At 54.0% G+C, this 115,343-nt stretch carries 99 protein-coding genes, 2 pseudogenes and 1 riboswitch (2 of these 102 running past the window's edge); of the genes and pseudogenes, 52 read left to right on the forward strand and 49 right to left on the reverse strand.

Annotated features, from left to right (window positions below; all coding sequences use genetic code 11):
- From OLG56_RS17595 to panD, 9 genes are all read left to right on the forward strand, one after another.
- Positions 1-27, forward strand: the final stretch of a protein-coding gene (locus tag OLG56_RS17595) for a fimbrial chaperone (protein ID WP_000019793.1). 711 nt of this gene lie to the left of the window's left edge; only the last 27 of its 738 coding nucleotides appear in the window; its start codon lies beyond the left edge, outside the window; its stop codon occupies positions 25-27.
- A 59-nt stretch (positions 28-86) separates the two neighbouring features.
- Positions 87-2,693 carry an outer membrane usher protein gene (locus OLG56_RS17600; protein WP_240196750.1) on the forward strand — a complete coding sequence of 869 codons (2,607 nt, stop codon included), beginning with the start codon at positions 87-89 and terminating at the stop codon, positions 2,691-2,693.
- Positions 2,680-3,246 carry a fimbrial protein gene (locus tag OLG56_RS17605; protein ID WP_001549988.1) on the forward strand — a complete coding sequence of 189 codons (567 nt, stop codon included), beginning with the start codon at positions 2,680-2,682 and terminating at the stop codon, positions 3,244-3,246. Before OLG56_RS17600 ends, OLG56_RS17605 begins: the two co-directional genes overlap by 14 nt.
- Before the next feature lie 14 nt (positions 3,247-3,260).
- Positions 3,261-3,869 carry a fimbrial protein StaE gene (staE, locus tag OLG56_RS17610; protein WP_079900445.1) on the forward strand — a complete coding sequence of 203 codons (609 nt, stop codon included), beginning with the start codon at positions 3,261-3,263 and terminating at the stop codon, positions 3,867-3,869.
- Positions 3,870-3,880: 11 nt separating this feature from the next.
- The gene (locus tag OLG56_RS17615) at positions 3,881-4,465 is read left to right on the forward strand and encodes a fimbrial-like protein (RefSeq protein ID WP_162265146.1); all 585 of its coding nucleotides are present in this window, start codon (positions 3,881-3,883) and stop codon (positions 4,463-4,465) included.
- 21 nt (positions 4,466-4,486) lie between these two features.
- Entirely contained in the window at positions 4,487-5,755 is a 1,269-nt protein-coding gene (locus OLG56_RS17620; protein WP_001628229.1) for a fimbrial-like adhesin, read from the forward strand.
- A gap of 121 nt (positions 5,756-5,876) precedes the next feature.
- Complete coding sequence (gene panB, locus OLG56_RS17625; RefSeq protein ID WP_000043005.1) at positions 5,877-6,671, forward strand: 3-methyl-2-oxobutanoate hydroxymethyltransferase; 795 nt, start codon at positions 5,877-5,879, stop codon at positions 6,669-6,671.
- Positions 6,672-6,796: 125 nt separating this feature from the next.
- The gene (gene panC, locus OLG56_RS17630; RefSeq protein ID WP_000905340.1) at positions 6,797-7,651 is read left to right on the forward strand and encodes a pantoate--beta-alanine ligase; all 855 of its coding nucleotides are present in this window, start codon (positions 6,797-6,799) and stop codon (positions 7,649-7,651) included.
- Between the two features lie 94 nt (positions 7,652-7,745).
- Positions 7,746-8,126 (forward strand): aspartate 1-decarboxylase, encoded by a 381-nt coding sequence (gene panD, locus OLG56_RS17635; RefSeq protein ID WP_000621526.1) that lies wholly within the window; start codon positions 7,746-7,748, stop codon positions 8,124-8,126.
- Positions 8,127-8,132: 6 nt separating this feature from the next.
- On the opposite strand, the gene OLG56_RS17640 is transcribed toward panD, so the two are convergent.
- Together OLG56_RS17640 and OLG56_RS17645 are read right to left on the reverse strand one after the other, a co-directional pair.
- Positions 8,133-9,362 carry a polysaccharide deacetylase family protein gene (locus OLG56_RS17640; RefSeq protein WP_079900446.1) on the reverse strand — a complete coding sequence of 410 codons (1,230 nt, stop codon included), beginning with the start codon at positions 9,360-9,362 and terminating at the stop codon, positions 8,133-8,135.
- Positions 9,363-9,423: 61 nt separating this feature from the next.
- Positions 9,424-9,864, reverse strand: a complete 441-nt coding sequence (locus tag OLG56_RS17645; protein ID WP_000901967.1) for a PTS sugar transporter subunit IIA — start codon at positions 9,862-9,864, stop codon at positions 9,424-9,426.
- Positions 9,865-10,229: 365 nt separating this feature from the next.
- On the opposite strand from OLG56_RS17645, the gene OLG56_RS17650 reads away from it, so the two are divergent.
- From OLG56_RS17650 to OLG56_RS17665, 4 genes are read left to right on the forward strand one after another with little or no spacing between them, the layout of a single operon-like run.
- On the forward strand, positions 10,230-10,781 hold the full coding sequence (locus tag OLG56_RS17650; protein ID WP_000779118.1) for a fimbrial protein: 552 nt from the start codon (positions 10,230-10,232) through the stop codon (positions 10,779-10,781).
- A 47-nt stretch (positions 10,782-10,828) separates the two neighbouring features.
- Positions 10,829-11,512, forward strand: coding sequence for a fimbrial biogenesis chaperone StiB (gene stiB, locus OLG56_RS17655; protein ID WP_001086399.1), 684 nt, complete (start codon positions 10,829-10,831; stop codon positions 11,510-11,512).
- A gap of 26 nt (positions 11,513-11,538) precedes the next feature.
- Positions 11,539-14,085 (forward strand): fimbrial outer membrane usher protein, encoded by a 2,547-nt coding sequence (locus OLG56_RS17660; RefSeq protein ID WP_023220742.1) that lies wholly within the window; start codon positions 11,539-11,541, stop codon positions 14,083-14,085.
- An 8-nt stretch (positions 14,086-14,093) separates the two neighbouring features.
- Entirely contained in the window at positions 14,094-15,170 is a 1,077-nt protein-coding gene (locus OLG56_RS17665) for a fimbrial protein (protein WP_000794029.1), read from the forward strand.
- 113 nt (positions 15,171-15,283) lie between these two features.
- On the opposite strand, the gene OLG56_RS17670 is transcribed toward OLG56_RS17665, so the two are convergent.
- Together OLG56_RS17670 and OLG56_RS17675 are read right to left on the reverse strand one after the other, a co-directional pair.
- Positions 15,284-16,054, reverse strand: coding sequence for an ABC transporter permease (locus OLG56_RS17670; RefSeq protein WP_000983418.1), 771 nt, complete (start codon positions 16,052-16,054; stop codon positions 15,284-15,286).
- Positions 16,051-16,977, reverse strand: coding sequence for an ABC transporter ATP-binding protein (locus OLG56_RS17675; protein WP_000150617.1), 927 nt, complete (start codon positions 16,975-16,977; stop codon positions 16,051-16,053). Before OLG56_RS17675 ends, OLG56_RS17670 begins: the two co-directional genes overlap by 4 nt.
- 108 nt (positions 16,978-17,085) lie before the next feature.
- Here OLG56_RS17675 and can point away from each other — a divergent pair, with 108 nt between their 5' ends.
- Positions 17,086-17,748 carry a carbonate dehydratase gene (gene can, locus OLG56_RS17680; RefSeq protein WP_000651590.1) on the forward strand — a complete coding sequence of 221 codons (663 nt, stop codon included), beginning with the start codon at positions 17,086-17,088 and terminating at the stop codon, positions 17,746-17,748.
- Positions 17,749-17,805: 57 nt separating this feature from the next.
- Here can and hpt read toward each other — a convergent pair whose 3' ends face one another.
- Positions 17,806-18,342, reverse strand: a complete 537-nt coding sequence (hpt, locus tag OLG56_RS17685; protein WP_000683342.1) for a hypoxanthine phosphoribosyltransferase — start codon at positions 18,340-18,342, stop codon at positions 17,806-17,808.
- Positions 18,343-18,547: 205 nt separating this feature from the next.
- On the opposite strand from hpt, the gene OLG56_RS17690 reads away from it, so the two are divergent.
- A complete protein-coding gene (locus OLG56_RS17690) occupies positions 18,548-20,938 on the forward strand; it encodes a glucose/quinate/shikimate family membrane-bound PQQ-dependent dehydrogenase (protein ID WP_000829733.1) in 2,391 nt (796 codons plus the stop codon).
- A 77-nt stretch (positions 20,939-21,015) separates the two neighbouring features.
- Here OLG56_RS17690 and cueO read toward each other — a convergent pair whose 3' ends face one another.
- Positions 21,016-22,626 carry a multicopper oxidase CueO gene (gene cueO / locus OLG56_RS17695; protein WP_023230328.1) on the reverse strand — a complete coding sequence of 537 codons (1,611 nt, stop codon included), beginning with the start codon at positions 22,624-22,626 and terminating at the stop codon, positions 21,016-21,018.
- 201 nt (positions 22,627-22,827) lie between these two features.
- Between cueO and OLG56_RS17700 the strand changes: the two genes are divergently transcribed.
- The 3 genes from OLG56_RS17700 to speD all read left to right on the forward strand — a co-directional run bounded on the left by OLG56_RS17700 (position 22,828) and on the right by speD (position 24,957).
- Positions 22,828-23,175, forward strand: a complete 348-nt coding sequence (locus tag OLG56_RS17700; protein WP_000846613.1) for a YacC family pilotin-like protein — start codon at positions 22,828-22,830, stop codon at positions 23,173-23,175.
- 106 nt (positions 23,176-23,281) lie between these two features.
- Positions 23,282-24,142, forward strand: a complete 861-nt coding sequence (gene speE / locus OLG56_RS17705; protein WP_000829974.1) for a polyamine aminopropyltransferase — start codon at positions 23,282-23,284, stop codon at positions 24,140-24,142.
- A 20-nt stretch (positions 24,143-24,162) separates the two neighbouring features.
- Positions 24,163-24,957 (forward strand): adenosylmethionine decarboxylase, encoded by a 795-nt coding sequence (gene speD / locus OLG56_RS17710; RefSeq protein WP_000734276.1) that lies wholly within the window; start codon positions 24,163-24,165, stop codon positions 24,955-24,957.
- Between the two features lie 29 nt (positions 24,958-24,986).
- On the opposite strand, the gene OLG56_RS17715 is transcribed toward speD, so the two are convergent.
- The 6 genes from OLG56_RS17715 to acnB form a co-directional block, all read right to left on the reverse strand.
- The gene (locus tag OLG56_RS17715; RefSeq protein ID WP_061377099.1) at positions 24,987-25,754 is read right to left on the reverse strand and encodes a DeoR/GlpR family DNA-binding transcription regulator; all 768 of its coding nucleotides are present in this window, start codon (positions 25,752-25,754) and stop codon (positions 24,987-24,989) included.
- A 9-nt stretch (positions 25,755-25,763) separates the two neighbouring features.
- A complete protein-coding gene (locus OLG56_RS17720) occupies positions 25,764-26,747 on the reverse strand; it encodes a D-threonate 4-phosphate dehydrogenase (protein WP_000448748.1) in 984 nt (327 codons plus the stop codon).
- Positions 26,737-28,008 carry a D-threonate kinase gene (dtnK, locus tag OLG56_RS17725; RefSeq protein WP_000782192.1) on the reverse strand — a complete coding sequence of 424 codons (1,272 nt, stop codon included), beginning with the start codon at positions 28,006-28,008 and terminating at the stop codon, positions 26,737-26,739. Before dtnK ends, OLG56_RS17720 begins: the two co-directional genes overlap by 11 nt.
- Complete coding sequence (locus OLG56_RS17730) at positions 28,005-28,958, reverse strand: 2-keto-3-deoxygluconate permease 1 (RefSeq protein WP_001022089.1); 954 nt, start codon at positions 28,956-28,958, stop codon at positions 28,005-28,007. The genes dtnK and OLG56_RS17730 overlap by 4 nt, the downstream gene beginning before the upstream one ends.
- A gap of 232 nt (positions 28,959-29,190) precedes the next feature.
- Positions 29,191-29,553 (reverse strand): protein YacL, encoded by a 363-nt coding sequence (yacL, locus tag OLG56_RS17735; protein ID WP_207011585.1) that lies wholly within the window; start codon positions 29,551-29,553, stop codon positions 29,191-29,193.
- A 188-nt stretch (positions 29,554-29,741) separates the two neighbouring features.
- Positions 29,742-32,339, reverse strand: a complete 2,598-nt coding sequence (acnB, locus tag OLG56_RS17740; RefSeq protein ID WP_000888965.1) for a bifunctional aconitate hydratase 2/2-methylisocitrate dehydratase — start codon at positions 32,337-32,339, stop codon at positions 29,742-29,744.
- Between the two features lie 388 nt (positions 32,340-32,727).
- Here acnB and OLG56_RS17745 point away from each other — a divergent pair, with 388 nt between their 5' ends.
- Positions 32,728-34,323, forward strand: coding sequence for a DUF3300 domain-containing protein (locus tag OLG56_RS17745; protein ID WP_079827188.1), 1,596 nt, complete (start codon positions 32,728-32,730; stop codon positions 34,321-34,323).
- A 12-nt stretch (positions 34,324-34,335) separates the two neighbouring features.
- Positions 34,336-35,127: a DUF2950 family protein gene (locus OLG56_RS17750; protein WP_000757448.1), complete on the forward strand. Its 792-nt coding sequence runs from the start codon at positions 34,336-34,338 to the stop codon at positions 35,125-35,127.
- A 37-nt stretch (positions 35,128-35,164) separates the two neighbouring features.
- Here the strand turns inward: OLG56_RS17750 and OLG56_RS17755 are convergent, their stop codons facing one another.
- The 5 genes from OLG56_RS17755 to pdhR all read right to left on the reverse strand — a co-directional run bounded on the left by OLG56_RS17755 (position 35,165) and on the right by pdhR (position 42,855).
- Positions 35,165-35,449: an outer membrane protein gene (locus OLG56_RS17755; protein WP_000765363.1), complete on the reverse strand. Its 285-nt coding sequence runs from the start codon at positions 35,447-35,449 to the stop codon at positions 35,165-35,167.
- 288 nt (positions 35,450-35,737) lie between these two features.
- A complete protein-coding gene (gene lpdA / locus OLG56_RS17760) occupies positions 35,738-37,162 on the reverse strand; it encodes a dihydrolipoyl dehydrogenase (RefSeq protein WP_001527420.1) in 1,425 nt (474 codons plus the stop codon).
- Positions 37,163-37,363: 201 nt separating this feature from the next.
- A complete protein-coding gene (aceF, locus tag OLG56_RS17765; protein WP_207011586.1) occupies positions 37,364-39,253 on the reverse strand; it encodes a pyruvate dehydrogenase complex dihydrolipoyllysine-residue acetyltransferase in 1,890 nt (629 codons plus the stop codon).
- Between the two features lie 14 nt (positions 39,254-39,267).
- On the reverse strand, positions 39,268-41,931 hold the full coding sequence (gene aceE / locus OLG56_RS17770; RefSeq protein WP_001527458.1) for a pyruvate dehydrogenase (acetyl-transferring), homodimeric type: 2,664 nt from the start codon (positions 41,929-41,931) through the stop codon (positions 39,268-39,270).
- 159 nt (positions 41,932-42,090) lie between these two features.
- A complete protein-coding gene (gene pdhR / locus OLG56_RS17775; protein WP_000331771.1) occupies positions 42,091-42,855 on the reverse strand; it encodes a pyruvate dehydrogenase complex transcriptional repressor PdhR in 765 nt (254 codons plus the stop codon).
- Positions 42,856-43,417: 562 nt separating this feature from the next.
- On the opposite strand from pdhR, the gene aroP reads away from it, so the two are divergent.
- The 3 genes from aroP (at position 43,418) to OLG56_RS17790 (ending at position 47,311) form a co-directional block, all read left to right on the forward strand.
- Entirely contained in the window at positions 43,418-44,791 is a 1,374-nt protein-coding gene (gene aroP / locus OLG56_RS17780) for an aromatic amino acid transporter AroP (RefSeq protein WP_108638831.1), read from the forward strand.
- A gap of 163 nt (positions 44,792-44,954) precedes the next feature.
- A complete protein-coding gene (locus OLG56_RS17785; protein WP_000357539.1) occupies positions 44,955-46,361 on the forward strand; it encodes a glycoside-pentoside-hexuronide (GPH):cation symporter in 1,407 nt (468 codons plus the stop codon).
- Positions 46,361-47,311 carry a glycoside hydrolase family 43 protein gene (locus OLG56_RS17790; protein WP_061377103.1) on the forward strand — a complete coding sequence of 317 codons (951 nt, stop codon included), beginning with the start codon at positions 46,361-46,363 and terminating at the stop codon, positions 47,309-47,311. Before OLG56_RS17785 ends, OLG56_RS17790 begins: the two co-directional genes overlap by 1 nt.
- A gap of 91 nt (positions 47,312-47,402) precedes the next feature.
- On the opposite strand, the gene ampE is transcribed toward OLG56_RS17790, so the two are convergent.
- Together ampE and ampD are read right to left on the reverse strand one after the other, a co-directional pair.
- A complete protein-coding gene (gene ampE, locus OLG56_RS17795; protein ID WP_000172039.1) occupies positions 47,403-48,257 on the reverse strand; it encodes a beta-lactamase regulator AmpE in 855 nt (284 codons plus the stop codon).
- Positions 48,254-48,817, reverse strand: a complete 564-nt coding sequence (gene ampD / locus OLG56_RS17800) for a 1,6-anhydro-N-acetylmuramyl-L-alanine amidase AmpD (RefSeq protein WP_000936326.1) — start codon at positions 48,815-48,817, stop codon at positions 48,254-48,256. The genes ampE and ampD overlap by 4 nt, the downstream gene beginning before the upstream one ends.
- Before the next feature lie 87 nt (positions 48,818-48,904).
- Between ampD and nadC the strand changes: the two genes are divergently transcribed.
- From nadC to hofC, 4 genes are all read left to right on the forward strand, one after another.
- The gene (gene nadC, locus OLG56_RS17805; protein WP_001135135.1) at positions 48,905-49,798 is read left to right on the forward strand and encodes a carboxylating nicotinate-nucleotide diphosphorylase; all 894 of its coding nucleotides are present in this window, start codon (positions 48,905-48,907) and stop codon (positions 49,796-49,798) included.
- 221 nt (positions 49,799-50,019) lie between these two features.
- Positions 50,020-50,457 (forward strand): prepilin peptidase-dependent pilin, encoded by a 438-nt coding sequence (gene ppdD, locus OLG56_RS17810; protein WP_000414988.1) that lies wholly within the window; start codon positions 50,020-50,022, stop codon positions 50,455-50,457.
- A gap of 9 nt (positions 50,458-50,466) precedes the next feature.
- Positions 50,467-51,852 carry a type II secretion system protein GspE gene (gspE, locus tag OLG56_RS17815; protein ID WP_000650588.1) on the forward strand — a complete coding sequence of 462 codons (1,386 nt, stop codon included), beginning with the start codon at positions 50,467-50,469 and terminating at the stop codon, positions 51,850-51,852.
- Entirely contained in the window at positions 51,842-53,044 is a 1,203-nt protein-coding gene (gene hofC / locus OLG56_RS17820; protein ID WP_000114112.1) for a protein transport protein HofC, read from the forward strand. Before gspE ends, hofC begins: the two co-directional genes overlap by 11 nt.
- Positions 53,045-53,074: 30 nt before the next feature.
- On the opposite strand, the gene OLG56_RS17825 is transcribed toward hofC, so the two are convergent.
- The gene (locus OLG56_RS17825; protein ID WP_001217363.1) at positions 53,075-54,118 is read right to left on the reverse strand and encodes a GMP reductase; all 1,044 of its coding nucleotides are present in this window, start codon (positions 54,116-54,118) and stop codon (positions 53,075-53,077) included.
- Between the two features lie 225 nt (positions 54,119-54,343).
- Between OLG56_RS17825 and coaE the strand changes: the two genes are divergently transcribed.
- The 3 genes from coaE to yacG are packed head-to-tail and all read left to right on the forward strand — an operon-like array spanning position 54,344 to position 55,908.
- Positions 54,344-54,964 carry a dephospho-CoA kinase gene (gene coaE, locus OLG56_RS17830; RefSeq protein WP_001270913.1) on the forward strand — a complete coding sequence of 207 codons (621 nt, stop codon included), beginning with the start codon at positions 54,344-54,346 and terminating at the stop codon, positions 54,962-54,964.
- Positions 54,964-55,707, forward strand: coding sequence for a cell division protein ZapD (gene zapD / locus OLG56_RS17835; RefSeq protein WP_000557441.1), 744 nt, complete (start codon positions 54,964-54,966; stop codon positions 55,705-55,707). Before coaE ends, zapD begins: the two co-directional genes overlap by 1 nt.
- Positions 55,708-55,716: 9 nt before the next feature.
- The gene (yacG, locus tag OLG56_RS17840) at positions 55,717-55,908 is read left to right on the forward strand and encodes a DNA gyrase inhibitor YacG (protein ID WP_001286419.1); all 192 of its coding nucleotides are present in this window, start codon (positions 55,717-55,719) and stop codon (positions 55,906-55,908) included.
- On the opposite strand, the pseudogene OLG56_RS17845 reads toward yacG, so the two are convergent.
- Positions 55,905-56,012: pseudogene (locus tag OLG56_RS17845) on the reverse strand (LysR family transcriptional regulator); the annotation flags it as partial. The gene yacG and the pseudogene OLG56_RS17845 sit on opposite strands and share 4 nt — an antisense overlap.
- 35 nt (positions 56,013-56,047) lie before the next feature.
- Between OLG56_RS17845 and OLG56_RS17850 the strand changes: the two are divergent.
- Positions 56,048-56,188 (forward strand): annotated as a pseudogene (locus OLG56_RS17850) (aldo/keto reductase); the annotation flags it as partial.
- A 33-nt stretch (positions 56,189-56,221) separates the two neighbouring features.
- On the opposite strand, the gene mutT reads toward OLG56_RS17850, so the two are convergent.
- The 23 genes from mutT to leuO all read right to left on the reverse strand — a co-directional run bounded on the left by mutT (position 56,222) and on the right by leuO (position 83,596).
- The gene (gene mutT / locus OLG56_RS17855) at positions 56,222-56,617 is read right to left on the reverse strand and encodes an 8-oxo-dGTP diphosphatase MutT (RefSeq protein ID WP_000826474.1); all 396 of its coding nucleotides are present in this window, start codon (positions 56,615-56,617) and stop codon (positions 56,222-56,224) included.
- 151 nt (positions 56,618-56,768) lie between these two features.
- On the reverse strand, positions 56,769-59,474 hold the full coding sequence (secA, locus tag OLG56_RS17860; protein ID WP_000905755.1) for a preprotein translocase subunit SecA: 2,706 nt from the start codon (positions 59,472-59,474) through the stop codon (positions 56,769-56,771).
- A 61-nt stretch (positions 59,475-59,535) separates the two neighbouring features.
- Positions 59,536-60,033: a secA translation cis-regulator SecM gene (secM, locus tag OLG56_RS17865; RefSeq protein WP_000014336.1), complete on the reverse strand. Its 498-nt coding sequence runs from the start codon at positions 60,031-60,033 to the stop codon at positions 59,536-59,538.
- A 278-nt stretch (positions 60,034-60,311) separates the two neighbouring features.
- Positions 60,312-61,229, reverse strand: coding sequence for a UDP-3-O-acyl-N-acetylglucosamine deacetylase (gene lpxC / locus OLG56_RS17870; RefSeq protein WP_000595487.1), 918 nt, complete (start codon positions 61,227-61,229; stop codon positions 60,312-60,314).
- Positions 61,230-61,329: 100 nt separating this feature from the next.
- On the reverse strand, positions 61,330-62,481 hold the full coding sequence (gene ftsZ / locus OLG56_RS17875; protein ID WP_000462785.1) for a cell division protein FtsZ: 1,152 nt from the start codon (positions 62,479-62,481) through the stop codon (positions 61,330-61,332).
- 61 nt (positions 62,482-62,542) lie between these two features.
- Positions 62,543-63,805, reverse strand: coding sequence for a cell division protein FtsA (ftsA, locus tag OLG56_RS17880; protein WP_000588463.1), 1,263 nt, complete (start codon positions 63,803-63,805; stop codon positions 62,543-62,545).
- Complete coding sequence (gene ftsQ, locus OLG56_RS17885) at positions 63,802-64,632, reverse strand: cell division protein FtsQ (RefSeq protein WP_000075728.1); 831 nt, start codon at positions 64,630-64,632, stop codon at positions 63,802-63,804. Before ftsQ ends, ftsA begins: the two co-directional genes overlap by 4 nt.
- Before the next feature lies 1 nt (position 64,633).
- Complete coding sequence (locus tag OLG56_RS17890) at positions 64,634-65,554, reverse strand: D-alanine--D-alanine ligase (protein ID WP_000763892.1); 921 nt, start codon at positions 65,552-65,554, stop codon at positions 64,634-64,636.
- A complete protein-coding gene (gene murC / locus OLG56_RS17895; protein ID WP_001096069.1) occupies positions 65,547-67,022 on the reverse strand; it encodes a UDP-N-acetylmuramate--L-alanine ligase in 1,476 nt (491 codons plus the stop codon). The genes OLG56_RS17890 and murC overlap by 8 nt, the downstream gene beginning before the upstream one ends.
- Before the next feature lie 118 nt (positions 67,023-67,140).
- Positions 67,141-68,208, reverse strand: coding sequence for an undecaprenyldiphospho-muramoylpentapeptide beta-N-acetylglucosaminyltransferase (gene murG, locus OLG56_RS17900; RefSeq protein WP_023214746.1), 1,068 nt, complete (start codon positions 68,206-68,208; stop codon positions 67,141-67,143).
- Positions 68,205-69,449: a cell division protein FtsW gene (ftsW, locus tag OLG56_RS17905; protein ID WP_001239803.1), complete on the reverse strand. Its 1,245-nt coding sequence runs from the start codon at positions 69,447-69,449 to the stop codon at positions 68,205-68,207. Before ftsW ends, murG begins: the two co-directional genes overlap by 4 nt.
- Complete coding sequence (gene murD, locus OLG56_RS17910) at positions 69,449-70,765, reverse strand: UDP-N-acetylmuramoyl-L-alanine--D-glutamate ligase (RefSeq protein ID WP_000796438.1); 1,317 nt, start codon at positions 70,763-70,765, stop codon at positions 69,449-69,451. The genes ftsW and murD overlap by 1 nt, the downstream gene beginning before the upstream one ends.
- Positions 70,766-70,767: 2 nt before the next feature.
- On the reverse strand, positions 70,768-71,850 hold the full coding sequence (gene mraY / locus OLG56_RS17915) for a phospho-N-acetylmuramoyl-pentapeptide-transferase (RefSeq protein ID WP_000964138.1): 1,083 nt from the start codon (positions 71,848-71,850) through the stop codon (positions 70,768-70,770).
- Positions 71,844-73,202: a UDP-N-acetylmuramoyl-tripeptide--D-alanyl-D-alanine ligase gene (gene murF / locus OLG56_RS17920; RefSeq protein ID WP_000626639.1), complete on the reverse strand. Its 1,359-nt coding sequence runs from the start codon at positions 73,200-73,202 to the stop codon at positions 71,844-71,846. The genes mraY and murF overlap by 7 nt, the downstream gene beginning before the upstream one ends.
- On the reverse strand, positions 73,199-74,686 hold the full coding sequence (gene murE, locus OLG56_RS17925) for a UDP-N-acetylmuramoyl-L-alanyl-D-glutamate--2,6-diaminopimelate ligase (RefSeq protein ID WP_207011587.1): 1,488 nt from the start codon (positions 74,684-74,686) through the stop codon (positions 73,199-73,201). The genes murF and murE overlap by 4 nt, the downstream gene beginning before the upstream one ends.
- Complete coding sequence (gene ftsI, locus OLG56_RS17930; RefSeq protein ID WP_000642235.1) at positions 74,673-76,439, reverse strand: peptidoglycan glycosyltransferase FtsI; 1,767 nt, start codon at positions 76,437-76,439, stop codon at positions 74,673-74,675. Before ftsI ends, murE begins: the two co-directional genes overlap by 14 nt.
- A gap of 15 nt (positions 76,440-76,454) precedes the next feature.
- On the reverse strand, positions 76,455-76,820 hold the full coding sequence (gene ftsL, locus OLG56_RS17935) for a cell division protein FtsL (protein ID WP_000625651.1): 366 nt from the start codon (positions 76,818-76,820) through the stop codon (positions 76,455-76,457).
- Positions 76,817-77,758 carry a 16S rRNA (cytosine(1402)-N(4))-methyltransferase RsmH gene (rsmH, locus tag OLG56_RS17940; RefSeq protein ID WP_000970444.1) on the reverse strand — a complete coding sequence of 314 codons (942 nt, stop codon included), beginning with the start codon at positions 77,756-77,758 and terminating at the stop codon, positions 76,817-76,819. Before rsmH ends, ftsL begins: the two co-directional genes overlap by 4 nt.
- Before the next feature lies 1 nt (position 77,759).
- A complete protein-coding gene (mraZ, locus tag OLG56_RS17945) occupies positions 77,760-78,218 on the reverse strand; it encodes a division/cell wall cluster transcriptional repressor MraZ (RefSeq protein WP_000488294.1) in 459 nt (152 codons plus the stop codon).
- A gap of 605 nt (positions 78,219-78,823) precedes the next feature.
- Positions 78,824-79,828, reverse strand: a complete 1,005-nt coding sequence (gene cra / locus OLG56_RS17950; RefSeq protein WP_000762406.1) for a catabolite repressor/activator — start codon at positions 79,826-79,828, stop codon at positions 78,824-78,826.
- A gap of 283 nt (positions 79,829-80,111) precedes the next feature.
- Positions 80,112-80,603 (reverse strand): acetolactate synthase small subunit, encoded by a 492-nt coding sequence (ilvN, locus tag OLG56_RS17955; RefSeq protein WP_001563086.1) that lies wholly within the window; start codon positions 80,601-80,603, stop codon positions 80,112-80,114.
- Positions 80,604-80,605: 2 nt separating this feature from the next.
- Complete coding sequence (ilvI, locus tag OLG56_RS17960) at positions 80,606-82,330, reverse strand: acetolactate synthase 3 large subunit (protein ID WP_000425622.1); 1,725 nt, start codon at positions 82,328-82,330, stop codon at positions 80,606-80,608.
- Positions 82,331-82,651: 321 nt separating this feature from the next.
- Complete coding sequence (leuO, locus tag OLG56_RS17965; RefSeq protein WP_207011588.1) at positions 82,652-83,596, reverse strand: transcriptional regulator LeuO; 945 nt, start codon at positions 83,594-83,596, stop codon at positions 82,652-82,654.
- A 656-nt stretch (positions 83,597-84,252) separates the two neighbouring features.
- Between leuO and leuL the strand changes: the two genes are divergently transcribed.
- The 5 genes from leuL to leuD all read left to right on the forward strand — a co-directional run bounded on the left by leuL (position 84,253) and on the right by leuD (position 89,108).
- Positions 84,253-84,339: a leu operon leader peptide gene (gene leuL / locus OLG56_RS17970; protein ID WP_001575587.1), complete on the forward strand. Its 87-nt coding sequence runs from the start codon at positions 84,253-84,255 to the stop codon at positions 84,337-84,339.
- 87 nt (positions 84,340-84,426) lie between these two features.
- The gene (gene leuA, locus OLG56_RS17975; protein ID WP_000082819.1) at positions 84,427-85,998 is read left to right on the forward strand and encodes a 2-isopropylmalate synthase; all 1,572 of its coding nucleotides are present in this window, start codon (positions 84,427-84,429) and stop codon (positions 85,996-85,998) included.
- Positions 85,998-87,089, forward strand: coding sequence for a 3-isopropylmalate dehydrogenase (gene leuB, locus OLG56_RS17980; protein WP_000042325.1), 1,092 nt, complete (start codon positions 85,998-86,000; stop codon positions 87,087-87,089). The genes leuA and leuB overlap by 1 nt, the downstream gene beginning before the upstream one ends.
- Before the next feature lie 2 nt (positions 87,090-87,091).
- On the forward strand, positions 87,092-88,492 hold the full coding sequence (gene leuC, locus OLG56_RS17985; protein WP_001140632.1) for a 3-isopropylmalate dehydratase large subunit: 1,401 nt from the start codon (positions 87,092-87,094) through the stop codon (positions 88,490-88,492).
- A gap of 10 nt (positions 88,493-88,502) precedes the next feature.
- Entirely contained in the window at positions 88,503-89,108 is a 606-nt protein-coding gene (gene leuD / locus OLG56_RS17990; RefSeq protein WP_000818267.1) for a 3-isopropylmalate dehydratase small subunit, read from the forward strand.
- 285 nt (positions 89,109-89,393) lie between these two features.
- On the opposite strand, the gene sgrT is transcribed toward leuD, so the two are convergent.
- On the reverse strand, positions 89,394-89,516 hold the full coding sequence (sgrT, locus tag OLG56_RS17995) for a glucose uptake inhibitor SgrT (RefSeq protein WP_000553886.1): 123 nt from the start codon (positions 89,514-89,516) through the stop codon (positions 89,394-89,396).
- A gap of 92 nt (positions 89,517-89,608) precedes the next feature.
- Between sgrT and sgrR the strand changes: the two genes are divergently transcribed.
- The 4 genes from sgrR (at position 89,609) to thiQ (ending at position 94,706) form a co-directional block, all read left to right on the forward strand.
- Positions 89,609-91,267 (forward strand): HTH-type transcriptional regulator SgrR, encoded by a 1,659-nt coding sequence (sgrR, locus tag OLG56_RS18000; RefSeq protein WP_079900450.1) that lies wholly within the window; start codon positions 89,609-89,611, stop codon positions 91,265-91,267.
- Positions 91,268-91,314: 47 nt separating this feature from the next.
- Positions 91,315-91,414: riboswitch (TPP riboswitch) on the forward strand.
- Between the two features lie 31 nt (positions 91,415-91,445).
- On the forward strand, positions 91,446-92,429 hold the full coding sequence (gene thiB, locus OLG56_RS18005) for a thiamine ABC transporter substrate binding subunit (protein ID WP_001642471.1): 984 nt from the start codon (positions 91,446-91,448) through the stop codon (positions 92,427-92,429).
- Positions 92,405-94,015 (forward strand): thiamine/thiamine pyrophosphate ABC transporter permease ThiP, encoded by a 1,611-nt coding sequence (gene thiP / locus OLG56_RS18010; protein WP_079900451.1) that lies wholly within the window; start codon positions 92,405-92,407, stop codon positions 94,013-94,015. The genes thiB and thiP overlap by 25 nt, the downstream gene beginning before the upstream one ends.
- On the forward strand, positions 93,999-94,706 hold the full coding sequence (gene thiQ, locus OLG56_RS18015; RefSeq protein WP_000915973.1) for a thiamine ABC transporter ATP-binding protein ThiQ: 708 nt from the start codon (positions 93,999-94,001) through the stop codon (positions 94,704-94,706). Before thiP ends, thiQ begins: the two co-directional genes overlap by 17 nt.
- A 38-nt stretch (positions 94,707-94,744) precedes the next feature.
- Here thiQ and OLG56_RS18020 read toward each other — a convergent pair whose 3' ends face one another.
- Positions 94,745-95,512 (reverse strand): DedA family protein, encoded by a 768-nt coding sequence (locus tag OLG56_RS18020; protein ID WP_061377108.1) that lies wholly within the window; start codon positions 95,510-95,512, stop codon positions 94,745-94,747.
- Between the two features lie 118 nt (positions 95,513-95,630).
- Positions 95,631-96,476, reverse strand: a complete 846-nt coding sequence (gene araC, locus OLG56_RS18025; protein ID WP_000852385.1) for an arabinose operon transcriptional regulator AraC — start codon at positions 96,474-96,476, stop codon at positions 95,631-95,633.
- A gap of 340 nt (positions 96,477-96,816) precedes the next feature.
- Here araC and araB point away from each other — a divergent pair, with 340 nt between their 5' ends.
- From araB to araD, 3 genes are all read left to right on the forward strand, one after another.
- The gene (araB, locus tag OLG56_RS18030) at positions 96,817-98,526 is read left to right on the forward strand and encodes a ribulokinase (protein WP_061377109.1); all 1,710 of its coding nucleotides are present in this window, start codon (positions 96,817-96,819) and stop codon (positions 98,524-98,526) included.
- Positions 98,527-98,536: 10 nt separating this feature from the next.
- Positions 98,537-100,039 (forward strand): L-arabinose isomerase, encoded by a 1,503-nt coding sequence (araA, locus tag OLG56_RS18035; protein WP_052934887.1) that lies wholly within the window; start codon positions 98,537-98,539, stop codon positions 100,037-100,039.
- 140 nt (positions 100,040-100,179) lie between these two features.
- Entirely contained in the window at positions 100,180-100,875 is a 696-nt protein-coding gene (araD, locus tag OLG56_RS18040) for an L-ribulose-5-phosphate 4-epimerase (RefSeq protein WP_000888689.1), read from the forward strand.
- A 5-nt stretch (positions 100,876-100,880) separates the two neighbouring features.
- Here araD and OLG56_RS18045 read toward each other — a convergent pair whose 3' ends face one another.
- The gene (locus tag OLG56_RS18045; protein ID WP_058214643.1) at positions 100,881-101,300 is read right to left on the reverse strand and encodes a DUF4751 family protein; all 420 of its coding nucleotides are present in this window, start codon (positions 101,298-101,300) and stop codon (positions 100,881-100,883) included.
- A gap of 517 nt (positions 101,301-101,817) precedes the next feature.
- On the opposite strand from OLG56_RS18045, the gene OLG56_RS18050 reads away from it, so the two are divergent.
- The 4 genes from OLG56_RS18050 to rluA all read left to right on the forward strand — a co-directional run bounded on the left by OLG56_RS18050 (position 101,818) and on the right by rluA (position 108,584).
- Positions 101,818-102,438, forward strand: a complete 621-nt coding sequence (locus OLG56_RS18050; RefSeq protein WP_023229211.1) for a YdcF family protein — start codon at positions 101,818-101,820, stop codon at positions 102,436-102,438.
- 43 nt (positions 102,439-102,481) lie between these two features.
- Positions 102,482-104,833: a DNA polymerase II gene (polB, locus tag OLG56_RS18055; RefSeq protein WP_079900452.1), complete on the forward strand. Its 2,352-nt coding sequence runs from the start codon at positions 102,482-102,484 to the stop codon at positions 104,831-104,833.
- A gap of 173 nt (positions 104,834-105,006) precedes the next feature.
- Positions 105,007-107,913 (forward strand): RNA polymerase-associated protein RapA, encoded by a 2,907-nt coding sequence (gene rapA, locus OLG56_RS18060; RefSeq protein WP_001116966.1) that lies wholly within the window; start codon positions 105,007-105,009, stop codon positions 107,911-107,913.
- 11 nt (positions 107,914-107,924) lie between these two features.
- Positions 107,925-108,584 (forward strand): bifunctional tRNA pseudouridine(32) synthase/23S rRNA pseudouridine(746) synthase RluA, encoded by a 660-nt coding sequence (rluA, locus tag OLG56_RS18065; RefSeq protein ID WP_000525196.1) that lies wholly within the window; start codon positions 107,925-107,927, stop codon positions 108,582-108,584.
- 94 nt (positions 108,585-108,678) lie between these two features.
- Here rluA and djlA read toward each other — a convergent pair whose 3' ends face one another.
- Complete coding sequence (djlA, locus tag OLG56_RS18070; RefSeq protein ID WP_001200595.1) at positions 108,679-109,491, reverse strand: co-chaperone DjlA; 813 nt, start codon at positions 109,489-109,491, stop codon at positions 108,679-108,681.
- Positions 109,492-109,744: 253 nt separating this feature from the next.
- Here djlA and lptD point away from each other — a divergent pair, with 253 nt between their 5' ends.
- The 5 genes in view from lptD to apaG are tightly spaced (at most 53 nt apart) and all read left to right on the forward strand, a layout consistent with a single transcriptional unit that may run on beyond the window.
- On the forward strand, positions 109,745-112,105 hold the full coding sequence (lptD, locus tag OLG56_RS18075; RefSeq protein WP_000746119.1) for an LPS assembly protein LptD: 2,361 nt from the start codon (positions 109,745-109,747) through the stop codon (positions 112,103-112,105).
- Between the two features lie 53 nt (positions 112,106-112,158).
- Positions 112,159-113,445, forward strand: a complete 1,287-nt coding sequence (surA, locus tag OLG56_RS18080; protein WP_000800482.1) for a peptidylprolyl isomerase SurA — start codon at positions 112,159-112,161, stop codon at positions 113,443-113,445.
- Positions 113,445-114,434, forward strand: coding sequence for a 4-hydroxythreonine-4-phosphate dehydrogenase PdxA (gene pdxA, locus OLG56_RS18085; protein WP_000093012.1), 990 nt, complete (start codon positions 113,445-113,447; stop codon positions 114,432-114,434). Before surA ends, pdxA begins: the two co-directional genes overlap by 1 nt.
- Positions 114,431-115,252: a 16S rRNA (adenine(1518)-N(6)/adenine(1519)-N(6))-dimethyltransferase RsmA gene (rsmA, locus tag OLG56_RS18090; RefSeq protein ID WP_001065397.1), complete on the forward strand. Its 822-nt coding sequence runs from the start codon at positions 114,431-114,433 to the stop codon at positions 115,250-115,252. Before pdxA ends, rsmA begins: the two co-directional genes overlap by 4 nt.
- Positions 115,253-115,254: 2 nt before the next feature.
- Positions 115,255-115,343: the start of a Co2+/Mg2+ efflux facilitator ApaG/CorD gene (gene apaG, locus OLG56_RS18095; protein ID WP_000610894.1), read on the forward strand. The gene runs 289 nt beyond the window's last position; only the first 89 of its 378 coding nucleotides appear in the window; the start codon lies at positions 115,255-115,257; the stop codon falls past the right edge of the window.

Raw genomic sequence — 115,343 nt, forward strand, 5'->3', positions numbered from 1 at the left:
ATCATCGCTGGCTCAGCTTCACTGTAATGACGTTATCACAAAGCAGGATGAAAAAGACGGTGCAAAACGTTTCCACAACCAGGACCATGCCAAAAAAGACGTTGCTCGCGATGTGCTGTGCGTTGTTTTACAGTCAGCCCGGCCTGGCTGCGGACATCGTTGAATACGACAGCACATTTCTGATGGGCGATGGCGCTACGTCTATTGATGTCAGCCGCTATTCTAATGGCAACCCCACGCCAGCGGGAACGTACACCGTGAGAGTGTTTGTCAATGAGAAGGCCGTCGCCAGCCAGACCATCCCGTTTATCGATATCGGCAAAAAAAGCGCCGAGGCCTGCCTGACCATGAAAAATCTGGCGCAGCTACACATTAAGTCGCCGCAAAACGTCGGCGAAAAAGCCATTTTGAAGAAAGGCGACGACGAGAACAGCGATTGCTTAAACCTGCCAGCGCTGATTGAACAATCCAGCGTGACGTTTGATATGGGCGACCAGCGCCTGGATATCGTCGTGCCTCAGGCATGGGTTAACAAAAGTTATGACGGCTATGTGGAACCGTCGCTATGGGAAAACGGAATCCCGGCCGCGCTACTCTCCTACAACATTAACGGCTATCACAATACCAATCACGGTGTCGATAACGACAATATGTACGCCGCTTTCAATACCGGTATTAACCTCGGAGCATGGCGTTTTCGCGCCAACGGTAACTATAACTGGAACAATAACAGCGGCAGTAACTTCGATTTTCAGAACCGCTACATCCAGCGCGATCTCACTGCGCTGCGCTCGCAACTGATGTTAGGCGAGGCGTACACCACCGGCGAGACTTTCGACTCGGTCAGCATTCGCGGGGTGCGTCTGTACAGTGACTCCCGTATGCTACCGTCACAGCTTGCCAACTACGCCCCTGTGATCCGCGGTGTCGCCAATACCAACGCCAAAGTCACCATTACCCAGGGCGGCTACAAAATTTATGAATCAACGGTGCCGCCAGGTCCGTTCGAGATTAACGATCTCAGCCCTTCTGGCTACGGGAGCGACCTCATCGTCACTATCGAAGAGGCCGACGGCAGCAAGCGTACCTTTAGCCAGCCCTTCTCCTCGGTAATGCAGATGCAAAAACCCGGCGTCGGGCGCTGGGATGTCAGCGCCGGGGAAGTGAATGACGACGATCTTCACGATAATCCGTATGTCGCGCAGGGTACCTACTATTACGGTTTGAACAACTATCTGACCGCCTATACTGGCGTTCAGGCTACCGATAATCACTACCTGGCGGGGTTGCTCGGCATGGGCCTCAACACGCCGTTTGGCGCCATCGCGCTGGACATCACCCATTCCCGCGCGGAGATCCCTGACGATAAAACCTATCAGGGACAGAGCTACCGCTTAACGTGGAACAAGCTGATTGAAGCCACTGATACCTCGTTTAACGTGGCGGCCTACCGCTATTCAACCCAGAATTATCTGGGGCTGAACGATGCGCTTCAGTTGATCGACGAAGCGAAATATGGGGATGACGACCAGCGCAACACCATGAATAACTTTGCGCGCCTGAAAAACCAGATCACCCTCAGCATCAGCCAGCCGTTACAGTATGGCGAAACGGATTACGGTTCCTTTTATCTCTCAGGCTCCTGGACAGATTACTGGGCGACGGGCGACAGCCGCAGCGATTATACGCTGGGCTACGGCAAAGGCTTCTCATGGGGCAGCATGAGCGTCAACCTGCAACGCACCTGGGATGAAGACGGTAAAAAAGATGATTCGCTCTATATCAACCTGAGTATTCCGCTCGCCAACCTGCTTGGCGGGGAGAGTCGCCGTTCCGGTTTTAACACCCTCTCCACGCAGATGCGGACGGACTTTAACGGTGGCCATAACCTGAGCATGAACAGTAGCGGTAGCAGCAAAGACAATATGCTGAACTATAGCGTAAATACGGGTTATACCATGCAGAAAGAGGGCAAGAGCATCTCTGATATCGGCGGCTATGCCAGCTATCAATCCCCGTGGGGAGATATTTCGGCCTCAGCCTCTGCCAATAACGATAGCAGCCGACAATATTCGCTCGCGACAAACGGGGGCTTTGTCCTGCATGGCGGCGGCCTGACGTTCACTAACGATAACTTCGGTAATAGCGATGCCATCGTGCTGGTAAAAGCCCCCGGCGCGAAAGGCGCACGCATCAATGGTGGCAACAGCACCATCGATCGCTGGGGCTACGGCGCGACAAACTCGCTTTCCGCCTACAGAGAAAACCTGGTCAATGTCGATATCGACACACTGGAAAACGACGTTGAGCTTAAGAGCACCAGCGCAACTCTGGTGCCACGCGATGGCGCGGTGGTCTTAGCCAGTTTTGAAACCGACCAGGGACGCTCGGTCATTCTTAACATGTCCCGCAATGACGGCAAAGCTCTGCCGTTTGGCGCAGAAATCTACGAGAACGATGTGCAGATCGGCAACATGGGCCAGGGCGGACAGGCTTTTGTTCGCGGTATCAGCGATGCGGGCGAACTCTCAGTACGTTGGTTTGAAGAAAACCAGCCAGTAACTTGTTCAGCAACCTTTGCGTTGCCTGCAACGCAACAAACGGTAGGGTCCAGCCAGACCTTACTGTTAGACCACGTAACCTGTCGTGTTAATAACCTTAAATCAAATGGAATAGACAATGAGAAGGAATAAGCACCTTTTAGCAGCCTCTGTGCTCGCGATGATATTTCCACTGACCAGTCAGGCGGAAGATATCAACGTTGACTTTACCGCTACCGTGCTGGCCACGACGTGCAGCATGTCGATTGCGGCGTTAGATGGCTCGAACGTATCGGGTGATGCTACCAGCGGCTATACGCTGAATGTCGGCGATGTCGGGTTGGATAAAATCATAAAAAAATCAGCGGAATCGCAGAAAAACTTTAAGTTTGTGGCGAAAGATTGCAGTGCCGCCCTGACGAAAATTACCACCGCACTCGGCAGCTCTGCGGATGCCAGCGGCAACTTTATTAAAAACCAGTCTGCGGCGTCCGATGCGGCCAGCAATATTGGTATGGGCTTTAAGCGTAAGAGCACCACCGATGAAACCTATTTCACGCCAGGCTCCGGTTCAATTACCTGGACTGACGACGAGCGCACAGCAAACGAAGTAGAGATGACGGTTGCGCTGCGTGAACTGACCGACGGCGCGGGTACCATGGGTGCCTTCAGCTCTACCGCTACGTTTAACTTCACTTATCAATAACAGGGACGATGATAATGAAAAAGCAAGTATTGCGCGGCGTAATCTTAGGCGCACTGGCGACCATGACCGCGGGCGTATCAACAATGACGCAGGCCGATGGCACCGCCAGCCTGGACTTAACGGTAAATGCCAACATCACGGCGGGAACCTGCTCCGCATCGGTGCTGGACGGTGAAACCGCCACCGATACCATCGCATTTGGCAACGTCTACATTTCGGAAGTTTTTGCCAAAACAAAAGTCAAAAGCTTTAAACTGCGCTTCAGTGACTGCGCGGGATTAAAAGATAAAAAAGCCTCTTTGGTCATTGCGCCAAGAGATGCAGGTTGCGCAGGCAGCGATTCGATTAACGCAGAATTTGCCAACGCCTCCACAGCGACGTCTAAAGCACAGAGAACCGCTGTTGAACTCTGGACAACAGCTACCCCGGAAGGTTCTAACAGCGTCCAGTTCCACTGCCGTAACAAAAATGCGCAAGAGATTGATCTGAGCAGTGCAAGTTCAACCACACCGGTTGATTATCCGTTAAGCGCTCGCATGGTGCCGGTTACCGGTTATGCAATCACTGCGCTAACAGCAGGTGACTTCTATTCCCCCACCACCTTCACCATCACTTACCAGTAATGGTGATACCAATGAGACGTTTGCGCAGACTCATGCTCGCCACGTTATTTTCAGGGCTGGCAACAGCCCTGTTTATCGCGCCGCTGTATGCCGACACCAACGTGGATTTTACCGCCACCGTGCAGAAAGATACCTGCCAGATTGAAATTGACGGTAATGGTACAATCAGTTTAGCGACCGTCGGGCCGAGCTACTTTGCCGATGGCATCACGGCGGAAACGGACTACGGGGGCGGCAAGGAATTTCTGATTAAGTTGATAAGCTGCCCGGTTAGCGACGGCGCAATCACGAACGTCACGTTTAACTTCTTACCACAGAGCGGGCAGTTCGTTACCGGTAATAAGCAGGTGTTTGCCAATGATTTAGCGACCAGCACAGACGGTGCCTCCAACGTCGGCGTAGTGATTTTTACCACCGAGTCACCCCGCCATAACGTTCTGAACACCGATGGCTCCTCGCGGGCAACCTTTGCCGCGACGACATACAGCGATACCTCATGGACATTTTATGCCCGGATGCAGAAAGTCCTCAGTAACGACGTGGTCGTCCCCGGCAAACTCAGCAGCCGCGTGCTGGTAAATGTTGAATATGAATAACGTGAGGACCAGTTAACTATTATGATAACAAAATGCGACCACCGACTGATGCTATTAAACACTCAGAGACTAAAGAGTGCTATTAAAATTATATCATTATTACTGTTTTCTTTCGTTTCTTTTGTAACGCCTTCATATGGCTGGTCACTATATGTAGGCCAATATACAAAGAATAAAAGGGCAAACGAATGGGAAGCGGTTCAGGATTTTACAAAATCCTACGCACCCAAAAACATGCTTAATCCAATAGCTATTCATAACGGCTCAGGGCTGCGTGAAATCTCAGTGTCGAATAATGCGACAGAACTCGACCCCGGTACTGGGCTAAGTTGTAACAAAGATCATGATAACCATGTGCTGACAATGTATCATGGCTACAAGAGCGCCGGTAAAACCTACAACGGTAATATGTTATGGGAAACCAATATACCTGGTATGTATATTGGTATCGAAGTCACCAATATCAACTTTGGCGGCCAATACTGGGGTGAAAAATTCTGGATAAACTGGAGCAACGGAGAAACGTCCGGCGCAAAAAAATTTGATTTAACAAATATCACACCAAAGGATGGTCGTTTCGAGGCCTGTAACAGGTTAACCAACTGGACCTATTATGGATTAGGCGGTATTGTTCTGTGGGTTAAATATCATTTGTATATTGATGACTCTTTTAATCCTGCCGGAGCAACTTCGTTATCCGTTTCGCTACGAAAAGAACAATCGTATGATTTTCAATTTGCTTCATCACCAGCCTTCTCAGGCTCACATAATTTATATTACGATGTAGCGCCAAATCAGTTGACGATTAACTATCCTACCTGCCAGGCCAATGCGGTCACAGGCGATGGGGTAACAAATTCAACGGTCCCATTTGGGGAACAGAATGCCGAAGACATTTCGGCGAATACCATTAACCGCAAATTTTCCATAAAGCTCAGTAATTGCGCTTACGTTAAAGAATTGAATGTTACGTTAAGTTCTGCAACGGTAGGAGGACAGGATAACACCTTGCTCGGTAATACACTTACCGGCAGTGAAGCGGCTGGTGGCATTGGTGTTATGATCGAAGGGGAGAAAAATCCAAACAGTCCTGCTGACTGGACCTTACTTAAGCCAAACATCAGCAGTTCTATTTATTCTTTTACTAATTCCCCGGATTACGGAAATAGCGAAATTGGGAATGCTGAGCAGGTAATGAATTTCCAGGCGACCCTGAAACAGGATGGTAACAAAGCGATAACCCCAGGAAAATTCAAAGCTACGGGTAAATTCACCATTACTTATCCCTGATGTTTATTCCGGCAGACCTCCTCTGCCGGTTTTTTCCTTTCCCACAAAGCGCTAACACTTTCTTCGGTCATTCCCCTACAATGCGGCCATTCTATTCATCAATATTATGGCCGGAGAGGTTATGAGCAAACCCACCACTATCTCACTGCTGCAAAAATGCAAACAGGAAAAGAAGCGCTTCGCGACAATCACCGCCTACGACTATAGCTTTGCCAAACTGTTCGCCGATGAAGGCATCAACGTGATGCTGGTGGGCGACTCCCTGGGCATGACAATTCAGGGGCACGACTCCACCCTGCCGGTCACCGTGGAAGATATCGCCTACCACACCCGCGCCGTTCGCCGTGGCGCGCCGAACTGCCTGCTGCTCTCCGACCTGCCGTTTATGGCTTATGCCACGCCGGAACAGGCGTTTGAAAACGCGGCCATCGTGATGCGCGCCGGGGCCAATATGGTCAAGATCGAAGGCGGCGCCTGGCTGGTTGATACGGTGAAAATGCTCACCGAACGCGCCGTGCCGGTGTGCGGCCATCTGGGGCTGACGCCGCAGTCGGTGAATATCTTCGGCGGCTATAAAATTCAGGGGCGCGGCGACGCCGGGCAGGTGCTGCTGGATGACGCGCTGGCCTTAGAAGCGGCGGGCGCACAGCTGCTGGTGCTGGAATGCGTGCCGGTTGAACTGGCGAAGCGCGTCACGGAAGCACTGTCGATTCCGGTGATCGGCATCGGCGCGGGCAACGTTACCGACGGGCAGATCCTGGTAATGCACGACGCGTTCGGCATCACCGGCGGCCATATCCCTAAATTTGCGAAAAATTTCCTTGCCGAAACGGGCGACATGCGCGCAGCTGTACGGCAGTATATAGCTGAAGTGGAGTCCGGCGTTTATCCGGGCGAAGAACACAGCTTTCACTAATTTTTCTAACCGTGCCGGATGGCGACGCGACGCGTCTTATCCGGCCTACAGATCCTCAACGGATGTAGGCCTGATAAGCGCAGCGCCATCGGGCAGGATCATCAGGCAACTCAAGGAGTCTTGTTGTGCTAATCATTGAAACCCTGCCGCTGCTGCGCCAGCATATCCGTCGTCTGCGTCAGGAAGGCAAACGCGTCGCACTGGTTCCCACCATGGGCAATCTGCACGACGGTCATATGAAGCTGGTCGATGAGGCAAAAGCCCGGGCTGATGTGGTGTTCGTCAGCATTTTCGTCAATCCGATGCAGTTTGACCGGCCGGACGATCTGGTGCGTTATCCGCGCACGCTGCAGGAAGACTGTGAAAAGCTGAACAAGCGCAAAGTCGATTATGTCTTTGCGCCAGCCGTTGAGGAAATTTACCCGCAGGGGCTGGAAGGCCAGACGTACGTTGATGTTCCCGGCCTCTCCACCATGCTGGAAGGCGCCAGCCGTCCGGGCCACTTCCGCGGCGTCTCGACCATCGTCAGCAAGCTGTTCAACCTGATCCAGCCGGATATCGCCTGCTTTGGCGAGAAAGATTTCCAGCAACTGGCGCTGATTCGCAAAATGGTGGCGGATATGAGTTATGACATTGAGATCGTCGGCGTGCCGATTATCCGCGCCAAAGACGGCCTGGCGCTCAGCTCACGTAACAGTTATCTGACCGCAGAGCAGCGCAAAATTGCGCCAGGTCTACACAACGTGATGAATAGCATCGCTGAAAAACTGATTGCGGGTAATCGTGAGCTGCAAGAGATTATTGCCATTGCCGAACAGGAATTGAATGAAAAAGGCTTCCGTGCCGACGACATTCAAATCCGTGATGCCGACACGCTGCTGGAACTGACGGAAACCAGCAAACGCGCCGTGATTCTGGCCGCCGCCTGGCTGGGTCAGGCGCGTCTGATCGATAATCAAAGCGTTACATTAGCCCAGTAGACAGGGGTTAAAAATCGGGCAATACTGCCTGAGAATTTCCAAAGCAGGCCACAAGCGCCTGCTTAGTCAAGATAAACGACAGGGTATAGATGTTATGATTCGCACCATGCTGCAAGGCAAGCTCCACCGCGTAAAAGTCACGCAGGCGGACCTGCACTACGAAGGTTCCTGTGCCATTGACCAGGATTTTCTCGATGCCTCCGGTATTCTGGAAAACGAAGCGATTGATATCTGGAACGTGACCAATGGGAAACGTTTCTCAACCTATGCGATTGCGGCTGAACGCGGCTCCAGAATCATCTCGGTGAACGGCGCGGCGGCGCACTGCGCTGAGGTTGGCGACATTGTGATTATCGCCAGCTTCGTCACCATGTCTGATGAAGAAGCCCGGACATGGCGGCCGAAAGTGGCCTACTTTGAAGGCGACAACGAAATGAAGCGTACCGCGAAAGCCATTCCGGTCCAGGTTGCCTGATAGTCCTTACCCCTGCGGCTGGTTGCTGATCAGCCGCGACATGGTTTCCAGCGAATCCGTGCGTAAAATATACAGCCTTTTGAGCAGCATCGGATTATCTCCCGGCTTCACCTTCCCTCTCACCGTGGTGACCGCCAGATGGAAACCGGCGTCTTTTGCTGCTTTGATCGCGGTCGCGTTATAGCCGCCAAAGGGATAAGAAAGATAAAATACGTGCGGAGTAAACTGTGCGAGCGCCCGCCGCGAACGTTCAAAATCAAACAGAATATTATGGTAGCTGCGGCTATATAAAATCGGACGACGATGCCCGTCTACCCGATGTAAAAAGTGAGTATGCGACTGAAAATCAAAAACATCGCTTATCTTGCGCAATTCGGACACGCTCATAAATTGCAGCGACCTGGGATTCCATTTTTGCGGATGGCGCTTAATACGCGATGAAATAATAAATGCCGTCGCTTTCATACCGTACTGCTTTAATACCGGATACGCATAGCGACTCACCGATTTAAGGCCATCATCAAAGGTGATAGCCACCGCGCGCGCCGGGAAATTCGCGCGGTTATGGATGTAATCCTCCAGTTGGTACATCGTCAACGTGGCATAACCGCGATCGCGAAGCCAGGTCATTTGGTTGCTGAATGCCCGAACCGAAGTCGTGGTGGACGTATGGCGAAAACGGGTATTCTCTTCATCACGTAAGATGTGATGATAGGTCAAAATCGGAATGCCGTTGTCTTCCTGCGCATCCATGGCGCTGACATACGCCAGCCTGTCGCCAATACGGATCTGATACCAGGTTTGATGTAGCCTGCCTTTCAGCTTACTAATAATGGGGTAACGCAAGTTGTCCACCAATACGCCAAACGGGGCGCTACTGATGTCCGGCGCGTTATACACCGGCGTGTCCTTCCAGGTCACCAGATTCTGATTGCTGAGCGGCTTGTTAAGATCGCCCAGGCCATCTTCCACTTTTTGTTTTCCCTGCACAGGTTCCAGATGGTCTTTATCGATAAACCCCTCGCCGAAGCCGAATTTAAAGGCATAATAATCAGCCGCAACAGGCGTTACGGAAAGAATTTGTCCGGCGCGGATATTCCCTACGGTCACCATTTTATCGCCAATCTGCGACCAGATGGCGGCGTCTTTCGTCGTTTGCATATAACGAGCGGGCAAGGCAGCCAACACATTACCGGAGAAAAAGAACAGCAAGATAAGAACAACGCGCATAAACATATATCATAACCGAGGCGAAAAAACGCCGTTATTGTAGCAAAAGCGTCGTCAATGGTATTGATCAAAACTCATACAAATCATGTAGCAATACAAAAGGCGGGTTTTTCTGCTGCTGATGCCAGAGACTGGTGACATCCGGCGCGCCAAGCGCGACAATCTGGTCGCGAAATGCTGAACTGCTCATCGACTCTCGCAAAGGAAGCATTTCCTCTATCAATGAATAGCTGACACCTGAAATAACTTCACATTGAGAATGTTTATGGCTCATCAGCGACGCTACACGATAAGGCGCCGCGCCGGAAATGTCGGTTAAAAATATCACGCCTTCACCGGAGTCGGTGGCATGGAGGGCATCACACATCATACGGCTCAACATGTTTGAGCTCAGGCCGCGCCAAAAATTGACCGCCCGGCATTGCGCCAGCGGACCATTTTTTCTCTCCAGGCGATCAAGCATATCCTGTGCGCGATCGTCATGGCAGGTAATCACCCATCCCAGCATAACTTCTCCTCCATTGAGCTCCAATCCAGCATGTCAGCATGTTTTTTTGGCCGACAACACTCTATGACCACGATCATTTTTTATTCAAAAAAATTTGCATTATTTTTAAAAATGTTCGCAGCCTTCATAGAATCTGGCCCATTGAAAGTATAATCACGGCAATTCTTAAATAAACATCCACCGAAACAATCAATAAAATATATATTATAAATATTTTATATTTATGTATTCTGAATTTTTCTTCGCGCCGCAAAAATCATCGAACATCATATTTACTCATTCGGGAATAAAAAGAACAATAACTTTCCACACAATAAATATTGCTACTATGTCAATATTTATAATATCTTAAAGGATCAAAGATAATGAAACTCACCTTAAAAACACTCGCTGTGGCACTGGCTGCCATCACCCTCTCCCCCGCCGCGCTGGCAGACACCGCTAAAGACGGCACCGTACATATCACCGGCCTCATTCAGCAAAACGCCTGTACGGTAAAAACGGATTCAGTATTAATAGAGGTAACATTACAGAACGAATTTGCCTCTCTTTTTACTGCCGCAGGGCAAACGGCAGGGGATAAAGGCTTCACCATCGATCTCGAAAACTGCGACGCAAACATCTACAGCAATGTACAGGCGCGCTTTGAAGGTACGCTCGACGGAACCGATGCGACCATCCTGAAAAATGATTCTGATGCTCAGAATATTGGCGTGCAAATTCTTGATAAAACGGGTGACAGTGCGCCAGTGACCTTTAACGATCTTCAGGCATGGTCTTCCGCAGTCGCGCTCCCTACAGAAGAGGGGGTGACGACACTCTCAATGCCTTTCACCGCCCGCTATATCGCCACTGCGGTTCCCGTTGGGTCGGGAAATGTCGATGCAAGCGCAACATTCTATCTGCAATATAACTGATCCTGGCGGCCAGCGTCGGCTGGCCCATTTGTTTATTGAGGTCATCAATGAATTCATTGGCTAAAGCAGGGTTGCTTTGTTGCCTGTTGTGCGGTTCGCTGGCGCATGCCGCAGGGATAAACATCGGCGCAACGCGGGTTATTTTTCACGGCGATGCCAAAGATGCATCCATATCGATAAGCAATAGCGACAACGTTCCCTATTTAATTCAGTCCTGGGCGCAATCGATCAGCGAAACCGGGGCGAGCGGCGATGCGCCGTTTATGGTCACCCCGCCGCTTTTTCGCCTTAATGGCGGGCAAAAGAACGTACTGCGAATTATCCGTACCGGCGGCAATTTGCCGGAAGATCGCGAGTCGCTGTACTGGCTGGATATTAAATCGATTCCCAGCAGCAATCCGGACAATAAGCACAATACGCTCATGCTGGCCGTTAAAGCGGAATTTAAGCTGATTTACCGGCCAAAAGCGTTAACCCAAAAGCCAGAAGAGGTTGCCGATCGGTTAACGTGGTCGCGTCAGGGTCGCACGCTCACCGTGAAGAACCCCACGCCCTATTATATGAACTTCGCCACCCTTTCCGTTGGCAGTCAAAAAGTAAAAGCCCCGCGCTATGTGGCGCCTTTCGGCAACGCGCAGTACACGCTGCCTGCCGCCGCCAGCGGCCCGATCGCCTGGTCTATCATCAACGATTTTGGCGGTACTGGCCCCGAACATAAACAAACGCCTTGAGAAGAGTGACAGGGATGAGAGTGCCGATGCGCAAAAGGCAACACCGGGGATTTTATTTATCGCGCTGCGCTGTGTGTATCGCGCTGGGCAGCACGTTCGCACATGTTGCATGGGCGCGCGACTATTTCAATCCGGCATTTATTGAACACCATGGGCAGGCGAATAGCACAAGCGTCGATCTGTCGACATTTGATAACGACAAAAGCCAACTTCCTGGCACCTATTACGTCACTATCATTATCAACAAAACAGAAATCGGCGCGCGAAACGTTGATTTTCAACTCACGACGCTCAGTGACGGTCAACAGGCATTACAGGGCTGTTTACGGCTTCAGGAACTAAAAGATAACGGCGTCAAAACCGACCTTTTTCCAACGCTGGAGAGTGAAAAAAGCTGCGTCAATCTCAGCGCTATCCCCGGCGCCAGCCAGCAGTTTGATTTTCAGCAACAGGCATTATCGATAAGCATCCCTCAACTCTACATCGCCAACAACGCGCGCGGCTACGTGCCGCCGGAAAAGTGGCAGGAGGGAATTACCGCGCTAATGCTGAACTACAGTTTCAGCGGCTATAAAGAGTACGGTTCCAGTGAGGATTCCGACGATGCGGAATCGAAGTATCTCGCTCTCCAGCCGGGTTTTAACCTCGGGCCGTGGCGTTTTCGCAACTACAGTAACTGGAGCGCAAATAACGGCGAGAGCGGTAGCTGGAACAGCGTTTATAACTATTTACAGCGCGACATTATCGCGCTGAAAAGCCAGTTCACCGCCGGAGACAGCAATACGCCATCCGACGTGTTCGACAGCGTACCTTTTCGCGGCCTCCAGCTCACCTCTGACGATCAAATGCAGCCCAACAGCCAGCGTGGTTACGCCCCGACGATTCGCGGCATCGCCCGTTCAAACGCGCAGGTTATCGTGCGGCAAAACGGTTATATCGCCTATCAAACTGCCGTTTCGCCGGGCGAATTTGAAATCAACGATATGTTTCCCACCGGCAGCAACGGCGACTACGACGTGACGGTAAAAGAAGCCGACGGTAGCGAACAGCATTTTATCGTGCCCTACTCTTCGCTGCCGATTCTGCAGCGCACCGGACGGGCAAAATACAGCGTGACTGTGGGTAAATATCGTGATTACGACAACCACACGCTGGACGACTTCGGCCAGGCGACCCTGCTGTACGGCCTGCCGTGGGGTATCACGCTGTACGGCGGCAGCCAGATTGCCGGCGATAAATACCAGTCCGTCGCCTTCGGCGTCGGGCAAAATATGCAGATGCTGGGGGCCATTTCCCTGGACGGCATCTGGTCGCACGCCAAATTTGACGATGGCCGCAAAGAAGCCGGGCAATCCTGGCGCGTCCGCTACAGCAAGGGCGTCGTCAGTACGGGCACCACGTTTTCGCTGGCCGGCTATCGTTACGCCAGCGAAAACTACAATTCGCTGAGCGAGGTGATCAACCCGGACGACGATTTTTATGATAACTACGGCAAGCGCCATAATCGTTTCGAAGCTTCAGTCAACCAGCAAATTAGCGATACGCTCGGTTCCTTAACGCTAAGTTGGGTAAAAGAAGATTACTGGCACAGCGCGCAGCAGATGGAATCTCTGAGCGCCAACTACAACAATAGCTGGGGCCCGGTGAGCTATACGTTAAGCTACAGCTATAACAAAAACACCTACCAGTACCGATCGGATAATGACGATGATGATAACGACGACGATCGTTATAACCAGAACGATCGGCTGTTCACGCTGTCGCTGCATGTTCCGTTTACGGTGTTCGATTCCAGGCTATACGCCAGCTATATGCTGAACACGCGTAAGCACGATGCTACGGTGAACAGCACCACCCTTAGCGGCACCGCGCTGCGTGACAGAAACCTGAACTGGTCGTTACAGCAGAGCCACAGCACACAAGACGGTGATTCCGGCGGGGTAAACGCCAGCTACAAAGGCACTTATGCCAACCTCAACGCCGGTTACAATCAGTCGCCAGATAGCCAACAGGTCAGCTACGGCATCAGCGGCGGCATTCTGGCGCACGAAAACGGTATTACCCTGAGCCAGCCGATTACCGGCGCGGCGATTTTAATTAAAGCGCCCGGCGCCAGCGGCGTTTCAGTTGAAAACCAGACCGGCGTCGCCACCGACTTCCGGGGTTATACGGTGATCCCCAACGTCACTCCGTATTATCGCTACGATATCTCGCTCGACAGCAGCACGTTTGCCGACAACGTGGATATTCCGCTCAACAACCAGACCGTCTACCCGACGCGTAATGCGGTGGTGCGCGCGGCGTATGACACGCATAAGGGCTATCGCGCGCTGTTAACGCTGACGCGCAGCAATGGCGAGCCCGTGCCCTTTGGCGCGACGGCAAGCGTCGATGGGCAGGATGCGAACCTGGCCAGTATCGTCGGCGATAAAGGCCAGGTCTTCCTCAGCGGCCTGCCGGAAGAGGGCCTGCTCCTGGTGAACTGGGGAAGCGCCTCTTGCCGCGCGGATTACCGTCTGGATATCAGCAAAAATATGAACGGCATAGTGATGGCGAACGCCGTCTGCCAGTGAGGAACACAATGAAGAATTTATGGATGCTGCTGGCGTTGGCGCTATTTTCAGGCCATGCGCTGGCAGACGGAACGATGGGCAACGGAAGCGGCTGGTGTCAACCAACCAGCGGCACGCATGATTTTCCTTTTAGTTTTAATCAAACCATTACCGATACGGATGGGAACCAGACGGGAACCATCGTTGAAGAGCACTGGTCAGCAGGCGGAGAATATTCGGCTAAATGCGACTGCGATAACAGTGATTATCGCGGGTACAACTATTTCACCGCGACCACCGGCGATCTGACGCAGAAAGGCACGCACAGCGAGACGCGATACTACGGACATATGGATTACTATGTCCTCGTGACAGGCAAACTGGAAATTGGTACCGAAGCGTATATAGCCGGGAAGCTTGGCGAATATATTCCCGTCCCGTTTTCCTCAATCAGCAATAATGATGCCTCCGCAGGCGGCTGTGGCGATGCAGAAATGAAATCAATGACGGCGGGTAATAAAGGCACGGTAAGGATTTATATTACTCATCCTTTGGTCGGAGAAATCTCGATCCCGCAAACAACGATCATGAATCTCTATTTATCAAAAACGCCGGGCAGCAGTGGAGATAATATTCCCCCCTCCATTCCCCCTATCGCGCACGTCACCATGTCCGGGACCATTACCGTGCCGCAGTCCTGTTCCATCAACGCCGGGCAGGTTATCGAGGTCAGGCTGCCGGATATTGAGGGCAAAGATATTCGTCACCTCGGCGACAGTCCGCAGAACTCGCACGTCACCACTCAGGTAAACTTTACCTGTAGCAACGTGGCGGACGGCACCAACCTGTCAATGTCATTGAATGGAGAAACCGATCCGCACAACCCGGAATACCTGAAAACCGACAATGAGAATTTAGGGATACGGATTTCCGATAAATACGATAAGACCATCGTTCCCGGCGGCAGCGCCGAATTGCCGATTGAAGATTACGCCGACGGTAGAGGCAGCACCGAGTTCACCGCCGCGCCGGTCAATACCACCGGACATGTCCCCCACACCGGAGAATACCAGGCTACCGCCACGCTGGAGATTCAGATTCGCTGAGAGAAGCGTTGGGGTTCAGCAAGCCTCCCCCCACCTACAGACCCGTAACCCATTGATATTACGGGCCCGTAGATGGGATGAAGCGAAGCGCAACCCAACGCCCCTGTCAACGCTTAACTGCGCAACCCGCGCCCACGCTGGATCAGTGACCAGCACAGCAGGTAGAAAGCGGCGATAAAGATCACCAGTACGCCAAATGTGGTGACCAGCGGCACATCATGGATACCCAGGAAACCATAACGGAAGCCGCTGATCATGTAGACGATCGGGTTCAGGTGCGACAACCCTTGCCAGAACGGCGGCAGCAGCGTCAGCGAGTAAAATACCCCGCCGAGGTAGGTCAGCGGCGTCAGCACAAAGGTCGGGATCAGGCTGATATCGTCAAAGGTTTTCGCAAACACGGCGTTCAGCAGTCCGGCCAGCGAGAACAGAATCGCGGTCAGAATCAGCGTTAGCGCGACAAATACCCAGGAATGCACCTGGAAAGGCACAAAAAAGAGCGAAATCGCCGTCACCAGAATCCCCACGCACAGCCCGCGCGCCACGCCGCCGCCGACAAATCCGGCGATAATCACGTGCGTTGGTACCGGCGCGACCAGCAGTTCCTCAATATTGCGCTGAAACTTGGCGCTAAAAAATGACGACGCGACATTCGCGTAGGAGTTAGTAATAACCGCCATCATAATCAGGCCCGGCACAATAAATTGCATATAGCTAAAACCATGCATTTCGCCGATGCGCGAACCGATCAGGTTACCGAAAATAATAAAATAGAGCGTCATCGTGATGACAGGCGGCACTAGCGTTTGCACCCAGATCCGCATAAAGCGGTGGATCTCTTTCGCCCAGATGCTTTTAAGGGCAACCCAGTAAAGCTGCATCATGCGCGATCTCCTTGTTTTTCATGCACCAGCGACACAAACAGTTCTTCCAGACGGTTGGCTTTATTACGCATACTTAATACCTGAACCCCCTGCTCGCTCAGTTGGCTAAAGACGCTGTTAACCCCCTGCTCGCGTAACACTTCAACCTCCAGAGTCGAGGTATCCACCAGACGATATTGATAACCCGCAAGCTTAGGCAGCGGGCTTTTTGGCGCTAAATCCAGAATAAACGTCTCCGATTTCAGCTTTGAAAGCAGATTTTTCATGGAGGTATTTTCCACCAGCTCGCCGTGCTGAATAATACCGATATTGCGGCACAGCATTTCCGCCTCTTCCAGATAGTGGGTGGTGAGAATAATCGTGGTGCCTTTGGCGTTTAAGTCTTTCAGGAATCCCCACATCGAGCGACGCAATTCGATATCGACGCCCGCCGTCGGCTCGTCGAGAATCAATAGCTTAGGCTCATGCATCAATGCGCGGGCGATCATCAGGCGGCGTTTCATCCCACCGGAGAGCATCCGCGCGCGTTCATGACGTTTTTCCCACAGATCGAGCTGTTTTAAATACTTTTCGCTACGTAAAACCGCCTCTTTATGTTCCACGCCGTAATAACCGGCCTGATTCACTACGATCTGTTGCACCGTTTCAAACGGGTTAAAGTTAAACTCCTGTGGCACCAGTCCAAGCTGTCGCTTAGCGTTAACCACGTCTTTTTCCAGGTCGTAACCAAAAACATTAACGCGCCCGGACGTTTTATTAACCAATGAGCTGATAATACCGATGGTGGTCGATTTCCCTGCTCCATTTGGCCCCAGAAGCGCGTAAAAATCCCCCGCTTCGACCTGCAAATCTATGCCGCGCAGCGCCTGAACGCCGCCGGGATAGGTTTTTTTAAGTTGTTGAAGTTCCAGCGCAATGGTCATAAATTCTCACTTACTTTACGTTCTTACACTTTATATATGGTTTAAATAACTACGGAGTTGCCCTATATTAGCCCAACGCACTTATTTGGTTACAGGTCGTTAACTTCCATGAAAGACATAGATACACTCATCAGCAACAATGCACTATGGTCAAAAATGCTGGTGGAAGAGGACCCCGGATTTTTTGAGAAACTGGCGCAAGCGCAAAAACCGCGCTTTCTATGGATTGGATGTTCCGACAGCCGCGTTCCCGCAGAGCGTTTAACCGGGCTTGAACCGGGCGAATTGTTTGTTCACCGTAATGTGGCTAACCTGGTTATTCACACCGATCTGAACTGTCTCTCCGTGGTTCAGTATGCGGTAGATGTTCTGGAAGTTGAGCATATTATCATTTGCGGCCACTCCGGTTGCGGCGGTATCAAGGCTGCGGTAGAAAACCCTGAGCTGGGCTTGATTAATAACTGGTTGCTGCATATCCGCGACATCTGGCTTAAACATAGCTCGCTGTTGGGAAAAATGCCCGAAGAGCAACGTCTGGACGCGCTCTATGAATTGAACGTCATGGAGCAGGTCTATAACCTGGGGCATTCCACCATTATGCAGTCAGCGTGGAAACGCGGGCAGAATGTGACCATTCACGGCTGGGCGTACAGTATCAATGATGGCCTGCTGCGCGATCTTGACGTCACCGCCACCAACAAAAAAACGCTGGAGAACGGCTATCATAAGGGTATCTCCGCCCTAAGTCTGAAATACATTCCCCACCAATAAGCCATTAGCTATAGGCCGGATAAGTCGCTTTAGCGACGCCATCCGGCATTTCTGCTCTTACTCGTCCAGCAGCACCACTTTACCAACATACGGTAGATGGCGATAACGCTGGGCGTAGTCGATACCGTAACCGACTACAAATTCGTCCGGAATCGAAAAGCCAACGAACTCAACCGGCACGTCCACTTCGCGACGAGACGGTTTATCCAGCAGCGTACAAATCGCCAGCGATTTCGGCTCGCGCAGGCCCAGGATTTCACGGACCTTCGACAGCGTATTACCGGAATCAATAATGTCTTCGACAATCAGCACGTCTTTACCGCGAATATCCTCATCCAGATCTTTGAGGATTTTCACGTCGCGGGTGGTGGACATGCCGCTACCATAACTGGAGGCGGTCATAAAATCGACTTCATGAGGAACCTGGACTTCACGGCACAGGTCCGCCATAAACATAAATGAGCCACGCAACAGACCTACCAGCACCATTTCACTGCCGCTGTCTTTATAACGTTCGGTAATCTGACGACCCAGCTCGGCAATACGTGCTTTGATCTCCGCTTCGGGGATCATGACTTCAACAGTATGTTTCATATTTATAACCATATGATTTAAAAACAAATCACTCAATGCCGGTGACTAATAACGCCGCATTGACGCGCAAGGCACGCAGTATAACAGCAAACGTATTCATTCGCGGCATTTGATAAGAAAGCTCATTTTGTGATTACGATCACACATGTTAATTCCTATACTTAATTGCTACTAAAAAATTAACAATTTGGGATGGTGTCTTTTTATGGCAGAAAATAACGCACGATCGCCACGATTACTCGTGACGCTGACGGCCCTCTTTGCAGCACTTTGCGGGCTGTATCTTCTTATCGGAGGTGTCTGGCTGGTTGCTATTGGCGGTTCCTGGTACTACCCCATCGCGGGCCTTGTGATGCTGGTTGTGGCCGGATTGCTATGGCGCAGTAAACGTGCCGCGCTGTGGCTGTATGCCGCCCTGCTGCTGGCGACAATGATTTGGGGCGTGTGGGAAGTCGGGTTCGACTTCTGGGCGCTCACGCCGCGTAGCGATATTCTGGTGTTTTTCGGCATCTGGCTAATATTGCCGTTTGTCTGGCATCGGCTGGTGGTTCCTTCCAGCGGCGCTGTGGCGGCGCTGGTCGTGGCGCTGCTGATTAGCGGCGGCATTCTGACCTGGGCTGGCTTCAACGACCCGCAGGAGATCAACGGTACGCTTCGCGCCGACGCCACGCCCGCCGCAACAAGCTCGTCGATCGCCGACGAAGACTGGCCGGCCTATGGACGTAATCAGGAAGGCCAACGCTATTCACCGCTGAAACAGATCACTGCGGATAACGTTCACCAACTGAAAGAAGCGTGGGTCTTCCGCACCGGCGATCTGAAACAACCCAACGATCCGGGCGAAATCACCAACGAAGTGACCCCGATTAAAGTCGGCGATACGCTCTACCTGTGTACGGCTCACCAGCGTCTGTTCGCACTGGACGCCGCCAGCGGTAAAGAGAAGTGGCATTTTGATCCTCAGTTGAAGACCGATTCGTCTTTCCAGCATGTGACCTGCCGCGGCGTCTCTTATCATGAGGCCAAAGCGGATACCGCCTCGCCGGAGGTCATCGCCGACTGTCCGCGCCGCATTATCCTCCCGGTCAATGACGGTCGCCTTTTCGCGGTGAATGCCGAAACCGGCAAGCTGTGTGAAACCTTCGCCAATAAAGGCGTCCTGAATCTGCAAACCAATATGCCGGACACCACGCCGGGACTGTATGAACCGACGTCGCCGCCGATTATCACCGATAAAACGATCGTCATTGCCGGTTCGGTCACGGATAACTTCTCTACCCGCGAAACGTCCGGCGTTATCCGTGGTTTTGACGTTAATACCGGTAAGCTACTGTGGGCCTTCGATCCGGGGGCGAAAGATCCGAACGCGATTCCAGCCGATGAGCACGCTTTTACCTTTAACTCGCCGAACTCCTGGGCGCCTGCCGCCTATGATGCGAAACTGGATCTGGTCTATCTGCCGATGGGCGTGACCACGCCGGATATCTGGGGCGGTAACCGCACGCCGGAGCAGGAACGTTATGCCAGCTCCATCCTGGCGCTGAATGCCACCACCGGGAAACTGGCCTGGAGTTATCAGACCGTCCATCACGATCTGTGGGATATGGACCTGCCGGCACAGCCGACGCTGGCGGATATCACCGTTAACGGTACCACCGTTCCGGTTATCTATGCGCCAGCGAAAACCGGTAATATCTTTGTGCTCGACAGACGTAATGGCGAGCTGGTCGTGCCCGCTCCGGAAAAACCGGTCCCACAGGGCGCGGCAAAAGGCGATTACGTCGCCAAAACTCAGCCGTTCTCTGATTTAACCTTCCGCCCGAAAAAAGATCTCTCCGGCGCGGATATGTGGGGCGCGACCATGTTCGACCAACTGGTGTGCCGCGTTATGTTCCACCAGTTGCGCTATGAAGGTATCTTCACTCCACCGTCCGAGCAGGGGACATTGGTATTCCCTGGCAACCTGGGGATGTTTGAATGGGGCGGTATTTCCGTCGATCCAGACCGTCAGGTCGCTATCGCTAACCCGATGGCGCTGCCGTTTGTCTCGAAGCTGATCCCACGCGGCCCGGGTAATCCGATGGAGCCGCCGAAAGACGCGAAAGGTACCGGTACAGAAGCAGGTATTCAGCCACAGTACGGCGTACCATTCGGCGTCACGCTGAATCCGTTCCTTTCGCCGTTTGGCCTGCCGTGTAAACAACCGGCCTGGGGCTATATTTCCGCGTTGGATCTGAAGACCAATGAAATCGTATGGAAGAAACGTATAGGGACGCCGCGCGACAGTATGCCGTTCCCGATGCCGGTTCCGGTGCCGTTCAACATGGGGATGCCCATGCTCGGCGGGCCAATCTCAACCGCCGGTAACGTACTGTTCATTGCCGCGACCGCCGACAACTACCTGCGCGCTTATAACATGAGCAACGGGGAAAAACTGTGGCAGGGACGTTTACCCGCCGGAGGCCAGGCAACGCCGATGACCTATGAGGTAAACGGTAAGCAGTACGTGGTCGTTTCTGCCGGAGGCCACGGTTCGTTTGGTACGAAGATGGGCGACTATATCGTGGCCTATGCTTTGCCTGACGACGCGAAATAACCATTAATGCCCGGCGTATGCCGGGCATTGTGCCGGGTGGCGGCTTCTCCTTACCCGGCCTGCGTCGGAGACAGCGATTAGACCGTAAATCCTAACATCATTCCCGTATCTTCATGTTCTAACAGATGACAGTGCGCCATATAGGCATGTTCCTTCGGCGCGTCGTGATCGAACTTGACCAACACTTCGCTGATACCGCCCTCAACGCGTACCGTATCCTTCCAGCCCGTTCTGTGCGCTGCTGGCGCTTTGCCGTTCTCTGACAGAATACGGAACTGCGTGCCGTGAATATGGAAAGGATGCAGCATCATGTCGCCCACGCCGGAAATCACCCAACGTTCATGTCGGCCTTTTTGCGCCGCGAACATCGGTTTGTTCATATCGAAGACCTGGCCGTTGATAAAGTTAGCGTTATGGAAGTCGAATTTTCCGCCGTGATTCATATTGCCCATCGCGCCATGATTCATCCCGCTGTGATCCATGTTGCCATGATCCATCTCGCCATGCCCCATATTGCCGCCCTGTATATGCGCGTTCATGCTGTCATGATCCATGCCGCTCATCGCCTGAGCGCCATATTTCTTCATCAGCATTTGCATCCCCATCATATCAAGACGCGGGTCCATCGACAGTTTCAGGTTGCGCACCGTTAGCCCTTCCAGCGACGGCAACGCAGGCATCGTCGTCAACGTATCCGGCAGCGTACCGGAGGCGGTAATCCGCAGCGGCTGGATACGCATCACCGGATGCGGTTTATCAAACGGAGCGATCGCCATTCCCATCTGGTTGACCGGCAGGGTCACCAGATCAAAGGCTTTCCCGTCGCTGATATCCACCAGCACTTCAAAACGCTCGCCCATTAATAACGGCAGTTCGGTGACTTTCACCGGCTCCGCCAGCAGGCCGCCGTCGCTGGCGATCACATAAAGCGGGCGATTATCGCTGGCGGCGATATTCAGCGAACGCGCATTACAGCCATTTAGCAAGCGCAGACGTAGCCAGCCTTTCGGCGCAGAATGCTGCGGATAGATAGCGCCATTGGTCAGCAGCGTATCGCCAAACCAGCCGACGGCGGCGGTCATAATATCCAGTTGATAATCAATCTGACCATCGGCGGAGAAGCGTTTGTCCTGAATGATCACCGGCACATCATCGATGCCCCACTGTTTCGGCAGGCGCAATTTGCGAATCTCGTCATCTTCAATCAGCACCAGTCCGGCAAGGCCCATCGCCACCTGGCGCCCGGTTTTGCCGTGTTTATGCGGATGAATCCAGCAGGTCGCGGCGCGTTGCTCCGGTGTAAACGTCACCGTGCGGGTTCCGCCTGCGGGAATAATCCCCTGCGGGCCGCCGTCGACGATGCCCGGAATCTCCAGACCATGCCAGTGAAGCGTCGTGTCTTCGGCCAGTTGGTTATGGATATCAACGGTCACACTTTTTCCTTTGTGGAGCTGTACCGCTGGCCCCAGCAAATTACCGTTGTAGCCCCAGGTTGTCGCGTTCTTACCGGCGAATGTCGACTGTCCGGCTTTAACAATCAACTGCATACGGTTGCTCGCATCTGCCGTTAACAGGTCAGGAATAGGCAACGCGGGACGTTCGGCGGCAAAAGCGGCGCGGCTCCACAGCGGCAGCGCTGATGCAACCCCCAGCGCCACTGAATATTTTAAGAAATCACGGCGTAACATAATCATTTCCTTATAATGAACAGGCGGGTGTCTAAGCTTAGACCCTGCCCTAACGGGAAGGTCAAGCCAGCAACACGTCTTTACCATTCCTGACAGCAATACAATAAGAATGAAAACGCCGCGACCAATCCTGATAATAAAAGTCGTCGCTACGTTCTCAGTATGCTAACGTTGACTTTCCCTGATGCCGTGGTAGAAGCAATGAAGACGTTTTTCAGACCCGTGTTGTTTGGCAGCCTGATGGCCTTATGCGCAAATAGCTATGCGCTTACTGAATCCGAAGCCGAAGATATGGCCGATTTAACGGCGGTTTTCGTTTTTCTGAAAAATGACTGTGGTTACCAAAATTTACCCAACAGTCAGATTCGCCGTGCGCTGGTCTTTTTTGCCCAGCAAAATCAGTGGGACCTGAGTAACTACGACACCTTCGATATGAAATCGTTGGGCGAAGACAGCTACCGCGATCTTAGCGGCATCGGTATTCCGGTCGCTAAAAAATGCAAAGCTCTGGCCCGTGATTCTCTGAGCCTGTTAGCCTACGTTAAATAATCCTCCGCGATCCTATTGCTGAAATAATGACCGTGCATCCACGGTCATTGTTAGCTATGATGTTGCGCCCTTTTTTTACGGGTGTTAACAATGGAGGTATCAGCCAATGGCCGAAAATACGATGTGGCATGAAACGCTACACGACCAGTTTGGTCAGTACTTTGCCGTAGACAACGTTCTGTATCATGAAAAAACCGATCACCAGGATTTAATCATCTTTGAAAACGCCGCTTTTGGCCGCGTGATGGCGCTGGACGGCGTGGTACAGACCACCGAACGCGACGAGTTTATTTATCATGAAATGATGACCCACGTCCCGCTGCTGGCGCACGGTCATGCGAAACACGTTCTGATTATCGGCGGCGGCGACGGCGCAATGCTACGTGAAGTTACCCGGCATAAAAACGTCGAAACCATCACCATGGTGGAGATCGACGCTGGCGTAGTCTCGTTTTGCCGCCAGTATTTACCCAACCACAATGCCGGCAGCTACGACGATCCGCGCTTTACGCTGGTAATCGACGACGGCGTGAATTTCGTCAATCAGACCCATCAGACCTTTGATGTGATCATTTCCGACTGTACCGATCCGATAGGCCCCGGCGAAAGCCTGTTTACCTCCGCCTTTTATGAAGGCTGTAAGCGTTGCCTGAATCCGGGCGGCATTTTTGTCGCCCAGAACGGCGTGTGCTTCCTGCAACAGGATGAAGCGCTCGACAGCCACCGCAAACTGAGTCATTACTTCAGCGATGTCGGCTTCTACCAGGCGGCGATTCCGACCTATTACGGCGGCATCATGACCTTCGCCTGGGCGACGAACAACGACGCTCTTCGTCACCTGTCGAGCGAAATTATTCAGGCGCGTTTTCATGCCGCCGGCCTCAAATGTCGCTATTACAACCCGGCTATTCATGCCGCTGCATTTGCGCTACCGCAATATCTACATGACGCACTGTCCGCACAGTGACGTTAAGGAGGTGATAAAAATTGAAAAAGCTGAAACTGCATGGCTTTAACAATCTGACGAAAAGCCTGAGTTTTTGTATTTACGATATCTGCTACGCCAAAACCGCAGAAGAGCGCGATGGCTATATCGCCTATATCGATGAACTCTATAACGCCAACCGACTGACCGAGATCCTGTCGGAGACCTGCTCCATTATCGGCGCGAACATCCTGAACATCGCCCGTCAGGATTATGAACCCCAGGGCGCCAGCGTCACGATTCTGGTGAGCGAAGAGCCGATCGACCCGAAACTTATCGATCAAACCGAACATCCCGGCCCGCTGCCGGAAACCGTGGTGGCGCACCTCGATAAGAGCCATATCTGTGTGCATACCTATCCGGAAAGCCATCCGGAAGGCGGGCTATGCACCTTTCGCGCCGACATCGAAGTGTCAACCTGCGGGGTGATTTCACCGCTAAAAGCGCTCAATTACCTGATCCACCAGCTAGAGTCCGATATTGTCACCATCGATTACCGCGTGCGCGGCTTTACGCGCGACGTCAACGGTATGAAGCACTTTATCGATCATGAGATTAATTCTATTCAGAATTTTATGTCGGAAGATATGAAGTCGCTGTATGACATGGTGGATGTAAACGTGTATCAGGAAAATATTTTCCATACCAAGATGCTGCTTAAAGAGTTCGATCTTAAGCACTACATGTTTCACACCAAACCGGAAGATCTCACTGAAACCGAACGCCAGGAGATCACCGCCGCGCTGTGGAAAGAGATGCGCGAGATTTACTACGGCCGCAATATTTCTGCGGTCTGATTCACCACTGGCAGCGCCTGACGGCGCTGTCACTCCGGCTGCACCAGCGTTAGCGCAAAAGCGCGCCCTTTCAGTTCAACCTGCGCTGACGTCGGCAGATTGACATCGGTAATCACATCATTAAAGCGCTCAAGCGGCACCACATTAAAGAGCGAATGCGCGCCATACTTACTGCTGTCCGCCAGCAACACTTTGCGCTGCGCATTAGCAATAATCTCCTGTTTAAGCCCGGCCTTATCTTCCGTTGGGGTCGTCACGCCCGTTTTTACCCCCCATGAATTACAGCTCATAAACGCGATGTTCGGATAAACGCTGCGCAACAGCTTACGCCCATGCTCACCGATACAGGACTGACTGCTGTCATCGATACGACCGCCGACAATCGTCACTTCAATTTGCCGGAACTCAGCTAAAAACAGCGCAATATGCAGATCGACGGTGATGACCCGCAGAGGAAGATGGGTTAAGCATTTCGCCAGCTCCATCATTGTCGTACCGGCATCCAGCACGACGGCATCGCCAGCATTCACCAGCGATGCGGCAACGCGTGCGATCGCCCGTTTTTCAGCAGGCGATCGCAGTTGTTTTTCATTGGTGGTGGGCTGGGCGGGTTCAAAACGCCGCAGCGCCACGCCGCCATGACTACGGCTGATCACGCCCTGCTCATCCAGCTTGATCAAATCGCGACGGATAGTGGCTGGTGATGCGTCAACCGCCTCAACCAGCTGTTCTACCGTAACCAGCGTATGGTTTTTCAGATACGCCACAATGAGATCCAGACGGTGTTGTCCTTTCATAACAGGGAATTATGCCAGTTGCATTGCCAGTTTGATCGATACGGCCATGCTCTCAGATTTTGCTTTTCCCGTCCAGGCGATATCAAATGCGGTGCCATGATCGGCAGAGGTCCGAATAAACGGCAGCCCCGCGGTGATATTCACGCCATCATAAAAGCCAAGCAATTTCAACGGGATATGCCCCTGGTCATGATACATCGCCACCACCATATCATACTGCCCCTCATAAGCCTGGAGAAATACAGTATCCGGCGGGCACGGCCCATAAACGTCCATGCCTTTTGCGCGGGTATCGGTAATGGCTGGCGTCAGGATACGCGTCTCTTCATCGCCAAACAGGCCATTCTCGCCCGCATGAGGATTCACGCCTGCCACGGCGATACGCGGTTTAACGTAACCCACACGCTTGAGGAAAGTATCAGCAATACCAATCACCGTTTCGACACGCGCGGTACTTAACGTATCAAGGAATTTACGCAGCGCGATATGCGTTGAAACGTGAATCACTTTTAGTTTATCGGTGTAAAGTACCATCGCGTAATCACGGCTATGGGTCAGGGTCGCAAGCAGCTCGGTATGGCCCGGATAGTTGTGCCCTGCCAGGTGCAGCGCCTCTTTATTCAGCGGCGCGGTAGCGATAGCCTGTACGTCGCCCCGTAACGCTAACTCGGTGGCGCGCTTCACGCAGCGATACGCTAAATCCCCCGCCTGCGCCTGAACTTTCCCGGCCTCCAGCGCCTCCGGCTGCGCCAGCGGCTCATCAATCACATGAATGATGCCGGGCGCAAAACGCGCTTCGGCAACCCGTTCAATGGCCCGTAACTCGACGTTCGGCGTAATGCCCTTCGCCTGTAAACGTTTCAACGTTGCGAGGCATCCAATAACCACCAGCGGCGCGCCGTTGAGACCGTCTTCGCTTAGCGCTTTAACAATAATTTCCGGCCCAATGCCCGCTGGATCGCCCATGGTAATGGCAACGGTTTTAGTCTCCACAATACATCTCCTCAATATAATAAAGCGCGTCACACAACGTACTGTCTGAACCGAATCCGCCCGCTTTGGTAATGACCGGCAGATCGTCAATTTCGCTGTTTACAAACGTTCCACAGGGAATACAGGGCGCCACCTCGCTCTGAATGCGATAACCTTCAGCGCCAAGCGCGCCGGCGACGGCGGTAGCGATATCGCCGCCGGTCAGAAACAACCCGCCAATCCGCGCCTGCTCGATAATGTTTAACGTGACGACGCCAAGCCGCTGGCTCAGTCGCTCGCCCAATTGCTGACGGCTCATCGCGGATTTTTCGCACAACGCGTCGATTAACTGTCGATCTTCTGCGCGACGGCTGGTGCGTAAAATCGTATGTCGATGCTGACTTAACAGCGCGCAGGCCTGCTCTACGACAGACGCGATTTCCTGCTCCGCGCTATCCGACACCATGCGCGCGGCATCGATATCCACGACCTCCGCACGTCCCCGGCACAGCGCATTATCCACCTGACGTCGCGTGGCTTCGCTCATCGAACCGGCCACCACCAGTACCGGCAGCCGCTGCCGGTCTTGCATAAAAAGTTCAACCGGCAACGCATTCGCCAGACCAGCGGCGCCGACGAGCAGCGGCATCGACGGTTGTTCACACGCTGCTTGCGCAATCAACGTCAGGTCCCGCTCTTCCACCGCATCCACGACGATAATCCCTTCGCCCTCAGCCGCATAAGCCGTAAGTAAGGCGCTTAACCCACCGCGTCGAACATCCTGCAAAAAGACTTCATACACAGGGATCTCACTTTGCAACGCCACTATCTCGGCAATACGGGAAGAGACAATGGGCGTTTTCGGATCGCTGGCAAATTCGGTTTCCAGTAGCGGGACGCCATTAACCAGACATTTTCCTTCAAGCGTCGTGCGTCCGGCCGCAGGGATCGCAGCGGCGATAACGGCCAGTTTTCGCTGACTGGCGCGCATAGCCGCCGTCACTTCGGCGCCGATATTGCCGCGAAATGTAGAGTCGATTTTTTTGTACACCAGTGGCGCTGGCGATGTCTCACACCACGGGGAAAGCGCGGCATAAACGGCAGATGCCGCCTGATCTGCGGGCATCGCCCGGCTTTCGGTGTTAATGACTAACACATCGGCGCGGCGGGACGGTTTTTGCGACGCGCTCAACATGACTTCCGTTCTCGCCCCCTTCTTCGCCAACTGGACACCGGTATCATTCGATCCGGTAAAATCATCGGCGATGACTATCATTTTCATGCGTTTTTCTCCAAAGAAGCCTGACGCGCCTGTTTTTTCGCAACCCAGGAGGTCAACACTGGCGTCAGGATTGCCGTGGTGATCACCGAGGCGGCAATCAGCGGAGCGGCAGCAGCGGCCACCTCGGCGAGCGAAGGGTCGGCCTGCGCAATAGCCAGCGGCGTCGCAACGGCATTACCCGCGGTGCTGGAGGCCGCCGCCCCGGCAATGCCAGTTCCGCCAACCAGACGATCTGCGCGGATATTAAAGAAACCGCCAACAAACGTTGTCAGCACGCCGAGCAGAATTCCGGCAAGTCCGCCTTGCAGTAACATTTCCAGGTTGATGCCCGCCCCCAGCGCAAAAGCAAAGAAAGGAATGAGCAGCGGGCCGCCTTTGGTCAAAAAATCGCGCATATGAGGATCAAGATTGCCGAGGATCATGCCGACAACCAGCGGAACCAGCACCGCCACCAGCGCCATAATGGGAATGTTCGCCATCCCTGCCGCGCCCAGCGCAATCATCGTAAAGAAAGGGCCATCATTAAGAGACAAAATAGAGATAGCGCCGACATCGCGCTCATTGCCGAATTCGCCTACCAGCGCAGCATAAAGTCCGCCATTCGAATTGCTCATCGCCGCGATAATCGCCACGCCGCTCAGGCCAAAAATACCCTCCGCGCCGAAAAGATGCTCCACGCCCAGGCCAATCCCGATGGCGACAAGCAACTTAGTGAGCGTAATCGTCCCGCCCTGCAATAGCGCCTGGGGCGCGGCTTTCACACTGATACCGGCTCCCATACATAGCAGAAAAGCGCCAATCAGCGGCGCCGCGCCGTTTTTAAATAAGGCGGTGGTAAAACCGCCGATCTCAAGCGCCTGCGGGGCGAAGGTGTTAATGACTGCGCCAATAACGAGCGGTACGACCATCATGCCGCCGGGTACGCGCTCTATTGCTTTTTTGATGTTCATGGTCTTACCGCCTGTTGCTTGTTGTGATTGAATAAAATCATAACGATTATATTCAATCAAATTAAGATCACAAACGCGTCAGATCACAGTTTTAAAATGATTAATAAAAATCAAAAAATCATTCTGCAATAAAAAAGCCGGGATACTCCCGGCTGGAATGTGTGGTGATTTCGTTTCCACTACGCCCCCAACTGTCCTCGACTGGCGTTGCGGGACAATAACGAAGAGAGGGTCAGGCTTTACTGACGAATTCCCGATACGCGGCGACGACCCGCAGAAAATCCTCCATGCCGCACAGGGATAAACTCTCTTCATCGTAATAACTCATCCCCTCTTCCATCTCATCGCCGGAAAAATCCAGCTGATTGGCGCGAATCATCATCTCTTCGCCGTCCATCCAGATCGTGTATTCATGCCCTGCTCGTTGCCAGGAGCGTTCGCTGCCTTTGACCGTACGCGCGGCTTGTTCTACTTCATCCAGTAGCGAGAGATTGTCTTTAACCTCTTCATTAAACCAGTGACCGACCACCTCGTGGCCCATCGACATTCGTACTTTTACCCCTCCGGTAACGTCGCGCAGAAATTCGTAATCCATAATTGTTTTCCTCTGCAAAGCCCTTACAGTCATTATCGCAGCAGCGGAGAAGAAAAAAAGCGGGAACAGCAGGCGGAATGAAAATAAAAACCCACCGCAGTTGCGATGGGTGTTGTAGGCCCGGTAAGCGTAGCCGCCACCGGGCAATAAGAGGCGTAGGCATGGTAAGCCTGACACCGTCAGGCAAATTAAACCGCAGTCTGGAAAATCACGCCGTCCGCTTTCTCAGTGTACTGAGAGAGCTGGTCGAAGTTCAGGTAACGGTAGGTATCCACCGCCGTCTTATCCACCTGCGCCACAAAGGTCTGGTACTCTTCCGGCGTCGGCAGTTTGCCGATAAGCGCCGCCACCGCCGCCAGCTCCGCAGAAGCCAGGAAGACGTTCGCACCAGTGCCTAAACGGTTCGGGAAGTTACGGGTAGAGGTGGAAACCACCGTCGCACCGTCAGCCACACGCGCCTGGTTACCCATACACAGGGAACAACCAGGGATCTCAATACGCGCACCGCTCTTACCGAACACACTGTAGTAACCTTCTTCGGTGAGCTGCGCAGCGTCCATACGGGTTGGCGGCGCTACCCACAGGCGGGTTGGCAACTGGCCTTTATGGTTATCCAGCAGCTTACCGGCGGCACGGAAGTGGCCGATGTTGGTCATGCAGGAGCCGATGAACACTTCGTCGATCTTCTCGCCCTGCACGTCAGACAGCAGACGCGCGTCGTCCGGATCGTTCGGCGCACACAGGATTGGCTCTTTGATCTCCGCCAGATCGATGTCGATCACTGCCGCGTATTCCGCGTCAGCATCGGCTTCCAGCAGCTGCGGATCCGCCAGCCATTTTTCCATACCCTGGATACGACGTTCCAGCGTACGACGGTCGCCGTAGCCTTCCGCAATCATCCACTTCAGCAGGACGATGTTGGAGGTCAGGTATTCAACGATCGGCTCTTTGTTCAGCTTGATGGTACAACCCGCAGCGGAACGCTCGGCAGAAGCATCGGTCAGCTCAAACGCCTGCTCCACTTTCAGATCCGGCAGACCTTCGATTTCCAGGATGCGGCCAGAGAAGATGTTTTTCTTGCCTTTCTTCTCAACGGTCAGCAGGCCCTGTTTGATGGCGTACAGCGGGATGGCATGGACCAGATCGCGCAGGGTGATGCCCGGCTGCATTTTGCCTTTGAAGCGCACCAGCACCGATTCCGGCATATCCAGCGGCATCACGCCGGTCGCGGCGGCAAACGCCACCAGACCAGAACCCGCCGGGAAAGAGATACCAATCGGGAAACGGGTATGGGAGTCACCACCGGTCCCCACGGTATCCGGCAGCAGCATACGGTTCAGCCAGGAGTGGATCACGCCGTCGCCCGGACGCAGAGAGACACCGCCGCGGTTCATAATGAAGTCCGGCAGCGTGTGGTGCGTGGTCACGTCAACCGGCTTCGGATAGGCTGCGGTGTGACAGAACGACTGCATGACCAGATCGGCGGAGAATCCCAGACAGGCCAGGTCTTTCAGCTCATCGCGGGTCATCGGGCCAGTAGTATCCTGAGAACCGACGGAGGTCATTTTCGGTTCGCAGTATGCGCCCGGACGGATACCTTTCACGCCGCAGGCGCGACCGACCATTTTCTGCGCCAGCGAGAAGCCACGGCTGCTTTCCGCCACGTCTTTTGCCTGACGGAATACATCAGAGTGCGGCAGACCCAGCGCTTCACGCGCTTTGGTGGTCAGGCCACGGCCGATGATCAGCGGAATACGGCCACCGGCACGCACTTCGTCGATCAGCACGTCGGTTTTCAGTTCGAAGGTTGCCAGTAGCTCGCCGGTTTCGTGGTTGCGCACTTCGCCTTTGTACGGGTAGACGTCAATCACATCGCCCATATTCAGGTTAGAAACGTCAACTTCAATCGGCAGTGCGCCCGCATCTTCCATAGTGTTAAAGAAGATAGGCGCAATTTTGCCGCCGAGGCACAGACCGCCGCCGCGCTTGTTCGGCACGTTCGGGATGTCATCGCCCATGAACCACAGCACGGAGTTGGTCGCGGATTTACGGGAAGAACCGGTGCCCACCACGTCACCCACGTAGGCCAGCGGGTAGCCTTTTTTCTGCAATGCTTCGATTTGTTTGATGGGGCCAACAACGCCTGGCTGATCCGGCTCAATGCCTTCACGGGCGTTTTTCAGCATCGCCTGCGCATGTAACGGGATATCCGGTCTCGACCACGCATCCGGCGCCGGAGAGAGATCGTCGGTATTCGTTTCGCCGGTCACTTTGAAAACAGTGACGGTGATTTTTTCCGCCAGCGGCGGACGGCTCAGGAACCATTCGGCGTCGGCCCAGGATTGCATCACCTGTTTGGCATATTCATTGCCCGCTTTGGCTTTCTCTTCTACGTCGTAGAAGTTATCGAACATCAGCAGGGTGTGAGACAGCGCTTTGGCAGCAATCGGCGCCAGTTTCGCATCGTCCAGCGCATCAATCAGCGGATGAATGTTGTAACCACCCTGCATAGTGCCCAGCAGTTCAATGGCTTTTTCTGGGGAGACCAGCGGGGAGGTGGTGTCGCCTTTCGCGACAGCAGCGAGAAAACCGGCTTTAACATAAGCGGCTTCATCTACGCCAGGAGGAACGCGGTTGATCAACAGGTCTAACAGGAATTCTTCTTCGCCCACAGGCGGGGTCTTCAGCAGCTCGACAAGCGCAGCCATTTGGGTTGCGTCTAAAGGTTTCGGCACAATCCCCTGGGCAGCACGCTCAGCTACGTGCTTACGGTATTCTTCTAGCACGACGATATCTCCTCGCTCTCATTGTCATAATGCGGCGCTTTTGTTGATGGGCGATTCTCTTCACGCTCCTGTGAGACAGTAGTTAGTAGGGTAAATGCCCGGTACCGCATACGGCACAATAACAGGATTTTCTTTAAGTGTTAATCTGTTTACAAAAAAGCAACATAAAAAAGTGGCTGAATCGTTAAGGATGGTCTAATGCTCTACTGAGACGGGAGCTACAGCCATAAATGCTTACCTCATTTCGTGCTTTGATCGTCACGTAACGCTATCGATCCCAACATTAGCTAAAAATTAAACTATCGTCCCTTTATACTCACGCGAAACTGCACCCCGTCGGCGGCAGGCATAATGACCATAGCGATTCTCTGGAATCGGGAGAGATAAAATGACGTTGCCCTTTAAACCCCATCTCATTGCCCTTGTCTGCAGTGCCGGGTTATTTGCCGCTTCGGGCGTACTGTATGTTAAAAGCCGCGCTCCCGAAGCGCCCGCGCAGGCGGCAGCTCCCGCCCCTGAGCCAACGCAGACCGCTGTGCCCGCGCCTGTCGCGAAAACGACCTTTACCACTGCGCAAATCGATCAATGGGTCGCGCCTGTCGCGCTTTATCCCGATGCCCTGCTTTCGCAGGTGCTCATGGCCTCCACCTACCCGGCGAACGTGGTTCAGGCCGTCCAGTGGTCGCGAGATAACCCCACGCTGCAGGGCGATGTCGCTATTCAGGCGGTGGCCAGCCAACCGTGGGATCCCAGCGTCAAATCGCTGGTCGCCTTTCCCCAGTTGATGGCGCTTATGGGCGAGAATCCGCAATGGGTGCAAAACCTGGGCGATGCGTTCTTAGCCCAGCCACAGGATGTGATGGATGCGGTGCAAAGGTTGCGTCTGCTCGCTCAACAAACCGGTTCGCTAAAATCAACGCCGCAGCAAACCGTCACCAGCGTGCCGAAGTCCAGCGCTTCTACCGCCGTCACGACGACAACCACCACATCCGCCAGTACGCCAGCGACACCGTCGACCGTCATCAAAATTGAACCCGCGAATCCGCAGGTGGTGTACGTGCCGAACTATAACCCCGCGACGGTGTATGGCGCCTGGCCCAATACCGCTTATCCGCCGGTGTATTTACCGCCCCCTCCGGGACAGCAGTTTGCCGATAGTTTTGTTAAAGGTTTTGGTTATAGTCTGGGCGTCGCCACCACCTATGCGTTGTTCAGCAGCATAGACTGGGATGACGACGATCATCACCACCATGACGACGACCATCATGATGATGATTACCATCATGGTGGTAACGGTTATCAACACAATGGCGATAATATCAACATCAATGTCAATAATTTCAACCGGATATCCGGGCAAAACCTGCCGGGCCAAACGATGGGCTGGCAGCATAATCCCGCCTGGCGCAATGGCGTCCCCTATCCGAATAATACCGTTGCGCAACGGTTCCATCCCACCAATGTTAGCGGCGGGTTAAGCGCAACGCAGCAAGCGCCAGTGTCTCGCGACAGTCAGCGCCAGGCGGCCATGACGCAATTCCAACAGCGCAGCCATACAGCGAACGCTTCTTTGCCAGCGCCAGGCACCCGCGATGCCCAGCGTAAAGCGGCCTCACAACAATTAAATCAGATAGCCCGCCGTAATAATTATCGCGGTTATGACAATCAGTATGACAGCGCGCGTCGACAGACGGCGCAGCAGCATAGCGCGACGCTGAAATCCCAGACGCAGCAGCATCCCTTATCGCAGCAACAGCGTAACGCGGCGCATCAGCGGATCGCGTCCTCTACGCCGCAGCAGCGTCAGGCATTTCGCCAGAATATGCACGCCAATGTGTTTAGCGGGAACGACAGTCGATCGCCGTCATGGCAATCGCAACAGCTACGCGGCCTGGAAAGCCGTCGCGGCAGCCACTTAAACACCGAGCAACGCGCCGCCGCGCGGGAACATTTTTCTGAACATCATGAATTTCATCGCCGTTAACCGGAGCAGATAATGAAAAAGGTTATGTTAAGCGCTCTGTTACTGTCGTTACCCTTGCTGGGCTACGCGCAGGAACGGTTCCCCTCCCCGGAAGCGGCCGCCAGCGCCTTCGCCGCGGCGGTAGCCGGCAAAAACGAAACGCAGCTTACCGCGCTACTGGGCGATGACTGGCGGCAATTTCTGCCGCCGGAAGGTGCCGATCCCGAGGCCGTGGCCCGCTTCAATCGTGACTGGCGCGAAGGCCATCGCATTGTACAAAAAGACAATACGGCGCACCTGAATGTCGGACGAGAAGACTGGCAGCTCCCGGTGCCCATGGTGAAAGAGGCTGGCGGCTGGCGCTTTGATATGGCGGCAGCCGGGAATGAGATCCTCACCCGTACTATTGGGCGAAATGAACTTTCTACCTTACAGGCCATGCATGCTTACGTTGATGCGCAACAGAATTATTACTTACAAAACCATCGCTGGGCGCACAGGATAATCAGTAGCGAAGGCCAAAAAGATGGCCTGTACTGGCCAACCAAAGCAGGAGACGTCCCCAGTCCGTTAGGCCCAAACTTTAGCCCCGCAGCGCCAGACGAGGGTTACCACGGCTACCATTTCCGTATTATCAGCGATAACGACGGTCACGGCGCGGCGCTTCTGGCCTGGCCGGTGCATTACGGCGAAACCGGGGTGATGAGTTTTATGGTCAACCAGGACGATCGTATTTATCAGGCGGATTTAGGCAAAGAGACGGAGAGTAAAGTTCAGGCTATCACGCGTTTTGCGCCAGACGCGCAGTGGCAGGTCGCCGAATAACCCGTAAGCGCCTGGCGTTATCGCCAGGCCATGATCATTAGCCCTGATGCGGCATTAATTCCGGGTGGCCTTGTACCGGCGGCTTGTTGCTGGTCAGCGCGGCTTCATCAGCCTGAATGCTGCCGGAATTGGCCGCCCATACGCCTTCATGCGTGTGGGTGATCTGCTGATGCTGCGCATTCAAATCCTCGCCCATTGCCGCAATATGCGTACTTTCCGTACCGCCGCTGTTAGTCGCCCAGGGGATGACGGGATCGCTGGCAAATGCCATGCCGGAGATCAACGTCGCGGTTAGCGCTGCTGTTGTCAGAAAAAGTTTCATATATCAAACCTCATAATTAGCTCGCTATTATTTTATAGCGTTACTAATTTCAGGGTGATGACAAAGTAAGGAGAGGTATTTCTTATGAAACAATTAGTTGGTCGAAAATGACTGACAAAGGCACTACCGACGGCATAAGGTTTGAAAAGCGCACTGCTGCGGAAAAGATAAATTTTGCGGTTTCGTTATCCTTCGCCATCATTTGACACATCTGATTTGCCATGCATAAAAAAAGCGGCTGTAAAGCCGCTTTTCTGTGTCGAATGGCGCATTGCCACCTACAGAAGATTATTTCTTCTTCGCTTTCGGGTTCGGCAGGTCAGTAATGCTACCTTCGAAGATTTCCGCCGCCAGGCCCACGGACTCATGCAGAGTCGGGTGCGCATGAATGGTCAGCGCGATGTCTTCCGCGTCACAGCCCATTTCGATCGCCAGACCGATTTCACCCAGCAGCTCGCCGCCGTTGGTGCCGACAATCGCCCCGCCGATCACGCGGTGAGATTCTTTGTCGAAAATCAGTTTGGTCATACCGTCTGCGCAGTCAGAAGCGATAGCACGGCCAGAAGCTGCCCACGGGAAGGTGGCGGTTTCATAGCTGATGCCTTTTTCTTTCGCTTCTTTCTCGGTCAGGCCAACCCATGCCACTTCTGGCTCGGTGTACGCGATAGACGGGATAACCTTCGGATCGAAGTAGTGTTTCTTCCCGGCGATAACTTCAGCGGCAACGTGGCCTTCGTGAACGCCTTTATGCGCCAGCATCGGCTGACCGACGATATCGCCGATAGCGAAGATGTGCGGCACGTTGGTGCGCAGCTGTTTGTCGACGCGGATAAAGCCACGGTCGTCAACTTCCACGCCTGCTTTGCCCGCGTCGAGGTTTTTACCGTTCGGCACACGACCGATCGCCACCAGAACCGCATCATAGCGCTGCGCTTCAGCCGGGGCTTTTTTGCCTTCCATCGAAACGTAGATACCGTCTTCTTTCGCTTCAACGGCAGTTACTTTGGTTTCCAGCATCAGGTTGAATTTCTTGCTGATGCGCTTGGTGAAGACTTTAACGATGTCTTTATCAGCCGCCGGGATAACCTGGTCGAACATTTCAACCACGTCAATCTCTGAACCCAGCGCGTGGTATACGGTACCCATTTCCAGACCGATGATACCGCCGCCCATGACCAGCATACGCTTCGGCACTTCTTTCAGTTCCAGAGCGTCGGTAGAATCCCATACGCGCGGGTCTTCATGCGGAATAAACGGTAATTGGATCGGACGAGAACCTGCCGCGATGATCGCGTTGTCGAAGTTGATCACGGTTTTGCCGTTTTCGCCTTCAACTTCCAGGGTGTTCGCCCCGGTGAATTTACCCAGACCGTTGACCACTTTCACCTTACGGCCTTTGGCCATACCCGCCAGACCGCCGGTCAGCTGCGTGATCACTTTCTCTTTCCAGGTACGAATCTTGTCGATATCGGTTTTCGGCTCACCGAAGACGATACCGTGTTCAGCCAGCGCTTTGGCTTCTTCGATAACTTTTGCTACGTGCAGCAACGCTTTAGAAGGGATACAGCCGACGTTCAGACAAACACCGCCAAGGGTGTTGTAGCGTTCTACAATTACGGTTTCCAGACCTAAATCAGCGCAACGGAAAGCGGCAGAATAGCCTGCCGGGCCCGCCCCAAGTACCACGACCTGAGTTTTGATTTCAGTACTCATCATGACCTCTTTATTTGTATCCGGCGGTCCGGGGTACTTGATCGCCCATCATCCACCGGGTCGTTCTATCCGCCCGTATCTTACAAAATTGTTAACAATTTTGAAACAACAAACGGATCACGAATTATCGCTTTCGCTAATAACCTCACAAACTCCATGAGATTATCAAAAAAAAGCCGGCCGTTGGGCCGGCTTTTTCGCTTACATCACCAGACGGCGAATGTCAGACAACATATTGTTGATAATGGTAATGAAACGCGCACCATCAGCACCATCGATCACACGGTGGTCGAAGGAAAGAGAGATAGGCATCATCAGACGCGGCACAAACTCTTTCCCATTCCACACCGGTTCCATCGCCGACTTAGAAACGCCGAGGATAGCCACTTCCGGCGCGTTGACAATCGGCGCGAAGTGGGTAGTTCCCAGGCCGCCGATGCTGGAGATAGTGAAGCAACCACCCTGCATTTCGCCAGCGGTCAGCTTACCATCACGCGCTTTTTTGGAGATGGTGGTCAGTTCGCGAGACAGCTCGGTCACGCTCTTCTTATTCACGTCTTTAAAGACCGGAACCACCAGGCCATTCGGGGTATCAACCGCCACGCCGATGTTGATATATTTTTTCAGGGTCAGACGCTGACCGTCTTCGGACAGAGAGCTGTTGAAGCGCGGCATCTGTTCCAGAGCAGCGGCAACCGCTTTCATGATGAAGACCACTGGCGTGTATTTCACATCCAGTTTGCGCTTCTCAGCTTCGGCGTTCTGCTGTTTACGGAACGCTTCCAGATCGGTGATATCGGTTTTGTCGAAGTGCGTAACGTGCGGGATCATCACCCAGTTACGGCTCAGGTTCGCGCCAGAGATTTTCTGGATACGGCCCAGTTCCACTTCTTCAACTTCACCAAACTTGCTGAAGTCCACTTTCGGCCACGGCAGCATACCCGGGATACCGCCGCCCGCAGCAGCCGGCGCAGCTTCCGCGCGTTTGATAGCATCTTTCACGTAAACCTGAACGTCTTCGCGCAGAATACGGCCTTTACGACCAGTCCCTTTCACTTTCGCCAGGTTGACGCCAAACTCACGCGCCAGGCGGCGAATCAGCGGAGTAGCGTGAACGTAAGCGTCGTTTTCAGCGAACTCAGACTTGCCTTCCGCTTTGGCAGCCGGGGCAGCAGGCTTCTCAGCTTTCGCCGCCGGAGCCGGTGCCGCCGCTTCCTGTTTAGCCGGAGCGGCCGCAGGCGCTGCGCCTTCTACTTCGAAGACCATAATCAGAGAACCGGTTTTCACTTTGTCGCCGGTGCTGATTTTGATTTCTTTCACGGTGCCCGCGAACGGCGCAGGCACTTCCATGGAGGCTTTGTCGCCTTCCACGGTGATCAGCGACTGTTCAGCGGCAACTTTATCGCCGACTTTGACCATCACTTCGGTGACTTCAACTTCGTCGCCGCCGATGTCCGGTACGTTAACGTCTTTCACGCCCGTCGCTGCTGCTGGAGCAGCCGCAGCCGGAGCGGCCTCCGCTTTCGCTGGTGCTGCGGCAGGCGCTGCGCCCGTCACTTCGAAGACCATAATCAGTGAGCCGGTAGACACTTTATCACCGGTGTTCACTTTGATCTCTTTCACGGTGCCCGCGAACGGCGCCGGCACTTCCATAGAGGCCTTGTCACCTTCGACGGTGATCAGCGACTGTTCAGCTTCAACGGTGTCGCCCACTTTCACCATCACTTCAGTCACTTCAACTTCGTCACTGCCGATATCCGGAACGTGAACGTCTTTCGCCGCTGCCGCAGCAGGTGCTGCTGCCGGAGCCGCTTCTTTCTTCTCTTCTGCCTTAGCAGGTGCAGCGTCAGCTGCACCGTCGGCGGAATCGAAAATCATGATAAGTGCACCGGTCTCGGTTTTGTCGCCGACAGAGACTTTGATCTCTTTCACGACGCCAGCCTGCGGAGACGGGACTTCCATAGAGGCTTTGTCGCCTTCTACGGTGATCAGCGACTGTTCAGCTTCCACTTTGTCGCCCACTTTGACCAGAATCTCGGTGATTTCAACTTCATCTGTCCCGATGTCCGGTACTTTGATTTCGATAGCCATTATTCTTTTACCTCTTACGCCAGACGCGGGTTAACTTTATCTGCATCGATGTTGAATTTGGTAATCGCATCCGCTACCACTTTCTTGTCGATTTCGCCACGTTTAGCCAGTTCGCCCAGTGCTGCGACAACCACATAAGAAGCATCAACTTCGAAGTGGTGACGCAGGTTCTCACGGCTGTCGGAACGACCGAAGCCATCCGTACCCAGTACGCGATAGTCGTCAGCCGGTACGTAAGTACGAACCTGCTCGGCGAACAGTTTCATATAGTCAGTAGATGCCACTGCCGGAGCGTCGTTCATCACCTGAGCGATGTACGGAACGCGCGGGGTTTCCAGCGGGTGTAGCATGTTCCAGCGCTCACAATCCTGACCATCACGCGCCAGTTCGGTGAAGGAGGTCACGCTGTACACGTCAGAACCTACGCCGTAGTCGTTCGCCAGAATCTGTGCCGCTTCACGCACGTGACGCAGGATAGAACCGGAGCCCAGCAGCTGAACTTTACCTTTGCTACCTTCGAGGGTTTCGAGTTTGTAGATACCTTTACGGATACCTTCCTCGGCACCTGCTGGCATAGCCGGCATGTGGTAGTTTTCGTTCAGGGTGGTGATGTAGTAGTAAACGTTCTCTTGTTTCTCACCGTACATACGCTCCAGACCATCATGCATGATGACAGCCACTTCGTAAGCGTAAGCCGGGTCGTAAGAGATACAGTTCGGGATAGTCAGCGACTGAATGTGGCTGTGACCATCTTCGTGCTGCAGACCTTCGCCGTTCAGCGTTGTACGACCGGAAGTCCCGCCGATCAGGAAGCCGCGAGCCTGCTGGTCGCCAGCCTGCCAGCACAGGTCGCCGATACGCTGGAACCCGAACATGGAGTAGTAGATGTAGAACGGGATCATCGGCAGATCGTTGGTGCTGTAAGAGGTCGCCGCAGCCAGCCAGGATGCGCCTGCGCCCAGCTCGTTGATCCCTTCCTGCAGAATCTGGCCTTTCTCGTCTTCTTTGTAGTAGGCAACCTGCTCACGGTCCTGCGGGGTGTACTGCTGGCCGTTCGGGCTGTAGATACCAATCTGACGGAACAGACCTTCCATACCGAAAGTACGCGCTTCGTCGGCGATGATCGGTACCAAGCGATCTTTGATCGACTTGTTCTTCAGCATCACGTTCAGAGCACGCACGAAAGCGATAGTGGTGGAAATCTCTTTGCTTTGCTCTTCCAGCAGCGCGCCGAAATCTGAAAGTTGAGGCAGCTCTAACTTCTCGGTGAAGTTCGGCTGACGGCTTGGCAGGTAGCCATGCAGCGCCTGACGGCGTTCATGCAGGTATTTGTGTTCTTCAGAACCTTCCGGGAAGGTAATGTACGGCAGTTTTTCGAGATCAGCATCGGCAACCGGCACGTTGAAACGATCGCGGACGTAACGCACGCCGTCCATGTTCATTTTCTTAACCTGGTGAGCGATGTTTTTACCTTCCGCGGTGTCGCCCATGCCATAACCTTTAATGGTATGGGCCAGGATTACCGTCGCTTTGCCTTTGGTTTCCTGCGCTTTTTTCAGTGCCGCGTAGACTTTCTTCGGATCGTGACCACCACGGTTCAGCGCCCAAATCTGGTCATCGGTCCAGTCGGCCACCAGGGCTGCGGTTTCCGGGTATTTACCGAAGAAGTGCTCACGCACGTAAGCGCCGTCTTTGGATTTGAAGGTCTGGTAGTCGCCGTCAACGGTTTCGTTCATCAGCTGGATCAGTTTACCGCTGGTGTCTTTACGCAGCAGCTCATCCCAACGACCGCCCCACATGACTTTAATAACGTTCCAGCCAGCACCTGCAAAGATGCCTTCCAGTTCGTTAACAATCTTGCCGTTACCGGTGACCGGGCCGTCAAGACGCTGCAGGTTACAGTTGATAACAAAGACCAGGTTGTCCAGTTTTTCACGGGTGGCGATGGTGATCGCGCCTTTGGATTCCGGCTCATCCATCTCGCCGTCGCCGAGGAAGGCGTAAACGGTCTGTTTAGAGGTATCTTTCAGGCCACGGTGTTCCAGATATTTCAGGAATTTCGCCTGGTAGATAGCACCGATTGGGCCCAGCCCCATAGAGACGGTCGGGAACTGCCAGAATTCCGGCATCAGTTTCGGGTGCGGATAGGAAGAGAGGCCATTGCCGTGAACTTCCTGACGGAAGTTATCCATCTGTTCCTGGGTCAGACGACCTTCCAGGAACGCGCGAGCGTAGATGCCCGGAGAGATGTGGCCCTGGAAGTAAACCAGGTCGCCGCCATCCTGTTCGTTGCGCGCACGGAAGAAATGGTTGAAACAGACATCATAGATCGTGGCGGAAGACTGGAAGGACGCCATGTGGCCGCCCAACTCAAGGTCTTTTTTAGACGCACGCAGCACGGTCATGATGGCGTTCCAGCGGATCGCAGAACGAATGCGACGTTCCAGCTCCAGATTGCCCGGGTATTCCGGTTCGTCTTCAACGGCAATAGTGTTGATGTAATTACTGGCCCCTGCGCCTGCCGCGACTTTCACGCCGCCTTTGCGAGCTTCAGAAAGCAGTTGGTCAATCAGATACTGAGCGCGCTCAACACCTTCTTCACGGATGACCGATTCGATCGCCTGTAGCCAGTCGCGAGTTTCGATCGGATCCACGTCATTTGGGAAACGTTCTGACATGGGGGTATTCCTTATCTATCTAATACGTTGAGTTATCTGGAACCTGTCCCATTAAACTTTCGTCAGAAAGCTTAATAAGACAGGTTCTGCGTTTAGTTGCCGCGCACATTTTTGCGCGTTATTCACAACATCTTCTGGTTAACGTTCTGCCAGAAAAAACTAATTCTTGCGCTGTTCCAGGCGGCGTAAAGCGCGTTCACGACGGCTCTCCTCACGGCTTCTGTCCAGCATAATCTCTTCGATAAACGCCAGATGTCGGTGTGACGCTTCACGCGCTTCTTCTGGTTTTCCGGCCATAATGGCTTCAAATATACGGGTGCGATGCGTACTCACCAGCGGCAGCATCTCCCGACGCGCATACAGCAATTCGAAGTTCTGCCGCACGTTTTGCGCCAGCATCGGCTCCATACACCTTAGCAGATGAAGCAATACCACGTTGTGCGCCGCTTCGGTGACGGCGATTTGATACTGGAGCACGGCTTCGGACTCGGCATCCAGATCGCCGGACTCTTGCGCCAGCTCAATAGCATGGTGCAGCTCGCGAATACGGTCTTTATCTTCATCGGTGCTGCGCAGTGCCGCGTAATAAGCCGCAATGCCTTCCAGAGCATGGCGCGTTTCGAGCAGGTCAAACTGGGATTCAGGGTGATCGGAGAGCAGTTCCACCAGCGGGTCGCTAAAGCTCTGCCACAGGCTGCTCTGCACGAAGGTTCCGCCGCCCTGACGACGAAGCAACAATCCCTTCGCTTCGAGACGTTGAATCGCCTCGCGCAAGGAGGGACGGGAGACGTCGAACTGTTTTGCCAGTTCACGTTCCGGTGGGAGTTTTTCTCCGGGACGCAATGTTCCCTCAAGGATTAAAAACTCCAGCTGCTGCTCGATCACATCGGAGAGTTTTGGTTGGCGGATTTTGCTGTAGGCCATGATTTCCTGTCTTAAGCCATTTGCCCGGAGTCAATTGGTCTTACCAATTTCATGTCTGTGACGCTAAAGTAACAAAGTATTCACCTTCTGTCCATACAGGTTTTGATTGAAATCAGTAAAGGAGGCACATTTTAACAATTTTACAGAAATCATGTTTCAAAACTGTAACTGTGCACAAATGTTAAATTTACCCACCAGGAGGTAGATTTAACGTATTTGAAACGATAAAAAATCTCATCTGAACCGATTCAACAGTAGATTAAATGCATTTTTATGCATAAAAAATGAATAAAAACAAATTAACATCTGTAAGGGAAAATAAAAGGAGGTATTTACAAGTGCTTTCTTTTTACGCAACTCGTCATCACCCCTGCACAAAGCAGGTGCATTCGCGGCCACATACCATTATTCTGATCAAGACAAAAGAGTTGAAGTGACATTTTAAAAAACGAGCTTGTAAATAAATCAATACAAAAAGCGGAATTGCAAACTTACACACGCACTACTGCATCGTTCAAAATAAGCGCGTTATGAATAAACCGCGCCCGATACACGAGGTTTTATAATGGACAGTCAGCAGCACGGCGAGCAGCTCAAGCGCGGCCTGAAAAACCGCCATATTCAGCTTATCGCATTGGGCGGCGCGATAGGGACAGGCTTGTTCCTGGGAAGCGCCTCCGTTATTCAGTCGGCGGGGCCAGGAATTATCCTGGGCTATGCGATTGCAGGCTTTATTGCCTTTCTGATTATGCGCCAGCTGGGGGAGATGGTGGTTGAAGAACCGGTCGCCGGCTCTTTTAGCCACTTCGCCTATAAATACTGGGGCGGCTTTGCCGGATTCGCTTCCGGCTGGAACTACTGGGTGCTGTACGTATTAGTTGCCATGGCGGAACTGACCGCAGTGGGTAAATATATCCAGTTCTGGTATCCGGAGATCCCCACCTGGGCTTCTGCGGCAGCCTTCTTTGTGATTATCAACGCCATCAACCTGACCAACGTTAAAGTGTTCGGTGAGATGGAGTTTTGGTTCGCCATTATTAAAGTGATCGCCGTCATCGCTATGATTCTGTTCGGCGCGTGGTTACTCTTCAGCGATACCGCTGGTCCGCAGGCAACCGTGCGCAACCTGTGGGAACAGGGCGGCTTTCTGCCGCATGGCTGGACCGGGCTGGTGATGATGATGGCCATTATTATGTTTTCGTTTGGCGGACTGGAGCTGGTAGGGATCACCGCCGCTGAAGCCGATAACCCGGAACAGAGCATCCCCAAAGCTACCAATCAGGTTATCTATCGCATCCTGATTTTTTATATCGGCTCGCTGGCGGTCCTGCTTTCGCTGCTGCCATGGACTCGCGTCACCGCCGATACCAGCCCGTTTGTCCTTATCTTCCATGAGCTGGGCGATACGTTTGTCGCCAATGCGCTGAATATCGTGGTTCTCACCGCCGCGCTATCGGTTTATAACAGCTGCGTTTACTGCAACAGCCGTATGCTGTTCGGTCTGGCCCAGCAGGGAAATGCGCCGAAAGCGCTGCTGAACGTCGACAAACGCGGCGTGCCGGTGAGCTCCATTTTGGTTTCCGCCGTCGTGACGGCGTTGTGCGTGCTGCTCAACTACCTGGCCCCAGAGTCCGCATTCGGACTGCTGATGGCGCTGGTGGTCTCCGCGCTGGTCATTAACTGGGCGATGATTAGCCTTGCCCATATGATGTTCCGTCGCGCGAAACAGCAGCAGGGCGTGAACACCCGCTTCCCGGCCCTGTTTTATCCGTTCGGCAACGTTCTCTGTCTGCTGTTTATGGCGGCGGTATTGATCATTATGCTGATGACGCCAGGTATGGCGATCTCCGTGTGGCTGATTCCGGTATGGCTGCTCATCCTGGGCGTCGGCTACCTGTGTAAAGAAAAAACGGCAAAAACGGTGAAAGCCCACTGATCGTGGCGTTACTTTTCCACCCTCCTCGTCCGGGGAGGGTGTTATCTGCCTCACAGTTTCCCACGTATAACCATTTTATCCATATCAGCGGCGTGATCCTGCTACGCAAAAAAAAGCTCGCAGGCGAATAATTACCGCCATCATCTGATGGGGAGAAGTCTCAATGGATAAGGGCAGACTTTCGGTAAGAGAGAAAATCGGGTATGGCATGGGCGACGCCGGATGTAACATTATTTTTGGCGCTATCATGCTGTTTGTTAATTATTTTTATACGGATATTTTTGGTCTTGCCCCGGCGTTAGTCGGTGTTTTACTCCTTTCAGTACGCGTTATCGATGCCGTTACCGATCCGGTGATGGGCGCGCTTGCCGATCGTACCCAAAGTAAATATGGTCGTTTCCGCCCCTGGCTACTGTGGATTGCATTTCCCTACGCGCTGTTCAGCGTGCTGATGTTCACGACGCCGGACTGGGGCTATAACAGCAAAGTTGTCTATGCTTTCGTCACCTATTTTCTGCTTTCTGTGACCTACACCGCCATCAATATTCCCTATTGCTCACTGGGCGGCGTGATCACCAATGATCCAAAAGAGCGCGTGGCCTGTCAGGCTTATCGCTTCGTGTTAGTCGGCATCGCGACGCTGTTGCTATCGTTAACGCTATTGCCGATGGTGGACTGGTTTGGCGGCGGCGACAAAGCCAAAGGCTATCAGTTGGCGATGACCGTGCTGGCGATTATCGGCATGGGTATGTTTCTGTTCTGCTTTGCCAGCGTCCGCGAACGCGTTCGCCCTGCCGTTCCGACGCACGATGATATGAAGAATGATTTCAAAGACGTGTGGAAAAACGATCAATGGGTACGCATTCTGCTATTGACCTTATGTAACGTCTGCCCGGGGTTTATCCGTATGGCGGCGACCATGTATTACGTCACCTGGGTGATGGGACAAAGCACCCATTTCGCTACGCTTTTTATTAGTCTTGGCGTGGTCGGTATGATGATCGGCAGTATGCTGGCAAAAGTCTTAACCGATCGCTGGTGTAAATTGAAGGTATTTTTCTGGACCAATATCGCGCTGGCGATTTTCTCCTGCGCGTTCTATTTCTTTGATCCGAAAGCTACCGTGATGATAGTGGCGCTCTACTTCCTGCTCAATATTCTGCATCAGATCCCTTCCCCGTTGCACTGGTCGCTGATGGCGGACGTCGATGATTACGGCGAATGGAAAACCGGCAAACGCATTACCGGTATTAGCTTCTCCGGTAATCTGTTCTTCCTGAAACTGGGCCTGGCGATTGCCGGGGCGATGGTCGGCTTTTTGCTCTCCTGGTACGGTTATGACGCCAGCGCCAAAGCGCAAAGCGCTTCGGCGATGAACGGTATTATGCTGTTGTTTACCGTTATCCCTGGCGTTGGCTATCTGATTACCGCAGGCGTGGTACGTCTGCTGAAAGTTGACCGTGAACTGATGAAAAAAATCCAGGACGATTTGGAAAAACGTCGCACTAATTACCGCGAATTGAGTGAGTTGCAGGAGCTCAAAGCCGCTGAAAGCGTAAGGAAAGCCTGATGGCAAACTGGCCAAACCCGTTTATTGAACAACGTGCCGATCCGTTTATTTTACGCGACGGCAGCGATTACTACTTTATTGCCTCCGTACCGGAATATGACAGGCTGGAAATCCGCCGGGCTGATTCGCTGGAAGGGTTGCGCGCCGCCGACCCCGTTGTCGTCTGGCGCAAACCGGAAAGCGGCCCGATGAGCCAACTCATCTGGGCACCGGAAATGCACCGCATCAACGGTAAGTGGTACATCTATTTTGCCGCTACCCATACTCAAGCGCTTGATAAACTGGGAATGTTCCAGCACCGCATGTTTGCCCTGGAGTGCGCCGATGTCGACCCACTCACCGGCAAATGGACGGAGAAAGGTCAAATTAAAACGCCGTTTGATACCTTCGCCCTCGATGCCACCACTTTTTATCATCAGGGAAAACAGTGGTATCTGTGGGCGCAAAAAGCGCCGGATATTGCCGGTAACTCAAATATTTATCTGGCTGAACTGGAAAACCCGTGGACTCTTAAAGGCGAGCCGGTAAGACTCAGTAAGCCAGAGTACGACTGGGAGTGTCGGGGTTTTTGGGTTAACGAAGGTCCGGCCGTCGTGGTGCATGGCGACAAGCTGTTTATCAGCTATTCGGCCAGCGCCACCGATGAAAACTACTGTATGGGGTTACTGTGGATTAACGTAAACGACGATCCGCGCGATCCGGCCAACTGGCATAAATCACCGCGCCCGGTCTTTACCACCAGCTATGAAAATCGCCAGTATGGGCCGGGACATAACAGCTTTACGCAAACGCCGGAAGGTGAAGATGTACTGGTGTACCACGCGAGAAATTACACCGAAATTGAAGGCGATCCGTTGTACGATCCCAACCGCCATACGCGTCTGAAACGGGTGCGCTGGGACGAAAACGGGATGCCTGATTTTGGCGTGCCGCCAGCCGATACGATCTAAGCCGTTGCACTGCCCGGTGGCGCTAACGCTTACCGGGCCTACAGATTTTTCCATTGTAGGCCGCATAAGCGTTAGCGCCATCGGCACAACGCTACACTAATGCCCCATAAATGGTGAGCAACGCAATAATCACCACCACCACAAACGAGGCCTTCTTCGCCATCGATACCGCCGCTTTGGGGGTTTCTACTTTGTCAGTATGCGGTTCGCGCGCCAGTGAGAACTGCGCCAGACGTGTGAGCACCTGATACTGCGAAGTATGCAGATCCGCCAGCGAGGCAAACCAGGCCGGCAACGCTTTCTCGCCATGCCCCAGTAATGCATACACTACGCCCGCCAGACGTACCGGAATCCAGTCCAGCACATGAAGAATAGCGTCAATGCCGGATTGCAAACGTTGGTGTGGCGTCTGATAGCGCGCCAGCCAGGTCTGCCAGGCCCGTAAAAACGCATAGCCCACCAGCGTTACCGGCCCCCACGGACCGCCAACGATAAACCAAAATAGCGGTGCGAGGTAAAAACGGAAATTTATCCATAACAACGCATTTTGCAGCTCACGCAAAAATTCACGCTCATTACAATCCGGCGGCACGCCGTGGATTAGCGTAAGCTCGCTGGCCATCGCCTCACAAGGATGCGGATCGTTACGGGACGCCGCTTTCAGCCAGGCGTGATAATGTACTCGCACTTTGCCCGCGCCGATACACAGCACGCCCAGGAGAATCCACACCACCAGCGTCGGCACGTTAAATAGCAGCCCTTTTAACGCCTGGAGCAGTAGAAAAGTCACCACCATCGCGATCGCCGTCATTCCCATCGTGCGCAACATCGAAAAATGCGTAATCCGACGGAATAGCGCCTCCAGCCGATGATCGAGCTGCCAGTGCTCGCCCAGCTTAAACAGGCGCTCGACAATCAGCACCAGTAATGTCGTAAACAGCGTCATGTCATCTCCTTGTGCGACGAAAGGGCTACCAAAGCGCGAAAGCGCGGCCAGTCAAAGGCAGGGCCAGGGTCCGTTTTACGGTCAGGCGCAATGTTGCAGTGTCCGGTCATATTGTCGGCGATCGCCGGATAGCAAGCGATAAGCGTGCGCGTCACGGCGGCTAGCTGCTGATACTGCGCATCGGTATAAGCCAGCGTATCCGTCCCCTCCAGCTCAATACCAATGGAGAAATCATTACAACGTTCCCGCCCCTGATAGTTTGATACGCCCGCATGCCACGCACGCTTATCAAAAGGCACATACTGGACGATTTCACCGTCGCGACGAATCAGACAATGGGCCGAAACACGAAGATGAGCGATTTCTGCAAAAAAAGGATGGGCGTCTGGATCTATCGTTCCGGTGAATAATGCATCGATCCACGGACCGCCAAACTCGCCGGGGGGCAGGCTAATATTATGCACCACCAGCAAGGACGGTTTTTCGTCATCCGGACGGCAATCATAATGCGGAGAAGGGACGCGTCGCGCCTCTACCAACCAACCCTTATCTGGCAACATGCAGAGTCTCCTTTTGAGTGGTGCTTATAGCTGCTTCAGAGTAGCATGTTTCTACCTTATGATTCGTTAGCAATTTGGAGTTTTATCATGCCGCCTCGCCGTTATAACCCAGACGACCGACGTGACGCGCTACTGGAACGCATTAATCTCGATATCCCTGCCGCCGTTGCTCAGGCGCTGCGTGAAGATTTAGGTGGAGAAGTCGATGCTGGCAACGATATCACCGCGCAACTTTTGCCGGCAGATACGCAAGCCCATGCCACGGTGATCACTCGTGAAGACGGCGTTTTCTGCGGCAAGCGCTGGGTTGAAGAGGTCTTCATCCAACTGGCGGGCGATGATGTGCGCCTCACCTGGCATGTCGATGACGGCGACGCCATTCACGCCAACCAAACAGTGTTTGAACTGAACGGCCCGGCTCGCGTATTGCTGACCGGCGAGCGCACGGCGCTAAACTTTGTCCAGACCCTTTCCGGCGTCGCCAGTGAAGTACGCCGCTACGTTGGACTGCTGGCTGGCACCCAAACCCAGTTGCTCGACACGCGTAAAACGCTGCCGGGTCTGCGCACCGCGCTCAAATATGCGGTTTTATGCGGCGGCGGCGCCAATCATCGTCTGGGCCTCACTGACGCGTTCCTGATTAAAGAAAACCATATCATCGCCTCCGGTTCTGTTCGTCAGGCGGTGGAAAAAGCGTTCTGGCTACATCCGGACGTGCCGGTAGAAGTCGAGGTCGAAAATCTGGATGAACTGGACGATGCGCTGAAAGCAGGCGCGGATATTATCATGCTGGATAATTTCAACACCGACCAGATGCGCGAGGCGGTGAAACGCGTCAACGGCCAGGCGCGGCTGGAAGTATCCGGCAACGTCACCGCGGAAACCTTACGCGAATTTGCTGAAACCGGGGTGGATTTCATCTCCGTTGGCGCGCTGACCAAGCACGTACGCGCGCTCGATCTCTCCATGCGTTTTTGCTGATCCTCTCCGCCCGATGGCGCTGCGCTGTCGGGTCTATAAATCACCTGTCCGGCTATCCGCGTCGTGATTCGGTAAAATATTCGTAGCGCCTCGCAATAACGTTGCCGTGTCATGTAACGCAGCAAAAATCTTCAGAATCCGCCTTCCCGTTTTACCTTTTGCCGCTCGCCCGCTCTTTCCTCGTTTGCCACAGTAGCGCCAGCTAACTCAAGGAGCGAACAATGGAAAAACAACGCGGTTTCACGCTTATCGAATTGATGGTCGTTATTGGCATCATCGCCATTTTAAGCGCCATTGGCATTCCGGCTTACCAGAACTATCTGCGTAAAGCGGCGCTGACGGATATGTTGCAAACGTTTGTCCCCTACCGTACCGCCGTCGAACTCTGCGCTCTGGAACATGGTGGGACGAGCACATGCGATGCGGGCGTCAACGGTATCCCCTCGCCCGTCATCACCCGTTATGTTTCGGGCATGAGCGTGGAAAAAGGCGTCATCACGCTTACCGGCCAGGAGAGTCTGAGCGGGCTTAACGTCATCATGACGCCCGCCTGGGACAATGCTAACGGCATTACCGGCTGGACGCGTAACTGCAATATTCAAAGCGACAGCGCGTTACAACAGGCTTGTGAAGATGTCTTCCGTTTTGACGCCAACTAAGGAGACAAAATGAAAGACGCTCAGCTCAACACCTTGTGTCAACGTCATCAGGCTGTACTGATCAATAGCGCCAGCAACAGTATCACTGTTGCTGTGGTCGACGCGCCCTCTCATGCGTTACTGGACGCTCTGCATTTCGCCACGCAAAAACAGATTGATATTGTGTGCTGGACTCGCCAGCAAATGGAAAATCATCGGCATAAGCCGGATCAGGCGCCCTCGGCAAACGCCGCGAAAGGCGGAGAAACCGCGGCCCAGCTTCTCAATCAGACATTACGCTCGGCGATGGCGAAACGCGCCTCTGATATCCATCTCGAACCAGGCGCCAGCCGCTACCGAATAAGGCTCCGCATCGACGGTGTTCTTCATATTCTGCAGGACATCGCCAAAGAGACGGGGCTTGCGCTGACGGCCAGATTGAAAGTCCTGGGAAATTTGGACATCGCTGAACATCGGCTGCCGCAGGACGGGCAATTTACCGTTGACCTGGCGGGCGACAGCATCTCTTTTCGTATCGCCACGCTTCCCTGTAAAGAAGGCGAAAAAGTCGTCTTACGGTTGTTGCATCAGGTTGAACAAACGCTGGATCTGGACACGCTGGGCATGTACGGGGCACAACTTACCGCTTTTAGACAAGCCCTACAGCAACCTCAGGGGCTGGTACTGGTGACTGGCCCCACCGGTAGCGGAAAAACAGTCACGCTATACAGCGCGCTACAAACCCGGAATATGCCGGGTATCAACCTCTGTAGCGTTGAGGATCCGATAGAAATTCCACTGGATGGGATTAACCAGACGCAGATCCATCCCCGCGCCGGGCTCACCTTTCAAAATGTGCTGCGCGCGCTTTTACGCCAGGATCCTGACATCATCATGGTAGGTGAAATTCGTGACGGCGACACCGCAGAAATCGCCATTAAGGCGGCACAAACGGGCCATCTGGTACTTTCCACGCTCCATACGAACTCCACCAGCGAAACCCTGATACGTTTACAACAAATGGGCGTAGCACGCTGGATGATCTCATCGGCGCTTACGCTGGTGGTAGCGCAACGCCTGGTAAGGAAGCTTTGCCCGCACTGCAAACAGCGCCTGAGCGATCCCGTGGTGCTATCGCCCAATCTTTGGCCCAGCGCGCTACCGCGCTGGCAGGCAAGCGGCTGTCAGCATTGCTACCACGGCTTTTATGGCCGAACCGCGTTATTCGAAGTGTTAACCGTTACCCCGACATTACGTCAGTTAATTGCGAGCGGCGCATCGGCACAAGCACTGGAAGCCCACCTCCAACAGACCGGTACAGGGACGCTTTTTGAAAATGGCTGTCGCGCCGTTGAGCAAGGCATGACGTCCTTTGAAGAGATACTGCGCGTTCTGGGAATGCCCCATGAGCGTTAAACAGCTCTGGCGCTGGCAAGGCGTTAACGATAAAGGTCAACTGGAACAAGGCGTTGTATGGGTGGACAATCGTCTGGCGCTGATCATCACCCTGCAACATCAGCGCATTATGCCGCTTCGCATCAAGCGCATGGGCGTTAACGCCGCACTGTGGAAAGAAGAGCAAAGCGCTGAAATTATTCATCAGTTGGCCACGCTCATTCATGCCGGACTGACGCTTTCTGAAGGGCTGGAACTCCTTGCGCAACAGCATCCCCACCGACAATGGCAAGCGCTGTTGCGCACGCTGGCTCACGAGCTTGAACAGGGCGTCCCTTTTTCCAGCGCATTAGTCTCCTGGCCGCAGGTATTTCCGCCGCTCTACCAGACGATGATCCGCACCGGAGAACTGACCGGCAAACTGGCCGAATGCTGCTTTGAACTGGCCCGTCAGCAAAAAGCGCAGCGGCAGATTACGGTTAGCGTGAAAAAGGCGCTGCGCTATCCCGCCATTATTCTGACAATGGCCGCTCTGGTCGTTTTCGCCATGCTGCACTTTGTTCTGCCGGAATTTGCCGCCATTTACCGTAGCTTTAATACCCCGCTCCCTCTTCTGACGCGCGGTATTATCGCGATAGCGCAATGGGGGTCGGCATGGGGTTGGCTCATCTTGTTCCTGGCGATGCTCGTTGCTATCGCTCACCGCAGGGTAAAACAAAAGCCGTCCTGGCAAGCGCAGCGGCAGCGTCTTCTGCTACGGCTTCCCGTTATGGGTCGCCTGATAAGAGGCCAGAAACTAGCGCAAATATTCACCGTACTGGCATTGACCCAAAGCGCAGGCATTCCTTTTCTTCAGGGACTGGAAAGCGCTATCGATAGCCTCGGCTGCCCTTACTGGTCACAGCGTTTAACGCAGGTACATCAGGAGATCGCCGCGGGCAATCCGGTCTGGTTGGCGCTAAAAAATACCCAGGAATTTAGTCCGCTATGCCTGCAACTGGTCAGAACGGGCGAAGCGTCCGGTTCACTCGATATCATGCTGCATAACCTTGCCCGTCACCACAGTGAAACTACGCTGGCGCTGGCCGATAATCTGGCGTCGCTGTTGGAACCGGCGTTATTGATCATCACCGGCTTAATTATCGGTACGCTGGTGGTGGCGATGTATTTGCCGATTTTTCATCTGGGAGACGCGATGAGCGGGATGGGATAAGGCTGGCGCACATTTACGCCAGCCAGAATATTAGAGGCTATTGAAAATGCGGTTTTCTTGTTCCTGCACCCGAATAAAGGTGGTGCGTTTGGTCAACTCTTTCAGGCGAGACGCGCCGACATAAGTGCAGGCTGAGCGCAAACCACCCAGGATATCGCGGGCAGTATTGCCCACCGGCCCACGCAGCGGCAATTTAACCGTTTTACCTTCTGCCGCGCGGTATTTCGCGACGCCGCCGACATGACGGTTCATCGCAGATTCCGAACTCATGCCGTAGAACAGCATAAATTTCTCGCCGTTCTCTTCTACCACGCTGCCGCCGCTCTCTTCGTGACCCGCCAGCATACCGCCCAACATAACGAAATCCGCGCCGCCGCCGAAGGCTTTTGCTACGTCGCCTGGCATGGTGCAGCCGCCATCGCTGACGATCATGCCGCCCAGGCCATGCGCCGCGTCAGCACATTCGATAACCGCCGACAGTTGCGGATAACCAACGCCAGTTTTTACACGCGTCGTGCATACGGAGCCGGGACCAATTCCCACTTTCACGATATCGGCGCCGGAGAGGATAAGCTCTTCGCACATCTCGCCCGTTACCACATTGCCTGCGCAGATTGTTTTTGTCGGCCATGCTTCACGTGCTTTCGCGACGAACTGCACAAAATGTTCTGAATAGCCATTGGCCACATCAATACAGACAAAGTTCAGCGCAGGATCCAGCGCCAGAATCTGCACGGTCTTTTCGAAATCAGCATCAGAGGTCCCGGTGGAAACCATCACATGCTTCAGAACATCAGCCGAAGCCGTGTTGATAAAAGCTGCCCATTCTTCAACGGTATAATGTTTATGTACAGCAGTCAGAATATCAAACCCGGCCAATGCTTGCGCCATTTCAAACGTCCCGACGGTATCCATATTGGCCGCGATAATCGGTACGCCAGACCAGGTCTGACCTGAGTGTTTAAAGGTGAATTGACGTTCCAGTTCGACATCGGAACGGCTTTTGAGGGTAGAACGCTTAGGACGGATAAGAACGTCTTTGAAACCTAACTTCAGATCTTCTTCAATACGCATGTACGGATTCCTGGGGTTAATGGCGAAAAATCGAAACTCACAACTCCAGTGACGTTATCATACGCACTAATCATGGCCGTACAAGACTGCGAAATTCTCTTTTTTTACGTTACAATCCCATAAATTTACCTGGCGAATAGTAGGTTAATGCTCAGAGCGTATCGTCTTTGTATGCTTAAAATTTAACCTTTTGATTGTCAAACTAAAATTCCGGAAGCTGGAGATATGAGGTATACCGTAGCCTTAACCGGCGGTATTGGCAGCGGTAAAAGTACCGTCGCTGATGCCTTCGCTGACCTCGGAATAACCGTCATTGACGCGGATATTATCGCGCGCCAGATGGTTGAGCCAGGGCAGCCCGCCCTGAACGCAATAGCGGAACATTTTGGTTCTGAACTTATCGCCGCCGACGGCACGTTACGTCGCCGGGCGCTGCGTGAGCGTATTTTTTCGCATCCGGAAGAAAAAGCCTGGCTTAACGCTCTGCTTCATCCCTTAATTCAGCAGGAAACCCAACGACAGTTTCAACAGGCTACATCGCCCTATGTGTTATGGGTTGTGCCTCTGCTGGTTGAAAACAGGTTGTATCAAAAAGCCAACCGCGTACTGGTGGTTGACGTGACGCCCGAAACGCAGCTCATACGCACAATGCAGCGTGATGATGTTACGCGCGAGCATGTTGAACACATTCTCGCTGCGCAGGCGACGCGTGAAGCGCGCCTTGCCGTGGCGGACGATGTTATTGATAATAACGGCGCACCGGATGCTATCGCATCAGATGTGGCCCGCCTGCACGCCAGTTATCTTAAGCTCGCGTCGCAGTTTGTCTCACAGGAAAAACCGTAATGCACACCCAGGTCCTATTTGAACACCCTCTCAATGAGAAGATGCGTACGTGGCTGCGCATAGAGTTTTTGATCCAACAGCTTTCCATCAACCTGCCAATTGCAGACCATGCTGGCGCACTGCATTTTTTCCGTAACATCAGCGATCTACTGGATGTGTTCGAACGGGGCGAAGTCCGTACCGAACTGCTGAAAGAACTGGAGCGCCAGCAGCGTAAATTACAGGCCTGGGTTGAGGTTCCCGGCGTCGATCAAGACCGTATTGAAGCCCTGCGCCAGCAGTTAAAATCCGCGGGCAGCGTGCTGATCTCCGCCCCGAGGATTGGCCAGCAGCTACGTGAAGATCGCTTGATTGCCCTTGTGCGTCAACGCTTAAGTATTCCTGGCGGCTGTTGCAGTTTCGATTTACCCACTCTACATATCTGGTTGCACCTACAACAGGCGCAGCGCGACGCCCAGATTGAAAGCTGGCTTGCCAGCCTGAATCCCCTCACCCAGGCGCTGACGCTGGTGCTTGATCTGATCCGTAATTCAGCACCTTTCCGTAAGCAAACCAGCCTGAACGGTTTTTATCAGGATAACGGGGACGACGCCGATTTGCTGCGTCTTATGCTGACGCTCGATTCACAACTTTATCCACAAATTTCCGGCCATAAGAGCCGTTTTGCCATTCGCTTTATGCCGCTGGATAGTGAAAATGGTCTGGTGCCGGAGCGTCTTGATTTTGAACTGGCCTGTTGCTAAGGAGTAAAAATGTCTGACGTGACCGTCGTAAACTGTCCGACCTGCGGTAAACCGGTCGTCTGGGGGGAAATTAGCCCCTTCCGCCCATTTTGTTCTAAACGCTGTCAGTTAATTGATTTGGGCGAATGGGCCGCCGAAGAGAAACGAATCGCCAGCAGCGGCGACCAGTCTGATAGCGACGACTGGAGTGAAGAGCGCTAACGGTGATAGCTCTGTTGAGACGGCAATATCGCCTTATGACAAAAATAATCAATAAATACGCGTAGTTTTGGCGCCATATGCGCGCGGCCGGGATAATACCAATAAACCGGCGAGATTAGGCTATAACAGAAACGTAGCCGCCACTGCGCCAGAAAACCCTGGCGCGTTATCACTGACCCTAAGCCCGCAGGAGCTGACGGCAATTGAGGCGGTTTTTCCTCACGACGCCGCGGCCGGCCCCCGCTACTGGCCGGAAATTATGTCGACATTAAATCGCTAATAAGATCGATGGGGATCGTGTTGCGATCCCCCACTAAGGCGCAAATTGGCGTAATTTACGAATAATCGGTTCATTGGCCGGTGGAAAATCGTCCGTATTCAACGCGTTTTGCGCGATCCACCGTCCCGGCTGTCCTTCTTTCCCCCACGGTTCGCCCTCCCAGCGTTCAACCAGCCAAAACCACAGCGTAATGTGTCGGTCCGGGAATTGATATTCCAGAGTGTCGAATAATGTCACCTGTGTTGGCGTAATCCCCACCTCTTCCTGTAGCTCCCGGATCAACGCCTGCTCTGGTGTTTCGTCGGCTTCAATTTTTCCGCCGGGAAATTCCAGCTTGTTCGCCATATGCGCATCAGCGGCGCGTCGGGTAATAAAAATTTCATCGTTCGGGTTGCGGATAATCCCAACCGCGATTTGCAGTCTTTTCATCTTGTTGCATCCATAAAAAAGGCGCAGTCGCCTGCGCCTTTTTATCTGTGTTCAATGCCAGGCCGAATAAGCGTAGCGCCCTTCGGCAATAATGCCAGCACCGACCTGATGGCAACACATTATGTCTTATCAGGCCGGTAAGTTTATCGCATTAGCTCAGGCGACCGTGACACTGTTTGTATTTCTTACCGGAACCGCAAGGGCAAGGATCGTTACGTCCAATCTTACGTTCGCCTGTTTGGGCGGCCAGATCGGCAGCCACGGCGGTATCGTCATCCTGATGGCTTAGCTGCTGCATCTGCGCCAGGCGCTCCGCCTCTTCGCGACGCTGCATTTCCATCGCTTCGACCTCTTCCGGCATACGTACCTGGACTTTGCTCAGGGTGCTGATCACTTCATATTTCAGCGATTCCAGCATCGCGGCGAACATAGCGAAGGATTCGCGCTTGTATTCCTGCTTCGGATCTTTTTGCGCATAGCCGCGCAGATGAATACCCTGACGCAGGTAATCCATCGCCGCCAGGTGCTCTTTCCACAGGGAATCGAGCGTTTGCAGCATCACGCCTTTTTCGAAATGACGCATCATTTCAGCGCCAACCACCTCTTCTTTACGCTGATACACTTCGATAGACTGCGCCAGGATGCGCTCACGCAGCGTCTCCTCATGCAGCTCCGGCTCTTTATCCAGCCATTCGGCAATCGGCAGCTCCAGGTCGAAGTCGTTTTTCAGGCGTTCCTGCAAACCCGGGATGTCCCACATCTCTTCCAGCGACTGCGGCGGAATGTAGGCGTCGATAGTCGCCTTAAAGACATCTTCGCGAATGCTGTTAATGGTGTCGCTCACGTCAGACACATCCAGCAGTTCGTTACGCTGGGTATAAATTGCACGGCGCTGATCGTTCGCCACATCATCATATTCCAGCAGTTGCTTACGAATATCGAAGTTACGGCTTTCTACTTTACGCTGCGCGTTAGCGATAGCTTTCGTCACCCACGGGTGCTCAATCGCTTCGCCCGGCTTCATCCCCAGTTTACGCATCATACCGGAGACACGATCGGAGGCGAAAATACGCATCAGCGCATCTTCCATCGACAGGTAGAAACGGGAAGAACCCGGATCGCCCTGGCGACCGGAACGGCCACGCAGCTGGTTGTCGATACGGCGGGATTCATGGCGCTCGGTGCCAATAATATGCAGACCGCCGGCAGCCAGAACCGCGTCATGGCGTACCTGCCAGTCCGCTTTAATCTGCGCAATCTGTTCTTCCGTCGGCGCTTCCAGCGCGGCGACTTCCGCCTGCCAGCTACCGCCCAGCATAATATCAGTACCACGCCCCGCCATGTTGGTAGCGATTGTGACCGCCGCTGGATAACCAGCCTGCGCAACGATGCCTGCTTCGTTGGCGTGGAATTTTGCGTTCAGTACGTTATGTTTGATGCCCGCTTTGGTCAGCTCTCTGGAAACCACTTCAGATTTCTCGATAGAAATCGTCCCGACCAGCACTGGCTGACCGTTCGCGGTACGTTCTTTAATATCTTCGATAATGGCCTGGATTTTTTCCGCTTCGGTCATGTACACCAGATCCGGCAAATCTTTACGGATCATCGGACGGTTGGTCGGAACAACGACGGTGTCCAGCTTATAGATAGAGCTAAATTCGAAGGCTTCAGTATCCGCCGTACCGGTCATACCGGCCAGCTTTTCATACAGACGGAAGTAGTTCTGGAAGGTGATAGACGCCAGCGTCTGGTTTTCATTCTGAATTTCAACGCCTTCTTTCGCTTCTACCGCCTGGTGCAGACCGTCAGACCAGCGACGCCCCTGCATGGTACGACCGGTATGTTCATCAACAATGATGACTTCGCCGTCTTTCACAATGTAATCCACGTCACGGGTAAACAGCGCGTGCGCGCGCAGCGCGGCGGTGACGTGATGCATCAGCATAATATTGCCAGGCGAGTAGAGCGACTCGCCTTCATCCATAATGCCTTCTTGCACCAGTAGCTCTTCGATCAGCACCAGACCGCGTTCGGTCAGGTTAACCTGGCGCGCTTTCTCATCAACGGAGAAGTGGCCTTCGCCCTGGAAAGTGTCAGAATCTTCTTTCTCCTGACGAATCAGGTGCGGAATGATTTTGTTCACTTTTTTGTACATTTCCGAGCTATCTTCCGCCGGGCCGGAAATAATCAGCGGCGTACGCGCTTCATCGATCAGGATGGAGTCGACCTCATCCACCAGCGCATAATGCAGTTTACGCTGCACGCGCTCTTCCGGGCTGAACGCCATGTTGTCGCGCAGGTAGTCAAAACCGTATTCGTTGTTAGTGCCGTAAGTGATGTCGGCAGCGTAAGCTTCACGTTTGGCTGGCGCAGGCATACCTGGCAGGTTGATACCAACGGACATGCCGAGGAATTCGAATAGCGGACGGTTGTTTTCGGCGTCACGCTGCGCCAGATAGTCGTTCACGGTTACCACATGAACGCCTTTGCCGGACAGCGCGTTCAGGTAGGCTGGCAGCGTTGCGGTCAGCGTTTTACCTTCACCAGTACGCATTTCGGCGATACAGCGATCGTTGAGCACCATACCACCCAATAGCTGAACGTCGAAGTGACGCATCCCAAAGACGCGTTTACTGGCTTCACGCACCACCGCGAACGCTTCCGGAATCAGGCTCTCTACGCTTTCGCCTTTTTCAATACGGGCGCGAAATTCGTTGGTTTTCGCTTTCAGTTCGTCATCGGAGAGTTTTTCCATCTCCGGTTCCATCGCATTAATAAGGCTGACGGCCTTACGCATACGACGCAGCGTACGATCGTTACGGCTACCGAATACTTTGGTTAATAATTTGATTAGCATAATAAAGTCTCAAATGCCCCGCGCCGCGGAGCTACAAATAAAGTAAAAGGGTCTTTTTTCGTTAGCTGAGACGTTGCGGACCGGCGCGGATACCCTGCGCCTGACTTATCCAGGCCGGGATGCTAAATGCGGTTTGTGGCGCAAAATACGCCAGGGAGAGGCGGCGAACAATCGCCGGCGGCGTGCCCTCCTGCGTGAGCATCGCGCTGAGCGTATTCAGTAAGGCGATATGATGCGCCTGTAATGGCGAAGGCGCATCGGCAACGGGCAGCGTTTGCGGCGCCATTGCAAAAGAAAGGTGGCGAATCACCGTGCGAATAGCGTGCTGATGCCAGTAATCTACGGTGAAATTGGGACGACGGTTAGAGGCTTCTAACAGCGCAAGATGGCTAAAGTTAACTTTAGACGCGGTGCTGGCGGTCGTCCTTGCAGGCGTATTGGTTTCGGCGGCGTTACTGAGCGCGGGCAAACCAAAACTCGCCGCGACCATCCCTAATAAGAGATGCGGCCAGAAGTATCGTCTGCCTAACTGTCGCCAGCGCGTCAGTATTCCACTCACGTCATTGCCACCTGATATGCCCCTCACGGGCTTACGGAATCAAAACAATTTGCGCACAAATCTTATCATTAAAGCGTACGCGCTACAGCAGTAATGACGAGAAGCTAAGGTGAAAATCGGCTAAGAAAACAGCGAACGCGCCGTGTTTCCATTTAACCCTGTCAAAATGGCTGTATTAAGGAAAGCGCAGATAAAGAATAGTAAAAAAAACGACTGGCTCGCCTGGCCGGAGAGAGTGCCAGGTTAACCAGTCGAATTTTATACGACAGCGTATGTCGTTATGCCAGTACCGTCGAAGGCGCTTTGAAAGCCAACGGCAGTTCTGCGTCGTCCTGGAAGGTCACAAATTCCCAGGCTTCCTGTTTTGCCAGGACTGCCTGTAACAATTTGTTATTCAATGCGTGACCGGATTTATACGCGGTAAACGCACCAATAATATTGTGACCACACATGAACAAGTCACCGATCGCGTCAAGCATTTTGTGACGAACGAATTCATCTTCAAAACGCAGGCCGTCTTCGTTCAATACGCGATAATCGTCAACAACGATGGCACAATCGAAGCTGCCGCCCAGGCACAGGCCGCGGGACTGCAGATATTCGATATCACGCATAAAACCGAAGGTACGCGCACGGCTGATCTGGCGCATGAACGCATCCGCAGAGAAGTTCATCGCGTAGCGCTGGCTGCTGGAATCGATCGCCGGATGGTTAAAGTCGATGGTGAAATCCAACGTAAAACCATTGTACGGTCTGAATTCAGCCCATTTATCGCCATCTTCAACCCGAACAGTCTCTTTGATGCGTACGAATTTTTTGGCGCAGTTCAGTTCATCAATACCGGCATCAAGCAGCAGGTAGACAAACGGAGCGGCACTGCCATCCATGATCGGGATTTCCGGGGCATTAACCTCAATAACGATGTTATCGATACCTAAGCCCGCCAGAGCAGCGTTCAGGTGCTCAACGGTTGAAATCCGTACATCATGCTCATTCACCAGACACGTACAGAGCATGGTATCACGCACAGATTTGGCATCGGCCGGGAAATCTACCGGTGGATTCAAGTCGGTGCGACGATAGATGACCCCGGTATTGGCCGGCGCAGGGCGTAATGTCAGGGTGACTTTTTTGCCGGTGTGTAAACCGACGCCAGTCGCCTGAACGATACGTTTAAGTGTCCTTTGTTTGATCATCGTATAATCTCGCCAAATTACCTATCCAACCGAAGTGTACTATACATTCGGCGGGCCAGTTTAGCACAAAGAGCCCAGAATCCCAAATTCCAGCTAATTCTTAATCAGCTTGCTTACGCAGGAATGCGGGGATATCCAGATAATCCGGCTCTTTCGCCGCCTGTGGTGTATTGTCGTTAACCACTTTCGCGACCGTTTTTTGCTCCTGCGTCAGCGGCGCCATACCGTGCTGCTGATAACGATCCAACACCGGCTGCTGCACCTGTTTATTGGTGACCAGGGTGATTTCCGGACGTTTGTCCATACCAATACCGGTCGCCACTACCGTCACGCGCAGTTCATCATTCATATCCGGGTCCAGAGAGGTACCGATAACCACGGTGGCGTTATCCGACGCAAACGCGCGAATAGTGTTACCGACGGTTTCAAACTCGTCCAGACGCAGGTCAAAGCCCGCCGTAATGTTGACCAACACGCCGCGCGCGCCGGACAGGTCGATATCTTCCAGCAGCGGAGAAGAAATAGCCATTTCAGCCGCTTCTTCCGCACGGTCTTCACCGCTCGCCACGCCGGAGCCCATCATTGCGTAGCCCATTTCAGACATCACGGTACGCACGTCAGCAAAGTCGACGTTCATCAGGCCTGGGCGGGTGATCAGCTCTGCGATACCCTGAACCGCGCCTTTCAGCACGTCGTTAGCCGCGCCGAACGCGTCGAGCAGGGAGATACCACGGCCCAGCACTTTCAGCAGCTTGTCGTTCGGGATGGTGATCAACGAGTCCACATGCTTGGACAGCTCGGTGATACCCTGCTCCGCAAATGCCATACGCTTTTTGCCTTCAAAATTGAAAGGCTTAGTCACCACGGCAACGGTCAGAATACCTAAATCTTTTGCCACTTCAGCAACCACTGGCGCCGCGCCGGTTCCGGTACCGCCGCCCATGCCTGCCGCGATAAATACCATGTCTGCGCCTTCAAGCGCCGCACGCAGCGCTTCACGGTCTTCGTCCGCCGCGTTACGACCGACTTCCGGGTTAGCGCCGGCGCCCAGACCTTTGGTAATGCCGCTACCAATTTGAATGGTCTGGCCAACCGCCGTTTTACGCAACGCCTGAGCGTCGGTATTCACCGCGAAGAATTCAACACCTTCGATGCGCTCGCGCACCATGTGTTCAACAGCGTTACCGCCGCCACCACCGACGCCGATGACTTTAATCACCGCGTCGTTGGTTAGTTCCATAGGTTCAAACATAATCTCTCTCCGTCATGTGCCTGTCGCCTGAGGCCGTAATATCTGGCGGCCTCATAAAAAATTAAAACTCTTTTCGCAGCCAGCTATTAAGTCGCTTGATCCACGAGCCAACTGATGCCGTAACACGTTTTTCCACTTCTGCTTCACCGTTTAAGTGGGACTCTTTCCCGTAGTGAAGCAATCCCACCGCCGTTGAGTAATACGGCTCCTGGGCATAATCCGTCAGACCGGTAATATTCAGCGGCGCGCCAATACGCACCTGCGTATGAAACACGCGCTGAGCGCAAGCAGCAAGCCCTTCGATTTGCGCCGCGCCGCCGGTTAACACAATCCCCGCCGCCAGGTGATGTTTTACCCCTTGTTGGCGAAGCTGTTCCTGTAATTGCAATATCTCTTCGTTGACCAGATTGAGCAGCTCGGTGTAACGCGGCTCAATCACTTCCGCCAGCGTCTGACGTTGCAGGCTGCGCGGCGGACGCCCGCCTACGCTCGGTACTTCAACGCTCTCGTCTTTACCGACGATGGAACCCAGCGCGCAACCGTGGCGGACTTTAATGGCTTCAGCATCGCTCGGCGGCGTACCAAAGGCATAAGCGATATCGCTGGTCACCACGTTCCCCGCGTAAGGGATCACTTTGGTATGACGCAGCGCGCCGCCAGTATAAACGGCGATATCCATTGTACCACCGCCGATATCCACGACACAGACGCCCAGTTCACGTTCATCTTCCGTTAACACGGAATAACTGGCCGCCAGTCCGGCAAATATCAGTTGGTCAACTTTCAGACCACAACGTTCAACGGCTTTGACAATGTTTTTTGCCATATCGTTGTGGCAGGTAATCAAATGTACTTTCGCCTGCATACGCACGCCGGAAAGACCGACCGGATTTTTAATGCCTTCCTGGTAGTCAATGGCGTACTCCTGAGGAATCACATGCAGCACGCGATGTTCATCGCGCACGCGCACTGACTTCGCAGTATGCACGACGTTTTCCACATCTTCCTGCGTCACTTCCTCTTCGGAAATGGGCACCATACCAATTTCATTCTGACAGCTAATATGTTTGCCGGAAAGCGCCAGATATACCGAGGAGATCTGGCAATCAGCCATCAATTCCGCCTGGTCAATGGCGCGCTGAACGCATTTCACCACTGACTCAAGGTCATTCACCCCGCCTTTATCCATACCCCGCGATGGGCAACTGCCCACGCCAATGATATTGACCATACCGTCGGGCAGAACTTCCCCTACTAAAGCGGCAACCTTCGCGGTGCCAATCTCCAGTCCTACTACCAGTTTTCTGTCCGTCGCCTTGATCATTGTTGTTCTGCCTGTGCCTGATTCTGTTGCTGATTAGATTCCTCAGGGGGGAGCGGCGCCCAGCCAACTGCCGCACCTGAGTCATAACGCAAATCAACGTAGCTAATCCGTTTGCCATCGGTTTGCGCCTGCTGCTGTAAAACCGGATAGAGTTCTACAAAGCGAGCCAACCTTTTCATCGTATCGCCCCTGCCGAGATTGAGCTTAATGCCGTTATTAAGCGTCAATTGCCAGGAGCGACGTGCGGTCATCGCCGCTTCCTTTAGAGTGAATTTATCCTTAGCCAGCACCTGCCCCATCTCGCGGTATCCCTGCAACACTTCACTCGCGCTGCCTTCCGGGCCATACAACATGGGTAAAACCTGTTTGCCGATGCGGTCTGACGGCACGCTGAAGGTGTTCCCTTCAGCATCGACCATATGTTGATCATTCCAACGCGCAATCGGCACATATTCAACCAGATGAATCTTCAATTCATCAGGCCACTGTTTTCTGACGCTGGCCTGTTTAATCCACGGCAAACGCTCAATCTGGCTCTGGATAATGTTCACATCCTGCGTCATGAAGGTTCCCGGCGCGCCCAGAGCCAGTATCGCCTGACGGATATCATCGTTACGCGTGTAGTGACGCTCGCCGGTTAATACCAGCTTTGATAACGGTAAACGCTGCGCATCTTCCATCCACCCTAACACGACCCACCCGCTAACAAACACGGTGCACAGTACCGTCAGCAGGAATAAAATTCCTGCAAGACGCGTTCCATTATTGCGGCGTGAAGAAGGCGTCTCTTCATCACTGTTTCGCGTGTTCAGCGCAGCCTGCGACATATCAGTCCGCCAACTCCAGAATTCGTACCACTAACTGCGAGAAGCTCATTCCCGCCTGACGCGCCGCCATCGGCACCAGACTATGGCTGGTCATCCCCGGAGATGTATTGGCTTCCAGCAGATAAAACTGACCATCGCTGTCCAGCATGACGTCAATACGCCCCCATCCCGTGCAGCCTAAAGCTTTCCATGCCTGCAGGACGAGAGACTGTAGCGCGGCTTCCTGGGACGCTTCTAAACCAGCAGGGCAGAAATACTGAGTCTCATCAGAGAGATACTTCGCCTCATAATCATAGAAGGTTCCTGCCGGTTGGATACGAATTGACGGTAAAATTTCTTCGCCAACTATCGCCACCGTAAATTCCGGACCGCACAGCCATTTCTCAATCAGTATTTCGTCATCATGCTGAAAAGCCAATGATAACGCACCCTGTAAAGCATTTTCTTCTACTACTTTCGTCATACCGACGCTGGAGCCTTCACGGCTGGGTTTGACGATCAGCGGTAAACCCAGCGCCGAAATTCGCGCTTTTTGTTCTTCGCTAAGGCCTTTTTCAAACTCAGCGCGCGTCAGCGCGACCCACGGCGCAACCGGTAAGCCCGCGCCCTGCCACAGCAATTTACTGCGCAGTTTATCCATTGAAAGCGCCGAGGCCATCACACCGCTGCCGGTATAAGGCAGGCCGAGCAGTTCAAGCATTCCCTGTAAGGTGCCATCTTCACCGCCGCGGCCATGCAACGCAATAAAGGCCTTCTGAAAGCCCATTGCTTTAAGCTGCGCGACATCGACCTCTTGCGGATCGACGGGATGCGCATCAATGCCGCCTTCACGTAACCCGGCCAACACTGCCGCGCCGGAATTTAACGAAACGTCCCGCTCCGCAGAGGTTCCGCCCAACAGGACCGCGATTTTATCAGCCATGTTGTTCTTCCTCCTGGATTTGCGGCTTCAGCTTGATTTCAGATAAGTAACGCGCAATTTTGCCAACATTTCCTGCGCCTTGCACTAATATCAAGTCGTTACCCGTCAGCACCGGCGCTAACATTGTCGCAACCTGAGCCGGATCGGAAACCAGAATCGGGTCAATTTTTCCCCGATTACGAATCGTACGACATAAAGAACGGCTATCCGCTCCCGGAATCGGCGCTTCGCCCGCCGGGTAAACGTCCAGCATCAGCAGCGCATCAACCTGGGTCAGCACATTGGCGAAATCGTCATACAGATCGCGCGTGCGCGTGTAACGGTGCGGCTGAAACAGCATCACCAGTTTTTTATCCGGCCACCCTGCTCGCGCAGCTTTAATGGTGGCGTCTACTTCAGTCGGATGATGGCCATAATCATCCACCAGCATCGCCGTCCCGGCTTTACCATTCACCGGCTCAAGCGGGAACTCGCCGAGGAAGTCAAAACGACGCCCGGTCCCCTGGAAGCTTTCCAGCGCGCGCAGAATAGCGTCATCGGCGATGCCTTCTTCGGTCGCTACCGCCACTGCCGCGGCGGCATTCAGAGCATTGTGGCGACCCGGCGCATTCAACGTGACATGCAGATCCGGCATTCCCTGGCGCAACAGCGTAAAGTGCCCCTGCGGCCCTATCTGCTGATAATCTTCTACGCGGACGTCAGCATCCTCGCTAAAGCCATACGTCGTGGTCTGACGCCCCACCCGCGGCAGCAACTCGCGGATGACCGGATCGTCGACGCACATTACCGCGCGACCGTAGAACGGCAGGTTATGCAGGAAGTTAATAAACGTCTGCTTTAAATTTTCAAAGTCGCCATGATAGGTATCCATATGGTCGGCTTCGATGTTGGTGACGATCGCGACCATCGGCTGCAAATGCAGGAAGGACGCGTCGCTCTCATCTGCCTCGGCAATCAGGTAACGACTATGGCCCAGACGCGCATGAACGCCTGCGGCTTTCACCAGTCCGCCATTCACGAAAGTCGGGTCCAGCCCCGCTTCGGCATAAATACTGGACACCATCGCGGTCGTTGTGGTTTTTCCGTGCGTCCCGGCAATGGCGATGCCGTGGCGAAAACGCATCAGTTCCGCCAGCATTTCCGCACGGCGAATAACCGGAATACGCGCTTCATGCGCCGCGACAATTTCCGGGTTATCCGCGGAAATTGCGCTGGAAACGACGACCACGCTGGCATCACGCACATTTTCCGGACGATGGTTAAAGAAAATCGTCGCCCCCAGGCTCGTCAACTGCTGGGTCACCGGATTCGGCGCTAAATCGGAACCACTGATCTGATACCCTTCATTGGCCAGAACTTCGGCAATACCGCCCATACCAGCACCACCGATGCCGACAAAGTGAATGTGCCGAACGCGACGCATTTCGGGCACGATGGAACGCAGTTTTGCCAGTTGTTGTGTATTCATTCTTTACGCCATTAACTCCAATACCCGCCATACTTCAAATTGCAGATGCGTTGGCTTGCCTGCAACCCAAATTATTGAGGGTAGAAAAACCCTGCGATGCAAAAGGCACCGCCACAAATTATGTCCGGGCAACCCGGCTGACTTCACTGGCGACGCGCTCGGTAGCATCCGGAATGGATACCGCGCGGGCACGCTCCGCCATGGTTAACAACGCCTCGCGCGACCACCCCGCCAGGGTGTCGGCGACAGCCTCTACAGTAAACTGCGGCTGCTCAAAAATCTTAGCTGCGCCGGCGTTTTCTAACGGCAGCGCATTCCAGTACTGCTGCCTGTCTTTATGCTGAAACGGCACAAATATCGCCGGTAATCCGGCGGCGGCGATCTCGCTCACCGTTAAAGCGCCGGAACGACATACCACCACATCCGCCCACGCATAGGCGGCGGCCATGTCATCGATAAATTCCGTTACCTTATGCTGCGGTTGTCCCGCCCCGGCATATGCCTGCTCTACCGTGAGCTGCGCGCCTTTTCCGCTTTGATGCCAGATTGTAACCGTATCGCCCAGTCTGGCGGCAACCTGCGGCATCGTCTGGTTCAGGACTCGCGCCCCCTGAGAACCGCCGACCACCAACACGCGAATCGGGCCGTCACGACCGGCCAGACGCACCTGCGGCAACGGCAACGCCAGTACGTCGGTACGCACCGGGTTACCCACCACTTCCGCGTTCGGAAACGCACCGGGAAACGCCTGCATCACCGTGGTCGCGATTTTGGCCAGCCACTGATTGGTCAGCCCGGCGATACCGTTTTGCTCATGCAAAACGACCGGAATACCCAATGACCAGGCAGCAAGACCGCCGGGGCCGGAAACATAACCGCCCATTCCCAGCACGACATCCGGCTTAAACCGCTTCATGATCACCCGCGCCTGCCGCCAGGCGTTAAAAATCCGCAGCGGCGCCGCCAGAAGCGCTTTTACGCCTTTGCCGCGCAGACCGGAGATCCGAATAAAGTCAATATCGATGCCATGCTTCGGCACTAAATCCGCTTCCATACGATCGGCGGTACCCAGCCAGCGAACCTGCCAGCCCTGGGCCATTAAATGATGCGCAACGGCCAGTCCCGGGAACACGTGCCCGCCGGTACCGCCCGCCATCACCATTAACCGCTTCGGTTGACCACTCATCGAGAACCTCGTGTAAACGCCTGCGCTTTTTCCAGACGCGTTTCATAATCAATACGTAATAAAAACATAATGGCCGTCGACATAATCAACAGACTCGACCCGCCATAACTGATCAGCGGCAGCGTAAGACCTTTGGTCGGCAGCATCCCCGCGGCCGCGCCAACGTTTACCAGCGCCTGGAAACTAAACCAAATACCGATAGAACACGCTAAAAATCCGGAAAAACGGTGGTCAATCTCCAATGCCTTACGGCCAATCGACATCGCGCGAAAAGCGACGAAGAATACCATTAAAAGCGCCAATACCACACCGATATAACCCAGTTCTTCCCCAATAATGGCGAAGATGAAATCGGTGTGCGCCTCCGGCAAATACTCCAGTTTCTGCACCGAATTCCCCAGCCCTTGCCCCCATATCTCACCGCGACCAAAAGCCATCAGCGACTGCGTCAGCTGATAACCGCTGCCGAACGGATCTTCCCAGGGATTCCAGAACGAGGTAACGCGGCGAATACGATACGGTTCGGCGAGGATTAACAGAATCACCGCCGAGATGCCCATCCCGATAATGGCGATGAACTGCCATAATTTCGCCCCGGCGAGAAACAGCATCGCCAGCGTGGTGACAAACAGTACGACCACCGTCCCGAGGTCAGGTTGCGCCAGCAGTAACACCGCCAGCACCAGAATCACGCCCATTGGTTTTAAAAAGCCGCGCAGGTTATTTCGCACCTCATCAACCTTACGCACCAGATAGTTCGCGAGGTAGCAGAACAGCGACAGCTTGGTAAACTCCGCAGGCTGAATACGCAGCGGCCCCAGCGCAATCCAGCGCGACGCCCCGTTAACCGAGCTCCCGACGACCAGCACGATAAGCAGCATAATGATCGACGCTATCAGCATCGTCGTGCTGTATTTTTGCCAGAAGGTCATGGGCAAACGTAGCGTGACCATCGCCAGACAAAATGCCAGGAAGATATAGAGCGCATCACGTTTGGCAAACAAAAACGGATCGTTCGCCAGGCGCTGCCCGACTGGCATGGAGGCCGACGTCACCATGACAAAACCAATCGCCGCCAGCCCGAAGGTCAGCCATAGCAGCGTACGGTCATACATGATCAGACTGTCGGCGTCTTTATCGCGCGAAGCCATCACCCAGCCTTTAAGCGCCGCAAACAGCCAGGCCAGGAGGCCAAAGCCTGGTACGCGCGGCATTCTCAGACGGGGGAGAGATAAACGCATCAACCTAACTCCTTCGCCAGACGGGTAAAGACATCGCCCCGTTGCTCAAAATTTTTAAACTGATCGAGGCTGGCGCAGGCGGGCGACAGCAGCACCATATCACCCGGCTGAACGCGCGGCGCCAGCAAACGCATCGCCTCTTCCATCGTCTCAGTCTGTTGGGCGATTTCCGGACGCAGCGCGGCAAGCTGCGCGCCATCGCGCCCAAAGCAATACAGGCGGATACGATCGCCGGTCAGATAGCGCGCCAGCGGAGAAAAGTCTGCCGACTTACCGTCGCCGCCCAGCAGCAGATGCAGCGTACCGTCCACATGCAAACCGTTTAGCGCCGCTTCGGTACTGCCGACGTTGGTCGCTTTCGAGTCGTTGATCCAACGTACGCCGTTATGCTCCAACGCCAGCTGGAAGCGATGCGCCAGACCGGTAAATGTCGTCAACGCCTTCAAACTGCTGGCGCGCGGCAGACCTACGGCATCCGCCAGCGCCAGCGCCGCTAACGCATTGGTATAGTTATGCTGACCGGAAAGCTTCATCTCTTTCACGTTCAGCACCTTCTCGCCTTTGACTCGCAGCCAGGTTTCGCCCTGCTGACGATTAAGGTGATAATCACCCATATTGACGCCAAAGCTGACGCATCGTTCATCGGCCCCGCGAACCGGCATCGTCAACGCGTCATCGGCATTCACTACGCACACTTTCGCCTTCTCGTAGACGCGCAGTTTCGCCGCCCGGTACTGTTGCAAACCAAACGGATACCGGTCCATATGATCTTCAGTGACGTTGAGCACCGTTGCCGCCGCCGCTTGCAAACTTGACGTGGTTTCCAGTTGGAAACTGGATAATTCCAGCACGTACAATTCGCGATCGGCATCCAGCAGCATCAGCGCCGGAAGACCGATATTGCCGCCAACACCGACATTGACGCCCGCCGCCTTCGCCATCTCGCCCACTAAGGTGGTCACGGTGCTTTTGCCGTTTGAGCCGGTGATAGCCACAATCGGCGCCTGCGCTTCGCGGCAAAACAGTTCGATATCGCCGACAATTTCCACTCCAGCGCTGGCGGCAGCGCTAAGAGAGGGATGCGCCAGAGCAATACCAGGGCTGGCGACGATTAAATCCGCCGCTAAGAGCCACTCGTCGTTCAGGCCGCCAACGTGACGCTCAACATCTTGCGGCAGCTTATCCAGACCCGGCGGCGTCACGCGAGTATCCATCACCCGCGGCGTCACGCCGCGGGCGAGAAAAAAGTCCACGCAAGAGAGTCCGGTTAAGCCCAGACCGATAATGACGACGTTTTTGTCCTGGTAATCAGCCATGATTAACGTACCTTCAGCGTTGCCAGGCCAATCAGCACCAGCATCAGCGAAATAATCCAGAAGCGCACAATCACGCGCGGTTCCGGCCAGCCTTTCAGTTCATAGTGGTGATGGATAGGCGCCATACGGAAAATACGCTGTCCGCGTAGTTTAAAGGAACCCACCTGCAGGATGACCGACAGAGTTTCCACCACAAAGACGCCGCCCATGATCACCAGCAGAAATTCCTGACGCAGCAGCACGGCGATAATGCCCAACGCGCCGCCCAACGCCAGCGATCCGACATCGCCCATAAAAACCTGCGCCGGATAAGTGTTAAACCACAAGAATCCTAATCCCGCGCCGACAATCGCCGTACAGACAATCACCAGCTCCCCCGCATGGCGTAAATACGGAATATGCAGGTAATTGGCGAAGTTCATGTTCCCGGTCGCCCAGGCCACCAGCGCAAAGCCGGCGGCAACGAAAACAGTCGGCATAATCGCCAGACCATCAAGCCCGTCGGTCAGGTTTACGGCGTTACCCGTACCGACGATGACAAAGTAGGACAGCAAAATGTAAAACAGCCCCAATTGCGGCATAACATCTTTAAAGAACGGCACCACCAGTTGGGTCGCGGGCGTGTCTTTCCCGACGAGATAAAGCGCAAAGGCCACGCCGAGCGCGATAACCGACATCCAGAAATATTTCCAGCGCGCAATCAGCCCTTTGGTATCTTTCCGCACCACTTTGCGGTAGTCATCGACAAAACCGATAATGCCGTAGCCAATCAATACCACCAGCACGCACCAGACGTACGGGTTAGACGGGTAAGCCCATAACAGAACGGAAATCACAATCGCCGTCAGGATCATGATGCCGCCCATCGTCGGCGTACCGCGTTTACTGAAGTGCGATTCCGGGCCATCGTTACGTACCACCTGGCCAAAAGAGAGTTTTTGCAGACGAGCGATCATACGCGGGCCCATCCATAAAGAGATGAACAGCGCGGTCAACAGGCTGACGATGGCGCGAAACGTCAGATAAGAAAAGACGTTAAAGCCGGAATAATATTTGACCAAATGCTCGGCCAGCCAAACTAACATGAACCTTTCTCCTGTAACGCATGAACCACATCTTCCATCGCGGCGCTGCGTGATCCTTTCACTAAAATAGTCATCATTGGTTGCTCCTGAAGCAGAGCGTGTAAACGCGCAATGAGCGCGGCTTTATCGGCAAAATGTTCGCCGACGCCGCTGGCGTGGCTGATAGCCTGACTGAGTTTTCCGGTGCTTAACACGCGATCAATACCCGCCGCTTTTGCGGCCTCGCCAACCTGGATGTGGCACGCTTCGCTTTCTGCGCCCAGCTCGGCCATATCGCCTACCACCAGCACGCGGTAGCCGGGCATTTCAGAAAGGACCTGCACTGCGGCGGTCATCGAACCGACGTTGGCGTTATAAGCGTCATCCAGTACCAGTTGGTTTTCACTTAGCTGAATCGGGAACAGACGCCCGGGTACAGCTTTTAACGCCGCCAGCCCTGCTTTAACCGCCGTCAGCGTCGCCCCCACCGCCATTGATAAAGCAGCGGCCGCCAGCGCGTTGGCAATATTGTGCCGCCCCGGCAACGGCAGCAGCACATCAATGCTGCCCATCGGCGTTTGCAGGGTAAATTCGGTACCGTGTGACGTCACGTGGATATTCGCAGCGGTAAAGTCGCTGTTTGCCGCATTCGGCGAAAAGCGCCACACCTGACGATCGCCAATAATGCTTTGCCAGTTCAGCCAGTCATTATTATCGGCATTCATAATCGCGATACCGTTCTCAGGCAAACCGGTATAGATTTCGCCTTTCGCTTTCGCCACGCCGGCCAACGAGCCGAAACCTTCCAGATGCGCCGCCGCCAGGTTATTGACCAGCGCCGCTTCCGGGCGCGTCAGGCTAACGGTCCAGGCGATTTCTCCCTGGTGATTAGCGCCTAACTCGATTACCGCATAGTCATAATCATGGTTTAAGCGCAGCAGCGTTATCGGCACGCCGATGTCGTTGTTAAAATTGCCTGCGGTATACAAAGTATTTCCGCACTGGCTAAGAATCGCGGCGGTCATCTCTTTGACCGAGGTTTTGCCGGACGAACCGGTTAACGCCACCACCCGCGCCGGTACCTGCATACGTACCCAGGCGGCCAGTTGGCCAAATGCCTGACGCGTGTCTTTTACAATCACCTGCGGAAGATCGATATCCAGAGGACGACTGACCAGCAGGGCGCCAGCGCCGTTCGCTTTTGCTTTATCAGCAAAATCATGCGCATCAAAGCGTTCCCCTTTCAGCGCCACGAACAGGCATCCCGGCGTCACTTTCCGTGTGTCGGTAATGACCGTATCGAGCGTGAGATCCGCCCCGCGGTGTTCGGCGCCAAGGACATCGGCAATTTTGCTGAGCGTTACGCTAATCATGCGATCCCCCCCAGCAAACGCGCTGCGGTCACGCGGTCTGAATAATCAAGACGCTGCGTGCCGACAATCTGGTAATCCTCGTGCCCTTTACCTGCAATCAGCACAACGTCATTGTCTTTTGCCTGCATAATGGCATTGGTTACCGCCTCAGCGCGGCCTTCCATTACCCTGACCTGCCCGGCGTCCAGCATTCCGGCCAGAATATCGTTGATAATGGCGCGCGGCTCCTCGGTACGCGGGTTATCGTCAGTCACCACGACGATATCCGCGAATTCTTCGGCAATGGCCCCCATGAGTGGGCGCTTACCTTTGTCACGATCCCCGCCACAGCCAAAGACGCACCACAATTTTCCGGCGCAGTGCAGGCGCGCCGCCTGCAACGCTTTTTCCAGCGCATCCGGCGTGTGCGCGTAATCCACCACCACCGTCGGTTTGCCTGGCGCAGTGAACACTTCCATCCGCCCGCAAACCGGCTGCAAACGCGCGGCGGTTTTCAGCAAATCCGTTAACGGATAGCCCAGCGCCAGTAGCGTCGCCAATGCCAGCAGTAAGTTGCTGACGTTAAACGCGCCCATCAGGCGGCTTTCGATTTCGCCTTCACCCCAGCTTGAAGCAAAACGAATCGTCGCTCCGCGGTCGTGGTACTCCACCGCCTCCGCTTTCAGCCAACGACCGTGACAGTTAGGGTTGATATGCCCTTCCATTGATACCGCGACCGCATCGGGTAGCGACGCCAGCCAGCGGCGTCCAACTTCATCATCGGCGTTGACGATTGCCTGACCATGATGGTGGGTGGAATAAAGCATCCATTTTGCCGCCTCGTAATGCGCCATATCGCCATGATAGTCGAGATGGTCGCGGCTCAAATTAGTAAACACGGAGGCGGCAAATTTCAGCGCCGCCACGCGATGCTGCACCAGGCCGTGAGAAGAGACTTCCATCGCGCCGAAGGTCGCGCCCTGCGCAACCAGGCTGGCCAGCACATGCTGAACATCCACAGCGGAACCGGTTGTGTTCTCCGTCGGGATCACTTTATCCAACAGTCCGTTGCCTACCGTTCCCATCACTGCGCTGGTTTCGCCGAGCAACTGGCTCCACTGCGCCAGTAGTTGGGTGGTGGTGGTCTTGCCATTGGTGCCGGTCACCGCCACCAGACGCATGTTTTCAGATGGCTCATGGTAAAAGCGGCCCGCCAGCGCAGATAAACGCTCATTGAGCTGGCTGAGATAGACGACCGGTACGCCGTGCATTTCGCGAATCTCACCGTCGGCCGCCTCGTCTTTCGCCTCTGCAATAATGGCAGCTACGCCTTGCGCTATCGCCTGCGGGATATATCGACGCCCGTCCGCCTGATGACCCACTACTGCCACAAAGAGATCGCCCGCCGCAGCCACACGGCTGTCGAGCGTCATCTCTCGCAGTTCTCGCGCGGGTAGTCCAGCCACCCACGGAGCAAGAAGGTCGCGCAAATTACGATCTGCCACCTGTTCCCTCGCCTTGATTAATTACGAATTCATTTTTTTCGCCCGTTGCCAGCGCGTCCGGTTCGATGTTCATGGTGCGCAGAACGCCGCCCATGATGGCACCAAATACCGGCGCGGAAACGGCCCCGCCGTAGTATTTACCCGCCTGCGGATCGTTGATGACAACCACCAGCGCGAAGCGCGGCTGACTCGCAGGCGCGACGCCTGCGGTGTAAGCAATGTATTTGTTGATGTAGCGACCGTCCGGCCCCACTTTTTTCGCCGTACCGGTTTTAATCGCGATACGATAGCCTTTAATCGCTGCCTTCACGCCGCCGCCGCCCGGCAGCGCCACGCTTTCCATCATATGCACCACGGTGCGTACGGTGGATTCAGGGAAGATGCGTTCGCCGGGTACAGGCGGATCAACTTTGGTAATCGACAGCGGGCGATAAATGCCATAGCTGCCGATCGTTGCATAGACTCGCGCTAATTGTAACGGCGTTACCATTAGCCCGTAGCCGAAAGAGAAGGTGGCCCTCTCTATGTCGGACCACCGTTGTTTTTGAGGATATAAGCCACTGCGTTCTCCGACCAACCCCAAATTGGTCGCCTTTCCTAGCCCAAAACGTGAGTAAGTATCTACTAACGCTGAGGACGGCATCGCTAACGCCAGTTTGGATACACCGACGTTACTCGACTTCTGCAGAACCCCGGTCAGGGTTAATTCGCTGTAGCGCGCCACGTCTTTAATTTCGTGGCCGTTAATTCGGTATGGAACGGTATTCAACACCGTATTTTCGTTGACGATACCGCGCTGAAGCGCGGTCATCACCACCATCGGCTTAACCGTAGAACCCGGTTCAAACACGTCGGTGATGGTACGGTTACGCATCGCGTCTTTCGGCGTACCGGCAAGGTTGTTGGGGTTATAGGAAGGGCTATTCGCCATCGCCAGTACTTCACCGGTATTGACATCGACCAGCACCGCGCTACCGGATTCCGCCTTGTTAAACGCCACCGCGTTGTTCAGTTCGCGGTAAACCAGCGCCTGTAAGCGTTCATCAATGCTTAACGCCAGGTTGTGCGCTGCCTGACTGTCAGTGGAGGAGATATCCTCAATCACGCGACCATAGCGGTCTTTACGCACGATTCGCTCGCCAGGCTGGCCGGTAAGCCACTTATCAAAGCTCTTTTCAACGCCTTCAATCCCCTGACTGTCGACGTTGGTAAAACCGATGAGGTGAGCGGTTACTTCTCCTGACGGGTAGTAGCGGCGTGATTCTTCACGCAAATGAATACCCGGCAGTTTGAGTTTTTTGATGTAGTCTGCCATGTCAGGATTTACCTGGCGCGCCAGATAAATAAAACGCCCTTTCGGGTTGGCGTTGATACGGGCGGAGAGCTGATCGAGCGGAATATTGAGCGCAGTAGAAAGCGCTTTCCAGCGATCGCCAACGCTGATGCCGCCGGCGTCATGAACTTCTTTCGGGTCGGCCCAGATCGCCTTAACCGGTACGCTGACCGCAAGTGGACGCCCGGAACGGTCGGTAATCATACCGCGTGAGGTGGAGACTTCCTGAACACGCAGCGAACGCATATCACCCTGACGCACCAGCATATCCGGGGCGATAATCTGTAGCCACGCCGCGCGTCCAAGTAAAAAAACCAGCGCCAGTAAAATACAGCCGCACAGCAACGCAAAACGCCAACTGATGAAGTTGGTCTGTTCTTCCTGGCGTTTCGATTTTTGCGTTTTTGCCGCTGCTTTCATGCGTCGCGTTTATCCTTATTTTTGCACTACGATATTTTCTTGGGACGGATCAACATGCTGCATTTGCAGCTTTTCCGTTGCGATCCGCTCTACCCGGCTGTGATCGCCGAGCGCATTTTCTTCAAGGATCAGGTTGCGCCATTCAATGTCCAATGCATCGCGCTCCAGAACCAGTTGTTCACGCTGCGCGGTGAGTAAACGAGTATGGTGCGCCGTCGTGACCACCGTCACCGCCGTTAAAATGATGCAAATGAACAAGCAGAGTGGCAGCTTCCCGAACCGCAAAAGATCGTCACCGATCACGCCAGGCAAGGCATGGCGCTCGTTGCTTCCTATCGATCCCTTAACTTTGCTTAGGGCTTCTGTCACTCTGCTGATCATGCGTTCGTCCTCTCTGCGATACGCAGAACTGAACTACGGGCCCGAGGATTTTCAGCTACCTCTTTTTCACCCGGCATCAACTTGCCTAACGCTCGTAACTCACGACCGCCCAGTTTTTTGAGCTGCGCTTCCGTCATCGGTAATCCCGCCGGTACCTGCGGACCGCGGCTTTGCTCACGCATAAAGCGTTTCACAATACGGTCTTCCAGCGAGTGGAAACTGATGATTGAAAGCCGCCCGCCTGGGGCCAGTACGCTGAGCGAGCTTTTTAGCGCCTGCTCTATCTCCTCCAGTTCACTGTTTACCCAGATGCGCACCGCCTGGAAGGTACGGGTCGCGGGATGTTTGAATTTGTCTTTTACCGGGGTCGCCGCCGCAACCACTTCCGCCAGCTCTTTGGTGCGGGTCATCGGCTGTTCGCGATTGCGCTCAACAATGGCGCGAGCAATACGTTTGGCAAAACGCTCCTCGCCGAATGTTTTCAGCACCCAGGCGATATCCGCTTCCTCCGCCGTTTGTAACCACTCGGCGGCAGACTGGCCGCGCGTGGGGTCCATTCGCATATCCAGCGGACCGTCGCGCATGAATGAAAAACCGCGCTCCGCATCGTCAAGCTGCGGAGAAGAGACGCCAAGATCGAGAAGGATCCCGTCAATCTTGCCGGTAAGCTCGCGCTCGGCTACATAATCAGCCAGCGCGGAAAAAGGTCCATGAATGATGGAGAAGCGAGGATCATTAATGGTCTGCGCAACGGCGATCGCCTGCGGATCGCGATCGATCGCCAGCAAGCGCCCCTCTTCGCCCAGTTGCGAGAGGATCAGGCGCGAGTGGCCGCCGCGACCAAATGTGCCATCAATATAGATACCATCCGGACGAATATTCAGCCCATTAACGGCTTCATCCAACAGTACCGTAGTGTGTTTAAAATTTTCCATCATCTTATAGAGACAAGTCCTGCAGCCGCTCCGATAACGTTTCGGTAGCTGACTGTTCAGCGTCGATATCTTCCTTGACCTGTTGATACCAGGTCGTTTCATCCCACAGCTCAAATTTGTTGAACTGTCCAACCAGCATCACTTCTTTCGTCAGTCCGGCATGTTGCCGCAGAACTGGCGCGATCAGTAATCGACCTGCACCATCCATCTGACATTCGCTGGCATGGCCCAACAGTAAACGCTGTACGCGACGTTCTACCGGGTTCATGCTCGACAGACGAGATAACTTTTGCTCAATAATTTCCCATTCAGGCAGGGGGTAAAGCAGCAGGCATGGGTGATGGATGTCAATGGTACATACCATTTGACCGGTAGCGCTCTCGATCAGTTGCTCCCGATAACGGGTCGGCACGGTCAGGCGCCCTTTACTGTCGAGATTGACTAACGTTGCCCCCCGGAACATGCCAGTCTCACCCCTTCTTACCACTTTATCCCACAAATTCCCACTCGAAGGAGTTTACGGAGCGGAGGAAAAGCTTGTCAAGCAAGTCACAACGCTTACCGAAGTAAAAAAGCCAATGTTTACGGCGAATATCTGCGTTGATTAATTTCCGTCCAGCGCGCAAGCCAAATTAACGTTATGAATATTTGTAAGAAAAAAACCAAAGACCCACCGCCGTTTAAAACGGACTCAATATAATCCGAGAAAAATATAAAGTGTCAGTTTGCGACGCGAGCGGCATTTTAGGACATATTGCACCGTGTTAACAGTGCCTGTTTAACGTGTGCAGCGCCTGCTATACCAGCGCCTACGAGCGACTGTCGCGCCAAAGACAAAAAGTGGCTGTTAATTCGACGATTTCTTGCCTGCTTGTAACAAAACAAGACAAAGGAAAAGACTCGTTACGTCTTAATTAGTGGAATATGGACGATTTCGGACAAAAGAAAGGTAATAAAAAAGAATTTTCGGATAATTTTAAGGAATAATCTTAATTATTTAAGGGATATTTTTACTGATACGCATTTGTTTGACGGCGGCAGAAGAGAGAGTCTTTTACCGCCGGTCCTTTAGCTACGGCTCAGAATGCCGCGACGATACAGGTTTCGCCGAATACGCGTTAAGCCAGGTTTCGGTTTACGCGGTTCATCAAGACTTGCCAGCACAATCTCCAGCACGCGTTCCGCGACATCACGATGACGCTGCGCCACCGCCAGTACCGGGCATTGCAGAAAATCCAGCAGCTCATGATCGCCGAAGGTCGCAATCGCCAAATCCGAGGGCAGTTTTCCATCGCGCCGCAGCGTAACGTCCATCACGCCCTGTAATAGCGCGAACGATGTCGTAAAGAGCGCCTGCGGCATAGGATGCGTTTCCAGCCATTTCTCAAACAGCTGCGCGGCGGCTTCGCGCTCATAGCTGTTGGCATATAAGAAATTCACCTCCCGCGGATCGTCTTTCCATGCGGTGCGGAACCCCTGCTCGCGCAGGAAACTGACGGACAACTCCGGCAGCGCGCCCAAATAAAGCACCGTTTCCGCCGGGAATTTACGCAGCTCTTCCGCCAACATCTCGGCATCATCCTGATCGGCGCCGACCACGCTGGTGAAATGTTCGCGATCCAGCGCGCGGTCGAGCGCGACGATGGGGAATGGATCGTTGGCCCAGCGCTGATAGAAGGGATGCTCCGGCGGTAACGAAGTTGAAACAATGATTGCATCCACCTGGCGTTGCAAAAGGTGCTCAATGCAGCGCATTTCGTTATCCGGCTGATCTTCAGAACAGGCGATCAGCAGTTGGTAGCCACGCTGGCGTGCCTGGCGCTCAAGATAGTTTGCGATACGGGTGTAGCTCGTGTTTTCAAGGTCCGGGATCACCAGACCAATGGAACGTGTGCGTCCAGCACGCAGCCCGGCAGCCACAGCGTTAGGATGGTAATTGTGCTCACGCACTACCGCCATGACTTTTTCTACGGTTTTGTCGCTCACGCGGTATTGCTTTGCTTTACCGTTTATAACGTAGCTTGCAGTTGTGCGCGAGACACCGGCCAGCCGAGCGATTTCATCCAGTTTCACAATTGCCCCTTGTGTAAATTGTACAAACCATAACCTTTATGTCGGCATGGGTTAAAATCGTTAACATCTAAGCGCAGTTTGATCACTCCGGCAACCGCTTTTATTCCGGGTTACCACGGATTTCGCAAAAAAAAGCCCAACCGGTGATATTGGGTTGGGCGATAATTCCTGTTGGCTGATATCCGGCAAACCTGCCTGATGGCGTTACGCTTATCGGACCTGGGCCAGATATCAGCCTGTAGACCGGATAAAACGCACGCGCGTCGTCATCCGGCAAATCTGCTCAGCGCATAATCTTATCGCCGCGCGAAAGCCCGACGACGCCTGAACGCGCCACTTCAACAATTTTCGCCACGTCGCGCAGCGAGGCCAGAAAAGCATCCAGTTTATCGCTGGTACCCGCCAGTTGAACGGTATACAGCGTTGGCGTAACGTCAATAATCTGACCACGGAAAATTTCCGTATTACGCTTCACCTCTTCCCGTCCGTAGCCGCTGGCCTGGATTTTCACCAGCATGATTTCCCGCTCAACGTGCGCTCCCTGTCCCAGCTCGCTGACGCGCAGCACATCAACCAGCTTGTGCAGTTGCTTTTCAATTTGCTCAAGCACTTTTTCATCGCCTACCGTCTGGATAGTCATGCGCGACAACGTCGGATCGTCCGTCGGCGCGACGGTCAGGCTTTCAATATTATATCCGCGTTGCGAAAAGAGGCCGATAACCCGCGATAACGCCCCAGATTCGTTTTCCAGTAATACCGATAAAATCCGGCGCATCATCAGGTCCTCTCCGTTTTGCTTAACCACATTTCGTCCATCCCGCCCCCGCGAATCTGCATCGGATAGACATGCTCGCTGCCATCAACGGTGACATCGACGAACACCAGTCGGTTATTACGCACATGCTCAAGGGCTTCGCTGAGTTTACTTTCCAGCTCATCCGGACGGTTAATCTGCAGCCCAACATGGCCATATGCTTCCGCCAGGCGCACAAAATCCGGTAACGACTGCATATAAGACTGAGAATGGCGACCGGAATAGATCATATCCTGCCACTGTTTCACCATCCCCAGATAACGGTTGTTCAGATTCAGAACCAGTACCGGCAGTTCATACTGTAAGGCTGTCGATAGCTCCTGAATGTTCATCTGTATGCTGCCATCGCCGGTCACGCAGACCACCATTTCTTTCGGCAGGGCCATTTTAACGCCCAGCGCAGCCGGTAGGCCAAAACCCATCGTGCCGAGCCCGCCGGAATTAATCCAGCGACGTGGCTTATCGAACGGGTAGTAGAGGGCGGCAAACATCTGGTGTTGTCCTACATCGGACGTCACGTAAGCGTCGCCCTTCGTCAGACGCCAGAGGGTTTCAATCACCGCCTGGGGTTTAATGCTTTCGCTTTCCGCGTCATATTTCAGGCACTGACGGGCGCGCCAGATCTCTATCTGCTGCCACCAGTCACGAATATCATCCTGCGGCTGAGACGGCGCATCCTGCGCCAGTAGCTCCAGCATTTGTTCCAGTACCAGGCGGGCATCGCCCACCACCGGGATATCAGCGTTAACCGTTTTGGATATGGACGTCGGGTCAATGTCGATGTGTAATACCGTCGCGTTCGGACAATATTTAGCGAGATTATTCGTCGTGCGGTCGTCAAATCGTACGCCAACAGCGAAAATCACGTCGGCGTTATGCATGGTCATATTGGCTTCATAAGTGCCATGCATTCCCAGCATTCCTAACGACTGGCGATGAGTAGCAGGAAACGCGCCCAGTCCCATTAATGAAGAGACCACCGGCAGGTTAAAGGTTTCAATGATGTGGCGCAGCGGCGCATAGCAGGCCGCGCTTATCGCCCCTCCCCCAACATAGACCACCGGCTTTTTTGCCGACGCCAGCGTTTGCAAGGCACGCTTAATTTGTCCTTTATGTCCTGATGTTGTGGGATTGTAAGAGCGCATACTGACCGTCTCCGGCCAAGCATACGGCATTTTTTTCGCCGGATTCAAAATATCTTTTGGCAAATCCACGACCACCGGCCCAGGACGTCCGCTTGCCGCCAGCCAGAAGGCCTTTTTAAGCACCTGGGGAATATCTTCCGTCTGTTTGACCAGGAAGCTATGTTTGACCACCGGTCGGGAAATCCCCACCATGTCGCACTCCTGAAAGGCATCATAGCCAATCAATGAGGTGGCGACCTGGCCGGAAAGAATCACCAGCGGAATGGAATCCATATAGGCCGTAGCAATCCCGGTAATCGCATTGGTCGCTCCCGGTCCGGAAGTCACCAGCACCACGCCAACCTCGCCAGTGGCTCGCGCCAGGCCATCCGCCATATGCACCGCAGCCTGCTCATGACGCACCAGCACATGATCGATCCCTCCAACGGTATGTAGCGCATCATAAATATCAAGCACTGCGCCTCCAGGATAGCCGAACACCTGCTTTACGCCTTGATCGATAAGCGATCGGACGACCATCTCGGCTCCAGACAACATCTCCACGGCTTGCCTCCACTTTATACCTGTCATCACGGTTTGACGGACACCTTAACCGCTCGCTATCACGCCTGGCAATTGGGTGGAATGACGTAAAGATGGGGAAGGTTAGAATAATCAGGAGGCAAGAAGAGAAGAAATGGAGAAATACTCCGTCTGAATCACACCAGGTAATAAATAATCGCTTATAAATGCAGACTTACAGCAATTCATCTATTTTTCACAGCGACGAAAAGAATCGCTCACCGTTAATTCAGCATAAAATTTTTGATATACGATAAAAAGCAGAATAAACCAGAATTTGTTTCTGATTTATTCTGCCCGGTTTTATCGCTTACAAACAGAAACTAATAAATCTTCCATCCATTGGTGCCCTTTATCACGCCCAGCCGCTTCATGCCAGGAAAGGTAGCATGTCCGGCTATTCAGTTTTAAAGGCAACGGCAATATTTGCAGATCCAGCGATTCCGCAAACTCTTCCGCCAGCCAGCGCGGGGCAATAGCGACCAAATGCGTCTGCGAAACCACGTTCAGAACGCTGATAAGCGCCATGCCCTGATAAGCCACGCTCGACTGTTTATCCGCCGTGTCATACCACGGCTGACTAAATGACGCATAACGATCGAGAGAAACAACCGCATGTTGTTCATTATAAACATCGCCTTCCAGTAGCGGGCCGCTAATACGCGGGTGTTTACGGCCGGCGACTAAAACCATTTCATCTTTAAATAGCGGTACGCTGGTAAACTCAGGGCGACGGAATTCTTCATAACTAATAACGAACTCGGTTTCCTGATAGCGTAACTGATGCTCAGTATTCTGATTCAACGACGCTTTAAAAACGACATGAATATTTGGAGCAATTTTTTCTACACGATTATAAATCTGTGACGTCAGGATATTATCCAGCGGACTGCACACGCAAAGATTGAATACACGTTCGCTGCTGGTCGGCTCAAACCCCGATCCCGGCAATTCATTTTGCACCAATTGCAACGCCTGACGGACTGAACCAAATAACTGAAATGCACGGGCAGTCGGCTGAATTCCTCGTCCATATCGAACAAAAAGTTCGTCATTAAACATAACCTTCAGACGCGCTACGGCGTTACTAACCGCAGGCTGCGACATTCCCAGCGTGTGGGCGGCGCGCGTAATATTCTGCTCTTGCATTACCGCATCGAACACGGTCAATAGGTTCAAATCAACCATGCGAAGCTGTGGTTTGCCCATATCTAAAAGATGCGGCTTTTCGGTTTTGACCTCTGGCATATTTAACTCCACTGTCACGCTTAACTCCCTTTTTCTGGCTGAAGGCAGAAATAATTCCTGAAAATATGATTTACCATGCATATAAAATAAGAAAAAGGGAAAGCGTTAAAATTCGGAAAACATAAAGACGCTGACAGAGACAAATAGAATGCCAGCGCAAGCGTAATGTGTCCTGGGTCACACCATTGCGATTCATAATGTTTAAATTACGCAAGCAATATAACCATAACTATGGCGAATACACAATCATACACCAAGTGAATGATCATTTAAGTTTCAATTAAATGTTTATATTATTAATAGCTAAAAAGTTAACATTAATTTATCAATAACTTTATCCTTATCCATTAAGTAAACAAGGTTATTTGTTAAAATATAAAACAAATCAAAAAGATAAACCAAACCTTTAGCATACCTTTAACAGTCCATTCCTCTAACCAATTTGCAAACAAAAATGCCTAAATATTTCAAACAATGAAAAGTATGAATGTCCACTCGTTCTTTTATCCTTTATTGGACGCGCAGCCCAGCACAATTAGCTAAAGTACGTATCCGGATATCGTCAACAAAATGCAATGGCGACAGAAAATAGAGTTGACATTAAACGGCATATCCAGTACCACTAAAAGCATAACGCATTCGCTGGAGCTGAATTAATGTCACATATCGTTCGTTTCACTGGGCTACTACTACTCAACGCATTTATTGTGCGCGGTAGACCGGTGGGCGGCATTCAACATTAAGTCAGCTCGAAGTCAAACAAAACCCGCGCCGTTGCGCGGGTTTTTTTATGCCTGACGCAAGGCGCCCCTGGAGACAAGGACCACATCATGAGCCAGCAAGTCATTATTTTTGATACGACCTTACGCGACGGCGAACAAGCGTTACAGGCCAGCCTGAGCGCGAAAGAGAAGCTGCAGATTGCCCTGGCCCTTGAGCGCATGGGTGTTGATGTCATGGAAGTAGGCTTCCCGGTCTCTTCTCCGGGTGATTTTGAATCCGTCCAAACCATCGCCCGCACCATCAAAAACAGCCGCGTTTGCGCCCTGGCGCGTTGTGTAGAAAAAGACATCGATGTCGCGGCACAGGCGCTGAAGGTCGCCGACGCGTTTCGTATCCATACTTTTATCGCCACCTCGCCAATGCACATCGCCACCAAGCTGCGCAGCACGCTGGATGAGGTCATCGAACGCGCGGTATACATGGTTAAGCGGGCGCGTAATTACACTGATGACGTGGAGTTCTCCTGCGAAGATGCTGGCCGGACGCCTGTTGACGATCTGGCGCGCGTGGTGGAAGCCGCTATAAACGCCGGCGCGAGAACCATTAATATTCCCGATACCGTGGGCTATACCATGCCGTTTGAGTTCGCGGGAATCATTTCCGGCCTGTATGAACGTGTCCCCAATATCGACAAAGCTATCATCTCCGTTCATACCCACGACGATTTAGGGATAGCAGTAGGCAACTCGCTGGCGGCAGTACATGCGGGCGCGCGTCAGGTTGAAGGCGCGATGAACGGTATCGGAGAACGTGCCGGTAACTGCGCACTGGAAGAAGTGATCATGGCGATTAAAGTGCGCAAAGACATCATGAACGTACACACCAACATCAATCACCACGAAATCTGGCGCACCAGCCAGACCGTCAGCCAGATCTGTAACATGCCGATCCCGGCCAACAAAGCGATTGTCGGCAGCGGCGCTTTCGCCCACTCTTCCGGCATCCACCAGGATGGCGTCCTCAAGAACCGCGAAAACTATGAAATCATGACGCCAGAGTCCATCGGTCTGAATCAGATACAGCTGAACCTGACCTCCCGCTCTGGCCGTGCCGCCGTGAAACATCGCATGGAAGAGATGGGTTACAAGGACACAGACTACAACATGGACCACCTGTACGACGCGTTCCTGAAGCTGGCGGACAAAAAAGGCCAGGTGTTCGACTATGACCTGGAAGCGCTGGCGTTTATTAATAAACAGCAAGAAGAACCAGAGCATTTCCGTCTGGATTACTTCAGCGTGCAGTCCGGCTCCAGCGATATCGCCACTGCTTCCGTGAAGCTGGCCTGTGGTGAAGAGATCAAGGCCGAGGCGGCGAACGGCAACGGCCCGGTCGACGCCATCTATCAGGCGATTAACCGCATCACTGGCTACGACGTTGAGTTGGTTAAATACGACCTGAACGCCAAAGGCCAGGGCAAAGACGCGCTGGGTCAGGTCGATATCGTCGTGAACCATCATGGTCGCCGCTTCCACGGCGTCGGGCTGGCGACGGATATCGTCGAATCCTCCGCCAAAGCGATGGTGCACGTACTGAACAATATCTGGCGCGCAGCCGAAGTTGAAAAAGAATTGCAACGCAAAGCTCAAAATAAAGAGAACAACAAGGAAACCGTGTAATGTCGAAGAACTATCATATTGCCGTACTGCCGGGCGACGGTATCGGCCCGGAAGTCATGGCGCAAGCCCTGAAAGTTATGGATGCGGTACGCAGCCGTTTTGATATGCGTATCACCACCAGCCACTATGACGTCGGCGGTATTGCTATCGACAATCATGGTCATCCACTGCCGAAAGCCACCGTTGAAGGGTGCGAGCAGGCGGATGCCATTCTGTTTGGCTCCGTCGGCGGCCCGAAATGGGAAAATTTGCCCCCGGAAAGCCAGCCGGAGCGCGGCGCCCTGCTGCCGCTGCGCAAACATTTCAAATTATTCAGTAATCTGCGTCCGGCGAAACTGTATCAGGGACTGGAAGCATTTTGCCCGTTGCGCGCCGATATCGCCGCTAACGGTTTCGATATCCTGTGCGTGCGCGAGCTGACCGGCGGGATCTATTTCGGACAGCCAAAAGGCCGTGAAGGCAGCGGTCAGTACGAAAAAGCCTTTGATACCGAAGTTTATCACCGCTTTGAGATCGAGCGCATTGCCCGTATCGCCTTTGAATCGGCGCGTAAACGCCGCCGTAAAGTCACCTCTATTGATAAAGCCAACGTACTGCAAAGCTCTATCCTGTGGCGTGAGATCGTCAATGATGTCGCGAAAACGTATCCCGATGTGGAACTCGCGCACATGTATATCGATAACGCCACCATGCAGTTGATTAAAGACCCGTCGCAGTTTGACGTACTGCTGTGCTCTAACCTGTTCGGCGACATTCTGTCCGACGAATGCGCCATGATCACCGGCTCAATGGGGATGTTGCCCTCCGCCAGCCTGAACGAGCAAGGGTTTGGCCTGTATGAACCGGCTGGCGGCTCCGCGCCGGATATCGCCGGGAAAAATATCGCCAATCCAATTGCGCAGATCCTGTCGCTGGCGCTGCTGCTGCGCTACAGCCTGGATGCCAACGATGCGGCAACGGCCATTGAACAGGCGATCAATCGCGCATTAGAAGAGGGCGTTCGCACCGGCGATTTAGCCAGGGGCGCTGCCGCAGTCAGTACCGATGAGATGGGCGATATTATCGCCCGCTATGTCGCAGAAGGGGTGTAATCATGGCCAAAACGTTATACGAAAAATTATTTGATGCCCACGTGGTCTTTGAGGCGCCAAACGAAACGCCGCTGCTGTACATCGACCGCCACCTGGTGCATGAAGTCACCTCTCCGCAGGCGTTTGACGGTCTGCGCGCGCACCATCGTCCGGTACGTCAGCCAGGGAAAACCTTCGCCACGATGGATCACAACGTCTCGACGCAGACTAAAGACATTAATGCTTCCGGTGAAATGGCGCGTATCCAGATGCAGGAGCTGATTAAGAACTGTAACGAGTTCGGCGTCGAGCTGTATGACCTGAATCACCCATATCAGGGCATCGTCCATGTGATGGGGCCGGAACAGGGCGTCACCCTGCCGGGCATGACCATCGTCTGCGGCGACTCCCACACCGCCACCCACGGCGCGTTTGGCGCGCTGGCCTTCGGCATCGGCACTTCTGAGGTAGAACATGTACTGGCGACGCAAACCCTGAAACAGGGGCGCGCTAAAACCATGAAGATTGAAGTCACGGGCAACGCCGCGCCGGGCATTACCGCCAAAGACATCGTGCTGGCGATCATCGGTAAAACCGGTAGCGCCGGCGGCACCGGACACGTGGTTGAATTTTGCGGCGACGCGATCCGCGCGCTGAGTATGGAAGGCCGCATGACGCTGTGCAATATGGCGATTGAGATGGGTGCCAAAGCCGGTCTGGTCGCCCCGGATGAAACCACTTTCAACTACGTAAAAGGGCGTTTGCACGCGCCGAAGGGCCGCGATTTTGACGAAGCCGTCGAGTACTGGAAAACGCTGAAAACCGATGACGGCGCGACCTTTGATACTGTCGTCACCCTGCGAGCAGAAGAGATCGCGCCGCAGGTGACCTGGGGCACGAATCCGGGCCAGGTGATTTCCGTCACCGACATCATCCCCGATCCCGCCTCTTTTAGCGATCCGGTTGAGCGCGCCAGCGCCGAAAAAGCGCTGGCTTATATGGGCTTACAGCCGGGCGTACCGTTAACGGACGTTGCTATTGATAAAGTCTTTATCGGCTCTTGTACCAATTCGCGTATTGAAGATTTGCGCGCGGCGGCGGAAGTCGCCAAAGGGCGCAAAGTCGCGCCTGGCGTACAGGCTCTGGTGGTGCCGGGTTCAGGTCCGGTGAAAGCGCAGGCGGAAGCGGAAGGTCTGGACAAGATCTTTATCGAAGCAGGATTTGAATGGCGCTTACCGGGCTGTTCCATGTGCCTGGCCATGAATAATGACCGCCTGAACCCGGGCGAGCGCTGCGCATCCACCAGCAACCGTAACTTTGAAGGCCGTCAGGGCCGCGGGGGTCGCACGCATTTAGTCAGCCCGGCGATGGCCGCCGCTGCCGCCGTTACCGGCCACTTCGCCGACATTCGCAGCATCAAATAAGGAAACTACCATGGCAGAGAAATTTACCCAGCATACCGGCCTGGTTGTCCCACTGGATGCCGCCAACGTCGATACCGATGCAATTATCCCTAAACAGTTTTTGCAAAAGGTTACGCGCACCGGTTTTGGCGCCCATCTGTTTAACGACTGGCGTTTCCTGGACGAAAAGGGCCAACAGCCAAATCCGGAATTCGTGTTGAACTTTCCGGAATATCAAGGCGCGTCGATACTGCTGGCGCGGGAAAACTTTGGCTGCGGCTCGTCACGCGAGCACGCGCCGTGGGCGTTGACCGATTACGGCTTTAAAGTGGTGATCGCGCCAAGCTTCGCCGACATCTTCTACGGCAACAGTTTCAATAATCAACTGCTGCCGGTAACCCTGAGCGACGCACAGGTCGATGAGCTGTTTGCCCTGGTGAAAGCCAATCCGGGCATTAAATTTGAAGTGGATCTGGAAGCACAGGTGGTGAAAGCAGGCGATAAGACCTACAGCTTTAAAATCGACGACTTCCGCCGCCACTGCATGTTGAACGGTCTGGACAGCATTGGGCTGACGCTGCAGCACGAAGACGCGATTGCCGCCTACGAAAATAAACAACCGGCATTTATGCGGTAACCCTTCACGCCTTACCGGGCCTACAGGTTATGCAATATCACCCGGTTGCCATTATATTCTGTAGGCCTGATAAGCGTAGCGCCATCAAGCTCCGGGTTACTCATCAGTCGCTCATGCCGGGGATATTCCGGCATTTTTTATACGATTTTTACTCGCCCGGTCACCACCTGCGTGACCACAGAAACAGCCGAAATAAAAAAAGCCAGCAGGTATTATCTGCTGGCGGGTGATTTTAGGCTATCGCCTACACCAATACTCAGTCACACATGATGTCTGCAATTGGCTTCAATCGGTCGCCTCCCACTGCATCAGTTCCGCGAGCATTTTTAAGCGCTGCGGCGCACTCAGGCAAGCCAGCCAGGACGTTTTTTCCGTCGCGGCAAAATATCTCAACCAGAACTGGTGCATAGTGACCTCTTCCTCTTGCTTCATCGAAAGATATTATTGGCCTAATATAGGGATAATAAAATTGCTGAGTTTTTCATCGGAGTTCCCCTTTTATGCCCTCAGGTCGCCTGCAACAACAATTTATCCGTCTCTGGCAATGTTGTGACGGTAAAACGCAAGACACCACGCTTAATGAGCTGGCGGATCTGCTGAACTGTTCGCGTCGCCATATGCGTACGCTGCTAAATACGATGCAGGCGCGCGGTTGGCTAACATGGGAAGCCGAAGTTGGACGCGGAAAGCGTTCGCGTCTGACGTTCCTGTATACCGGACTGGCGCTGCAACAGCAGCGGGCGGAAGACCTGCTGGAACAAGATCGAATCGATCAACTGGTACAACTGGTCGGCGATAAAAGCGCTGTCAGGCAAATGCTGATTTCCCATCTGGGACGCAGCTTCCGCCAGGGGCGGCATATTCTGCGGGTTCTTTACTATCGTCCGATGCACAATCTCCTGCCGGGAACCGCATTACGTCGCTCGGAAACTCATATTGCCCGGCAAATTTTCAGTTCGCTCACGCGGGTAAATGAGGAAAACGGGGAACTGGAAGCGGACATTGCGCACCACTGGCAGCAAATTTCCCCTTTACTGTGGCGCTTCTACCTGCGCCCCGGCATTCATTTTCATCATGGCCGCGAGCTGGAGATGGAAGATGTCATCGCCTCGCTGACGCGTATCAATACGCTTCCGCTTTACTCGCACATCACAAAAATAGATTCCCCTACCGCGTGGACGCTGGATATACATCTTTCCCAGCCGGATCGCTGGTTGCCGTGGCTGCTGGGCCAGGTCCCGGCGATGATTTTGCCGCGGGAGTGGGAAACGCTGGCTAATTTCGCCAGCCACCCTATCGGCACCGGGCCTTATGCCGTGCGGCGTAATACGCCGAACCAACTCAAGATACTCGCCTTTGATGATTACTTCGGCTATCGGGCGTTGATAGACGAAGTGAACGTCTGGGTACTGCCGGATATCAGTGAAGAACCGGCCTGCGGCTTGATGCTGGAAGGGCCGATACAAGGCGGTGAAAAAGCGATAGAAAGCCGACTGGAAGAGGGGTGCTATTACCTGCTATTCGACGCCAGAACGCCGCGCGGCGCGCATCCGCAGGTCAGAGAATGGGTAAGCCACGTCCTCTCCCCTACCAATTTACTCTATCATGCCGATGAACCGCTACAGCAGCTCTGGTTCCCGGCCTATGGGCTTTTACCGCGCTGGCATCACGCCCGTCCAGGCCCGGGCGAAAAACCCGCCGGGCTGGAAACCCTCACGCTGACCTTCTATCGCGAACACATTGAGCACCGGGTTATCGCCCGTATCATGAGCGCGCTTCTGGCTGAACATCAGGTGCATCTGCATATTCAGGAGATCGACTACGATCAATGGCACGCCGGCGACATCGAAAGCGATATCTGGCTCAATAGCGCTAACTTTACGCTGCCGCTGGATTTCTCGCTGTTCGCGCACCTGTGCGAAGTACCGCTCTTGCAGAACTGCATTCCGCGCGACTGGCAGGGCGACGCCACGCAGTGGCGCGCTGGCGAGATGAACCTGGCGAACTGGTGCCAGCAGCTGCTGACCAACAAAGCGATTGTGCCGTTGATCCACCACTGGCTGATTATCCAGGGACAGCGCAGTATGCGCGGGCTGCGCATGAATACCCTCGGCTGGTTTGATTTTAAATCGGCGTGGTTTGCGCCGCCGGACCCTTAAAAGCCAGCTCTTAATTGCTGCCCGGCAACAAAATCACTACACTAACGCCGAACTCAACGGGGTGCCGCGCTCATGCGCGCGCTGAGAAAATACTCGTCGAACCTGATCCGGATAATGCCGGCGAAGGGATTTGAGGTTACCTCTCAAGTCCTTTGCCACTCTTTAACTGAGGTGCAAAGTGTTAAAAAAATATCTTCCGCTTTTACTCCTGTGCGCGGCGCCTGCTTTCGCCAAACCCGTTCTCACCGTCTATACCTACGACTCGTTCGCCGCCGACTGGGGGCCAGGCCCGGCGGTGAAAAAAGCGTTTGAAGCCGATTGCAACTGCGAGCTGAAACTGGTGGCGCTGGAGGATGGCGTTTCACTGCTCAACCGCCTGCGGATGGAGGGGAAGAACAGCAAAGCCGATGTGGTGTTGGGGCTGGACAATAATCTGCTGGAAGCGGCCACGCAAACTAAACTTTTTGCCAAAAGCGGCGTGGCGAATGAAGCGGTCAAGGTGCCCGGCGGCTGGAAAAACGACACATTTGTGCCGTTCGATTACGGCTATTTCGCCTTTGTCTACGATAAAAGCAAGCTGAAAAATCCGCCGAAAAGCCTGAAAGAACTGGTCGAGAGCGATCAAAAATGGCGGGTGATTTATCAGGATCCGCGTACCAGTACGCCAGGGCTGGGGCTATTACTGTGGATGCGCAAAGTCTATGGCGATAACGCGCCGCAGGCCTGGCAAAAACTGGCGGCCAAAACGGTGACGGTGACGAAAGGCTGGAGCGAGGCCTACGGTTTATTTCTGAAAGGTGAAAGCGATTTGGTGCTCAGTTACACCACCTCTCCAGCGTATCACATTATTGAAGAGAAGAAGGACAATTACGCCGCCGCGAACTTCAGCGAAGGCCATTACTTACAGGTAGAAGTCGCGGCGCGTACCGTCGCCAGTAAGCAGCCGGAACTGGCGGAGAAATTCCTCAAATTTATGGTTTCTCCGGCGTTTCAGAACGCCATACCCACCGGCAACTGGATGTACCCGGTAGCGGACGTCGCCTTACCCGCAGGGTTTGAATCATTGGCAAAACCCTCCACAACGCTGGAATTCACGCCGCAACAAGTGGCAGCACAACGCCAGGCATGGATTAGCGAATGGCAACGCGCCGTCAGCCGTTAATTCCCGGCTGGCTGATTCCGGGGCTGTGCGCCGCTGCGCTGATGATAACCGTCTCGCTGGCAGCCTTTCTGGCGCTTTGGCTGAACGCGCCGGCGGGCGCGTGGTCGACAATCTGGCGGGATAGCTACCTGTGGCATGTGGTGCGCTTCTCATTCTGGCAGGCGTTTCTGTCCGCAGTGCTGTCTGTGGTCCCGGCGGTTTTTCTCGCCCGCGCGCTTTATCGACGCCGTTTTCCTGGACGTCTGGCGCTGCTGCGTCTGTGCGCCATGACGCTGATTCTGCCGGTACTGGTTGCCGTGTTCGGTATTCTTAGCGTGTATGGCCGTCAGGGCTGGCTGGCCTCGCTGTGGCAGATGCTGGGGCTTCAGTGGACATTCTCCCCCTACGGCTTGCAGGGCATTTTACTGGCGCACGTCTTTTTTAATCTGCCAATGGCGAGCCGTTTGTTGCTGCAATCGTTGGAAAGCATTCCCGGCGAGCAGCGCCAGCTCGCCGCCCAGCTCGGTATGCGCGGCTGGCATTTTTTCCGTTTTGTCGAATGGCCGTGGCTGCGCCGCCAAATTCCGCCCGTCGCGGCGCTGATTTTTATGCTCTGCTTCGCCAGTTTCGCAACGGTTCTGTCGCTCGGCGGCGGTCCGCAGGCCACCACTATCGAACTGGCTATCTTTCAGGCGCTTAGTTATGACTACGATCCTGCCCGCGCGGCGATGCTGGCATTAATCCAGATGGTCTGCTGCCTGGCGCTGGTACTACTAAGCCAACGGCTGAGCAAAGCGATTGCGCCGGGGATGACGCTGACGCAGGGCTGGCGCGATCCTGACGATCGTCTCCACAGCCGTCTGACGGACGCCTTATTAATCGTGCTGGCGCTGCTGCTGCTGCTTCCGCCGCTGGTCGCCGTGGTGGTCGATGGCGTCAACCGCAGCCTGCCGGAGGTGCTGGCGCAACCCATTCTGTGGCAGGCTGTCTGGACATCGCTACGCATTGCGCTGGCGGCGGGCGTTCTGTGTGTGGTGCTGACCATGATGCTGCTGTGGAGTAGCCGCGAGCTACGCCAACGCCAGCAACTATTCGCCGGACAAACGCTGGAACTCAGCGGGATGTTGATCCTCGCGATGCCGGGGATCGTGCTGGCGACAGGCTTCTTTTTACTGCTCAATAACAGCGTTGGCTTACCGGAATCCGCCGACGGCATCGTGATTTTCACCAATGCGCTGATGGCAATCCCCTACGCGCTAAAAGTCCTGGAAAACCCAATGCGCGATATTACCGCCCGTTATGGAATGCTGTGCCAGTCATTAGGAATTGAAGGCTGGTCGCGGTTAAAGGTCGTGGAACTGCGGGCGCTGAAACGTCCGCTGGCACAGGCGCTGGCGTTTGCCTGCGTACTTTCTATCGGTGATTTTGGCGTCGTCGCGCTTTTCGGCAATGACAATTTCCGCACGCTGCCGTTTTATCTGTATCAGCAGATCGGCTCCTACCGCAGCCAGGACGGCGCGGTGACCGCGCTGATACTGCTGCTGCTCTGCTTTACGTTATTTACCCTCATAGAGAAACTACCGGGCCGACATGCTAAAACTGATTGATATCACCTGGCTTTACCATCATTTGCCGATGCGTTTTACGCTGGCGGTAGAACGCGGCGAGCAGGTGGCGATTCTTGGCCCCAGCGGCGCGGGAAAAAGCACGTTGTTGAATTTAATTGCCGGTTTTCTTGCACCTGCCAGCGGTACGCTACTGATTGCCGGCGAAGATCATACGCTTACGCCGCCCTCACGCCGTCCGGTCTCAATGCTGTTTCAGGAGAATAATTTATTCAGCCACCTGAATGTGCAGCAAAATATCGGTCTGGGGCTAAACCCCGGGTTAACGCTCAACGCCAGCCAGCGGGAAAAACGGGACGCTATCGCACGTCAGATGGGCATTGAGAGTCTGATGGCGCGTTTACCGGGCGAACTGTCCGGCGGCCAGCGTCAGCGGGTAGCGCTGGCGCGCTGCCTGGTACGTGAACAGCCGGTACTGCTGCTGGATGAACCGTTCTCCGCGCTCGATCCCGCGCTGCGCCAGGAGATGCTGACGTTGGTCAGCGATATCTGCCGCGAGCGACAGCTCACGCTGTTGATGGTCTCGCACAGCGTGGAAGATGCGGCGCGAATTGCGCCCCGGTCAATCGTCGTCGCCGACGGGCGTATCGCGTGGCAAGGCAAAACAGACGAGCTACTAAGCGGTCAAGCCAGCGCCTCAGCGCTATTGGGCATCAAATCCCATATTTTGTAGGCCGGATAAGGCGAAGCCGCCATCCGGCAAAGGAATCGTTAGTAACCCACAACTTTGCGCAGAATATCGATATATACCGGCATCAGCGGGTGGCGAATCAGCACCACCAGCGCGACCACGCCGATCCCGAGCGTCAACGGCGCCAGATACAGCAAACGGCTGCGGGGGAAATACGCGGTTAAACGATCGACTGCCGCTTTGCCGCTGCGCCACAGCCGCCAGCATAGCCAGCCTCCGACCCACAGCAGCAACGCCGTCGCCAACAGCAGCCATTTGAAATCTCCGCTCTGCATATCGGAAGGAATATCGATTGCCGCTCCCGCCAGAATGCCCGGCAGGAAATAAAACGGCGGCCACAGCAAACAGCCAATCAAGTTCGGCCCAATAAATTTCGCCACGGGAAGATCCAGCATCCCTGCCACCATCGGTACCAGCGGCCTCGTCGGGCCGACAAAACGTCCGACCAGGATCGTGAACATACTGTGCTGATGCAGCGCGTGTTCGGTTTTATCCAGCAGCGACTTGTTCTTTTTCATAAAAGACCAGCGGTGTAGCGGCTTTTTAAAGCGCCACCCCAGCCAGAACGAAATCCAGTCGCCCATCAGACAGCCGATAATACCCACCAGCCAGGCATGCCAAAAATTGAGCTCGCCGCTGCCGATAAGCGCGCCCAGCCCCGCCATCAGTACCGTACCGGGTAAAATCAACCCCACCAGCGCCAGAGATTCCAGGAAGGCGACCAGCAACACGGCGATAAGCGAATACAGAGTGGATTGGGTGATAAAGTGTTCCAGCAGTGCTTGCATAGTGTGTCCGTCAGCGTGATGAAGCAGGGATTCTGCTTACCCCGTCCCCCTTCGTCAAGCCGTCAATTATCCGAATAGTTACGGCTTATGACATCTTTGTGGACACATCATTCACTTTTTATTCACATCCGGCCCTGAACTCGCTAGGACTTGCCCCGGTGCATTTTTTAAATACCCGCGAAAAATAGAGCTGATCGTCAAATCCAACATTGCGCCCAACGGACGCTATCGGCATTCGCGTAGTGCTAAGCAGAAGTTTCGCCTGGCTGATACGCTGATCTTCGCGCCAGCTCAATACGCTAATGCCTAACTGCTGGCGGAACAGATGCGATAACCGGGAGGGCGACAGGCAGACATGCTGGGCGACGCTGGCGATATCAAAATGACTGTCCGCGAGATGGTCGCTGATATACTGGCAGGCATCGCGCACACGGCTATCCATCGGCGGATGCAACGACTCATTAATTACCGCCATACGTCTGAGCAACAACTGCTCCAGCAGATTGATCGCCAGTAGCTCAGAATAGCGGCCTTCCCCTTGCCCGGCGCTGATGATCTGCCCGAACAGTTCGCTGAAATGCGGCTGGCGCGCCTCGTCCGGGCGGAAAAATCCTGTCTGGGCAAAGATTGTCGGCCAGGTCAGCCACTCCTGCCAGTAGGCGCGAGGCCGGAAATAAACCCACTGGTGATACCACTCGCTGGCGTCCGGATGCCGTCCATAGTGATGAATCTCGCCCGGCGGAAACAATAATATATCGCCAGGCCGACAGACAAACTGCTCGCCATTATTATTAATGACGCCCTCTCCGCGGATGGTCAGGTTAAGAATATATCCCTTCATGCCCAACGGACGATCGATAAAAAAATCCAGATATCCATTCGCTTCAATTGGCGTCAGTCCGGCGACCAGATGGGCATTAAATGAATATCCCGGCAATAGCGGATCATTTTGCGTTTCAGCCATGATTTCTCTACCCCCCGATGTTCAGAGAAGAAACAAATTGTCCATATTGACCAGGACGACAGTGCTTACGTCTCCGCAAGACCTTGTGCGTGATGAAAGCACGTATCAACCCCGCTTGTGAAAAGCGCTTTGTAACAAAAGCGTACAGTTCAGGCGATAAAATTAAGTAACAGAAGTGTCTATAACTATGGCTGGAATGTCCACATTGAATATTTGCACAGCGTCACACTTTGCAAAGCATTAGCATTTTTGTCCATAAGATTAGCGAATCCTGCCTGACGGTTTTTGCCGCGACTCTCTACTGTTTCTCCATACCTGTTTTTCTGGATGGAGTAAGACGATGGCAATTGCAATTGGCCTCGATTTTGGCAGTGATTCAGTGCGCGCTCTGGCAGTGGACTGCGCCACCGGCGACGAGATCGCCACCAGTGTAGAGTGGTATCCGCGCTGGCAAGAAGGCCGTTATTGCGACGGCCCGAACAACCAGTTCCGTCATCATCCGCGCGACTACATGGAGTCAATGGAGACCGCGCTGAAAGCCGTTCTGGCACAACTAAGCGCCGCGCAACGCGCAAATGTCGTTGGCATTGGCGTTGACAGCACCGGCTCTACGCCAGCGCCGATTGACGCCGACGGTAACGTCCTGGCGCTGCGTCCGGAGTTCGCCGAGAACCCGAATGCGATGTTTGTGCTGTGGAAAGATCACACCGCGGTGGAAGAGGCCGACGAAATCACTCGTCTGTGCCATAAGCCAGGCAAGGTCGACTACTCGCGCTATATTGGCGGCATTTACTCCAGCGAATGGTTCTGGGCGAAGATTCTGCACGTCACCCGTCAGGATAGCGCCGTCGCGCAGGCCGCCGTCTCGTGGATTGAACTGTGTGACTGGGTGCCGGCGCTGCTTTCCGGCACCACTCGCCCGCAGGATATCCGCCGTGGCCGCTGCAGCGCCGGGCACAAAACGCTGTGGCATGAAAGCTGGGGCGGCCTGCCGCCCGCGAGCTTCTTTGATGAACTCGATCCGTGCATTAACCGTCATCTGCGCTACCCGTTATTTAGCGAAACCTTCACCGCCGATCTGCCCGTGGGCACCCTGTGCGCCGAATGGGCGCAGCGCCTCGGCTTGCCGGAAAGCGTAGTGATTTCCGGCGGCGCGTTCGACTGTCATATGGGCGCGGTCGGCGCGGGCGCGCAGCCCAATACGCTGGTAAAAGTCATCGGCACGTCTACCTGCGACATTCTGATTGCGGATAAACAGAGCGTCGGGGATCGCGCCGTGAAAGGCATTTGCGGTCAGGTTGACGGCAGCGTGGTGCCGAACTTTATCGGTCTGGAAGCGGGCCAATCTGCTTTCGGCGATATCTACGCCTGGTTTAGCCGCGTGTTGAGCTGGCCGCTGGAACAACTTGCCGCGCAGCACCCGGAACTGAAAACCCAGATTAACGCCAGCCAGAAGCAGCTACTGCCAGCGCTCACCGACGCCTGGGCGAAAAATCCGTCCCTGGATCACCTGCCGGTGGTGCTCGACTGGTTTAACGGTCGCCGCACGCCAAACGCTAATCAGCGTCTGAAAGGCGTCATTACCGATCTCAATCTCGCCACCGACGCGCCAGCGCTGTTTGGTGGTCTGGTCGCCTCGACCGCCTTCGGCGCGCGCGCCATTCAGGAGTGTTTTACCGATCAGGGTATCGCGGTCAATAACGTGATGGCGCTTGGCGGCATCGCCCGTAAAAATCAGGTCATTATGCAGGTCTGCTGCGACGTACTGAATCGTCCGTTGCAGATCATCGCTTCCGACCAGTGTTGCGCATTAGGCGCCGCTATCTTTGCCGCCGTTGCCGCGAAGGTCCATACCGATATTCCTGCCGCCCAGCAAAGCATGGCGAGCGCGGTAGAACGCACTCTGCGCCCCCACCCTGAACAGGCGCAACGCTTCGAACAGCTTTACCGCCGCTACCAGCAGTGGGCGCTAAGCGCAGAACAACATTATCTTCCGACTGCCGCGCCGGCGCCAACGACCCCGGCCAATCAGGCAATCCTGACTCATTAAGGACACGACAATGACGATTTTTGATAATTATGAAGTATGGTTTGTGATTGGCAGCCAGCATTTGTATGGCGCAGAAACCCTGCGTCAGGTCACTCAACATGCCGAGCATGTGGTCAACGCGCTGAATACCGAAGCCAAACTGCCATGTAAACTGGTATTAAAACCGCTGGGCACCTCGCCGGATGAGATTACCGCCATTTGTCGTGACGCCAATTATGACGATCGCTGCGCAGGGCTGGTGGTCTGGCTGCACACCTTCTCCCCGGCCAAAATGTGGATCAACGGGCTGAGTATCCTTAACAAACCACTACTGCAATTCCATACCCAATTTAACGCCGCCCTGCCGTGGGACAGCATCGATATGGACTTTATGAACCTGAACCAGACTGCGCACGGCGGCCGCGAGTTCGGCTTCATCGGTGCGCGGATGCGCCAGCAGCACGCGGTCGTCACTGGCCACTGGCAGGATAAAGAGGCCCATACGCGTATCGGCGCCTGGATGCGCCAGGCGGTCTCTAAACAGGATACCCGCCAGCTAAAAGTCTGCCGCTTCGGCGACAATATGCGTGAAGTCGCAGTGACTGACGGTGATAAAGTGGCCGCGCAAATCAAATTTGGCTTTTCGGTCAATACCTGGGCGGTCGGCGATCTGGTGCAGGTGGTGAACTCCATCAGCGACGGCGATATCAACGCTCTGATTGACGAGTATGAAAGCAGCTATACCCTGACGCCCGCCACCCAGATCCACGGCGATAAACGCCAGAACGTGCGGGAAGCGGCGCGTATTGAACTCGGTATGAAGCGTTTCCTGGAACAGGGCGGCTTCCACGCATTCACTACTACCTTTGAAGATTTACACGGTCTGAAACAGCTTCCGGGTCTGGCCGTACAGCGTCTTATGCAACAGGGCTACGGCTTTGCGGGCGAAGGCGACTGGAAAACCGCCGCTCTGCTTCGCATTATGAAAGTGATGTCAACCGGTCTGCAGGGCGGCACCTCATTTATGGAGGATTACACCTACCACTTCGAGAAAGGCAACGATCTGGTGCTCGGCTCGCACATGCTGGAGGTGTGTCCCTCCATCGCGGTGGAAGAGAAACCGATCCTCGACGTCCAGCACCTCGGCATTGGCGGCAAGGAAGATCCGGCGCGTTTGATTTTCAATACCCAAACCGGCCCGGCGATCGTCGCCAGCCTGATCGACCTCGGCGATCGTTATCGCCTGCTGGTCAACTGCATTGACACCGTAAAAACGCCGCACTCCCTGCCGAAACTGCCGGTGGCTAACGCGCTGTGGAAGGCGCAGCCGGATCTGCCGACCGCCTCCGAAGCGTGGATTCTGGCTGGCGGCGCGCACCATACCGTCTTCAGCCACGCGCTGGATCTGAACGATATGCGCCAGTTCGCAGAAATACACGATATCGAAATCGCGGTGATTGATAACGATACCCGTCTGCCGGCCTTTAAGGACGCGCTGCGCTGGAACGAGGTGTATTACGGTTTAAAACGCTAAAAGTGGGGTCTGAATGCCCGGTGGCACTGCGTTTACCGGGCCTACGGTCCTGTAGGCCGAATAAGGCATTTGTGTCGCCATCCGGCACACCGTCGCTCGTAGGCCGGATAAGCGAAGCGCCATCCGGCAGGGAGAAAACAATGTTAGAAGATCTCAAACGCCAGGTACTGGAAGCCAATCTGGCGCTGCCAAAACACAACCTGGTCACCCTCACCTGGGGTAACGTTAGCGCCGTCGATCGCGAACGCGGCGTACTGGTGATTAAGCCGTCCGGCGTCGATTATAGCGTCATGACCGCTGAGGATATGGTGGTGGTCAGTCTGGAGAGCGGTGAAGTCGTTGAAGGTCATAAGAAACCGTCGTCCGATACGCCAACCCACCGTTTGTTATATCAGGCATTTCCGACTATCGGCGGCATCGTACACACCCATTCGCGCCACGCGACTATCTGGGCGCAGGCGGGTCAGCCGATTCCGGCGACGGGAACCACCCATGCCGACTATTTCTACGGTACGATTCCCTGCACTCGCAAAATGACCGAGGCGGAAATTAATGGCGAGTATGAATGGGAAACGGGCAATGTCATTGTTGAAGCCTTTGAAAAACAAGGTATTGACGCCGCTCAAATGCCCGGCGTGCTTGTCCATTCGCACGGCCCGTTTGCCTGGGGTAAAAATGCCGAGGATGCAGTGCATAACGCCATCGTGCTGGAAGAAGTGGCCTATATGGGGATCTTCTGCCGCCAGCTTGCGCCGCAGTTGCCCGATATGCAGCAATCCCTTCTGGATAAACACTATCTACGCAAACACGGCGCAAAAGCCTATTACGGGCAGTAATGCCTCTAAAAACGCGTCCCATTGGGGGCGCGTTGATGAATCTGGTCGGTGATATATTCAGCAAATGCGCTTTGATAGACGTAATTATCAGAACTCACATATTCAATAATATTATCATAATGTCCCTGCAACACTTTTCCTTCCAGCGCATGGAAGAAAATATAATCTTCGATTGTTGACTGCCAGCGTTGCCCATTTAACAGATAGTTAATAATGGTATCCCGATGTCCGTTTTTTCTGTCGTGTCCTTGCCAGTGAAAAAAAGCATTGCCGTTTTCAATAATTTCGGTACGCCAAATCTGATCTGTCCATGTTTTATACTCAAAAAATCGACTCACGGTTTTTATGGAAGGGTTAGCGCGTTGAGTATTGACGAAAAGATAATGGTCGTTCCCTACCGGACACGCCTGCATATTCACATTCATAAAAGATAATTCCCGAATACCACACATTTTGATAAAAACACCCGCACCTGAAAGTCAAAATAAAATTATATTCTAAAATAAAAATTAAATTATGCAGAGAGTTCCCGACGAATTCGCACTGTAATCCATTTTTATTTAACCATAGCGGCCAATTGAAATATTATATTTCTACCTGACGGTGCGGATGTTTCAAATGAAATTCTTACACTTTTCATTAATTAAAACAAACAAAAAATATCGCTTTTTTGTTAATCCGAGAAATAAGTAACAGATTCAAGCAAGCACTATTCTGAAAAATACTGAATGTATGGAAACAGACTTGACACAAAACAGCCAACCTATGGATAAAAATTGTAAATAAACATGATTCAAAATTAGCAGTTATAGGATAATTATATCAGCTGTCTACACCGACATCATTATATTGATAAATACACGTCAGCAAAAATATCTGACGCTAAAAGTTCTTTTATCGTTAAAATATTCATTACACCCGTCACGGGGCACGAACTCATTCATGAAATATCGCTACATCACCAGAATCGCGGCAGGCATAATTCTCATTATGGCCACGGTGTTTATCAATAACGCTATCGCTATTTATCAGTTCAGTCAGCAAGACCAGACGCGCGTAGCTGACTGCGCGATTGTCGCAGGAGCAGGCGTTAGCGGAAAAACGCCTTCTCCCGTTTTTCAGGCCAGACTGGATCATGCCATCTGGCTTTACCAACAACACATTGTCCGCGCGTTGGTATTAACCGGCGGCTACGGCGCTGGCGCAACGGTTTCCGACGCGGCGATAGCCCGTCAATACGTTCTGGAAAAAGGCATTCCGGCTAAGGCGATTTTTATTGAAGAGCGCTCTACCGTGACGCGCGAAAATATTCGTTACGCAAAACAGATACAGCGGCAACAACAATGGCGCACAGCGTTACTGGTCAGCGATCCGCTGCATATGCTGCGTCTGAAAACTATCGCTCAGGATAATGGTATCGATAGCCGCTCATCACCCACTCGCTCCACCCGCTATAAATCCTGGTGGGCGCAAACCCGCTTCTTACTGCGAGAAACTTTTTATTACAGCGGATATCGGCTTTTACGTTATATGCCTGTACAAAATAACAGTATCACCCCCTAAAACAGGTTATAATTAGCGTGAATTTTTTAGACAGGTAATCATCGTGGCGCAGGCAGGTTTCATTTTAACCCGGCACTGGCGGGATACGCCGCAAGGAACGGAGGTCTCTTTCTGGCTGGCGACAGACAACGGCCCTGTGCAGGCGACGCTGGCGCCGCAGGAGTCCGTGGCGTTTATTCCGACCAGCCAGACCTCCCGCGCCGCCTCGCTGCTACAGGCGGAAAAAGACTATCGCCTGACGCCGCTCCAGCTGCGAGACTTTCATCGTCAGCCGGTCTCCGGTCTGTATTGCCGCACTCACCGCCAGCTTATGCGGATGGAGAAACTGCTGCGCGAAAACGGCGTCACCGTTTATGAAGCGGATGTACGCCCGCCGGAACGTTACCTGATGGAACGTTTTATTACGTCGCCCGTTTGGGTAGACGGCGAGATGCGCAACGGCGTTATCCGCAATGCGCGTCTTAAACCCCACCCCGACTATCGACCGCCGCTAAAATGGGTCTCGCTGGATATCGAAACCACGCGACACGGCGAACTGTATTGCATTGGTCTGGAAGGCTGCGGCCAGCGTACCGTTTATATGCTGGGCCCGGCGAATGGCGATGACCGCCAACTGGACTTCGAGCTTGTGTATGTCGCCAGCCGCCCGCAGCTGCTGGAAAAACTCAACGCCTGGTTTGCCGAACATGATCCCGACGTCATCATCGGCTGGAACGTGGTGCAGTTCGACCTGCGTATGCTGCAAAAACATGCCGAACGCTACCGTATCCCTTTACGGCTGGGGCGAGACAATAGCGAACTGGAGTGGCGCGAACATGGCTTCAAAAACGGCGTTTTTTTCGCCCAGGCCAGAGGGCGAGTCATTATCGATGGTATCGACGCGCTTAAATCCGCGTTCTGGAATTTTTCGTCTTTTTCGCTGGAAGCCGTCTCGCAGGAACTGCTCGGCGAAGGAAAATCCATTGATAATCCCTGGGATCGTATGGATGAGATCGATCGCCGCTTTGCCCAGGATAAACCCGCCCTCGCCACCTACAACCTGAAAGACTGCGAGCTGGTCACGCGCATTTTCCATAAAACCGAGATCATGCCGTTTTTGCTGGAACGCGCGACGATCAACGGCCTGCCGGTCGATCGCCACGGCGGTTCGGTCGCCGCATTCGGGCATCTTTACTTTCCGCGAATGCACCGCGCTGGCTATGTCGCGCCCAATCTCGGCGAAGTGCCGCCGCTGGCAAGTCCCGGCGGCTACGTAATGGATTCACAACCCGGATTATACGATTCAGTACTGGTGCTGGATTATAAAAGCCTGTACCCGTCGATTATCCGCACGTTTTTGATTGATCCCGTCGGGCTGGTCGAAGGCATGGCGCAGCCGGATCCGGAACACAGTACCGAAGGTTTCCTTGACGCCTGGTTTTCACGAGAAAAGCACTGCCTGCCGGAAATTGTTAGCCAAATCTGGCACGGGCGCGATGAAGCCAAACGTCAGGGCAATAAACCGCTCTCGCAGGCGCTTAAAATCATTATGAACGCCTTTTATGGCGTACTCGGCACCACGGCCTGTCGCTTTTTCGATCCCCGTCTGGCGTCGTCAATCACCATGCGCGGCCATGCGATTATGCGCCAGACCAAAGCGCTGATTGAGGCGCAGGGTTATAACGTAATTTATGGCGATACCGATTCCACTTTCGTCTGGCTCCGGCGCGCGCATTCAGAAGCCGACGCGGCGGAAATCGGGCAGAGGCTGGTGCGTCACGTGAACGAATGGTGGGCGCAGACGTTACAACAGCAAAATTTGACCAGCGCGCTGGAGCTGGAGTTTGAAACCCACTTTTGCCGTTTTCTGATGCCGACCATCCGCGGCGCGGATACTGGCAGTAAAAAACGCTACGCGGGCCTGATTCAGGAAGGCGACAGCCAGCGCATGGTATTTAAAGGCCTGGAAACGGTGCGGACCGACTGGACGCCGCTGGCGCAGCGCTTTCAACAGGAGCTGTATCTGCGCGTTTTTCGCAATGAACCTTATCAAGACTATGTGCGCGAGACTATTGATAAACTGATGGCGGGCGAACTGGACGCGCAGCTGGTTTATCGCAAGCGTCTGCGTCGCCCTTTACATGAGTACCAACGTAACATCCCGCCGCACGTTCGCGCCGCCCGGTTGGCGGATGAACAAAACCTGAAGCGGGGTCGTCCGGCGCAGTATCAGAATCGCGGCGCCATAAAATATGTCTGGACTGTTAACGGCCCCGAGCCCGTGGATTACCAGCAGTCGCCGCTGGATTACGAACACTATCTTACCCGCCAGCTACAACCCGTGGCGGAAGGAATTCTTCCCTTCGTTGAAGATAATTTTGCTACACTACTGACCGGGCAACTGGGGCTATTTTGACGCGTGACGAAAGCGCCGCCTTCCAGTACCATAGCGCCCTTTCCATTCCTGGACCTAATTAACGCCACTACCACATTAGCCTGGTAGCGGGGTCGTATACTCGCAATTATCCAGTGCTGTCGCCTGGGAATGGCGAGTAATGCCTGCAATTAAAGATATAGAGCCGAACACATATGCCTTTTACACTTGGTCAACGCTGGATCAGCGATACAGAAAGCGAGCTGGGACTTGGAACCGTTGTTGCGATGGATGCGCGAACCGTCACCTTACTTTTCCCGTCCACGGGGGAAAACCGCCTGTATGCGCGTAGTGATTCTCCCGTGACCCGCGTCATGTTCAACCCTGGCGATACGATTACAAGCCATGAAGGCTGGCAGCTACATATCGATGAAGTAAAAGAAGAAAATGGCCTGCTTGTTTATGTCGGCACCCGCCTGGATACCGAAGAGACCAATGTGACGCTGCGCGAAGTTCTGCTCGACAGCAAGTTGGTTTTCAGTAAGCCCCAGGATCGTCTGTTCGCCGGTCAAATCGATCGAATGGATCGGTTCGCGCTGCGCTATCGCGCCCGTAAATTTCAGAGCGAGCAGTACCGGATGCCATACAGCGGCCTGCGCGGTCAGCGGACCAACCTGATCCCGCATCAGCTTAATATCGCTCATGATGTGGGTCGTCGCCATGCGCCGCGCGTACTGCTGGCGGATGAAGTGGGCTTAGGTAAAACCATTGAAGCCGGGATGATTCTGCATCAACAGTTATTATCCGGCGCGGCGGAACGCGTATTGATCATCGTTCCGGAAACCCTGCAACACCAGTGGCTGGTAGAAATGCTGCGCCGTTTCAACCTGCGCTTCGCGCTGTTCGATGACGAACGCTATACCGAAGCGCAGCACGACGCGTATAACCCGTTTGAAACCGAACAACTGGTGATCTGCTCGCTGGATTTCGCCCGCCGTAATAAGCAGCGTCTGGAACATTTGTGCGACGCCGAGTGGGATTTGCTGGTGGTCGACGAAGCGCATCATCTGGTGTGGAGCACCGATGCGCCGAGCCGTGAATATATGGCCATCGAACAATTAGCTGAACGTGTACCGGGCGTGCTGCTGCTGACCGCCACGCCAGAACAGCTGGGGATGGAAAGCCATTTCGCCCGTCTGCGCCTGCTCGATCCGAACCGTTTCCACGATTTCGAACAGTTTGTCGAAGAACAGAAAAACTACCGCCCTGTCGCCGATGCGGTGGCCATGCTGCTGGCGGGCAATAAACTCAGCAACGACGAACTGAACAGGCTGGGCGATCTGATCGGCGAACAGGATATTGAACCGCTATTGCAGGCCGCTAATAGCGATCGCGACGACGCGCAGGCCGCCCGTGATGAGCTGGTGTCGATGCTGATGGATCGCCACGGCACCAGCCGCGTTCTGTTCCGCAACACCCGTAACGGCGTCAAGGGGTTCCCGAAACGTGAACTGCATACGGTAAAACTACCGCTGCCGACCCAGTATCAGACCGCCATTAAGGTCTCCGGCATTATGGGCGCGCGTAAGAGCGCGGAAGATCGCGCCCGCGATATGCTCTATCCGGAACAAATTTATCAGGAGTTCGAAGGCGATACCGGCACCTGGTGGAACTTCGACCCACGCGTTGAGTGGCTAATGGGCTATCTGACCAGCCATCGTTCGCAAAAAGTGCTGGTGATCTGCGCTAAGGCGACCACCGCGTTACAGCTGGAGCAGGTGCTGCGCGAACGCGAAGGCATCCGCGCCGCCGTGTTCCATGAGGGCATGTCGATTATCGAACGCGACCGCGCCGCCGCCTGGTTCGCCGAAGAAGATACCGGCGCGCAGGTGCTGTTATGTTCTGAAATCGGCTCCGAAGGACGTAACTTCCAGTTTGCCAGCAATCTGGTGATGTTCGACTTGCCGTTTAACCCGGATCTGCTGGAACAGCGTATTGGTCGTCTGGATCGTATCGGCCAGGCGCATGATATCCAGATCCACGTCCCGTACCTGGAAAAAACCGCCCAGTCGGTGCTGGTTCGCTGGTATCACGAAGGGCTGGACGCCTTTGAGCACACCTGCCCGACCGGTCGCGCGATTTATGATTCAGCCTACGCCAGTCTGATTAACTATCTGGCCGCGCCTGAAGAAACCGACGGGTTTGACGATCTGATCAAATCCTGCCGCGAACAGCATGAAGCGCTAAAAGCCCAGTTAGAACAGGGCCGCGACCGCCTGCTGGAGATCCACTCCAACGGCGGAGAAAAAGCCCAACAGCTCGCACAAAGCATTGAAGAACAGGACGACGACACCAACCTGATCGCGTTCGCCATGAACCTGTTCGATATCGTCGGCATTAACCAGGACGATCGCGGCGACAATCTGATCGTGCTGACGCCGTCTGACCACATGTTGGTGCCGGATTTCCCCGGCCTGCCGGAAGACGGCTGTACTATCACGTTTGAACGTGACGTAGCCCTGTCTCGCGAAGATGCGCAGTTTATTACCTGGGAACATCCGCTCATCCGTAACGGACTGGATCTGATCCTCTCCGGCGATACCGGCAGCAGCACCATTTCGCTGTTGAAAAATAAAGCGCTGCCCGTCGGCACGCTGCTGGTCGAACTGGTTTACGTCGTGGAAGCGCAGGCGCCGAAACAGCTACAACTGAACCGCTTCCTGCCGCCGACGCCGGTACGTATGCTGTTAGATAAAAACGGCAACAATCTGGCCGCCCAGGTCGAGTTTGAAACCTTCAACCGCCAGCTCAGCGCCGTGAATCGCCACACCGGCAGCAAACTGGTGAACGCCGTGCAACAGGACGTCCACGCCATTTTGCAACTGGGTGAGACGCAGATTGAAAAGTCCGCCAGAGCGCTGATTGATAACGCGCGTCGCGAGGCGGATGAAAAACTGTCCGGGGAACTGTCGCGTCTGGAAGCGCTGCGCGCCGTCAACCCGAACATTCGCGACGACGAACTTGCCGCTATCGACAGTAACCGTCAGCAGGTACTGGAAAGCCTGAATCAGGCAGGCTGGCGTCTGGACGCGCTGCGTCTTATCGTCGTCACGCACCAATAACGGAGCCGTACATGGGGATGGAAAACTACAATCCGCCGCAGGAACCCTGGCTGGTTATCCTGTATCAGGATGAGCACATTATGGTGGTCAATAAGCCCAGCGGCCTGTTGTCCGTGCCGGGGCGTCTGGAAGCGCACAAAGACAGCATTATGACGCGTATCCAGCGCGACTACCCGCAGGCAGAATCGGTGCATCGTCTGGATATGGCCACCAGCGGCGTGATTGTAGTGGCGCTGACCAAAGCCGCGGAGCGGGAGCTAAAACGCCAGTTCCGCGAACGTGAGCCGAAAAAGCAGTATGTGGCGCGCGTATGGGGGCATCCCTCCCCGGCGGAAGGACTGGTCGACTTACCGCTCATCTGCGACTGGCCGAACCGGCCAAAGCAGAAAGTATGTTATGAAACCGGCAAACCGGCGCAAACGGAATATAACGTGGTGGAGTTTGCGGCGGATAATACCGCCCGCGTGGTGCTCAAACCGATCACCGGGCGTTCACATCAGCTTCGTGTGCATATGCTGGCGTTAGGCCACCCGATTTTAGGCGATCGGTTTTACGCCTCGCCGGAAGCGTTGTCGCTGGCGCCGCGTTTGCAGTTACACGCCGAAATGCTGACCATTACCCATCCCGCTTACGGTAACAGCATGACGTTTAAAGTCCCGGCAGATTTTTAAATTCTGAGCCAATTTATGCCGGGGCGCTTCGCTTGCCCGGCCTACATTCATTAACGTAGGCTGGATAAGGCGCTAGTCGCATCCGGCAATTCAATCACTTGAAGCCTTTCTGTTCTTTGATTAGCTCATACGCTTTCTGAATTTCCTGCGCTTTTTGCTTCGCCATTTCCATCATTTCCGGCGGCAAACCTTTCGCGACCAGTTTGTCCGGATGATGCTCGCTCATCAGTTTGCGATAAGCGCGTTTAATGGTGGTTGCATCGTCGGTGGTTTTAACCCCCAGCACATTACAGGCATCTTCCAGCGTCGGGCCGCGCTGCGCCTGCTGCCAGCCGCCGCCGGACTGTTGATGATAACCACCGCCAAACTGCGCGCCGCCCTGCATCATGCGCAGAAACTGATCGAACTGTACGCGGGAAATACCTAGCTCTTCCGCAATCACATACAGCACTTCCCGCTCATTAGGGTGCAGCGAGCCATCGGCAAACGCCGCCTGGATCTGAATTTCCAGAAACATCCGGATCAGATCAAAACGCCCGAAGCAGACGCTACGAAACTGCCGCATCTTTTCACGTAATGGGTAATTATCCGCTTTTCCGACCCGAAAGGCGTTCTGCGCGGCAGTACGTGAATCGCCGTGTAAATTCATGCGATCCATCAACTGACTGGCGATATGAATATCCGCTTCCGTCACCCGTCCTTTTGATTTGGTTAAGTGGCCCATCACCTCAAAGGTGGTGGCAAAAAACAGCGCCTGCCGTTCCCGCTGGTTGGCAAACCACGCCATTTTTCGGCTGCGGGCTTTGTCGAACATATGGCCCACCAGCAGACCCAGGACCACGCCCCAAAAGCCGCCGCCCATCATCAGGGCTACGGCGACGCCAATTATCTTTCCCCAGTACTGCATAGACTCCCCAAAACGTTACGCTATCGGTGAGGCTATCTCCCACAAAATAAGGTGCTTTTCTGCGAATGAAGGCTACGGTCAATTGTGGGACATCGCCTATAATTTGCATTATCATACCTGTCATTCAATGCCGTGCCTAACACCACAGACGCTAAACGGCAGGATTAACACTGGCGCAGCGAAGATGAGTAAGTTAGGCTGTGACCGTTTGTCACGCGCAACGCTACCGATGATGGAACAATAAATACAACGTATGAAAAAACGTATTCCCACTCTTCTGGCCACCATGATCGCCAGCGCCCTTTATAGTCATCAGGGGCTGGCAGCCGATCTCGCCTCACAGTGTATGTTGGGCGTGCCGAGCTACGATCGTCCTCTGGTAAAAGGCGATACCAACGATCTGCCGGTTACTATCAATGCCGATAACGCTAAAGGTAACTACCCGGACGATGCCGTTTTTACCGGCAACGTGGACATTATGCAGGGGAATAGCCGCCTGCAAGCGGATGAAGTGCAGCTTCATCAGAAGCAGGCGGAAGGTCAGCCGGAACCTGTACGCACCGTCGATGCGCTGGGTAATGTGCATTATGATGATAATCAGGTCATCCTTAAAGGGCCGAAGGGCTGGGCGAACCTGAACACCAAAGACACGAACGTCTGGGAAGGCGATTACCAGATGGTGGGCCGTCAGGGGCGCGGTAAAGCCGATCTCATGAAGCAGCGCGGCGAAAACCGCTATACCATTCTGGAAAACGGCAGCTTTACCTCCTGTCTGCCTGGCTCCGATACCTGGAGCGTGGTGGGGAGTGAAGTCATCCATGACCGTGAAGAACAGGTTGCGGAGATCTGGAACGCCCGGTTTAAAGTAGGTCCGGTTCCGATCTTTTATAGCCCCTATTTACAGCTACCCGTCGGTGACAAACGTCGCTCAGGTTTCCTGATCCCGAACGCGAAATACACGACCAAGAACTATTTCGAGTTCTACTTACCGTATTACTGGAACATCGCGCCCAATATGGACGCCACCATCACCCCGCACTATATGCACCGCCGCGGCAATATTATGTGGGAGAACGAATTCCGTTATCTCACGCAGGCAGGCGCCGGGTTGATGGAATTAGATTATCTGCCTTCTGATAAAGTCTACGAGGACGAACATCCCAAAGAGGGCGATAAGCACCGCTGGTTATTCTACTGGCAGCACTCAGGCGTGATGGATCAGGTGTGGCGTTTTAACGTCGATTACACCAAAGTCAGCGACTCCAGCTATTTTAACGATTTCGACAGTAAGTACGGTTCCAGTACCGACGGCTACGCAACGCAGAAATTCAGCGTCGGCTACGCCGTACAAAACTTTGACGCTACGGTGTCGACCAAACAATTCCAGGTGTTTAACGATCAGAACACCAGCAGCTACTCTGCGGAGCCGCAGTTAGACGTTAACTACTACCATAACGATCTCGGGCCGTTTGATACCCGGATTTACGGCCAGGCGGTACATTTCGTCAACACCAAAGACAATATGCCGGAAGCGACCCGCGTCCACCTGGAGCCAACCATTAATTTGCCGCTCTCCAACCGCTGGGGCAGCCTGAATACCGAAGCGAAGCTGATGGCGACGCACTATCAGCAAACGAATCTGGACAGCTATAACAGCGATCCAAACAACAAAAATAAGCTGGAAGATTCGGTTAACCGCGTCATGCCGCAGTTTAAAGTCGACGGTAAGCTCATCTTCGAACGCGATATGGCGATGCTGGCGCCGGGGTATACCCAGACGCTGGAACCACGCGTGCAGTACCTGTATGTGCCGTACCGCGACCAGAGCGGCATCTATAACTACGATTCTTCTTTGCTGCAATCCGACTATAACGGCCTGTTCCGCGACCGCACTTATGGCGGTCTCGACCGTATTGCTTCCGCCAACCAGGTCACGACCGGCGTCACAACACGCATTTATGATGATGCCGCCGTTGAACGTTTTAACGTTTCTGTTGGTCAAATCTACTATTTCACGGAGTCTCGCACCGGCGATGACAACATTAAATGGGAGAATGACGACAAAACCGGTTCGCTGGTTTGGGCAGGCGACACTTACTGGCGTATTTCAGAACGCTGGGGGCTGCGTAGCGGAGTGCAGTACGATACCCGTCTGGATAGCGTCGCTACCAGCAGCAGCAGCCTCGAATACCGTCGGGATCAGGATCGTCTGGTACAGTTGAACTACCGCTATGCCAGCCCGGAATATATTCAGGCTACGTTGCCTTCGTATTATTCCACGGCAGAGCAGTATAAAAACGGCATCAACCAGGTGGGCGCGGTGGCAAGTTGGCCGATTGCCGATCGCTGGTCGATTGTCGGCGCGTACTACTTCGATACCAATTCGAGCAAACCTGCAGACCAGATGCTCGGCTTGCAGTACAACTCTTGCTGCTATGCGATCCGCGTCGGATACGAACGTAAGCTGAACGGTTGGGATAACGATAAACAACACGCGATTTATGATAACGCGATTGGCTTCAACATTGAGCTGCGCGGTTTGAGCTCTAACTACGGCCTCGGCACGCAAGAAATGTTGCGTTCGAACATTCTGCCGTACCAAAGCTCTATGTAATCTGATTGATTTACAACGTAATCCGCATTGCGGTTAATTGAAATGGAAAAAGTATGAAGAACTGGAAAACGCTGCTTCTCGGTATCGCCATGATCGCGAATACCAGTTTCGCTGCCCCCCAGGTAGTCGATAAAGTCGCAGCCGTCGTCAATAATGGCGTCGTGCTGGAAAGCGACGTTGATGGCTTAATGCAATCAGTCAAACTCAACGCGGGTCAGGCAGGTCAGCAGCTTCCGGACGACGCCACGCTGCGTCACCAGATCCTGGAACGTTTGATTATGGATCAAATTATCCTGCAGATGGGTCAGAAGATGGGGGTGAAAATCACGGATGAGCAGTTGGATCAGGCCATCGCCAACATCGCCAAACAAAACAATATGACGATGGATCAGATGCGCAGCCGTCTGGCTTACGATGGGCTGAACTATTCAACCTACCGTAACCAGATTCGTAAAGAGATGATTATCTCTGAAGTGCGCAACAACGAGGTTCGTCGCCGTATCACCGTTTTGCCGCAAGAAGTTGACGCGCTGGCAAAACAGATTGGCACCCAAAACGACGCCAGCACCGAGCTGAACCTGAGCCATATCCTGATTGCTCTGCCGGAAAACCCAACCTCCGAGCAGGTTAACGACGCGCAGCGCCAGGCGGAAAGCATTGTTGAAGAAGCGCGTAACGGCGCAGATTTCGGCAAACTGGCGATTACCTACTCTGCCGACCAGCAGGCGCTAAAAGGCGGTCAGATGGGCTGGGGCCGTATCCAGGAGCTGCCGGGGATTTTCGCCCAGGCGCTGAGCACCGCGAAGAAAGGCGACATTGTCGGCCCGATTCGCTCCGGCGTCGGCTTCCACATTCTGAAAGTAAACGACCTGCGCGGTCAAAGCCAGAGTATCTCCGTGACCGAAGTTCACGCTCGTCACATTCTGCTTAAGCCGTCGCCGATCATGAACGATCAGCAGGCGCGCCTGAAGCTGGAAGAAATCGCGGCTGACATTAAGAGTGGTAAAACCACATTTGCCGCTGCGGCGAAAGAGTACTCTCAGGACCCGGGCTCCGCTAACCAGGGCGGTGATTTGGGTTGGGCTACGCCAGATATTTTCGATCCGGCGTTCCGCGACGCGCTGACGAAGCTGCATAAAGGCCAAATAAGCGCGCCGGTACACTCCTCTTTTGGCTGGCATCTGATCGAATTGCTGGATACGCGTAAGGTAGACAAAACCGATGCGGCGCAGAAAGATCGCGCTTATCGTATGCTGATGAACCGTAAATTCTCAGAAGAAGCGGCGACCTGGATGCAAGAACAGCGCGCCAGCGCTTACGTTAAGATTTTGAGTAACTAATGAGCAGTGCGCAACGCGTTGTTATCACTCCCGGCGAACCCGCCGGGATTGGCCCCGATCTTGTCGTCCAACTGGCGCAACGCGCGTGGCCGATTGAACTGGTCGTCTGTGCGGACGGCGCGCTCCTGACGGAGCGGGCCGCCATGCTCGGCCTGCCCCTCTCGCTTCTCCCTTACTCGCCTGATGTCCCCGCTGCGCCGCAGCCTGTGGGAACGCTGACCCTATTGCCGGTCTCGCTGCGCGCGCCTGCCATCCCCGGTCAGTTGACGGTAGAAAATGGCCCCTATGTGGTAGAGACGCTGGCGCGAGCGTGTGATGGCTGTCTGAACGGTGAATTTGCCGCGCTGATCACAGGCCCCGTGCACAAAGGCGTTATTAACGACGCAGGCATTCCGTTTACCGGTCATACCGAGTTTTTCGAAGAGCGTTCGCAGGCGAAAAAAGTCGTGATGATGCTGGCAACCGAAGAACTTCGCGTGGCGCTGGCGACCACGCATCTGCCGCTACGGGCGATTGCAGACGCCATCACCCCTGCGCTTTTGCACGAAGTGATTGCTATTTTGCATCACGATTTGCGGACCAAATTTGGTATTGCCGAACCGCGCATTCTTGTCTGTGGCCTGAATCCGCACGCGGGCGAAGGCGGTCATATGGGCACGGAAGAGATAGACACCATCATTCCGGTGCTCGACGAGCTGCGGGCGCAGGGGATGAAACTCAACGGGCCGCTACCTGCTGATACGCTGTTTCAGCCCAAATATCTCGATAATGCCGACGCGGTGCTGGCGATGTACCACGATCAGGGCCTGCCCGTGCTAAAATACCAGGGATTCGGTCGGGGAGTGAATATAACGCTCGGCCTACCTTTTATTCGAACCTCCGTTGACCACGGCACCGCGCTTGAACTGGCGGGCCGTGGAAAAGCGGATGTCGGCAGTTTTATTACGGCGCTTAATCTCGCCATCAAAATGATTGTTAATACCCAATGAATAATCGAGTCCATCAGGGCCATTTAGCCCGTAAACGCTTCGGGCAAAACTTTCTCAACGATCGGTTTGTGATCGACAGTATTGTTTCTGCTATTAATCCGCAAAAAGGCCAGGCGATGGTTGAAATCGGCCCCGGTCTGGCGGCGCTGACGGAGCCGGTCGGCGAACGACTGGATAAGCTCACGGTCATTGAACTTGACCGCGATCTGGCGGCGCGTTTGCAAACCCATCCGTTTTTAGGGCCGAAGCTGACTATTTATCAGCAGGACGCCATGACCATGAACTTTGGTGAACTGTCTGCGCAGTTGGGCCAACCGCTGCGTGTGTTCGGCAATCTGCCCTATAATATCTCCACCCCGCTGATGTTCCATCTCTTTAGCTATACTGATGCCATTGCCGACATGCACTTTATGTTGCAAAAAGAAGTGGTAAATCGTCTGGTTGCAGGACCGAACAGCAAAGCGTATGGTCGTTTAAGCGTGATGGCGCAATATTACTGTCAGGTGATCCCGGTGCTTGAAGTGCCGCCATCCGCCTTCACGCCGCCGCCCAAAGTGGACTCCGCCGTGGTGCGTCTGGTTCCACACGCAACAATGCCTTACCCGGTTAAAGATATTCGCGTGTTGAGCCGTATTACCACCGAGGCCTTTAACCAGCGCCGTAAAACGATCCGTAATAGTCTCGGCAATCTTTTTAGCGTTGAGACGTTGACGGAAATGGGTATTGACCCGGCAATGCGCGCGGAAAATATCTCTGTCGCGCAGTACTGCCAGATGGCCAATTATCTGTCGGAAAACGCGCCTTTGAAGGAGAGTTAAACATGATCAATTCGCCCAGAGTGTGTATTCAGGTGCAAAGCGTCTACATTGAGGCGCAATCCTCACCTGACGATGAACGTTACGTTTTTGC

The sequence above is a fragment of the Salmonella sp. 2018103 genome (assembly GCF_026247685.1).
GTDB classification, from domain to species: Bacteria; Pseudomonadota; Gammaproteobacteria; order Enterobacterales; family Enterobacteriaceae; genus Salmonella; species Salmonella enterica.

Excerpts from the sequence above, each read along its gene's own strand:
- can (WP_000651590.1), top strand. The coding sequence starts at position 17,086 with ATGAAAGACATAGATACACTCATCAGCAACAATGCACTATGGTCAAAA.
- ppdD (WP_000414988.1), top strand. The coding sequence starts at position 50,020 with ATGGAAAAACAACGCGGTTTCACGCTTATCGAATTGATGGTCGTTATT.
- ftsA (WP_000588463.1), bottom strand. The coding sequence starts at position 63,805 with ATGATCAAGGCGACGGACAGAAAACTGGTAGTAGGACTGGAGATTGGC.
- yacG (WP_001286419.1), top strand. The coding sequence starts at position 55,717 with ATGTCTGACGTGACCGTCGTAAACTGTCCGACCTGCGGTAAACCGGTC.
- rapA (WP_001116966.1), top strand. The coding sequence starts at position 105,007 with ATGCCTTTTACACTTGGTCAACGCTGGATCAGCGATACAGAAAGCGAG.
- leuD (WP_000818267.1), top strand. The coding sequence starts at position 88,503 with ATGGCAGAGAAATTTACCCAGCATACCGGCCTGGTTGTCCCACTGGAT.
- ampD (WP_000936326.1), bottom strand. The coding sequence starts at position 48,817 with ATGTTGCCAGATAAGGGTTGGTTGGTAGAGGCGCGACGCGTCCCTTCT.
- mraZ (WP_000488294.1), bottom strand. The coding sequence starts at position 78,218 with ATGTTCCGGGGGGCAACGTTAGTCAATCTCGACAGTAAAGGGCGCCTG.
- rluA (WP_000525196.1), top strand. The coding sequence starts at position 107,925 with ATGGGGATGGAAAACTACAATCCGCCGCAGGAACCCTGGCTGGTTATC.
- OLG56_RS17890 (WP_000763892.1), bottom strand. The coding sequence starts at position 65,554 with ATGGCTGATAAAATCGCGGTCCTGTTGGGCGGAACCTCTGCGGAGCGG.
- ftsL (WP_000625651.1), bottom strand. The coding sequence starts at position 76,820 with ATGATCAGCAGAGTGACAGAAGCCCTAAGCAAAGTTAAGGGATCGATA.
- pdxA (WP_000093012.1), top strand. The coding sequence starts at position 113,445 with ATGAGCAGTGCGCAACGCGTTGTTATCACTCCCGGCGAACCCGCCGGG.
- thiP (WP_079900451.1), top strand. The coding sequence starts at position 92,405 with ATGGCAACGCGCCGTCAGCCGTTAATTCCCGGCTGGCTGATTCCGGGG.
- panB (WP_000043005.1), top strand. The coding sequence starts at position 5,877 with ATGAGCAAACCCACCACTATCTCACTGCTGCAAAAATGCAAACAGGAA.
- gspE (WP_000650588.1), top strand. The coding sequence starts at position 50,467 with ATGAAAGACGCTCAGCTCAACACCTTGTGTCAACGTCATCAGGCTGTA.
- secA (WP_000905755.1), bottom strand. The coding sequence starts at position 59,474 with ATGCTAATCAAATTATTAACCAAAGTATTCGGTAGCCGTAACGATCGT.
- OLG56_RS17605 (WP_001549988.1), top strand. The coding sequence starts at position 2,680 with ATGAGAAGGAATAAGCACCTTTTAGCAGCCTCTGTGCTCGCGATGATA.
- leuC (WP_001140632.1), top strand. The coding sequence starts at position 87,092 with ATGGCCAAAACGTTATACGAAAAATTATTTGATGCCCACGTGGTCTTT.
- OLG56_RS17690 (WP_000829733.1), top strand. The coding sequence starts at position 18,548 with ATGGCAGAAAATAACGCACGATCGCCACGATTACTCGTGACGCTGACG.
- leuL (WP_001575587.1), top strand. The coding sequence starts at position 84,253 with ATGTCACATATCGTTCGTTTCACTGGGCTACTACTACTCAACGCATTT.
- lpxC (WP_000595487.1), bottom strand. The coding sequence starts at position 61,229 with ATGATCAAACAAAGGACACTTAAACGTATCGTTCAGGCGACTGGCGTC.
- rsmA (WP_001065397.1), top strand. The coding sequence starts at position 114,431 with ATGAATAATCGAGTCCATCAGGGCCATTTAGCCCGTAAACGCTTCGGG.
- hofC (WP_000114112.1), top strand. The coding sequence starts at position 51,842 with ATGAGCGTTAAACAGCTCTGGCGCTGGCAAGGCGTTAACGATAAAGGT.
- araB (WP_061377109.1), top strand. The coding sequence starts at position 96,817 with ATGGCAATTGCAATTGGCCTCGATTTTGGCAGTGATTCAGTGCGCGCT.
- ilvN (WP_001563086.1), bottom strand. The coding sequence starts at position 80,603 with ATGCGCCGGATTTTATCGGTATTACTGGAAAACGAATCTGGGGCGTTA.
- araA (WP_052934887.1), top strand. The coding sequence starts at position 98,537 with ATGACGATTTTTGATAATTATGAAGTATGGTTTGTGATTGGCAGCCAG.
- OLG56_RS17620 (WP_001628229.1), top strand. The coding sequence starts at position 4,487 with ATGATAACAAAATGCGACCACCGACTGATGCTATTAAACACTCAGAGA.
- OLG56_RS17745 (WP_079827188.1), top strand. The coding sequence starts at position 32,728 with ATGACGTTGCCCTTTAAACCCCATCTCATTGCCCTTGTCTGCAGTGCC.
- nadC (WP_001135135.1), top strand. The coding sequence starts at position 48,905 with ATGCCGCCTCGCCGTTATAACCCAGACGACCGACGTGACGCGCTACTG.
- OLG56_RS17665 (WP_000794029.1), top strand. The coding sequence starts at position 14,094 with ATGAAGAATTTATGGATGCTGCTGGCGTTGGCGCTATTTTCAGGCCAT.
- OLG56_RS17645 (WP_000901967.1), bottom strand. The coding sequence starts at position 9,864 with ATGCTGGGATGGGTGATTACCTGCCATGACGATCGCGCACAGGATATG.
- ftsI (WP_000642235.1), bottom strand. The coding sequence starts at position 76,439 with ATGAAAGCAGCGGCAAAAACGCAAAAATCGAAACGCCAGGAAGAACAG.
- hpt (WP_000683342.1), bottom strand. The coding sequence starts at position 18,342 with ATGAAACATACTGTTGAAGTCATGATCCCCGAAGCGGAGATCAAAGCA.
- OLG56_RS17730 (WP_001022089.1), bottom strand. The coding sequence starts at position 28,958 with ATGAACATCAAAAAAGCAATAGAGCGCGTACCCGGCGGCATGATGGTC.
- araC (WP_000852385.1), bottom strand. The coding sequence starts at position 96,476 with ATGGCTGAAACGCAAAATGATCCGCTATTGCCGGGATATTCATTTAAT.
- pdhR (WP_000331771.1), bottom strand. The coding sequence starts at position 42,855 with ATGGCCTACAGCAAAATCCGCCAACCAAAACTCTCCGATGTGATCGAG.
- murF (WP_000626639.1), bottom strand. The coding sequence starts at position 73,202 with ATGATTAGCGTAACGCTCAGCAAAATTGCCGATGTCCTTGGCGCCGAA.
- OLG56_RS17825 (WP_001217363.1), bottom strand. The coding sequence starts at position 54,118 with ATGCGTATTGAAGAAGATCTGAAGTTAGGTTTCAAAGACGTTCTTATC.
- OLG56_RS17785 (WP_000357539.1), top strand. The coding sequence starts at position 44,955 with ATGGATAAGGGCAGACTTTCGGTAAGAGAGAAAATCGGGTATGGCATG.
- djlA (WP_001200595.1), bottom strand. The coding sequence starts at position 109,491 with ATGCAGTACTGGGGAAAGATAATTGGCGTCGCCGTAGCCCTGATGATG.
- araD (WP_000888689.1), top strand. The coding sequence starts at position 100,180 with ATGTTAGAAGATCTCAAACGCCAGGTACTGGAAGCCAATCTGGCGCTG.
- mutT (WP_000826474.1), bottom strand. The coding sequence starts at position 56,617 with ATGAAAAGACTGCAAATCGCGGTTGGGATTATCCGCAACCCGAACGAT.
- panD (WP_000621526.1), top strand. The coding sequence starts at position 7,746 with ATGATTCGCACCATGCTGCAAGGCAAGCTCCACCGCGTAAAAGTCACG.
- OLG56_RS17790 (WP_061377103.1), top strand. The coding sequence starts at position 46,361 with ATGGCAAACTGGCCAAACCCGTTTATTGAACAACGTGCCGATCCGTTT.
- OLG56_RS17600 (WP_240196750.1), top strand. The coding sequence starts at position 87 with ATGCCAAAAAAGACGTTGCTCGCGATGTGCTGTGCGTTGTTTTACAGT.
- OLG56_RS17675 (WP_000150617.1), bottom strand. The coding sequence starts at position 16,977 with ATGACCATTGCGCTGGAACTTCAACAACTTAAAAAAACCTATCCCGGC.
- murC (WP_001096069.1), bottom strand. The coding sequence starts at position 67,022 with ATGAATACACAACAACTGGCAAAACTGCGTTCCATCGTGCCCGAAATG.
- OLG56_RS17715 (WP_061377099.1), bottom strand. The coding sequence starts at position 25,754 with ATGAAAGGACAACACCGTCTGGATCTCATTGTGGCGTATCTGAAAAAC.
- OLG56_RS17660 (WP_023220742.1), top strand. The coding sequence starts at position 11,539 with ATGCGCAAAAGGCAACACCGGGGATTTTATTTATCGCGCTGCGCTGTG.
- leuB (WP_000042325.1), top strand. The coding sequence starts at position 85,998 with ATGTCGAAGAACTATCATATTGCCGTACTGCCGGGCGACGGTATCGGC.
- staE (WP_079900445.1), top strand. The coding sequence starts at position 3,261 with ATGAAAAAGCAAGTATTGCGCGGCGTAATCTTAGGCGCACTGGCGACC.
- aceF (WP_207011586.1), bottom strand. The coding sequence starts at position 39,253 with ATGGCTATCGAAATCAAAGTACCGGACATCGGGACAGATGAAGTTGAA.
- rsmH (WP_000970444.1), bottom strand. The coding sequence starts at position 77,758 with ATGATGGAAAATTTTAAACACACTACGGTACTGTTGGATGAAGCCGTT.
- sgrT (WP_000553886.1), bottom strand. The coding sequence starts at position 89,516 with ATGCACCAGTTCTGGTTGAGATATTTTGCCGCGACGGAAAAAACGTCC.
- stiB (WP_001086399.1), top strand. The coding sequence starts at position 10,829 with ATGAATTCATTGGCTAAAGCAGGGTTGCTTTGTTGCCTGTTGTGCGGT.
- OLG56_RS17650 (WP_000779118.1), top strand. The coding sequence starts at position 10,230 with ATGAAACTCACCTTAAAAACACTCGCTGTGGCACTGGCTGCCATCACC.
- murG (WP_023214746.1), bottom strand. The coding sequence starts at position 68,208 with ATGAGTGGTCAACCGAAGCGGTTAATGGTGATGGCGGGCGGTACCGGC.
- OLG56_RS18045 (WP_058214643.1), bottom strand. The coding sequence starts at position 101,300 with ATGAATGTGAATATGCAGGCGTGTCCGGTAGGGAACGACCATTATCTT.
- leuO (WP_207011588.1), bottom strand. The coding sequence starts at position 83,596 with ATGCCAGAGGTCAAAACCGAAAAGCCGCATCTTTTAGATATGGGCAAA.
- dtnK (WP_000782192.1), bottom strand. The coding sequence starts at position 28,008 with ATGAAAATGATAGTCATCGCCGATGATTTTACCGGATCGAATGATACC.
- zapD (WP_000557441.1), top strand. The coding sequence starts at position 54,964 with ATGCACACCCAGGTCCTATTTGAACACCCTCTCAATGAGAAGATGCGT.
- OLG56_RS17755 (WP_000765363.1), bottom strand. The coding sequence starts at position 35,449 with ATGAAACTTTTTCTGACAACAGCAGCGCTAACCGCGACGTTGATCTCC.
- yacL (WP_207011585.1), bottom strand. The coding sequence starts at position 29,553 with ATGGATTACGAATTTCTGCGCGACGTTACCGGAGGGGTAAAAGTACGA.
- aceE (WP_001527458.1), bottom strand. The coding sequence starts at position 41,931 with ATGTCAGAACGTTTCCCAAATGACGTGGATCCGATCGAAACTCGCGAC.
- surA (WP_000800482.1), top strand. The coding sequence starts at position 112,159 with ATGAAGAACTGGAAAACGCTGCTTCTCGGTATCGCCATGATCGCGAAT.
- speE (WP_000829974.1), top strand. The coding sequence starts at position 23,282 with ATGGCCGAAAATACGATGTGGCATGAAACGCTACACGACCAGTTTGGT.
- OLG56_RS18050 (WP_023229211.1), top strand. The coding sequence starts at position 101,818 with ATGAAATATCGCTACATCACCAGAATCGCGGCAGGCATAATTCTCATT.
- ftsZ (WP_000462785.1), bottom strand. The coding sequence starts at position 62,481 with ATGTTTGAACCTATGGAACTAACCAACGACGCGGTGATTAAAGTCATC.
- ampE (WP_000172039.1), bottom strand. The coding sequence starts at position 48,257 with ATGACGCTGTTTACGACATTACTGGTGCTGATTGTCGAGCGCCTGTTT.
- lptD (WP_000746119.1), top strand. The coding sequence starts at position 109,745 with ATGAAAAAACGTATTCCCACTCTTCTGGCCACCATGATCGCCAGCGCC.
- OLG56_RS17750 (WP_000757448.1), top strand. The coding sequence starts at position 34,336 with ATGAAAAAGGTTATGTTAAGCGCTCTGTTACTGTCGTTACCCTTGCTG.
- sgrR (WP_079900450.1), top strand. The coding sequence starts at position 89,609 with ATGCCCTCAGGTCGCCTGCAACAACAATTTATCCGTCTCTGGCAATGT.
- mraY (WP_000964138.1), bottom strand. The coding sequence starts at position 71,850 with ATGTTAGTTTGGCTGGCCGAGCATTTGGTCAAATATTATTCCGGCTTT.
- coaE (WP_001270913.1), top strand. The coding sequence starts at position 54,344 with ATGAGGTATACCGTAGCCTTAACCGGCGGTATTGGCAGCGGTAAAAGT.
- lpdA (WP_001527420.1), bottom strand. The coding sequence starts at position 37,162 with ATGAGTACTGAAATCAAAACTCAGGTCGTGGTACTTGGGGCGGGCCCG.
- OLG56_RS17615 (WP_162265146.1), top strand. The coding sequence starts at position 3,881 with ATGAGACGTTTGCGCAGACTCATGCTCGCCACGTTATTTTCAGGGCTG.
- thiQ (WP_000915973.1), top strand. The coding sequence starts at position 93,999 with ATGCTAAAACTGATTGATATCACCTGGCTTTACCATCATTTGCCGATG.
- OLG56_RS18020 (WP_061377108.1), bottom strand. The coding sequence starts at position 95,512 with ATGCAAGCACTGCTGGAACACTTTATCACCCAATCCACTCTGTATTCG.
- ftsQ (WP_000075728.1), bottom strand. The coding sequence starts at position 64,632 with ATGTCGCAGGCTGCGCTGAACACGCGAAACAGTGATGAAGAGACGCCT.
- ftsW (WP_001239803.1), bottom strand. The coding sequence starts at position 69,449 with ATGCGTTTATCTCTCCCCCGTCTGAGAATGCCGCGCGTACCAGGCTTT.
- leuA (WP_000082819.1), top strand. The coding sequence starts at position 84,427 with ATGAGCCAGCAAGTCATTATTTTTGATACGACCTTACGCGACGGCGAA.
- murD (WP_000796438.1), bottom strand. The coding sequence starts at position 70,765 with ATGGCTGATTACCAGGACAAAAACGTCGTCATTATCGGTCTGGGCTTA.
- OLG56_RS17670 (WP_000983418.1), bottom strand. The coding sequence starts at position 16,054 with ATGATGCAGCTTTACTGGGTTGCCCTTAAAAGCATCTGGGCGAAAGAG.
- cueO (WP_023230328.1), bottom strand. The coding sequence starts at position 22,626 with ATGTTACGCCGTGATTTCTTAAAATATTCAGTGGCGCTGGGGGTTGCA.
- OLG56_RS17640 (WP_079900446.1), bottom strand. The coding sequence starts at position 9,362 with ATGTTTATGCGCGTTGTTCTTATCTTGCTGTTCTTTTTCTCCGGTAAT.
- OLG56_RS17700 (WP_000846613.1), top strand. The coding sequence starts at position 22,828 with ATGAAGACGTTTTTCAGACCCGTGTTGTTTGGCAGCCTGATGGCCTTA.